General features: G+C 67.9%; 110 protein-coding genes and 1 pseudogene (1 of these 111 running past the window's edge). 47 read left to right on the plus strand and 64 right to left on the minus strand.

Annotated features, from left to right (window positions below; translation table 11 throughout):
- The 3 genes from EV650_RS40780 to EV650_RS32420 all read left to right on the plus strand — a co-directional run.
- A partial coding sequence (locus EV650_RS40780) for a LysM peptidoglycan-binding domain-containing protein (RefSeq protein ID WP_202875137.1) occupies positions 1-769 on the plus strand: 769 nt, incomplete at its 5' end.
- A gap of 1 nt (position 770) precedes the next feature.
- Positions 771-1,583 carry an Rv3235 family protein gene (locus EV650_RS32415; protein ID WP_134122982.1) on the plus strand — a complete coding sequence of 271 codons (813 nt, stop codon included), beginning with the start codon at positions 771-773 and terminating at the stop codon, positions 1,581-1,583.
- 118 nt (positions 1,584-1,701) lie between these two features.
- A complete protein-coding gene (locus EV650_RS32420; RefSeq protein ID WP_238174619.1) occupies positions 1,702-2,637 on the plus strand; it encodes a VanW family protein in 936 nt (311 codons plus the stop codon).
- 1 nt (position 2,638) lies between these two features.
- On the opposite strand, the gene EV650_RS32425 is transcribed toward EV650_RS32420, so the two are convergent.
- Entirely contained in the window at positions 2,639-3,046 is a 408-nt protein-coding gene (locus EV650_RS32425; protein WP_134122983.1) for a cupin domain-containing protein, read from the minus strand.
- 56 nt (positions 3,047-3,102) lie between these two features.
- Here EV650_RS32425 and EV650_RS32430 point away from each other — a divergent pair, with 56 nt between their 5' ends.
- Together EV650_RS32430 and EV650_RS32435 are read left to right on the plus strand one after the other, a co-directional pair.
- Positions 3,103-3,801 carry a helix-turn-helix domain-containing protein gene (locus tag EV650_RS32430; RefSeq protein WP_238174727.1) on the plus strand — a complete coding sequence of 233 codons (699 nt, stop codon included), beginning with the start codon at positions 3,103-3,105 and terminating at the stop codon, positions 3,799-3,801.
- A gap of 28 nt (positions 3,802-3,829) precedes the next feature.
- A complete protein-coding gene (locus EV650_RS32435; protein WP_134122984.1) occupies positions 3,830-4,864 on the plus strand; it encodes an aminoglycoside phosphotransferase/kinase family protein in 1,035 nt (344 codons plus the stop codon).
- Here the strand turns inward: EV650_RS32435 and EV650_RS32440 are convergent.
- The 7 genes from EV650_RS32440 to EV650_RS32470 form a co-directional block, all read right to left on the minus strand.
- A complete protein-coding gene (locus EV650_RS32440) occupies positions 4,845-6,719 on the minus strand; it encodes a hypothetical protein (RefSeq protein WP_134122985.1) in 1,875 nt (624 codons plus the stop codon). The two genes, EV650_RS32435 and EV650_RS32440, sit on opposite strands and share 20 nt — an antisense overlap.
- On the minus strand, positions 6,716-7,774 hold the full coding sequence (locus tag EV650_RS32445) for a glycoside hydrolase family 130 protein (RefSeq protein ID WP_238174620.1): 1,059 nt from the start codon (positions 7,772-7,774) through the stop codon (positions 6,716-6,718). The genes EV650_RS32440 and EV650_RS32445 overlap by 4 nt, the downstream gene beginning before the upstream one ends.
- A gap of 10 nt (positions 7,775-7,784) precedes the next feature.
- A complete protein-coding gene (locus tag EV650_RS32450; protein ID WP_134122986.1) occupies positions 7,785-8,603 on the minus strand; it encodes a carbohydrate ABC transporter permease in 819 nt (272 codons plus the stop codon).
- On the minus strand, positions 8,600-9,496 hold the full coding sequence (locus tag EV650_RS32455; protein WP_134122987.1) for a carbohydrate ABC transporter permease: 897 nt from the start codon (positions 9,494-9,496) through the stop codon (positions 8,600-8,602). The genes EV650_RS32450 and EV650_RS32455 overlap by 4 nt, the downstream gene beginning before the upstream one ends.
- The gene (locus tag EV650_RS32460; RefSeq protein ID WP_134122988.1) at positions 9,493-10,782 is read right to left on the minus strand and encodes an extracellular solute-binding protein; all 1,290 of its coding nucleotides are present in this window, start codon (positions 10,780-10,782) and stop codon (positions 9,493-9,495) included. The genes EV650_RS32455 and EV650_RS32460 overlap by 4 nt, the downstream gene beginning before the upstream one ends.
- Positions 10,779-11,819: a LacI family DNA-binding transcriptional regulator gene (locus EV650_RS32465; RefSeq protein WP_369409972.1), complete on the minus strand. Its 1,041-nt coding sequence runs from the start codon at positions 11,817-11,819 to the stop codon at positions 10,779-10,781. The genes EV650_RS32460 and EV650_RS32465 overlap by 4 nt, the downstream gene beginning before the upstream one ends.
- A 67-nt stretch (positions 11,820-11,886) precedes the next feature.
- On the minus strand, positions 11,887-12,408 hold the full coding sequence (locus tag EV650_RS32470) for a hypothetical protein (protein WP_134122989.1): 522 nt from the start codon (positions 12,406-12,408) through the stop codon (positions 11,887-11,889).
- A 39-nt stretch (positions 12,409-12,447) separates the two neighbouring features.
- Between EV650_RS32470 and EV650_RS32475 the strand changes: the two genes are divergently transcribed.
- From EV650_RS32475 to EV650_RS32515, 9 genes are all read left to right on the plus strand, one after another.
- Positions 12,448-13,266, plus strand: coding sequence for an NmrA family NAD(P)-binding protein (locus EV650_RS32475; protein WP_134122990.1), 819 nt, complete (start codon positions 12,448-12,450; stop codon positions 13,264-13,266).
- On the plus strand, positions 13,263-14,162 hold the full coding sequence (locus EV650_RS32480) for a haloalkane dehalogenase (RefSeq protein ID WP_202875139.1): 900 nt from the start codon (positions 13,263-13,265) through the stop codon (positions 14,160-14,162). Before EV650_RS32475 ends, EV650_RS32480 begins: the two co-directional genes overlap by 4 nt.
- 43 nt (positions 14,163-14,205) lie before the next feature.
- Complete coding sequence (locus EV650_RS32485; protein ID WP_134122991.1) at positions 14,206-14,697, plus strand: MarR family winged helix-turn-helix transcriptional regulator; 492 nt, start codon at positions 14,206-14,208, stop codon at positions 14,695-14,697.
- Between the two features lie 216 nt (positions 14,698-14,913).
- The gene (locus EV650_RS32490; RefSeq protein ID WP_134122992.1) at positions 14,914-15,717 is read left to right on the plus strand and encodes an endo alpha-1,4 polygalactosaminidase; all 804 of its coding nucleotides are present in this window, start codon (positions 14,914-14,916) and stop codon (positions 15,715-15,717) included.
- A gap of 31 nt (positions 15,718-15,748) precedes the next feature.
- On the plus strand, positions 15,749-17,041 hold the full coding sequence (locus tag EV650_RS32495; RefSeq protein ID WP_134122993.1) for an ABC transporter substrate-binding protein: 1,293 nt from the start codon (positions 15,749-15,751) through the stop codon (positions 17,039-17,041).
- Positions 17,041-17,964 (plus strand): carbohydrate ABC transporter permease, encoded by a 924-nt coding sequence (locus EV650_RS32500; RefSeq protein WP_134122994.1) that lies wholly within the window; start codon positions 17,041-17,043, stop codon positions 17,962-17,964. Before EV650_RS32495 ends, EV650_RS32500 begins: the two co-directional genes overlap by 1 nt.
- On the plus strand, positions 17,961-18,779 hold the full coding sequence (locus tag EV650_RS32505; RefSeq protein WP_134122995.1) for a carbohydrate ABC transporter permease: 819 nt from the start codon (positions 17,961-17,963) through the stop codon (positions 18,777-18,779). The genes EV650_RS32500 and EV650_RS32505 overlap by 4 nt, the downstream gene beginning before the upstream one ends.
- 3 nt (positions 18,780-18,782) lie before the next feature.
- Complete coding sequence (locus tag EV650_RS32510; RefSeq protein ID WP_134122996.1) at positions 18,783-19,703, plus strand: carbohydrate kinase family protein; 921 nt, start codon at positions 18,783-18,785, stop codon at positions 19,701-19,703.
- Positions 19,700-20,989 carry an alpha-glucosidase/alpha-galactosidase gene (locus EV650_RS32515; RefSeq protein WP_134122997.1) on the plus strand — a complete coding sequence of 430 codons (1,290 nt, stop codon included), beginning with the start codon at positions 19,700-19,702 and terminating at the stop codon, positions 20,987-20,989. The genes EV650_RS32510 and EV650_RS32515 overlap by 4 nt, the downstream gene beginning before the upstream one ends.
- On the opposite strand, the gene EV650_RS32520 is transcribed toward EV650_RS32515, so the two are convergent.
- The 3 genes from EV650_RS32520 to EV650_RS32530 form a co-directional block, all read right to left on the minus strand.
- Positions 20,953-21,858 (minus strand): NAD(P)H-dependent flavin oxidoreductase, encoded by a 906-nt coding sequence (locus EV650_RS32520; protein ID WP_238174622.1) that lies wholly within the window; start codon positions 21,856-21,858, stop codon positions 20,953-20,955. The two genes, EV650_RS32515 and EV650_RS32520, sit on opposite strands and share 37 nt — an antisense overlap.
- A 635-nt stretch (positions 21,859-22,493) precedes the next feature.
- The gene (gene secA, locus EV650_RS32525) at positions 22,494-25,484 is read right to left on the minus strand and encodes a preprotein translocase subunit SecA (RefSeq protein WP_134122999.1); all 2,991 of its coding nucleotides are present in this window, start codon (positions 25,482-25,484) and stop codon (positions 22,494-22,496) included.
- 202 nt (positions 25,485-25,686) lie between these two features.
- On the minus strand, positions 25,687-26,835 hold the full coding sequence (locus tag EV650_RS32530; protein ID WP_134123873.1) for a winged helix-turn-helix domain-containing protein: 1,149 nt from the start codon (positions 26,833-26,835) through the stop codon (positions 25,687-25,689).
- 211 nt (positions 26,836-27,046) lie between these two features.
- Here EV650_RS32530 and EV650_RS32535 point away from each other — a divergent pair, with 211 nt between their 5' ends.
- Positions 27,047-27,853, plus strand: a complete 807-nt coding sequence (locus EV650_RS32535; protein WP_134123000.1) for a S1 family peptidase — start codon at positions 27,047-27,049, stop codon at positions 27,851-27,853.
- A 66-nt stretch (positions 27,854-27,919) separates the two neighbouring features.
- Here EV650_RS32535 and hpf read toward each other — a convergent pair whose 3' ends face one another.
- The 5 genes from hpf to mtrA form a co-directional block, all read right to left on the minus strand.
- On the minus strand, positions 27,920-28,546 hold the full coding sequence (hpf, locus tag EV650_RS32540; protein WP_134123001.1) for a ribosome hibernation-promoting factor, HPF/YfiA family: 627 nt from the start codon (positions 28,544-28,546) through the stop codon (positions 27,920-27,922).
- Positions 28,547-28,784: 238 nt separating this feature from the next.
- Positions 28,785-29,474 carry a ComF family protein gene (locus tag EV650_RS32545; RefSeq protein ID WP_134123002.1) on the minus strand — a complete coding sequence of 230 codons (690 nt, stop codon included), beginning with the start codon at positions 29,472-29,474 and terminating at the stop codon, positions 28,785-28,787.
- 63 nt (positions 29,475-29,537) lie between these two features.
- Positions 29,538-31,325 (minus strand): LpqB family beta-propeller domain-containing protein, encoded by a 1,788-nt coding sequence (locus EV650_RS32550; RefSeq protein WP_134123003.1) that lies wholly within the window; start codon positions 31,323-31,325, stop codon positions 29,538-29,540.
- Positions 31,322-32,998 carry an MtrAB system histidine kinase MtrB gene (gene mtrB / locus EV650_RS32555; RefSeq protein ID WP_238174623.1) on the minus strand — a complete coding sequence of 559 codons (1,677 nt, stop codon included), beginning with the start codon at positions 32,996-32,998 and terminating at the stop codon, positions 31,322-31,324. Before mtrB ends, EV650_RS32550 begins: the two co-directional genes overlap by 4 nt.
- A 128-nt stretch (positions 32,999-33,126) precedes the next feature.
- Complete coding sequence (gene mtrA / locus EV650_RS32560) at positions 33,127-33,804, minus strand: MtrAB system response regulator MtrA (protein WP_131345780.1); 678 nt, start codon at positions 33,802-33,804, stop codon at positions 33,127-33,129.
- A 262-nt stretch (positions 33,805-34,066) separates the two neighbouring features.
- Between mtrA and EV650_RS32565 the strand changes: the two genes are divergently transcribed.
- The 7 genes from EV650_RS32565 (at position 34,067) to EV650_RS32595 (ending at position 41,382) form a co-directional block, all read left to right on the plus strand.
- Positions 34,067-35,098, plus strand: coding sequence for a hypothetical protein (locus EV650_RS32565; protein ID WP_238174624.1), 1,032 nt, complete (start codon positions 34,067-34,069; stop codon positions 35,096-35,098).
- Positions 35,095-35,727, plus strand: a complete 633-nt coding sequence (locus EV650_RS32570; protein ID WP_238174625.1) for a DUF4129 domain-containing protein — start codon at positions 35,095-35,097, stop codon at positions 35,725-35,727. Before EV650_RS32565 ends, EV650_RS32570 begins: the two co-directional genes overlap by 4 nt.
- Positions 35,724-36,866 carry a DUF4350 domain-containing protein gene (locus EV650_RS32575; RefSeq protein WP_134123004.1) on the plus strand — a complete coding sequence of 381 codons (1,143 nt, stop codon included), beginning with the start codon at positions 35,724-35,726 and terminating at the stop codon, positions 36,864-36,866. The genes EV650_RS32570 and EV650_RS32575 overlap by 4 nt, the downstream gene beginning before the upstream one ends.
- Positions 36,863-37,834, plus strand: coding sequence for an AAA family ATPase (locus tag EV650_RS32580; RefSeq protein WP_134123005.1), 972 nt, complete (start codon positions 36,863-36,865; stop codon positions 37,832-37,834). Before EV650_RS32575 ends, EV650_RS32580 begins: the two co-directional genes overlap by 4 nt.
- Positions 37,834-39,126 carry a DUF58 domain-containing protein gene (locus EV650_RS32585; RefSeq protein ID WP_134123006.1) on the plus strand — a complete coding sequence of 431 codons (1,293 nt, stop codon included), beginning with the start codon at positions 37,834-37,836 and terminating at the stop codon, positions 39,124-39,126. The genes EV650_RS32580 and EV650_RS32585 overlap by 1 nt, the downstream gene beginning before the upstream one ends.
- A gap of 370 nt (positions 39,127-39,496) precedes the next feature.
- Positions 39,497-40,762 carry an AAA family ATPase gene (locus EV650_RS32590; RefSeq protein ID WP_134123007.1) on the plus strand — a complete coding sequence of 422 codons (1,266 nt, stop codon included), beginning with the start codon at positions 39,497-39,499 and terminating at the stop codon, positions 40,760-40,762.
- A complete protein-coding gene (locus EV650_RS32595) occupies positions 40,762-41,382 on the plus strand; it encodes an RloB family protein (protein WP_134123008.1) in 621 nt (206 codons plus the stop codon). The genes EV650_RS32590 and EV650_RS32595 overlap by 1 nt, the downstream gene beginning before the upstream one ends.
- Positions 41,383-41,394: 12 nt before the next feature.
- On the opposite strand, the gene EV650_RS32600 is transcribed toward EV650_RS32595, so the two are convergent.
- Genes EV650_RS32600 through EV650_RS32610 form a run of 3 tightly spaced genes read right to left on the minus strand, consistent with a single transcriptional unit; the run spans position 41,395 to position 43,213 of the window.
- Positions 41,395-42,081 (minus strand): phosphotransferase, encoded by a 687-nt coding sequence (locus tag EV650_RS32600; RefSeq protein WP_134123009.1) that lies wholly within the window; start codon positions 42,079-42,081, stop codon positions 41,395-41,397.
- On the minus strand, positions 42,078-42,881 hold the full coding sequence (locus EV650_RS32605; RefSeq protein WP_134123010.1) for a VOC family protein: 804 nt from the start codon (positions 42,879-42,881) through the stop codon (positions 42,078-42,080). The genes EV650_RS32600 and EV650_RS32605 overlap by 4 nt, the downstream gene beginning before the upstream one ends.
- On the minus strand, positions 42,881-43,213 hold the full coding sequence (locus EV650_RS32610; RefSeq protein WP_134123011.1) for an ArsR/SmtB family transcription factor: 333 nt from the start codon (positions 43,211-43,213) through the stop codon (positions 42,881-42,883). Before EV650_RS32610 ends, EV650_RS32605 begins: the two co-directional genes overlap by 1 nt.
- 266 nt (positions 43,214-43,479) lie before the next feature.
- On the opposite strand from EV650_RS32610, the gene EV650_RS32615 reads away from it, so the two are divergent.
- From EV650_RS32615 to EV650_RS32630, 4 genes are read left to right on the plus strand one after another with little or no spacing between them, the layout of a single operon-like run.
- Positions 43,480-44,076 carry a TetR/AcrR family transcriptional regulator gene (locus tag EV650_RS32615; RefSeq protein WP_134123012.1) on the plus strand — a complete coding sequence of 199 codons (597 nt, stop codon included), beginning with the start codon at positions 43,480-43,482 and terminating at the stop codon, positions 44,074-44,076.
- A 2-nt stretch (positions 44,077-44,078) separates the two neighbouring features.
- Positions 44,079-44,975: an ABC transporter ATP-binding protein gene (locus EV650_RS32620; protein WP_134123013.1), complete on the plus strand. Its 897-nt coding sequence runs from the start codon at positions 44,079-44,081 to the stop codon at positions 44,973-44,975.
- Positions 44,972-46,558 (plus strand): ABC transporter permease, encoded by a 1,587-nt coding sequence (locus EV650_RS32625; protein WP_134123014.1) that lies wholly within the window; start codon positions 44,972-44,974, stop codon positions 46,556-46,558. Before EV650_RS32620 ends, EV650_RS32625 begins: the two co-directional genes overlap by 4 nt.
- Before the next feature lie 39 nt (positions 46,559-46,597).
- Positions 46,598-47,371, plus strand: coding sequence for a DUF899 family protein (locus EV650_RS32630; RefSeq protein ID WP_134123015.1), 774 nt, complete (start codon positions 46,598-46,600; stop codon positions 47,369-47,371).
- On the opposite strand, the gene EV650_RS32635 is transcribed toward EV650_RS32630, so the two are convergent.
- Entirely contained in the window at positions 47,343-48,113 is a 771-nt protein-coding gene (locus EV650_RS32635; protein ID WP_238174626.1) for a DUF1206 domain-containing protein, read from the minus strand. The two genes, EV650_RS32630 and EV650_RS32635, sit on opposite strands and share 29 nt — an antisense overlap.
- A gap of 28 nt (positions 48,114-48,141) precedes the next feature.
- Positions 48,142-49,137 (minus strand): stage II sporulation protein M, encoded by a 996-nt coding sequence (locus EV650_RS32640; protein ID WP_134123016.1) that lies wholly within the window; start codon positions 49,135-49,137, stop codon positions 48,142-48,144.
- A gap of 72 nt (positions 49,138-49,209) precedes the next feature.
- Here EV650_RS32640 and EV650_RS32645 point away from each other — a divergent pair, with 72 nt between their 5' ends.
- Positions 49,210-50,163 (plus strand): RDD family protein, encoded by a 954-nt coding sequence (locus EV650_RS32645; RefSeq protein ID WP_238174627.1) that lies wholly within the window; start codon positions 49,210-49,212, stop codon positions 50,161-50,163.
- Between the two features lie 88 nt (positions 50,164-50,251).
- On the opposite strand, the gene ahcY is transcribed toward EV650_RS32645, so the two are convergent.
- A complete protein-coding gene (ahcY, locus tag EV650_RS32650) occupies positions 50,252-51,685 on the minus strand; it encodes an adenosylhomocysteinase (RefSeq protein ID WP_134123017.1) in 1,434 nt (477 codons plus the stop codon).
- 109 nt (positions 51,686-51,794) lie between these two features.
- Between ahcY and EV650_RS32655 the strand changes: the two genes are divergently transcribed.
- On the plus strand, positions 51,795-52,154 hold the full coding sequence (locus EV650_RS32655) for a MerR family transcriptional regulator (protein WP_134123018.1): 360 nt from the start codon (positions 51,795-51,797) through the stop codon (positions 52,152-52,154).
- A gap of 40 nt (positions 52,155-52,194) precedes the next feature.
- Here EV650_RS32655 and EV650_RS32660 read toward each other — a convergent pair whose 3' ends face one another.
- The 8 genes from EV650_RS32660 to EV650_RS32695 form a co-directional block, all read right to left on the minus strand.
- The gene (locus EV650_RS32660; protein ID WP_134123019.1) at positions 52,195-53,154 is read right to left on the minus strand and encodes a cation diffusion facilitator family transporter; all 960 of its coding nucleotides are present in this window, start codon (positions 53,152-53,154) and stop codon (positions 52,195-52,197) included.
- Positions 53,155-53,184: 30 nt separating this feature from the next.
- Positions 53,185-54,339, minus strand: a complete 1,155-nt coding sequence (gene manA, locus EV650_RS32665) for a mannose-6-phosphate isomerase, class I (protein ID WP_134123020.1) — start codon at positions 54,337-54,339, stop codon at positions 53,185-53,187.
- Positions 54,333-55,409 (minus strand): SIS domain-containing protein, encoded by a 1,077-nt coding sequence (locus tag EV650_RS32670; RefSeq protein WP_134123021.1) that lies wholly within the window; start codon positions 55,407-55,409, stop codon positions 54,333-54,335. The genes manA and EV650_RS32670 overlap by 7 nt, the downstream gene beginning before the upstream one ends.
- On the minus strand, positions 55,409-55,612 hold the full coding sequence (locus EV650_RS32675; protein ID WP_134123022.1) for a Trm112 family protein: 204 nt from the start codon (positions 55,610-55,612) through the stop codon (positions 55,409-55,411). Before EV650_RS32675 ends, EV650_RS32670 begins: the two co-directional genes overlap by 1 nt.
- Positions 55,613-57,007 (minus strand): phosphomannomutase/phosphoglucomutase, encoded by a 1,395-nt coding sequence (locus EV650_RS32680; RefSeq protein ID WP_134123023.1) that lies wholly within the window; start codon positions 57,005-57,007, stop codon positions 55,613-55,615.
- Positions 57,008-57,044: 37 nt separating this feature from the next.
- Positions 57,045-57,800 (minus strand): ThuA domain-containing protein, encoded by a 756-nt coding sequence (locus EV650_RS32685; protein WP_134123024.1) that lies wholly within the window; start codon positions 57,798-57,800, stop codon positions 57,045-57,047.
- Positions 57,793-58,881: a Gfo/Idh/MocA family protein gene (locus EV650_RS32690; RefSeq protein ID WP_134123025.1), complete on the minus strand. Its 1,089-nt coding sequence runs from the start codon at positions 58,879-58,881 to the stop codon at positions 57,793-57,795. Before EV650_RS32690 ends, EV650_RS32685 begins: the two co-directional genes overlap by 8 nt.
- Before the next feature lie 216 nt (positions 58,882-59,097).
- Positions 59,098-59,544, minus strand: a complete 447-nt coding sequence (locus EV650_RS32695; protein ID WP_238174628.1) for a metallopeptidase family protein — start codon at positions 59,542-59,544, stop codon at positions 59,098-59,100.
- A 31-nt stretch (positions 59,545-59,575) separates the two neighbouring features.
- Here EV650_RS32695 and EV650_RS32700 point away from each other — a divergent pair, with 31 nt between their 5' ends.
- Positions 59,576-59,959: a DUF3499 domain-containing protein gene (locus tag EV650_RS32700; protein WP_202875141.1), complete on the plus strand. Its 384-nt coding sequence runs from the start codon at positions 59,576-59,578 to the stop codon at positions 59,957-59,959.
- Here the strand turns inward: EV650_RS32700 and EV650_RS32705 are convergent, their stop codons facing one another.
- The 4 genes from EV650_RS32705 to EV650_RS32720 form a co-directional block, all read right to left on the minus strand.
- Complete coding sequence (locus EV650_RS32705) at positions 59,960-61,444, minus strand: DUF5719 family protein (RefSeq protein WP_134123027.1); 1,485 nt, start codon at positions 61,442-61,444, stop codon at positions 59,960-59,962.
- Positions 61,441-64,356, minus strand: coding sequence for a glycosyltransferase family 2 protein (locus EV650_RS32710; RefSeq protein WP_134123028.1), 2,916 nt, complete (start codon positions 64,354-64,356; stop codon positions 61,441-61,443). The genes EV650_RS32705 and EV650_RS32710 overlap by 4 nt, the downstream gene beginning before the upstream one ends.
- A 167-nt stretch (positions 64,357-64,523) precedes the next feature.
- The gene (locus tag EV650_RS32715; RefSeq protein WP_020389877.1) at positions 64,524-64,775 is read right to left on the minus strand and encodes a WhiB family transcriptional regulator; all 252 of its coding nucleotides are present in this window, start codon (positions 64,773-64,775) and stop codon (positions 64,524-64,526) included.
- Between the two features lie 348 nt (positions 64,776-65,123).
- Positions 65,124-66,389 carry a hypothetical protein gene (locus tag EV650_RS32720; RefSeq protein ID WP_134123029.1) on the minus strand — a complete coding sequence of 422 codons (1,266 nt, stop codon included), beginning with the start codon at positions 66,387-66,389 and terminating at the stop codon, positions 65,124-65,126.
- Positions 66,390-66,503: 114 nt separating this feature from the next.
- On the opposite strand from EV650_RS32720, the gene cofD reads away from it, so the two are divergent.
- From cofD to EV650_RS32735, 3 genes are all read left to right on the plus strand, one after another.
- Positions 66,504-67,481: a 2-phospho-L-lactate transferase gene (cofD, locus tag EV650_RS32725; protein WP_134123030.1), complete on the plus strand. Its 978-nt coding sequence runs from the start codon at positions 66,504-66,506 to the stop codon at positions 67,479-67,481.
- Entirely contained in the window at positions 67,478-68,446 is a 969-nt protein-coding gene (locus EV650_RS32730) for a coenzyme F420-0:L-glutamate ligase (protein WP_134123031.1), read from the plus strand. The genes cofD and EV650_RS32730 overlap by 4 nt, the downstream gene beginning before the upstream one ends.
- Before the next feature lie 86 nt (positions 68,447-68,532).
- Complete coding sequence (locus EV650_RS32735; protein WP_134123032.1) at positions 68,533-69,249, plus strand: thioredoxin-like domain-containing protein; 717 nt, start codon at positions 68,533-68,535, stop codon at positions 69,247-69,249.
- Positions 69,250-69,307: 58 nt separating this feature from the next.
- On the opposite strand, the gene EV650_RS32740 is transcribed toward EV650_RS32735, so the two are convergent.
- Genes EV650_RS32740 through EV650_RS32760 form a run of 5 tightly spaced genes read right to left on the minus strand, consistent with a single transcriptional unit; the run spans position 69,308 to position 74,806 of the window.
- Positions 69,308-70,402: a mannose-1-phosphate guanylyltransferase gene (locus tag EV650_RS32740; RefSeq protein WP_134123033.1), complete on the minus strand. Its 1,095-nt coding sequence runs from the start codon at positions 70,400-70,402 to the stop codon at positions 69,308-69,310.
- Positions 70,403-70,413: 11 nt separating this feature from the next.
- Entirely contained in the window at positions 70,414-71,475 is a 1,062-nt protein-coding gene (locus EV650_RS32745; protein ID WP_134123034.1) for an NAD(+)/NADH kinase, read from the minus strand.
- Between the two features lie 60 nt (positions 71,476-71,535).
- A complete protein-coding gene (locus EV650_RS32750; RefSeq protein ID WP_134123035.1) occupies positions 71,536-72,597 on the minus strand; it encodes a hemolysin family protein in 1,062 nt (353 codons plus the stop codon).
- Positions 72,594-73,931 carry a hemolysin family protein gene (locus tag EV650_RS32755; protein WP_134123036.1) on the minus strand — a complete coding sequence of 446 codons (1,338 nt, stop codon included), beginning with the start codon at positions 73,929-73,931 and terminating at the stop codon, positions 72,594-72,596. Before EV650_RS32755 ends, EV650_RS32750 begins: the two co-directional genes overlap by 4 nt.
- A gap of 44 nt (positions 73,932-73,975) precedes the next feature.
- Positions 73,976-74,806, minus strand: coding sequence for an SDR family NAD(P)-dependent oxidoreductase (locus EV650_RS32760; RefSeq protein ID WP_134123037.1), 831 nt, complete (start codon positions 74,804-74,806; stop codon positions 73,976-73,978).
- A 70-nt stretch (positions 74,807-74,876) separates the two neighbouring features.
- Here EV650_RS32760 and EV650_RS32765 point away from each other — a divergent pair, with 70 nt between their 5' ends.
- The gene (locus EV650_RS32765) at positions 74,877-75,800 is read left to right on the plus strand and encodes a LysR family transcriptional regulator (RefSeq protein ID WP_134123038.1); all 924 of its coding nucleotides are present in this window, start codon (positions 74,877-74,879) and stop codon (positions 75,798-75,800) included.
- Here EV650_RS32765 and EV650_RS32770 read toward each other — a convergent pair.
- On the minus strand, positions 75,747-76,058 hold the full coding sequence (locus EV650_RS32770; protein WP_134123039.1) for a twin-arginine translocase TatA/TatE family subunit: 312 nt from the start codon (positions 76,056-76,058) through the stop codon (positions 75,747-75,749). The genes EV650_RS32765 and EV650_RS32770 overlap by 54 nt on opposite strands.
- Before the next feature lie 65 nt (positions 76,059-76,123).
- Here EV650_RS32770 and EV650_RS32775 point away from each other — a divergent pair, with 65 nt between their 5' ends.
- Positions 76,124-76,804 (plus strand): TIGR03089 family protein, encoded by a 681-nt coding sequence (locus tag EV650_RS32775; protein ID WP_134123040.1) that lies wholly within the window; start codon positions 76,124-76,126, stop codon positions 76,802-76,804.
- Between the two features lie 2 nt (positions 76,805-76,806).
- A complete protein-coding gene (locus EV650_RS32780) occupies positions 76,807-77,583 on the plus strand; it encodes an SDR family NAD(P)-dependent oxidoreductase (protein WP_134123041.1) in 777 nt (258 codons plus the stop codon).
- Here the strand turns inward: EV650_RS32780 and EV650_RS32785 are convergent.
- From EV650_RS32785 to EV650_RS32805, 6 genes are all read right to left on the minus strand, one after another.
- Positions 77,543-80,770: an ATP-binding protein gene (locus EV650_RS32785; protein ID WP_134123042.1), complete on the minus strand. Its 3,228-nt coding sequence runs from the start codon at positions 80,768-80,770 to the stop codon at positions 77,543-77,545. The two genes, EV650_RS32780 and EV650_RS32785, sit on opposite strands and share 41 nt — an antisense overlap.
- Before the next feature lie 31 nt (positions 80,771-80,801).
- Positions 80,802-81,221: a cyclic nucleotide-binding domain-containing protein gene (locus EV650_RS32790; protein ID WP_134123043.1), complete on the minus strand. Its 420-nt coding sequence runs from the start codon at positions 81,219-81,221 to the stop codon at positions 80,802-80,804.
- Between the two features lie 89 nt (positions 81,222-81,310).
- Positions 81,311-82,264 carry a UDP-glucose 4-epimerase GalE gene (galE, locus tag EV650_RS32795; RefSeq protein WP_134123044.1) on the minus strand — a complete coding sequence of 318 codons (954 nt, stop codon included), beginning with the start codon at positions 82,262-82,264 and terminating at the stop codon, positions 81,311-81,313.
- Between the two features lie 222 nt (positions 82,265-82,486).
- Complete coding sequence (locus EV650_RS40530) at positions 82,487-82,663, minus strand: hypothetical protein (protein ID WP_166678363.1); 177 nt, start codon at positions 82,661-82,663, stop codon at positions 82,487-82,489.
- A 142-nt stretch (positions 82,664-82,805) separates the two neighbouring features.
- The gene (locus EV650_RS32800) at positions 82,806-84,866 is read right to left on the minus strand and encodes a spermine/spermidine synthase domain-containing protein (RefSeq protein ID WP_238174632.1); all 2,061 of its coding nucleotides are present in this window, start codon (positions 84,864-84,866) and stop codon (positions 82,806-82,808) included.
- Between the two features lie 91 nt (positions 84,867-84,957).
- Entirely contained in the window at positions 84,958-85,791 is an 834-nt protein-coding gene (locus EV650_RS32805; RefSeq protein WP_134123046.1) for a S1 family peptidase, read from the minus strand.
- A 262-nt stretch (positions 85,792-86,053) separates the two neighbouring features.
- On the opposite strand from EV650_RS32805, the gene EV650_RS32810 reads away from it, so the two are divergent.
- Positions 86,054-87,544 carry an LCP family protein gene (locus EV650_RS32810; protein ID WP_134123047.1) on the plus strand — a complete coding sequence of 497 codons (1,491 nt, stop codon included), beginning with the start codon at positions 86,054-86,056 and terminating at the stop codon, positions 87,542-87,544.
- 6 nt (positions 87,545-87,550) lie between these two features.
- Positions 87,551-88,555 (plus strand): glycosyltransferase family 2 protein, encoded by a 1,005-nt coding sequence (locus EV650_RS32815; RefSeq protein ID WP_134123048.1) that lies wholly within the window; start codon positions 87,551-87,553, stop codon positions 88,553-88,555.
- Here the strand turns inward: EV650_RS32815 and EV650_RS32820 are convergent.
- Genes EV650_RS32820 through EV650_RS32840 form a run of 5 tightly spaced genes read right to left on the minus strand, consistent with a single transcriptional unit; the run spans position 88,552 to position 93,553 of the window.
- Entirely contained in the window at positions 88,552-89,313 is a 762-nt protein-coding gene (locus tag EV650_RS32820) for an ABC transporter ATP-binding protein (protein ID WP_202875143.1), read from the minus strand. The genes EV650_RS32815 and EV650_RS32820 overlap by 4 nt on opposite strands.
- The gene (locus tag EV650_RS32825) at positions 89,306-90,196 is read right to left on the minus strand and encodes an ABC transporter permease (RefSeq protein ID WP_134123050.1); all 891 of its coding nucleotides are present in this window, start codon (positions 90,194-90,196) and stop codon (positions 89,306-89,308) included. Before EV650_RS32825 ends, EV650_RS32820 begins: the two co-directional genes overlap by 8 nt.
- A 42-nt stretch (positions 90,197-90,238) precedes the next feature.
- On the minus strand, positions 90,239-90,934 hold the full coding sequence (locus EV650_RS32830) for a tyrosine-protein phosphatase (protein WP_134123051.1): 696 nt from the start codon (positions 90,932-90,934) through the stop codon (positions 90,239-90,241).
- Entirely contained in the window at positions 90,934-91,608 is a 675-nt protein-coding gene (locus EV650_RS32835; RefSeq protein ID WP_134123052.1) for a hypothetical protein, read from the minus strand. Before EV650_RS32835 ends, EV650_RS32830 begins: the two co-directional genes overlap by 1 nt.
- A 16-nt stretch (positions 91,609-91,624) precedes the next feature.
- Positions 91,625-93,553, minus strand: coding sequence for a right-handed parallel beta-helix repeat-containing protein (locus tag EV650_RS32840; RefSeq protein WP_134123053.1), 1,929 nt, complete (start codon positions 93,551-93,553; stop codon positions 91,625-91,627).
- Positions 93,554-93,648: 95 nt separating this feature from the next.
- Between EV650_RS32840 and EV650_RS32845 the strand changes: the two genes are divergently transcribed.
- Complete coding sequence (locus EV650_RS32845; protein ID WP_134123054.1) at positions 93,649-94,752, plus strand: substrate-binding domain-containing protein; 1,104 nt, start codon at positions 93,649-93,651, stop codon at positions 94,750-94,752.
- Here EV650_RS32845 and EV650_RS32850 read toward each other — a convergent pair.
- Positions 94,730-95,047 (minus strand): AzlD domain-containing protein, encoded by a 318-nt coding sequence (locus EV650_RS32850; RefSeq protein ID WP_238174633.1) that lies wholly within the window; start codon positions 95,045-95,047, stop codon positions 94,730-94,732. The genes EV650_RS32845 and EV650_RS32850 overlap by 23 nt on opposite strands.
- Complete coding sequence (locus tag EV650_RS32855; RefSeq protein ID WP_134123055.1) at positions 95,044-95,730, minus strand: AzlC family ABC transporter permease; 687 nt, start codon at positions 95,728-95,730, stop codon at positions 95,044-95,046. The genes EV650_RS32850 and EV650_RS32855 overlap by 4 nt, the downstream gene beginning before the upstream one ends.
- An 80-nt stretch (positions 95,731-95,810) precedes the next feature.
- On the opposite strand from EV650_RS32855, the gene EV650_RS32860 reads away from it, so the two are divergent.
- Entirely contained in the window at positions 95,811-96,365 is a 555-nt protein-coding gene (locus EV650_RS32860; RefSeq protein WP_134123056.1) for a helix-turn-helix domain-containing protein, read from the plus strand.
- A gap of 142 nt (positions 96,366-96,507) precedes the next feature.
- Complete coding sequence (locus EV650_RS32865; RefSeq protein ID WP_166678364.1) at positions 96,508-97,584, plus strand: RICIN domain-containing protein; 1,077 nt, start codon at positions 96,508-96,510, stop codon at positions 97,582-97,584.
- A gap of 49 nt (positions 97,585-97,633) precedes the next feature.
- On the opposite strand, the gene EV650_RS32870 is transcribed toward EV650_RS32865, so the two are convergent.
- Positions 97,634-98,464, minus strand: coding sequence for an SAM-dependent methyltransferase (locus tag EV650_RS32870; protein WP_134123058.1), 831 nt, complete (start codon positions 98,462-98,464; stop codon positions 97,634-97,636).
- A gap of 166 nt (positions 98,465-98,630) precedes the next feature.
- On the opposite strand from EV650_RS32870, the gene EV650_RS32875 reads away from it, so the two are divergent.
- The gene (locus EV650_RS32875; RefSeq protein ID WP_238174634.1) at positions 98,631-99,509 is read left to right on the plus strand and encodes a Sco1979 family transcriptional regulator; all 879 of its coding nucleotides are present in this window, start codon (positions 98,631-98,633) and stop codon (positions 99,507-99,509) included.
- Here the strand turns inward: EV650_RS32875 and EV650_RS32880 are convergent.
- Entirely contained in the window at positions 99,506-99,997 is a 492-nt protein-coding gene (locus tag EV650_RS32880; RefSeq protein WP_134123059.1) for a winged helix-turn-helix transcriptional regulator, read from the minus strand. The two genes, EV650_RS32875 and EV650_RS32880, sit on opposite strands and share 4 nt — an antisense overlap.
- A gap of 214 nt (positions 99,998-100,211) precedes the next feature.
- On the opposite strand from EV650_RS32880, the pseudogene EV650_RS41360 reads away from it, so the two are divergent.
- Positions 100,212-100,448, plus strand: a pseudogene (locus EV650_RS41360) (GNAT family N-acetyltransferase); the annotation flags it as partial.
- Between the two features lie 78 nt (positions 100,449-100,526).
- On the opposite strand, the gene EV650_RS32890 reads toward EV650_RS41360, so the two are convergent.
- Both EV650_RS32890 and EV650_RS32895 read right to left on the minus strand, forming a co-directional pair.
- Positions 100,527-101,645: an epoxide hydrolase family protein gene (locus EV650_RS32890; RefSeq protein ID WP_134123061.1), complete on the minus strand. Its 1,119-nt coding sequence runs from the start codon at positions 101,643-101,645 to the stop codon at positions 100,527-100,529.
- Positions 101,635-101,979 carry a VOC family protein gene (locus tag EV650_RS32895; RefSeq protein WP_134123062.1) on the minus strand — a complete coding sequence of 115 codons (345 nt, stop codon included), beginning with the start codon at positions 101,977-101,979 and terminating at the stop codon, positions 101,635-101,637. Before EV650_RS32895 ends, EV650_RS32890 begins: the two co-directional genes overlap by 11 nt.
- Positions 101,980-102,032: 53 nt before the next feature.
- Here EV650_RS32895 and EV650_RS32900 point away from each other — a divergent pair, with 53 nt between their 5' ends.
- Complete coding sequence (locus EV650_RS32900) at positions 102,033-102,815, plus strand: NAD(P)H-binding protein (RefSeq protein ID WP_134123063.1); 783 nt, start codon at positions 102,033-102,035, stop codon at positions 102,813-102,815.
- Here the strand turns inward: EV650_RS32900 and EV650_RS32905 are convergent, their stop codons facing one another.
- The 5 genes from EV650_RS32905 to EV650_RS32925 are packed head-to-tail and all read right to left on the minus strand — an operon-like array spanning position 102,816 to position 107,231.
- The gene (locus EV650_RS32905) at positions 102,816-103,010 is read right to left on the minus strand and encodes a ferredoxin (protein WP_134123064.1); all 195 of its coding nucleotides are present in this window, start codon (positions 103,008-103,010) and stop codon (positions 102,816-102,818) included.
- A 12-nt stretch (positions 103,011-103,022) separates the two neighbouring features.
- Positions 103,023-104,219: a cytochrome P450 gene (locus EV650_RS32910; RefSeq protein ID WP_134123065.1), complete on the minus strand. Its 1,197-nt coding sequence runs from the start codon at positions 104,217-104,219 to the stop codon at positions 103,023-103,025.
- Positions 104,220-104,248: 29 nt separating this feature from the next.
- Positions 104,249-105,391: an NAD(P)/FAD-dependent oxidoreductase gene (locus tag EV650_RS32915; protein WP_134123066.1), complete on the minus strand. Its 1,143-nt coding sequence runs from the start codon at positions 105,389-105,391 to the stop codon at positions 104,249-104,251.
- Positions 105,388-106,032 (minus strand): TetR/AcrR family transcriptional regulator, encoded by a 645-nt coding sequence (locus EV650_RS32920; RefSeq protein WP_134123882.1) that lies wholly within the window; start codon positions 106,030-106,032, stop codon positions 105,388-105,390. Before EV650_RS32920 ends, EV650_RS32915 begins: the two co-directional genes overlap by 4 nt.
- Positions 106,032-107,231 carry a cytochrome P450 gene (locus EV650_RS32925; RefSeq protein ID WP_134123067.1) on the minus strand — a complete coding sequence of 400 codons (1,200 nt, stop codon included), beginning with the start codon at positions 107,229-107,231 and terminating at the stop codon, positions 106,032-106,034. The genes EV650_RS32920 and EV650_RS32925 overlap by 1 nt, the downstream gene beginning before the upstream one ends.
- Before the next feature lie 120 nt (positions 107,232-107,351).
- On the opposite strand from EV650_RS32925, the gene EV650_RS32930 reads away from it, so the two are divergent.
- Positions 107,352-108,776, plus strand: coding sequence for an MFS transporter (locus tag EV650_RS32930; RefSeq protein ID WP_134123068.1), 1,425 nt, complete (start codon positions 107,352-107,354; stop codon positions 108,774-108,776).
- A gap of 108 nt (positions 108,777-108,884) precedes the next feature.
- On the opposite strand, the gene EV650_RS32935 is transcribed toward EV650_RS32930, so the two are convergent.
- Complete coding sequence (locus tag EV650_RS32935) at positions 108,885-109,487, minus strand: dienelactone hydrolase family protein (RefSeq protein ID WP_238174635.1); 603 nt, start codon at positions 109,485-109,487, stop codon at positions 108,885-108,887.
- A 25-nt stretch (positions 109,488-109,512) separates the two neighbouring features.
- Here EV650_RS32935 and EV650_RS32940 point away from each other — a divergent pair, with 25 nt between their 5' ends.
- Positions 109,513-110,085, plus strand: coding sequence for an ArsR/SmtB family transcription factor (locus EV650_RS32940; protein WP_134123069.1), 573 nt, complete (start codon positions 109,513-109,515; stop codon positions 110,083-110,085).
- On the opposite strand, the gene EV650_RS32945 is transcribed toward EV650_RS32940, so the two are convergent.
- Complete coding sequence (locus tag EV650_RS32945; RefSeq protein ID WP_134123070.1) at positions 110,049-110,549, minus strand: MarR family winged helix-turn-helix transcriptional regulator; 501 nt, start codon at positions 110,547-110,549, stop codon at positions 110,049-110,051. The two genes, EV650_RS32940 and EV650_RS32945, sit on opposite strands and share 37 nt — an antisense overlap.
- A gap of 60 nt (positions 110,550-110,609) precedes the next feature.
- On the opposite strand from EV650_RS32945, the gene EV650_RS32950 reads away from it, so the two are divergent.
- Both EV650_RS32950 and EV650_RS32955 read left to right on the plus strand, forming a co-directional pair.
- Entirely contained in the window at positions 110,610-111,506 is an 897-nt protein-coding gene (locus EV650_RS32950; protein ID WP_134123071.1) for a glutamate-cysteine ligase family protein, read from the plus strand.
- Positions 111,503-112,333, plus strand: the 5' portion of a protein-coding gene (locus tag EV650_RS32955; protein ID WP_134123072.1) for an ATP-grasp domain-containing protein. It continues 132 nt past the right edge of the window; 831 of the gene's 963 nt are visible here — the first part of the coding sequence; its start codon is at positions 111,503-111,505; its stop codon lies off the right edge, out of view. The genes EV650_RS32950 and EV650_RS32955 overlap by 4 nt, the downstream gene beginning before the upstream one ends.

Below are 112,333 nucleotides of genomic sequence, written 5' to 3' on the forward strand. Positions count from 1 at the left end.
CTCCACCGTCGAGATCGGCGGCACTGACACCACCTCGCGAACAGCTGCGGACACCAATTCCCGCGCCACGGAGCCCCGCTCCACCGTCGAGATCGGCGGCACTGACACCACCTCGCGAACAGCTGCGGACACCAATTCCCGCGCCACGGAGCCCCGCTCCACCGTCGAGATCGGTGGGACGGACGCCCGCCGCGCTGCCTCGCAGCAAGCCGCGGACGCCGACTACCGCGCGACTGAACCGCGCTCGAAGGTGGAGATCGGTGGTGCGGTCGCTGGGCAGATCACTCCAGCCGGGTCCGCGGACGCCAACTACCGGGCTACCGAGCCGCGATCCAAGGTTGAGATTGGTGGCGCCAACACGGACTACCGGGCGGCTGAGCCGCCGTCCGAGGGGCGGCTGAGCGGGTCCAGCGACAGCCGGCCGGCGTCGACCAGCAAGCCTGCGACCGAGTTGCCGACGGGTGGGCGGATGCGGGTGGGTGTGCCGGACCGGCCTACTGACGGGGCTCCGACGCGGTACACCGAGCTGCGGGCGACGATTCCGGTGCGGGTCGTCGTACGCGATGGGGACTCGCTGTGGACCCTCGCCGCTCGCGAGCTCGGTCCCAAGGCCACGAACGGAGCGATCGCGGCCCGTTGGCCGGATTGGTACGCCGCGAACCGTCAGGTGATCGGGGACGACCCCGACCTCATTTTTCCCGGGCAGGTACTTCGCGTCCCGCCCGCCTCGACCGGCGATCACGTCCCGCCCACTCATCAGGAGAAGTGACATGAGCCAGCCACAGAACCTCCGTGCGGACGACCTCCAGCACCCAGTTCAGCTCACCCCGACGGACGCCGAGCCCGTACTCGTCCCCGTCCCGGACCTGGCGCCGGACACCGAAGAGGCGGACACCGCCGCGTCTGTTGCGCAGCCTCGGCTGCGCTCGGTGGACGGATGCGCCGGCGAGCACACCGTGCCGGCGTCCGCCCGGTACGCGACCGAACTGACGGACGGCGCACTGGCCCTCCGCCTACAGGCAATCACCCGCCTAGGCATCGCATCGCCAGTCACCTCGCCAGTCACCTCGCCAGTCACCTCGCCAGTCACCTCGGCAATCAGCTCGCCGGTCACAGAGTCGGTCAAGGAGCCTGTCGCAGGGCCGGTCACCTCGCCGGTCAGCACGCCGGTCAGCACGCCGGCTGCAGAGCAGGTGGCTGGGCGGGCTGATGGGGTTCAGCTGCCGCAGGGCACGGACGCGCCGCGGGTGCCGGAGGCTCGGGCTTGGGGCGGTCGGTTGGCGCAGGCGGTTGCGGAGGTGCTGGCGGGCGACCGGCCGATCTCGCAGCTGGTTCGGTTCACCGATGACGCGGTCTTCATGGAGCTGAACCGCCGGGTCCGCCTGATGGGGTTGAACACGACCGCCGTCAGCCGCGGCGCGAAAGACAAGAGCACGCTGCGCTCGGTGCGGGTGTTCATGCCGGAGCCGTTCGTCGCCGAGGTCGCCGCGCACGTACGCCGCGGCGACCGTTCGCGGGCGATCGCCCTACGGATGGAGATCCGCCGCAACCGCTGGGTCTGCACCGCCCTCGAACTCGGCTGACAACTGGGTGAACTCTTGGCCGGGGTACGGCGTCATAGGGAGCGCAACCTGATCGTGCCGCGGCTGTCATGTCGGCGGCGTACGGTAACCGGATCGGTCGACTCGTTCGGGGGAATGGATGTCTGAGACCACAATCGCCACACCGCTGGACCAGCCCGAATCGTCGTGGCAGGTCGGTGTGCAGGACCTGAGCGACGCGGAGCGCGCACGGGTCATGCCAGCGGTTCAGCATCGCCGGTGGAGCGAGCGAGTGCCGCTGCTTTACCCGTTGGCCATTCGGTACCACCGCGGGCTCAAGCGACTCGAGTGGATGCGGTCCAGCACGCCGTACGCCGAGGATCGTCAGGCGGACGACCTTCCGGTCCGGATCAAGCGCCACAAGTCGCTGCTGCTGCGGCAGCTCGGTGAGACCGAGATGTGGATGCAGCACAACAAGGTCACCAATCTGAAGCTCGCGTGCGCACAGGTCGACGGGCTGCTGATCCGGCCGGGTGAGACGTTCTCGTTCAACAAGCTGGTCGGCAACGCGACCCGTCGCAAGGGCTACAAGAAGGGCATGCGGCTGTCGAACGGGCAGGCCCGGCCGGGGATCGGCGGCGGCATCTGTCAGCTCGCCAACCTGCTGCACTGGATGGTGCTGCACTCGCCCCTGACCGTGACGCAGCGATCGACGCACAGCTTCGACCCGTTCCCGGACAACGGCCGGGTGCTGCCGTGGGGCGTTGGTTGCAGCATCGTCTACAACTACGTGGACCTGCAGTTCCGCAACGACACCGACCAGACGTTCCAGCTGCACGTCGGCGTCGGCGACCGCTACCTCGAGGGCGAGATCCTCGCCGACGTCCCGGCCGAGTCGTCGTACCGGGTGTTCGCCAAGGACGAGCGGTTCCTCCGGGTCGGCGCGGAGTACTTCCGCCGCAACGAGATCTGGCGGACCGTGATCGACCGCCGCACGGGTACGGCGCTACGCGACGAGCTGATCCGCGAAAACGTTGCCCTGGTCAAGTACCTCCCGGTCGACGTCCCGGTCCTCGACGTCGTACTCCCGGACTGAGTCACTCCAGCAACGTCGCCCCGTACTTCTCGAACAGCGCCGCCACGTCCCCCGAGAACCCGCCGTGCAACTCGGCCAGCATCGCCCGCGTGCTCGCCGACATCACCAGTACATACCGAGCCGGCTCCTCGGACGGATTGCCGAACGTGTGCGGCACACCCCGCGGCCCGACGATCCCGGACCCCGCCGGTACGTCGTAGTCCTCGCCGTCGATGCGCAGCCGCAGCGTCCCCGACAGGACGTACCACGCCTCGTCATCGTCGTGGTGCACATGCAACGGCGCCTGCCAGGCCACCTGGTCCGACCTACGCCCCGCCGCCTCCCACTCGGCCAGCACGAGACCGGACCCCTCCGGCGCCAGGGTTCGGCCGAGGAGAGGTACTGCGGACACATCGTCGCGACGTGGCATCGAATCAGTAAATCAAAACTGTCGGTGGCGCGTAGGAGACTGGGCGTGTGACTGTGATGGTCGAGCCGTACCGGGAGCGTGCTGCGCGCGTCGCCGGTGCCGACCTGTGGACGCGGACTGCTGAGGGCGGAGACTTCCGGATCCTGCCCGACGGGTGCATGGATCTACTGCTGGTGGACGACGGCCTGGTCGTGGCCGGACCGGACGAACGCGCTTGGACGGGCAGCGCCCCGCGCGGGACCCGGTTCGCCGGGATCCGGTTCGGGCCTGGGACCGCGCCCGGCTTCTTCGGCGTACCGGCTCGGGAGTTGCTGAACGAGCGGGTCCCGCTGGCCGAGCTGTGGTCGCCCAACCGGACCAGACGACTGCTCGACCGGATCAGATCGGCGCCCGATCCGGCAACGGCGCTGGACATCGAAGTCGCCAAGCTGGTCGAGGAGCCAACGGACCGGCTGATCTCTTATGTACTGCGCAGTGTCCGCGACGGACTCCTCCGCGGCACGGCCGGCGTCTCCCGGCTGGCGGCGACGGTCGGTCTGAGCGAACGGCAACTCCACCGACGCAGTCTGGACGCGTTCGGCTACGGACCGAAGATGCTCGACCGCGTGCTGTGGATGAACGTTGCCCTCGACCACGCCCGCACCGGACTGGCTCTCGCCGACGTCGCGATGCTCACCGGATACGCCGACCAGGCCCACCTCACCCGCGACGTCAAAGCACTCACCGGTCTGCCACCTAAGATCCTGCTGGCCTGAGCCTCTTGCCGTGTCAGCATTGTCTCTCATGACCGCTCAACCGGAAGTCGGTACGGCGACGTTGCGGCACAACCCGCTCAACGCGGTGACGGCGACCGTCGAGCGCATCACCTATGCCGACGGCCGCACCGCGGTTCGCAAGCAGCTCCAGAGTCCGGTCGACTCGACCGGTCCGTGGGCGGCATCGACCGACCCGCGGCACTGGAACTACTGGCGCCGCGAGCTCGAGGCCTATCAGGACGACGAGCTCCGCGGCCGGCTGGCGGACGCCGGTCTGGTCCTGCCCGAGGCCGAGGTCGAGGAGCGGCCGGACAGCGCCGTACTCCTGATGGAAGACATCGGCGGGACCTCCGGCACCCAGTTCAGCCTCGCGGAGCACGCGGCGCTCGCCCGCGCGTGCGGTCGTTGGCAGGCGCGGCCCGCCGCCGAAAGACCATGGACGTCGACGGGTTTTCTCCGCAACTACTCGACGACTCGCGACGTCCCCTGGCACCTGATGACCGACGACGCCGCCTGGCAGCAGCCGCTCATCCGCGAGACCTGGTCGAGTGAGCTGCGGGAGGCATGGACCCGACTTCTCGCGCACCGCGACGCACTGCTCGACCTGGTCGCGACTCTCCCCCGCGCCACCTGCCACCTCGACTTCTGGGTCTCGAACGTGATCCAGCGGCCCACCGGCGAGCTCGCCCTGTTCGACTGGTCGTTCATCGGTGACGGCGCGCTCGGCGAAGACATCGGCAACTACATCCCCGATGCGGTCTTCGACCTGTTCTGGCCGGCCGAGCGTCTCCCCGAACTCGCCGACACCTGCATCGCCAACTACCTCGACGGCCTGCACGAAGCGGGTTGGCGCGGCGACCCGGATCAGGTCCGGCTGGCGGTGATGGCATCCACCGTCAAGTACGCGTGGCTCCTCCCGGGCCTGCTCGGCCGCGCGTCCGACGCCTCACACAACGCCTACCATCGCCAGGTCGACAGCCGGTACCTCTTCCACCAACGCGGCCAAGGCCTCGCCTTCGTCGCCGACTGGTGCGCCGAGGCCCTCAGCCGAGCACGACGGTAAAACCACCAGGTACGACGAGCGCGCGACCTCGAGCAACCAGCTTGCCCGCGGCATCGTAGGTGTACGCGCGCTTGCCAGGCATCACGCGAGGATGTGTATCCAGGCTGACCAGCAGTACTGCGTTGCCAATCCGCAGACTGCTCACAGTCGGGACCAGGAGTACGGCGTCCACCTGCGCAGCGCTCGTCGACTTCGCAGTCAGAGAGGTGGCGCCGGCGGGCAGCGCGCCTGCAAGAGTCAGCGGCTGGAGAGCACCGGGCGCCGCGGAGATACCTTGCGGACCGCAGACGTGAGTAAGAGTGCCCAGCGTGCGTGAGCCGGCGGTCCAGGTGGTGCGAGCCGGATTCGCAGTGGCGACCAGGTTGACGACCGGGAGCACCAGCCGCGGCTGGGCTGACGGCGGCACGGTCCAGGTCGCCGTACCGTCGAGTGACAGGTAGGAACCGTTGCTCCATTGGGATTCGCCGGTCCAGGCCGACGGTGGCGTGACGACCTGACCACCCGTCGCCGACTCGCCCTCGACGATCTGCAGGCCGTCGTACGACGGGGTGCCGGTCAGGCGGGCGACGTCCGGGTGGGCGTCGAGGGCAAGCATCGAGAGTTGGCCGTGAATGCTGGACTCGGCGCCGGAGTTGCGGTTGATCACGCCGTCGCCGGAGATCCCGTCGTACGTGCGACCGGTCGTGGCGTCGTACACCGGTTCGCCGGCGTGATTGCCGCCGAAGTACCAGGCCGCGACGAACGCCGCGAGGTGAGTCAGTCCGACGGCGAGGACGCCTTGCAGCCGGGCGTCGACGCCGTACGCGATCTGGGAGCGGTCGATCGGGACCGGCAGCCAGCCGTTGTCGGGGCCGCCTGCGGTCATGAGGAGTGGAGTGAAACCGGCGGCATCGCCGACGGCCGGAGTCAGGAGGTCGCGTGCACCGAGTGCGGACGAAGCCGCGGCGAGGGCGGACGGCATCTGCGCGCCCCACGCATGCCAGTCGGAGATCGACTCACCCCACGGCATCAGCGCACGGAACGGCCACTCGCGAGTCGAGCCGGCACTCATCTTCGCAATACCTTCAGCGAAACGAGCGAGCGCCCGACGCGCCTTGGCTGAGCCGCCTGCCTGGACGTACGCCGACAATCCGAGGACGGCCTCTGAGGTCGCGTCCGCGCCGTTGACGATCAGCCAGGCCGGGAGACGGCGGCCGTCGACGACGTTGTACTGGCCGTAACGAACCAAGACCTGACGCTCGAGGGCGGCGATCGCGAGCTCGAGACGGTCGCGGAGGAACGCCGCGAAAGCACGGTCGGTGTGGCGGAAAGCGGCGTACCCCTCCCCCAATGCCCAGACGGTCCGGGCGAGCCAATACGACGGGCCGGAGTCGGAGGGATCGGGGAGTTCGACGGGGTCGGCGCTCGGGTTGAGCGTCCCGTCGGGTTGCATCCACAGCACCACGTTGCCGTTGGATGACTGCAGGAACGTGAGCGCGCGCAGCAACCCACGGGCCGCGTCCGGGGATCCGCCGAACTGCTTCCAATGGCGCAGGTAGACCACAGCCGCCCGAGCGATGTCGTCCGCGTTGTAGGCGCCCTGCCCGTAGGTGTTGGTCACCGGATCGTAGGTGCCACCACCGATCCGCTTGTACGAGCCGTCTGCCTGATGGTCGGCGTACGTCCACAGCACACCGATCGGTCCCGAGCCGAACGTGGTGTGACCGGGAGCCGGCGGCGGGGAGACCGACGTACGGAGGAAGTCGAGGTGGGCCAGGTTGGAGAGGCGGCTCAAGGCCGACGCGGGAAGGGTGACTGTCGACGCGGCTGCTGCCGCGAGGGCGCCGCCGATGACGGTGCGGCGGGTGAGGATCATGTCAGGCGGTCCAATCTGGCCACGCCGATGGCGGCGTCGGCCATGCCGTAGAAGACATAGTGGGTGCCGTTGACCTGCTCGATCGCCGTGGGGAAGACCACGTTGCCGACCGTGCCGATCTTTTCCTCGTCGGTCTCCGGGACCATCAACGGTTCGGTGGTCCGCGCGATGACGCGAGTGACGTCCTCGGGGTCGAGGATGAGAGCGCCGGCGGCGTAGCAGACCTTCTGGGTGGTCGGGTCGAAACCTTCCGGCTGCTCCCCCGTGACGCCGTGGTGGATCACCAGCCACCCCTCGGGGATCCGCAGCGGCGCGGGGCCGGCGCCGATCTTCAGCTCTTCGAACGGGTACTCCGACATGGCGACCAGCCGGTGATCGCGCAGGTGCACCAGGTTCCGGATGTCGTCCTCGACCGCGGAGACGGGCACGAACGACACCCAGATCCCCGGTCGGTCGTCGGTGATCCCGGCCGGTAGATGGACACCTTCGCCTTCGCGGAACCAGCCGAGGTCCCACATCGGACGGTGCAGCATCGCGTACGACGGTTCGCCGTCGGGACCGGGCACGGGCTCGGGGAAGAAGACCGTGTCCTTGTTGGGAAAGAGATTCAGGTCGGTGTCCAGCGACGGTTGGTACTCGAAGTGCAACGGACCAAGCCGCCGCCAGTCCCGAAGATCCGACGACACCGCGAGGGCAGGCTTCGGGCCAAGCGGGCCGTAGGCGACGTACGTCATCACATGCAGGCCGAGCGACGGGACGAACGTGACCCGCGGATCCTCCACCCCGGCGTTGTTCTTGCCGCGTTCCCAGCCCTCGTCCGGCGCGAGCACGACCCCCTCGCGCTCGACACCCACCGGCACACCGTCGACCACCTCAACGCGAGCCAGGCCGACCCGAGAGATGTTGCCTCGCGCAACCAGTCGGGGAAGCAAGTAAAGGGTCCCGTCCGGGGTGTGCCCGGTCGCAGGGTTCAGCACCCCCTCGGACTCGAGGTCGTTGCCCGGATCGGCCGTCATCAGCACGCCGACGCGAGTGAGTGTGTAGGGAACAGTCACGAGATACCTTTCAGCCTTTGACGCCGGACGACAGGTTCGTCGAGATGAACCGGCGCTGGAAGATGATGAACAAGGTCACGGCCGGCGCGGCCAGCACGCACGCTCCCGCGAGGACGGCGCCGAACGGGTTCGCCGCGCGGGCGGACACCGTGGTCAGGTAGTTCGACAACGACACCGCCAACGGCTGCAGGTCCTGCTGCTTGGTGATCAGGAACGGCCACAGGAACTCGTTCCACGGCCCGATGAACGTCAGCAGTACGCCGGTCAGCAGAGCCGGCCGCACCAGCGGTACGGCGACCCGCCACAGGATGTTCAACTCCGACGCCCCGTCGATCCGAGCCGCGTCGAACAGCTCGGCCGGCAACTGCATGAAGTACTGCCGGAACACGAACACCGCGGTCGAGTTGATCGCGAACGGCAGGATCATCCCGAGGTACGAGTCGGCCAGCCCGTAGCTGCGCACGATCAGCACGTACAGCGGGATCGTCAGCAGCTGGAACGGCACGACCTGGATCAGCAGCATCAGGTTGAACACCAGCCCACGCCCACGGAACTGCAACCGGGCCAGCGCGTAGCCCGCGAGTACGCCGAAGACCAGCGTCCCGAGGATCACGCCGCCGGTGAAGATCCCGGAGTTGATCAACGAGCGAACCAGGTGGATCGCCTTGTTGATCTCGCCGTAGTTGTGCAGCGTCAGGTTGCCCGGCGACGGGAACGCGCCACCGATGGACGGATCCGGCTCGGTCTGCAACGAGCCGATCAGCATGTAGTAGAAGGGAAAGAGGAACACGAAGGCGCCGACGAGCAGCGAGACGAACCTCAGCTTCATCGGTCCTCCCTCCCCACGAAGCGGCGTTCGACCAGAGCGAGGATCAGCACACCGATCACCAGCAGCACCCCGATCGCGGAGGCGACATCAGGGTTGCCCTGCTCGATTCCGCGCTGGTACATGATCAGCACCGGCGACGCGGACGCGCCGTCCGGGCCGCCGCCACCGGTGAGCAGATACGGCTCTGTGAACAGGTTCGCCCCGGTCACGGTCGCCAACAGGACCACGAGGGTGGTCGCCGGCCGGACGCCCGGCACGGTGACGTTGAGGAACGACTTCCAACGACTGGCGCCGTCCATCGACGCCGCCTCGTAGAGATCCGCGGACACGTTCTGCAAGGCGGCCAGGTACAGCAGGATGAAGAACCCGAGCTGTTTCCAGGTCACGAAGATCGCGACCGTCGGCATCGCCAGGTGCGAGTTCACCAACCAGGACGGATCCGGCGCGAGCGGGCCGAGGACGGAGTTGACCAACCCGTTCGAGTTGAACAGGAACAGCCACACCCCGACCACAGCCACACTCGCGGTCACGTACGGCACGTAGTACGACACCCGGAAGAACGTCCGCCACCGGATCGCCGAGTTCAGTGCGGTGGACAGCCCCAGCGACAACACCACGGTCAGCGGGACGTTGATGACCAGGAAGATCAGCACGTTCCCGAAGGCCCGGCGTACGGCGGGATCCGACAACACGGTCGCGTAGTTGGCGAACCCGACGAACGGCCGATCCACGATCGCGCCAGGCGCCGCGAAGAAGTAGTCGTGGAACGACATGTACACCGCGAAGACGAGCGGATAGGCGAACACCGCCGCGATGAACACGACGTACGGCGTGACGAACGCCGTACCGACCGGATGCTCACCGAGGACCCGGGTGAGCGGGCCTCGTTTCATGACTGCTTGACGAGCTGATCGACCTTCTGGGCGGCGCCGTCGAGGGCCGACCCGGGATCCTCCTGGCCGAAGATGACCGACTTGGAGTAGGCGTCCCGGAAGGTCTGCCAGATCGTGATCGAGTTCGGCACGTTCGGGACCTCGACCGTGCGGGACGCCTGGTCGGCGAACACCTTGTAGTCGGGGTTCTTGGTGAAGTAGTCGGCGTACGTCGTCGCGACGTCCTTGCGCAGCGGCATTTGACCGCTTGCGGCGAGGAACTTGCCGTCCTGGTCCTGGCTGGTGGCGAACTTCAGCACGTCCCACGCCGTCCCGCGGTTCTTGCAGGAGGAGTACATCCCGACGTTCTTGGCGTCACTGAAGGTGTGGATCTCGTTCGCCGGCTTACCGGTCGAGGTCGGCACGGGTACGACGCCCCAGTCGACCTTGCCCTTGTACGTCGCGATCGCCCACGGGCCGACGACCGCCATCGCTGCTGTGCCGTCGACGAACGCGTCCCCGGTGTACTTCTCCGGCGACGCCAGCTTGTCCTTGTACATGGTCTGCCAGAAGCCGGCGACCTTCTTGCCCTCGTCGGAGGCGAACGTGGACTTGCCATCGGCAACCAACTGCTTGCCGCCGGTCTCAGCCGCGTACAACGGGTAGAAGTCGAACCAGGACTGGTAGAACTCGTTGCTCGGCGCCGGGTAGATGGCGACCTTCGCAGCCTTCGAGGCGACCACCTTGCGCGACGTCGCGAGGAACTCGTCGTACGTCTTCAACGGCGGGTTCGTCGTGTCGATACCGGCCTTGGCGAACGCCTTCTTGTTGTAGAAGATCATCACCGGATTCGACTTCCAGGGCAGCTGGTAGTACTTGCCGTCGGCAGACTTGTACTGCTGCGCGACGTCGCCGGACCGGTCCTCGATGTACTGCTTCCCGTCGGGGAAGCTGTCCAGCGGCACCAGGCCACCTTGCTTCTGGAACTGCGAGACCGAGGCCGGCGAGGTGTTGAAGATCAGGCAGGGCGCGTTGCCGGCCGTGATCGCGGCGCCGATGACCTCCTCGGAGCTCTTCCCGGTCGGGATCTCCTGCGCGGTGACCTTCTGGTCGGCGTGCGCCGCGTTCCAGGCCGCGACCATTTGCTTGCCCCAGGCCACTTCCTCGGCGTTGTTCGAGTACCAGATCGTGATCGGTCCGCGCGCCTTCGCCGCGGCGTCGGCGTCACCAGCGCCGCCACCGCCACTGCCGCACGCGGCGAGCGAGCCGACCAGAACCACGGCCAGCAGTCCAGCTTGCACCTTCATGTTTCCTCCAGGGGAGCTGTGCCGGTCGACCGCCGTACGACGAGTTGCGCGGGCGGCAACTCGACATCCGGTACTTCGGTCGCGCCGTCGACGAGTTGATTGAGGGTCTGAGCCGCGACCTCACCGAACCGGAACGGGTCGGCGCGGACGGTGGTCAGCCCGGGATGTACGTACTCGGCGAGCTCGCTGTCGTCGAAGCCCGCAATGCTCAGGTCGTCCGGCACGGTCAGGCCGGCGGCCTGCGCCGCGCCCAGACCGGCGATCGCCATCCGGTCGTTCGCGTAGACGATCGCGGTCGGCCGCTTCGGCAACGCGAGCAGCCGCCGGGTGGCCTCGATCCCGCCGGCCGCGGTGAAGTCACCGGCCTCGACCGCCGCCGGCTTTAGGCCGGCAGCAGCCAGGGTCGCGACGAACGCCGAGGACCGCGCGGTGGCGTGCACGAAGGCGGGCGGTCCGGCGACATGCGCGATCCGGGTGTGGCCCAGCTCGAGAAGGTGTTGGACGACCGCGCTCGTCCCCGGCCGGTCGTCGAGGGTGACCGCCGGGAACGGCGACTCCCCGTCCGGCCGGTTCAGGGTGACCGCGGGCAGGCCGAGGTCGACCAGCAACTGGATCCGCGGATCGTCGTGCCGGAGGTCGGACAGGAAGACTCCGTCGACCCGCGCGTCCTGCGCGAGCCGCCGGTACCCGTCCGCTTCGGACTCCCCCGCGGTGACAACCTGCAGAACCAGAGCCTGCCCTCGGGTGGACAGGACGCTCTCGACTCCGGCGATGAACGCCGGGAAGAACGGGTCCGACGACAGCACGGCCGGGTCCCGGGTGATCACCAGGCCGAGCGCGAACGCCTTCGACACCGACAGCGAGCGAGCCCGGTTACTCGGCCGCCAACCGAGCTCGTCAGCGGCCGCCAGGATCTTGTCCACGGTCGCCTGAGCCAGCCCCGGCCGCCCGTTCAGCGCGAACGACACCGACCCCTTCGACACTCCAGCCCTGCTCGCAACATCCGCGATCGTCGGCCGCTGTTTAACCACAAGCACCTCACGAGACAGATTTAAACCGGTTTAGAGGTCAGTTAAACCGGTTTAAACCGTCAGCGTCAAGGGGTCAGGACAGTAGGGCGCAGCCGTCGAGGACGTGGCCGACCGTGGAGAGCTCGACGATGTCGCCGGCCGCGTTCATGACACCTCGGACGCGGCCGCCGCTGATCAGCCTCAACGCCGGCGTACCCAACCGGGCCTGATACGCCGCCCTGACCCAGGCCATCGAGTGCCCCTGGAAGTCCAGGGTGGCGTGCCCGTCCGGGTAGGTGGTGATCGTCCCGGGGCCGCCGTTGTCGTAGACGATCGAGGCGCCGGTGTCGAGGTTGGTCAGGCTGTTGACGAGAGGTCCGGCCACCCGGGTGCTGATCGAGCCGTCCGCATTCTCGATCCGGCTCACGACGTACTCGCGGTCCTCGACGATGCCGATGTGGACCGGGAACCCGCAGACGTCCGCGGGGATATCGGCGGGAGTATTGCCGACCGGGACGCGATGGTGATCGCCCGCCGCCTGCGCCGGGGCTGCCGCGACGGTGATCAGTGCCGTGACGACGCCAAGAGACAGTTTGCATAATCGTACGAGAGTCATAAGATATGGATATCATATCTTCTGCGGGATGGGGTTGTCATGATCGTGGTTACGGGAGCGACCGGAGTTGTTGGTCGTCCGCTGGTTGCGTTGTTGGAGGAGCAGGGCTTCGACGTTCGTGCTGTCAGCAGGTCAGCCGGCTTTGAGGTTCACCGGGCGGAGGACGCGCTGGAGGGGGCCGACGCTCTGTTCGTGCATCCGCGGGCTGTCGGGGAGGGTGCGGCGAAGCTGCTCGCGTTGGCCGCTGAGAACGGGGTACGGCGGGTGGTGGTGCTGTCGGCGATCAACGTCGACGACGACTTGGATCATCAGCCGTCGCGGCAGAACGGTGATCGGAACAAGGAGGTCGAGGCCGCTGTCGTCGAGGCGGGCATCCCTTGGGTGGCGGTTCGGGCCAGCTCGTTCGCCCTCAACGCGATCGGCATGTTCGGCGCCCAGGCTCGCGCGGGCGACGTCGTACGCGCGCCGTATGCGAACTTCGCGGAATCGCCGCTGCACGAGTCGGACCTGGCCGCGGTGATCGCCCGCGCACTGACCAGTGACGACCTCGACGGCCGTCGGATCCCGGTGACCGGCCCGCAATCCTTGACCCACCAGGAGATGGTCGCCGTCATCAGCGAGGTCATCGGCCGACCACTCCGCTTCGAAGAAGTCCCGCCGGAGCTCGCCGCCCGCGGACTCATTGCGAACGGGCTGCCGGAGGCTTTCGTCACCGCACTAATGGCCAGGTACGCACGGGATGCCGGAAAGCCTGCGCCCGTCACGGACGAGGTCGAGCGGATCCTGAATCGGCCGGCCCGCACGTTCGCCCAATGGGTCGCGGATCACGCCGACAGCTTCCAGGCGGTCGCATCATGATCCGCCGTACTCCGGATGCCAGATTCGAAGGGCTCGTGGACTACCCCTTCGAACCGCACTACCTGGACATCGACAGCACTCCGCTGCGCGTGCACTACCTCGACGAGCGCCCTGACCCGGACAACGCATCCGGCGAGACCGTTCTCCTACTGCACGGCGAGCCGACCTGGAGTTACCTCTACCGCCACGTCATCCCGCCACTGGTCGCGGCCGGCCACCGCTGCGTCGCCCCGGATCTCGTCGGCTTCGGCAAATCCGACAAGCCCACCGGCCGGTTCGCGTACACCTACCAGTCCCACCTGGACTGGCTCCGTCAGGTTGTCTTCGACAGCCTCGACCTGTCCGACGTGACCATGGTCTGCCACGACTGGGGTGGTCTGCTCGGCCTGCGCCTCCTCGGCGAGCACCCCGACAAGTTCAAGCGCGTTGTCGCGACGAGCACCTCGATGCCGACCGGGGATCGGGAGCCGAGCGGACTGCTTTCCATCTGGTTGCAGATCAGTCAGCGGTCGAATCCGTTCGTGGCCAGCCAGGTCGTCGACCGCGGCACGGTCACCGAGCTCGATCCCGCTGTCGGGGCGGCGTACGACGCACCGTTCCCGGACGAGAGCTACCTGCAGGGTGCCCGCCAGTTCCCGCTGCTCATCCCGCTCACGCCGTACGACGAAGCGAGCGAACCGAATCGCAAGGCCTGGGAGGTACTGCGGACCTTGTCCATCCCCTTCCTGTATGTGCATGCCGATCACGACTACGGCGTCGGCGAAGGGCGGGCGACGCTGGGTGAAGCGATTCCCGGCGCGCAGGAGGTCGTTCTCGAGAACGCCGGTCATTTCGGGCTGGAGGACCGTGGGGCCGAGTTCGCCGCCGTGGTCGGCGGATTCATGGCGGCAAACTGATACAGTATTGTACGGAATTCGTACAATACGAGGAGCAGATCTTATGAGTCCTGCATCTTCCCGCGAGCCGGCCCGACGCAGCCGGCGGCTCGCGACCGAGATCAAGGACTCGCTGCGCGAACTGAGCAACCAACTGTCGCTGCTCAATCACCAGGTCGGTGCGCACCTCGACCTGAAGGACGTCGACCTGGACTGCCTGGAGCTCATCACCCGATACGGCCCGATGAGCCCAGGCGCCCTGGCCCGGCGGGCCGGACTTCACCCCGCGACGATGACGGGCGTGCTCGACCGCCTACAGAAGAACGGCTGGATCGACCGCGGCCGGGACCCGGAAGCGGTCGACCGCCGCGCCGTCACGGTCCGCGCCCGCCGCGACCGCAACGCGGAGGTCTACCAGCTGTACTCCGGGATGAACAGCACGATGGACGAGCTCCTGGCCGACTACTCCGAGGACGAGCTGAAGCTGCTGGCCGAGTTCCTCCAGCGCACCACCACCGCCGGCCAGGCCGCTACGACAACCCTGGCCGAAGCCTGACGAGGTGCGCAGTGGCGCGCTATCTGCCGGAATTCGCGCACTCGTTTGCAGTTCTCTCTTGACCGACCCCTGACCTGGTCGCGTAACTTGGTCGGCAGTGACGCACCCAGCCGGTAGCGGATCGAGGCTGATCCGAAGTCCGGTTTCCAGGCGCCAGGGCCGCTCGAACCACCCAGCCCGAGGCGGGGTCGCGTCCCCGGGACCGATGGAGCAATCGTGTCCAAACCCTCTCGCCGCCTAGTCGCAGTTCTGGCGGCCACCGCCCTGGCAGTCACCGCAACGGTCCTCACCCGAACCGCTGCCGACGCAGCCGTCACGCTGCCGCCGACGCACGCCAAGTTCGACTACCAGATCGGTGGCGCCTACACCCCGCCCGCCGGCGTCCAGGTAGTCACCCGCGATCGGACCGCCGCACCGGCGGCCGGGCTCTACAACATCTGCTACGTCAACGCCTTCCAGGTCCAGCCGGGCGAAGAGGGCCAGTGGGACTCCGACCTGCTGCTCCGCGACGCCAAGGGCAACCTGGTGATCGACCAGGACTGGGGCGAACCGCTCCTCGACTTCCGTACGGCGGACAAGCGGAGCCGGATCGCCACCAAGGTCAACGGCTGGATCGACGGCTGTGCGACCAAGGGGTACAAGGCGATCGAGCCGGACAACTACGACAGCTACACCCGCTCGAAGAAGCTCCTCACCGCCGCGAACGCGAAGGCGTACCTGACGCTGCTCGCCACCCACGCGCACTCCAAGAACCTGGCCATCGCGCAGAAGAACACCGTCGAGCTGGCCGGCGACCGGCAAGCAGTCGGCCTCGACTTCGCGGTCGCCGAGGAATGCGGCCAGTACGACGAGTGCGGCGACTACGTCGATGCCTTCGGCAACAAAGTGATCGTGATCGAGTACACCGACAAAGGCCGGCGTACGGCGTGTTCGCAGTACGGCGGAACGTTGACCATCGTGCAGCGCGACGTGGACGTCTCCGTCCCGGGCGACTCCGGCTACGTCCGCAAGACCTGCTGAATCCTCTTCCTCCATCGCTCTGGAGACCCTCATGCATGCTCGAACTCTGTCCCGCCGCGACGTCCTCCGGGCAGCGGCCGCCGCAACAGTTGCCGGCACCCTCGCCGCCTGCGGTAAGAACGACGACGAAGGGGCCGACCCGAACGGGGTCGTGACGCTCGACCTCTGGCACGGTCAGGTCGACACCGGCAAGGCCGCGATCGACGCCCTGATCACGGCGTTCAACAAGACTCACCCGAAGATCAAGGTGGTCGGCGGCGGTGGCGGGGTCACCTCGGACAGCATGCTGCAGAAGGTCACCGCCGGGCTGGCGGCGGGGTCCTACCCGGACATCGCGTACATCTTCGGGTCGGACCTCGCCAGCCTGACCAAGAGCCCCAAGGTCGCCGACCTCACCGGTCAGCTCAAGATCGACGACTACTGGCCGGCCGCGAAGGACGCGGTCAGTGTGAAGGGCAAGGTCCGGGCCGCGCCGGCCCTACTCGACTCGCTCTGCGTTGTCTACAACAAGAAACTGTTCGCCGCGGCCGGCGTACCGGCGCCGAAGGCCGGCTGGACCTGGGACGACTTCGTTGCCATGTCCAAGCAGTTGACCAACCCGGCCAAGGGAATCTTCGGCACCGGCTGGCCCGGCGTCGGCGACGAGGACACGGTTTGGCGGATCTGGCCGATGATCTGGGACCTCGGCGGCGACGTGGTCAGCGGCGACGGCAAGAAGGTCGGCTTCGACTCGGTCGGCGCGCAAGCCTTGGGCACGCTCGACCGACTCCGCACCGACAAGTCGTTGTACGTCGACCCGAAGCCGGGCAGCGAGCAGCTCTATCAGGTCTTCCTCGGCGGCCGGATGGGAATGGTTGCCACCGGCCCCTGGCAGCTCCCCGAGCTGAACGACAATGGACTTGAGTACGGCGTGGTGCCGCTGCCGTCGTACTCCGGGAAGCCGGTGACGATCTCTGGTCCGGACACGTGGACGATCTTCGACAACGGCAAGGCGAAGGTGAAGGCGGCGACCGAGTTCGTCGCTTGGCTGGCCGAGCCGGCGCAGGACATCCAGTGGGACGTGAAGGGTGGCAGCCTGCCGATCACCAAGGCCACGGCCGAGCTGCCGCAGTGGAAGAAGCATTCCGCCGAGACGAACGGTCTGGAGGTGTTCGTGACCGCCCTCGACACGGCGAAGGTGCGGCCGACAATCTCGACGTACCCGCAGATCTCGCAGCATGTGGGTGAGGCGATTGCCGCCGTACTACTCGGGAAACAGAGTCCTGCGGATGCGTTGAAGCAGGCTGTTGACCAATGCAACCAGGTGCTGGCGGTGCCTAGCTGATGGCCAGCGTGGTCGGTACGTTCACCGTCGACCCGCGGAGCCGGGCCGCGGCCAAACGGCGGGCTCGGGGTGAAGGTGCGACCGGGTGGGCGTTCGTCAGTCCGTCGGTAGTGATCATTCTCGGGCTGAGCGTCGTACCGGTGCTGTGGTCGTTGCTGTTGTCGTTCCAGGTGAACGATCTGGTGTCGCCTTCGCAGTGGGTCGGGTTGGCCAACTACAAGGCGTTGCTGAAGGATCCCGCGTTCGGGTCGGCGGTCTCGCACACCTTGATCTACACGGTGTTGTACGTGCCGTTGAGTGTGGTCGCGGGATTGGCGATCGCGATCGCGCTGGATCGGAAGATCGCGTTCATCGGGGTGTACCGGACGCTGGTCTTCGTGCCGTTCGTGGTGTCGGCGGCGGCGCAGGGTGTGCTGTTCTCGTTCGTGCTCGACCCGGAGTTCGGGGTTGCGAACTCCGTGCTGCACAAGGTCGGGCTGCCCGCGCAGGGTTTCTTCAGTGATCCGGGTCAGGCGCTCTATCTGCTGGTCGCGATCTCGTTGTGGAGCGGGACCGGGTTCTGCGTGATCGTCTATCTGGCTGGACTCCAAGGGGTTTCCAGCGACCTGGTCGAGGCGGCGCGGATCGACGGCGCCGGACGATGGGGCGTACTGCGGCATGTCACGCTGCCTGCGTTGACGCCGGTGACAATCTTCCTGCTGCTGTTCCAGACCATCAACGCGTTGCAGGTGTTCGACCTGGTCTTCGTGACCACTAAGGGCGGTCCGCTCGGGTCGACGACGGTGATCGTCTACTTCATCTGGGAGAAGGCGTTCAAGACCTTCACGGCCGGTTATAGCGCGGCGGCGGCGTACACGCTGGCGGTCGCGTTGCTCGTGGTCGGCGTGGCCTTGCAGATCTACCGGCGGAGGGTCGCGCGATGAAGCGATTGCCCTTTAGTGCTTGGCATTTCGTACTGGCGCCATTGGCAGTGTTGTTCGCGTTGCCGTTGGTGTGGCTGCTGGTGAGTTCGGTGATGAGCAACGCGGAGATCAATCGATTCCCACCTGCATTGTGGCCGCACGGGATCAAGCTTGACGGGTACCGGTACGTGCTCGGGAACGCGTTGTTTCCGAGGTGGTTCCTGAACTCGTTCATCGTCTCGGCGGTCGCGGTCACGGCGAACCTGGTGCTCGGGTCGCTCGGCGGGTACGCGTTCGCGCGGATCCGGTTCGCCGGGTCGAAGGTCGTGCTCGGGCTGATGCTCGCGACGATGGTGATCCCGTTCCAGCTGACGATGATCCCGACGTTCCTGGTGATGAAGGACCTGGGCCTGATCGACACGCTCGGCGCGCTGATCGTCCCGTCGCTGGTCACGCCGTTGTCCGTGTTCCTCTTCCGGCAGTTCTTCGTCTCGTTGCCGCGTGAACTCGAGGAGGCGGCCTGGATCGACGGGTGCGGCCGGTTGCGGATCCTGGTCTCGATCGTGCTGCCGTTGGCCCGGCCGGCGTTGAGCACAGTCGCCGTACTGACGTTCCTCGCGACCTGGAACGACCTGACCTGGCCGTTGATCGCGATCAACAGCGACTCGACGTACACCCTCCAGCTGGGACTGACCACGTTCCAGGGCCAGCACCACACCCAGTGGTCCGCCGTGATGGCCGGAAACGTCATCACCGTGCTGCCGGTGCTGCTGGGATTTCTCCTTGCCCAGAAGGCGTTCATCCGCTCTCTGGCTTCTTCCGGACTCAAAGGCTGATTCATGGACCTGCTTGTCATTGGTGACGCTAACCCTGATGTCGTGGTCGGGCCGGTCGCTCAACCGATCGTGTTCGGTCAGCGGGAGCGGCTGGTTCCGACCGGGTCGCTCGTGCTCGGCGGCTCGGCTTCGATCATGGCGTGCGGCGCGGCCCGGCTTGGGCTCAGCGTGGCGTTCGCCGGGCGGGTCGGCGACGATCCGGCGGGCGACTTCGTGCGTACGTCGCTTGCCGATCGCGGAGTGAACGTCGACGCATTGGTCGTCGACGAAACGCTGCCGACTCCCCTGACCACGATCCTGACCTCGGGTGATGATCGCGCGATCCTCACCTCGCCCGGATGTCTGCCCGCGATCAGCGCGGACGACGTACCCCGATCATTGCTCCGGTCAGCACGGCACGTCCACGCGGCGTCCTTCTACCTGCTGCCTGCGCTGGCGGCCGGACTGGCGGGGATCTTCAAGGAGGCGAAGGCCGCGAAGGCGACCACCTCACTGGATCCGAACGACGACCCGAGCGGCCGCTGGGAACGGATGCTCCTCGATCCGATCCTCCGGGTCACGGACTACTTCCTGCCTAATGCCGCCGAGGCGCTGGCGCTGACTGGGCATCACTCCGTCACAGATGCCGCCGGCATCCTGGCTCGCCGCGGTCCGCTGGTGGTTGTGAAGAACGGCGTCGACGGCGCCCTGGCCCACAACGGGTCCAAGGTCATCACCGCACCGGCGTTGAAGGTGGACACAGTCGACGCGGTCGGCGCCGGCGACAGCTTCGACGCCGGCTGGGTGGCCGCCGTACTCAACGGATCACGACCCGACCGCGCACTGGCCATCGCCGCAGCCTGTGGCTCCTTGTCGACCCGCGCCGCCGGCGGTACGGCGGCTCAACCTGACTGGGACCTAGCAATCGAAAGCGTGACGACATGACGAAGGTTGTTTTCATCGGTGCGGGCAGTGTGGTCTTCACGCAGGGCCTGCTGGCCGACCTGTTCGGCCTCGACCTGGGTCAACTGCACATCGCCTTGCATGACATCGATCCCGAGCGGCTCGACACGGCCGCCGCAGCTGCGTCGTACCTGGCTCAGGACCGGCCGGTGCAGATCACCACGCATCTCGAGCGACGTGCGGCCCTGGCGGATGCGGACTTCGTGATCAACATCGTCCAGGTCGGGATGAACGCCGCGACCCGGATCGACTTCGAGATCCCGGCCCGGTACGGAATCCGGCAGACGATCGGGGACACCCTCGGCGTCGGCGGGGTGTTCCGGGCGCTGCGGACGTTCCCGGTACTGCGTGGGCTCGCGAACGACATCGCGGACGTCTGCCCGGATGCCTGGCTACTGAACTACACGAACCCGATGGTCATGAACGTCTGGTATCTGAAGGCTCTTGGGGTGCGGAATGTGGTCGGGCTCTGCCACTCGGTGTACTGGACGATGCAGGGGCTCTCGGAGCTGGTCGGCGTACCGTATGACGACGTCACGTATCTGGCCGGCGGGGTGAACCATCAGTCGTGGGTACTGCGGTTCGAGCGCGGGGCCGAGAACCTGTACGACCGGTTGGACGAGGCGATCGCGGCGGATCCGGAGCTGCGGCGGCGGGTGCGGGTCGACATGTATCGGCGGCTCGGGTTCTATCCGACCGAGACGAGTGAGCACTCGTCGGAGTACGTGCCGTGGTATCTCGGCCATGCCTCAGAAGTCGACCGCCTGCGGTTGCCGATCGGCGCCTACCTGGAGATCGTCGCGGAGAATCTTGCGTCGTACGAGCAGACCCGGAGCGCACTGAAGGCCGGCGAGCCGGTGGTGGTCGAGTCGACGATGGAATACGCGCCGCAGATCATCCACAGCATCGTGACCGGTACGCCGCGGACCGTGTACGGCAACCTGCCGAACACCGGCCTGATCAGCAACCTGCAGGCCGGCGCGGTCGTCGAAGTCCCTTGCCTGGTTGACGCTTCGGGAGTGCAGCCGACCTCGATCGGAGCCCTGCCGGCTCAGTGCGCGGCGCTCAACCGCTCGTACCTCAACGTCGCCGAACTCGCCGTACAGGCTGCGATCGAACAAGACCCACGCGCGATCCGGCAGGCCGTCATGGTCGATCCGGCGACCGCGGCCGCGCTACCGGTCGAGCAGATCTGGGAGCTGTGCAATGACCTGGTTGTTGCTCACCACAACTACTTGGATCCATCGTTGAGGGCGGCACTCAGGTAGGTCCGGTACGTCGCGAAGCCGGCGAGAACCTCGGCCGCGGTCGGCTGACCGGTCAGTGCGCCGACGCCCTGGCCCGCGTAGATCGAAGCGCGGGCCGGGTCGGCGGCCTTGGTGCCTTCGACGTACTCGGCGTGGCCGGCGTCGTCGGACTTCAGGTCCTGCTCGTGGCCTTCCCAGGTGTCGAAGTACGCGTTGCGGAGCGCGCGACCGCCGAACTCATCCGGCCAGCCGGCGCGCGACGCCGCATCGAAGACTGTGCCGTAGACGGTGTCGGTCTCGTCAGCCTCGATCACCCGCTCGCGGACTGGCTGAGATGTCAGTCCTTCTTGGCAGGTGAGGAATGCGGTGCCGATCCAACCGCCGGCCGCGCCGGCAGCCAGCACAGCAGCCAATCCTCGCGGGCCTGAGATCCCGCCACCTGCGAGCACGGGCAGTTCTGTGAGCTCCAAGATTGCCTGCAGCAACGGCAGTGTGCCGACCGCGTTCCGCCCGTGGCCGCCGGCCTCCGCGCCGCGGGCAACGATCACGTCCACCCCGGCGTCGATCGCCTCCTGCGCATCGGCGACCGTTCCGGCCTGGGTTGCGACGACGATCCCGTTCTGTCGCAGCGGTTCGACGTACGGCCGGTAGTTGCCGAAGCTGAGCGATACCAGTGCGGGCTTCAACTCCAGCACCGCATCGAAGTGCTCCGGTTGCTCCGCCACAGACCAGGCCATCAGCCCAACCCCGTACGGCTTCCCACCCGCGGCAGCGATCGCCCCCTCGGTGCGAATCCAGTCAGCGGTCACCGCCGACCCGGCCCCCAGCATCCCCAATCCACCACCAGCCGAGATCGCCGCCGTCAGCCGACCCCCACTAACCCCAGCCATCGGCGCGCCCACCACCGGCACCCCCGACCCAAACTTCTCACTCAGCCACATACCCCCACACCACCACACCCCTTCTCCCCGCGCCATGGCAAACCCCACACCCCCACCCACCCGTCGGCGCAGACGAGAACCGGTACGCGAGCACAAGAATCGGTGGACTGGGACAGCAACCGGTGGGTGAGTACAAGAAGCGGTGGGCTGAGACAGGAACCGGTGGGTGGAGACAAGAAGCGGTGGGCTAGGACCTGTTATTTCCTGTCTCCAGTCCCAAGGAAGTGTCCCAACCCCCGACACACGGCGGCCGACCATTGCCTGACGCCGCCGTCGCCCCACGCCGCGACCGATGTGGGGAGGATCTTGTACCCGTAACGGCACAAGATCCTCCCCAGTCCAGCGGAATCCAGCCCGGCCCCGGGACAACGCCGGCCGGCGCCAGCCGCCTGACAGGGCGAAGACAAGAACCGGTCGGCTGGGACAGGAACCGGTCGGCGGAGACAGGAACCGGTGGGTGGGGACCTGTTATTACCTGTCTCCGGACCCGACTAGGTGTCGCAGGTTCCGGGACGTGGGGGCCGGGGGTTGGAAAGGGGACGGCCGGCGCCGGGTTGGTCCGGGGCCGGCCGTTGGGGGTTGGGTCAGAACTTGTAGGCGTCCGACTGGGGGTCGCCGTGGCAGCGCTTGTACTTCTTGCCGGAGCCGCAGGGGCAGGCGACGTTGCGCGGGGTGCCGGCGTACTCGAGTTTGCCGTCCTCGACGGCGTCCTCGTGCTGAGCGACCTCGTCGTCACCGTCGATGGTCGGGGCCGAGTAGGACAGGCGCTGCTGGCGGGGCTGGTTGGTCAGTCCCTTGGCCCGCAGGCGCGGCGCGTCCCGCGGCCGCGTGGTGTCCTGCGGCCGCTCCTCGTCCTCGCCGTCGGTCCGGCCGGCGAACTCGGCGACCGGTGCGCCCGGGGTGAGGATGTCCTCGATCCGGCGGCCGGTCAGGCTGTCCTCGTCGGCCAGCTCCGCCTCGGAGGCGAGCTCCATCTCGGCCCGCATCGCCTCGATGTCGACCTCGACGTTGAAGATGAACCCGACCGACTCCTCCTTGATCGACTCCATCATCGAGGCGAACATGTCGTAGCCCTCGCGCTGGTACTCGACCAGGGGATCGCGCTGCGCCATCGCGCGCAGGCCGATGCCCTCGCGCAGGTAGTCCATCTCGTACAGGTGCTCGCGCCACTTGCGGTCCAGCACACTCAGCACGACGCGCCGCTCCAGCTCACGCATCGCCTCCTCGCCGAGCAGCTCTTCACGCCGTTCGTACGCCGCGGTGGCGTCCTCGAGGAACCGCTCGACCAGGAAGTCCTGGGTCAGGCCGGCCTTCTCGCCGCCGGCCTCCTCGATCAGCTCTTCCTCGGTCAGCTCGCTGCGGTACAGCGTCTTCATCGCGGTGAACAGCGCGTCCAGGTCCCAGTCCTCGGCGAACCCGTCCGCGGTCGCGCCTTGCACGTACCCGGTGACGGTCTCCTCGAGCATGTCGCTCACCTGCTCGTGCAGGTCGGCGCCCTCGAGCACCCGGCGGCGCTCGTCGTACACGACGTGCCGCTGGCGGTTCATCACGTCGTCGTACTTGAGGATGTTCTTCCGGGTCTCGAAGTTCTGCGCCTCGACCTGGGACTGCGCCGACGCGATCGCCTTCGTGACGACCTTGTTCTCCAGCGGCTGGGTGTCGTCGTTGTTGCGCGACATCGCCCAGTCGACCATCTCGCGCTTGAACAGCCGCATCAGGTCGTCCTCGAGCGACAGGTAGAACCGGGACAGGCCCGGGTCGCCCTGACGGCCGGACCGGCCGCGGAGCTGGTTGTCGATCCGCCGCGACTCGTGCCGCTCGGTGCCGAGGACGTAGAGGCCGCCGAGTTCGCGGACCTCCTCCTGCTCCTCCTTGACCTGCTTCTCGAACTGCTCGAGCAGGTTCGGGTACTCCGCCTCGTACTCCTCCGGGGACTCCGCCGGGTCGAGACCGCGGGCGCGCAGCTCCTTGTCGGCCAGGAACTCCGGGTTGCCGCCGAGGATGATGTCGGTACCACGACCGGCCATGTTGGTGGCCACCGTGACCGCGTTCCGGCGGCCGGCCTCGGCCACGATCGCGGCCTCGCGCGCGTGCTGCTTCGCGTTCAGCACCTCGTGGGCGATGTTCTCCTTGAGCAGCTGCCGGGACAGCCGCTCGGACTTCTCCACCGAGGTGGTGCCGACCAGGATCGGCTGACCGGTCGCGTGCACGTCGACGATGTCCTTGACCACGGCGTCGAACTTGGCGTCCTCGGTCCGGAAGATCAGGTCCCGCTCGTCGGCGCGGATCATCGGCTTGTTGGTCGGGATCGGGACCACGCCGAGCTTGTAGGTCTTGTCGAACTCGGCCGCCTCGGTCATCGCCGTACCGGTCATGCCGGCCAGCTTGTCGTAGAGGCGGAAGTAGTTCTGCAGGGTGATCGTCGCGAGGGTCTGGTACTCCTCTTTGATCTCGACGTTCTCCTTGGCCTCGATCGCCTGGTGCAGACCCTCGTTGTAGCGGCGGCCGTGCAGCGTCCGGCCGGTGTGCTCGTCGACGATCAGGACCTCTTCGGAGCCCTGGCTGCCGGCCAGCACGTAGTCCTTGTCCCGGTGGAACAGGTCCTTGGCCTTCAGCGCGTTGTTCAGGTAGCTGATCAGCGGGGTGTTGGCCGACTCGTACAGGTTGTCGATACCGAGCCGGTCCTCGACCTTCTCGATGCCGCGCTCGAGGATGGCGACCGTGCGCTTCTTCTCGTCGACGTCGTAGTCGGCCACCCGGCGCTTGGTGTCGTCGATCTCGAGGTCGGTGATCCGCGGGTTCTTCTTCTTCAGCTCGGCCTCGTCGGCCAGCGTCCAGGCCTTCAGCGAGTTCGCGATCCGGGCCATCTCGACGTACCAGCGCTGGGAGTCCTCGGCCGGTCCGGAGATGATCAGCGGGGTCCTGGCCTCGTCGACCAGGATCGAGTCCACCTCGTCCACGATCGCGAAGTTGTGCTCGCGCTGGACGCAGTCCTCGATGCTGCCGGCCATGTTGTCGCGCAGGTAGTCGAAGCCGAACTCGTTGTTGGTGCCGTAAGTGATGTCCTTGGCGTAGGCGATCCGGCGCTCGGCCGGCGTCATCTCCGGCATGATCACGCCGTAGTCGAGGCCGAGGAAGTGGTACACCCGGCCCATCCACTCGGCCTGGAACTTGGCCAGGTAGTCGTTCACCGTGACCACGTGCACGCCCTTGCCGGACAGTGCGTTCAGGTACGTCGGGAGGGTGCCGACCAGCGTCTTGCCCTCACCGGTCTTCATCTCGGCGATGTTGCCCAGGTGCAGCGCGGCACCACCCATGATCTGGACGTCGTACGGGCGCTGGTGCAGGGTCCGCTTGGCGGCCTCGCGGACCACCGCGAACGCCTCCGGCATCAGCGTGTACAGCGACTCCCCGTTCTCCACACGTTGCTTGAAGTCCGCGGTCTGGCCACGCAGGTCCTCGTCGGACATGTTGACGAAGTCGTCCTCGATGGAGTTGACCATGTTCGCGATGCCCTTGATCTCGCGAAGGATCTTGCCCTCGCCGATCCGCAGGACCTTGTCGACAACCTTCATGGTGGGGAGTTCTCTCCTTGCGTGCTGAAGCCTGGGTGCTGAAGCCTGGGTGCGGCCGAACGCCGACAGGACACGACCAACCGCAGCGGGAAGGCGTGCGCCCCCCATCGTACGGGGCCGGGTGTGCCAAGCCACGCCCGCAGCGTGCCTCGAGCCCTACCGGACCCACGTGCGAGCGCGCCGGAAAGTTCCCAGCGTACGTTCAGAAACCACGCAGAGCGTCACTGAGCGCTGGCGAGAGGTCACCTCCACCGGCCACCCGGACCTGGTCCAGCCCGAGCCATCCGGCCAGCTGGACGAGCTCGGCGGCCAGCTCGTCCGCTGTCTCCACCGGCGCCTTCGGCTCCGCGTGCGCCGACTGAACCAGCAGCACGCCGCCGGTGCGGTCGGCCTTGAGGTCCACACGGCCGACCAGCCGGTCCCCGAGCAGGAACGGCAGCACGTAGTACCCGTGGATGCGCTTCTCGGCCGGGACGTAGATCTCGATCCGGTAGTGGAAGTCGAACAGGACTTCGGTCCGGGTCCGCTCGAACACCACCGAGTCGAACGGGCTGACCAACGCCCGCGTGTTCACCCGGCGTGGCAGTCGCGCGTCCTTGTGCAGGTACGCCGGGCGCTTCCAGCCGTCGATCTGGACCGGCAGGAGTTCGCCCTCCTCGACCAGCTCGGCGATCGCCTGCTGGGTCGCCTCCACCGAGGTCCGGAAATAGTCCCTGAGGCACTGCGCGGTCGCCACCCCGTGCGCCTTGGCAGCGATCGACACCAGCCCGCGGTGCGCCTCGGCCACGGACGGCGTCGGGGTGTCGAGCACGGCGCTCGGCAGCACCCGCTCCGGTACGTCGTACATCCGCTCGAACTGCTGGTTGCGGCGCGCGACCGTGATCTCGCCGGCGAAGAACAGGAACTCCAGCGCCCGCTTCACGTCGGACCAGTTCCAGCCCCAGTTGTCTTTGGAACGCTCCACGTCGTCGTCGATCTCGCGGGCGGTCAGCGGGCCGTGGTTCCGGACGTCGGACAGCACCTGCTTGATCAGATCCGGCCGCTCCTTCGCGATCGACCGCGGTCCGCCCCACGCCTCGGTGGTCGCACGAGCCATCCGCCAGCGCATCAGCGGGTGCGTCTCGACCGGGATCAGCGACGCCTCGTGCGCCCAGTACTCCACCAGTCGCCGCGGCGCCTTCCCGGCCGCGCGGTCCAGCAGATCGCGCGGGTAGGGCCCGAGCCGCGAGTACAGCGGGAGGTACTGCGTCCGGCTCAGCACGTTGACCGAGTCGATCTGGATCAGCCCGATCCGGCCCAGCACCCGGGCGAGGGCCCGCGCGTCGGGCACACCCTTCGGCCGCGGGTCCATGAACCCCTGCGCCGCCAGCGCCACCCGCCGAGCCTGAGCCGTCGACAACACCTGCGTAGTCACCTGCTGAATTCTGCCGGGTGCCGCCGACAGAATTCATGGGCATAACTCCCGAGTTACCGAAAGTGGGAGGTGCGCTACGGACCGTATCCGGGAGACGCTGCCAGGGAGGCCGTCCGCCCGTGCGGCCCCTATCACCCTGGAGTGAGGCATGACAGGAAAGAAGCATGTGGTTCGCGCTGCCCTGACGGCCGCCGTACTGACCGCGGCGGCCGTCGGTGGGGTGACCTCAGCATCGGCTGCGCAGAAGCCCGGTGGACCCACGAACCGGATCGTTGGCGGAACCGTCGCCCACACCGCCGACACGCCCTGGGCCATCCAGCTGTCCAACAGCGGCTCCCCCGACCCGACCGGTGAGTACTGCGGGTCGACGCTGGTGGCGGCGAACAAGATCGTCACCGCGGCGCACTGCACCACCGAGCCCGCGTCCACCTACACCGCGATCCAGGGCCGGGACGTGCTGAGCGACACGTCCACCGGCAAGGAATCCAAGATCAGCAACATCTGGGTGGACCCCCAGTACGGCCAGCAGCCCGGCCACGACGTCGCCGTACTGACGCTGGCCACGCCGTTCGACGGCGTACCGACGCTGCCGCTGGAGACCGACAAGGCGGCCGACACGACCGGCGCGGCGTCGGTCGTCTACGGCTGGGGCGACACCGAGGACACCGGCCCGGCGGACACCTTCCAGAAGGTCGACGTACCGGTGCTGGGTGACGACTACTGCTCGGATGTGTACGCGAGCGAGGGCTACACCGCTGACGGCGAGATCTGCGCCGGCTACGAGGACGGCGGCAAGGACTCCTGCCAGGGCGACTCCGGCGGCCCGCTGGTGCTGAACGGCCGCCTGTTCGGCGTCGTCTCCTGGGGCGTCGGCTGCGCGGACGCCGGCAACCCCGGGGTGTACGCCGAGGTCGCGACGTACGCCGCGGAGCTGCAGCAGCAGATCGACAGCTGACAGCTCGCACACAGCGAAGGGGCCGAGCGCGACGCTCGGCCCCTTCGTCTGTGCTCCTCCCGCGGTCTAGTTGGCCAGACGGATCACGCCGTAGTCGTAACCGCGACGGCGGTAGACGACACTCGGCTGGTTCTCGTCGGCGTCGACGTACAGGTAGAAGTCGTGCCCGACCAGTTCGAGTTCGTAGAGGGCCTGGTCAAGGGTCATCGGCTTGGCGGTGTGGGTCTTCTCCCGCATCACCAGCGGACCGTCGCCGGTAACCAGGACAGATCCGTACTTGTGTGTCGCCACCTCGTCCTCGGCGACTGGTTCCTCCATTGCCGGCGCGTTGCCGTTGAGCGGCTGCTTCGCGTTCACGTGCCGCAGGCCTTCCGGCCCGCGCTCACCACGGTGCACCCGGCGCCGGTCGGCCGCCTTGCGGACCTGGGACCGGAGCCGGTCCAGGCAGACGTCGAACGCCGCCTGCTTGGTCTCACCGCACGCCTCTGCGCGGACCACCGGACCCTTGGTGTACATGGTGAGTTCGACACGCATCGCCCGATCGTGCTGTCGCGGGTTCTTCTCCTGGCTGACTTCCACCTCGCACCGCAGTACCCGGTGATCGACCTTCTCGATCCGTTCGAGTTTTTCCTCGACGTACTGCCGGAAGCGGTCACTGACTTCGCAGTGATGACCCTTGACAACGACGTCCACGGAAACCTCCATCGATCGGCGACTCTCTGTTACGTCTCCGGACCCCCGTCGGTCTTGTCCTCGCTCTGTTGGTGGCGATTGGGGCGCCCGAAACGAGAACACCCGCCAGCAAGCCGGTCGGACTCCGCGGCCAGGAATCCGGCTGATCCGGTCCTGCGCCACTCCACTGCCCGACAAGCCCGTGCGGGTGTCATAGGCCAACGCTAGTCGGCTTCGGCGAAAACCGGTAGAGAAGTTCTCATGAACCAGACGGTGAATACCGTCGGGTGGCGGCCAGCACGGCACAACCGAGGACCGGAATCCCCCTGGATTCCAAGGCCCGGCAGGCTTCGGTGAGCGTGGAACCGGTGGTGATCACGTCGTCGACCAGCAGGACCGGTTGATCCGTCAGCGTTTCAGCCCAGCGCGAACGCAGCCCGAAAGCCCCGTCCAGGTTGACCGTACGCCGTTCAGCGGACAGCCCGGCCTGGTCGTCGGGACGCCGTACGACTCGCAACGCGTCGGCCAGCGAAGCGTCGATTCCCTGTCTGCGCAGGGATCTGACGGCAGCCTTCGTAATCCGCCGGAGCGGATCGTGCCCGCGCTGCCGGACCGTTGCCCGTGGCGACGGCACCGGACACAAGTGGCAGGTCCGCCGGTCCCCCAGGGCCGTTCGTACGGCGGTCGCCAGAAGCTGACCGAGCGGTCTGGCGAGGGCGTACCGCGCGTGCTCCTTGTGGGCCAGGATCAGGCTTCGCAGCTCATCGGCGTACGGCGCGGCGGCGGTCGGCGGAGCTAGTCCGGGCGGCCGCGGGTCGGGCCAGGCACGGAACGGAGTCAGACCGGTCAGTAGCCCCCGGCAACCATCACAGAGAGTTACTCCGGGCCGGTCGCAGCCCGCACATCGGCCGCCCAGCACCAGATCCACGAACGCGTCCCGGCCCGGCACCGCACCACGATCGGCGAAGCACCCCGCCGGCCGCAACCACGCAGCCGCCGGCCTGTGGACAACTCAGCCGGGGTAGGTCGGGATGATCGGGGCCGCGGCGCCGTTGTCGGCGTCCGGGGAGATCCAGAGCAGGTCGCGGCTGAGCCAGTGGATGTGGCCCGCGTCGTCCTGGATCACCGGCAGGGTGTCCTTGTTCGGGTTCGAGGCGACGTGCACGGGGACGAAGTCCGGCGTCGAGCCCGGCAGCAGCTGCAGGCTGGAACCGTCCGTGTTGACGATCCAGGCCTGCGGCGTCGCGTTGCTGACCGCGCTGCTCGCCCCGATGACGACGATGCCCTGCTTGTTCCACGCCGCGTCGGTGATGTTGACCAGCGCCAGCCGCAGCGGCCGGAGCTGCCCGAGCACCAGCTGCTTACCGCTGCCCGTGGTCTGGATCGTGCCGGTCTGCACGTAGTTCTGTCCGCCGGCCTTCGGCTTCATCACCAGCAGAGCCCGGACACCGTCAGGCGCCATCCGCAGGGCCAGCGGGATGTCCCCGTTGAAGTCGACCGCTACCGAGGTGAGGCCGCCGTCGTGGTTGCGGACCCGCAGCCGCGGGTGACCGTTGCCGGCCCGGTCCAGGATCCACAGGGCGTCCTGGTTGTCGAAACTCGGCTGCAGCGTCTTCCCGTCCACCTTGACCGCGGATGCGCTCTCGTCCTTGTCGGTCGGCGGGTCCAGCCGCCCGAACAGGATCTGCTGGCGGCCGTTGTCGTCGGGGACGGTGACGATCGCCCCGGTGTCGCCGCGCAGGGAGACGGCGAACGACTCGGCCTTGTGCGCCCACAACGGGCCGGAGTTGAGCGGCTGCGCGGCGATGTCGGACGCCCCGTCCAGACCGGTGATCCGCTGCACCTGCTGGCCCTTCAGACCGTAGAGCTTGGTCATCGAGCTGGCCGACACCTGTGGGTCGAACGGGCTGAAGTTGGCGAACGGCAGCACGTCCGGGTCGTCCGGCAGCAGCGGAGCGCCGCCGACGGTGATCTTGGCCCGCAGATTGAGCTGGTTGAGGGTCCAGACGATCTGAGCGGCCAGCAGCCGCCGGTCCGGATCCCGCAGCGCTCCTGCGGTGTCGTTGAGCGCCACAGTCGCCACGCCCAGGTCGACAGGGACGGACACCTGTACTTCGGTGCCCGGTGGGGCCAGGGTGACCACGCCGTTGCCCAGCCGGTCGGTCGGGCCCTTCAGCAGCTCCTGGATCAGCTGCGTCGCCCCTTGGCCTGGCGAGAGGTTCTGCGGCAGGTAGACCGGGTCCGGCACCAGCATGTTCCTGGCCTGGTTGAAGAAGTACAGGTCTCGGGGAGCCAGCTTCAGGTCGACCTGGTTGCTGCCGAGGTAGGCACCGCGCGGCACCGAGTCGACCCGGAGCTGCCCGTTCACCTTCTTCAGCTTGAAGAAGAAGTCGGCCCGGTCGTTGGCCGCCGCCGGGATCCACTCGCCGCGCTCACCGATGGTGGCGATCTTCCGGGCGGTCAGCTGGATCCCGTCGCCCTTCCGGGCCAGTGACTCGGGACGCTGGTCGTAGACCACGGTCTGTTCCTCGGGCTGCCATTTCGCCGCGGCGTCTGGGGTCATGTACTGCCGGGCGACGTCGTACGCCTGCGAGTCCGACATGGCCTCCAGGAACCCGCTCACGATGGCCAGGTCGCCGACGTTCGCACGCGGCGGCTTCGCCTCGACACCGACACCGCCCAGATCCTGTGCGCGTCCCAGCCGGTCCCCGCTGCGAATGGTGCCCTTGGTCGGCACAGCCGCACAGCCTGCGAGCAGCGCGACCGAAGCCAGCAGCACAACGAGCCGTCTGGATTTCACCGGTCCTCGCCGCCGCTCAGCTTCTGGTACGGCGCTCCGACGTCGACGAGCTCGGTCACGATCCGGGTCGCGTCAGGCGGCCTGGGCGGCAGTGGCGAGCCGGTCAGCGAGACGTCCGGCCGGCGCGGCAGCGTCAGCCGGAAGTAGGCGCCGTCGCCCGGTGAGCCCCAGGCATCCAGCCGGCCGCCGTGCAGCCGGGCGTCCTCGAGTGCGATCGACAGGCCGAGTCCGGTGCCACCCGTGGTCCTGGCCCGAGCCGGGTCGGCCCGCCAGAACCGGCTGAACACCATCTCCGCCTCCTCGCTGCGGAACCCGATCCCGTGGTCGCGGACAGCCACCGCGGCGGCATCGTCGTCGTACGCCGTGCTGATCCGGATCGGCCGGCCCTCGCTGTGCTCGATGGCGTTGCCGATCAGGTTGCGCAGGATCCGTTCGATCCGGCGCGAGTCCACCTTGGCGCGGCACGGCGCCCGCATGTCCAGCTGGACCTCGCAGCCCTTGGCCTTCAGCAGGGTCTCGTGGTTCTCCAGCACCCGGGTGACGATGTCGCGCAGGTCGACGTCCTCCAGGTCGAGCGCGGCCGCGCCGGCATCGAACCTGCTGATCTCGAGCAGGTCGGCCAGCAGCTCCTCGAACCGGTTGAGCTCGTTCTGCAACAGCTCCACCGAGCGGCGGCTGATCGGGTCGAACTGGTCGCGGCTCTCGTGCAGCAGGTCGGCGGCCATCCGGACCGTGGTCAGCGGCGTCCGCAGCTCGTGCGAGACGTCGGACACGAACCGGCGCTGCAGTCTGGACAGCTCCTCCAGCCGGCGGATCTGCCGCTGCAGGTTGGACGCCATCTTGTTGAACGACACCGCCAGCCGGGCCAGGTCGTCCGTACCGCGAACCTGCATTCGCTCCTCGAGCTTGCCGGCCGCCAGCCGCTCAGCGATCCGCCGAGCCATCCGGACCGGCGTCACGACCTGCCGAGTGACCAGCCAGGCCACCGCACCGAGCAGGACGATCAGCAACAGACCTGCGGTCACCAGGGCGCGCTGGACGACGTCGAGCGTCTCCTGCTGCGCGGTGAGCGGGAAGAGGAAGTAGATCGCGTACCGGTCGCCGGTGGAGTTGATCCGGAGCTGCGAACCGATCACCAGCCCTGGTACGCCGGGCCCGTCGCGGTAGTTGATCTCGGTGTAGGTGTCGTACAACTTGGCGTCGTCGCTCATCACCGAGGACGCCAGCGCCTGCGGGATCGAGTCGCTGTCGACCAGTCCGGTGTAGCGGATCGCGTTGGACGCAGCCTGGTCCGTCGGCACCAGCAGAACGTCGTACAGCCCCGGGCGGTTGGAGCCGAGGACCAGCGCGGACAACTGCTGGTTGATGGTGTTCGGCGTCGCGGCGTCGATCGTGACAGACAGCTGGGACAGCTGGGCCCGCACCTCGGCCTGCGCGCTGGTACGGCGTGATTCCAGCACGCCGTCGGTCACCTGGCTCATCATCACCCAGCCGACCAGGATCAGGACCAGCGTCGACATCAGCAGGGTGCCGGTGACGATCCGGGCCTGGATGGACCGGCGCCAGATGTCCGGCCAGTGCTTGGGATGCGTCCGCCAGATCGGCTGCGGCTGGGCAGACCAGTCCGCCACGGCGGCGGTCAGTTCCAGCTCCGTCCCGCGGGGCTCGGCCACCACCTTCTGCGGCGGGGCCGTTTGCTGCCCACTCTGTTCTCCAGTGTGTTGCCCGTGCTCCTCGGCGCCCGGGTCGGTCACCGGGTCGCCGGTGGCAGCCTGCGACTCTTGGCCGCGACCGTACTCGATCAGTCCGCACCCGCCTTGTATCCGACCCCGCGGACCGTCACCACGATCTCCGGGTGCTCAGGGTCCTTCTCGATCTTGGAGCGCAGCCGCTGGACGTGGACGTTCACCAGCCGGGTGTCGGCGGCGTGCCGGTAGCCCCAGACCTGCTCGAGCAGGACCTCGCGGGTGAACACCTGCCAGGGCTTGGAGGCCAGGCAGACCAGCAGGTCGAACTCCAGCGGCGTCAGCTGGATCGTCTCGCCGGCCCGCTTCACCGAGTGGCCGGCCACGTCGATGGTCAGGTCGCCGATCGTCAGCGACTCCGGGCCGGGCTCGTCCATCCGGCGCAGCCGGGCCCTGATCCGGGCCACCAGCTCCTTCGGCTTGAACGGCTTGACCACGTAGTCGTCGGCGCCAGACTCCAGCCCGAGCACCACGTCGACGGTGTCGCTCTTGGCGGTCAGCATCACGATCGGTACGCCGGACTCGGCCCGGATCGCCCGGCAGACGTCGATGCCGTCCATCCCGGGCAGCATCAGGTCGAGCAGCAACAGGTCGGGCTTGAACTCGCGGAACGCCGGCACCGCCTTGTCACCGGTTGCGCACAGATAGGTGTCGTAGCCCTCGTTGCGCAGCACGATGCTGAGCATCTCCGACAACGCTGTGTCGTCGTCGACGATGAGAACACGGCCCCTCATCGTCCGGTTACCGTCTGCCACGCCCTGCTCCTTGCCGTCCGATTGCCATCCGACTGCCGTCCGATCGGTGTGCGCCCGGCGAGGTGCCAGGCCGTACGCACTACGGATAGTGTCCCATTCCCCCGGTACTGCACACGCCGGATCGCCGTGTGACCCCGAGTTGGGCTGTGATCATCCGGGATCATGGTGCACAGCCGGGGTTCACCACAACTCACGTGCCTGCCGGTACGACGGTTCACCTCGAGGGGAGGAGGGTTACGCAGTGCCTGAGCAGAACACCGATCAGAACATGCAGCTGCACGACGACGTGGCCACCGAGCCGCTGCGGCCGTGGCTGCCCGCGGACCTCCTCGACAACGCCGCCCGGACGATCTCGGACAACAAGACGATCATGCTGGGCCTGCCGGTGCTGGCCGGGATCGCACTGGTCGCGATCCAGGCCGTTCTGACCGAGGTCGCCGTACCGGGTGGGCTCGGTGGGTTCTTCGGGGCTGATGACCCGTTCGGGCAGGCCGGTGCGGCTCTTTTGCTCACGTACGGCGTACAGCTGGTGCTGTTCTCGGTGGTGTCGAGCATGTTGGCCGGGATCATCGCTCTGGCCGCTGTACGGAGTCAGCTGGCGCATCGGGTCGGTCCGCGTGAGCTGATGCGACTGGTCCGACCTGCGCTGCCCGCACTCGCTGTTGTCGGTTTGGCGCAGTCACTGTCGTTCATGCTGCTGATCGGCGGCTGGGGGCTCGCGGTGATCGGGATCGGAGCCGGGGCGGACGCCGCGATCTCCTCCGACGCGGCGGGAGCCGTTGCCTTGGTGATGGTGCTGGTCGGCGGCGTGCTGGTGCTGATCTTCGGGATCAGGCTGGTGCTGGCCGGGACCGTCGTACTGATGGAGGGCCGGCACGCGCCGGACATCGGCCTCTACATTCCCGCGCGAGTGGGGATCTGGGGCGCGCTGCGGCGGTCGTGGCAGCTGGTGAAGGGCAAGTTCTGGCGGGTGTTCGGGCTGCTGCTGTTCGGCGGGCTCGTGGTGAACATCATCGGGTACGCCCTGCAGTTCGGAGTGACCGCACTGGTGGTCACGGTCGGCTCGTGGGCGGACAGCAGCGACAGCACCGGGGCGACAGCGGTGGCGGTCGTGCTCAGTGTGGCGGTAGGGATCGCCACGCTGATGACGCTGATCGCCAGTCTGGCGTTCATGTCCGCCGTACAGGCCCTGATCTATCTGGACCTTCGGGTACGGCGTGAGGGGCTGGACCTGTGGATGCGGCCGGCACTGCGGTTGGAGGACACCGCGTGATCTTCTTCCTGCAGGAGCCACCTGTGGACATCGACCGGGACCAGGCGGCCCAGGAGGCCGCCAAGGAGCTGTCCAAGTCGGCGTACCGGGACTCTGGCGGCTCGCTGATCGAGAAGGCGCTCGCCAAGGTGGTGGACTGGATCCGCGACCTTCTGAGCAACCTGACCGGCTCGTCGCCCAACGGGCACGCCGGACTGGCCATGCTGATCGGTCTGCTCCTGCTGGTGGTCGTCGTCGTGCTCTGGCGGGCCGGCGTACTGCGGACCAGTCGTAAGGCGACCGCTCATGCTGTGTTCGACACGGCTCGGCCGCAGAGTGCTGCGGAGTACCGCGCTCTGGCCGAGCGAGAGGCTGGGTCTGGGGACTACACGTTGGCGATCCGGAGTCGGTTCCGGGCCTGCGTGGCGGAGTTGACCGAGCGGACTGTGCTGGACGACCGGGCCGGGCGTACGGCGTACGAAGTGGTCGCCGACGCCTCGCGGGCAGCGCCCGTACTGCGTGAGCGGCTGCAACCGGCTGCATTGGTGTTCACGGAGGTTGTCTACGGCAACCGTCCGGGGACACCGGAGCGGTACGCCGCTGTGGTGGCCGCTGACGAAGCCGCGCGGACCGCGCGGGTGGCTGTGTGAGTACTTCGGTTGGACGAAGCGTCGGCGAGAGCTGGCGGGTACTGCGGACTCCGTTGCTGGTCACTGGGCTGATCGTGCTGGCTGCGATCGTCGTCCTGATCGCTACCTCCGCTCGAACGTCAGGGCCGTTCAGTCCGGACTCCACGGAGTCGGACGGGGCACGTGCTTTGGCGGCGTTGCTGAAGAACCACAACGTCGACGTACACAGCACGGAGACGCTGGACGACGCCGTACAGCCAGGTGAGGGCAAGGTGCTCATCGTCGGGCCGGCCGGGTCTCTGGATCGCCCTGACTGGGAGCGGATCGCGAACGCGGGCTGGAGCCACCTGGTCCTCATTCGGCCCGGTAGTCGGGCTCTGGAGGTCCTGGCACCTGGTGTGCAGCAGACCGGCAATACGCTGGCGTCACGCAGTCGTGAGCCCGGGTGTGACCTGCCGGCCGCTGTGAAGGCAGGTACGGCCACTGTCAGCGGGCCGACGTACAGCGCGCCCTCAGCGGCAGCCGCCTGCTACGGCGACGGCATCAACAACACCGTGATCCGGGTGGAGGTCGGCGACCGCATCGTCGATGTCATCGGTACGCCGACCTCGTTTACGAACGAGCAGCTCGCCGACGACGGTAATGCGGCGCTCGCGCTCAACCTGATCGGCACGCATCAGGACCTGACCTGGTACCTGCCGCAGTTTGAATCGACCGACACTGGCACCGGAGACGACAGCGGTGCGCCGCTGATCCCGCCGGATGTTCGCTACATCGCTTGGGCGTTGGCGTTCGCCGTACTGGTAGTGGCGATCTGGCGTGGGCGACGGCTCGGTCCGGTGGTTGCAGAGCAGTTGCCGGTGATCGTGCACGCGTCTGAGACGACTGAGGGCCGGGCGCGGCTCTACCGACGCTCCCGGGCGCGGGATCGCGCTGCCGCGGCACTGCGCGAGTCAGCGCTCGCCCAGCTGCACAAGGCGCACGGCATCCCACGCCGCGCCGACCCGTCCGCGGTGGTCGCGACCGTTGCCGCCCGCACCGGCTGGGACCCGGCCATGCTGTACGAAATGCTTTACGGCCTACCACCACTCACTGACGACGCTCTGATGTCTCTGTCAGACGAACTCGACATACTGACGCAGGAGGTCCGACACCCGTGACGACTACCGAGGTCACCGCTGACCAGGCTCGGCAGGCGCTGGTTGCGCTGCGGGCTGAGATCGGCAAGGCGGTGGTCGGCCAGGACACCGCGGTGACCGCACTGGTGCTCGCCCTACTCTGCCGCGGCCACGTGCTGCTGGAGGGCGTTCCCGGTACGGCGAAGACGCTGATGGTGCGAGCGCTGTCGATGGCGATGCGGCTGGACACCAAGCGGATCCAGTTCACCCCGGACCTGATGCCGGGTGACGTCACCGGGTCGCTGGTGTACGACGCCAAGACGTCGGAGTTCGAGTTCCGTCGCGGGCCGGTGTTCACGAACATCCTGCTGGCGGACGAGATCAACCGGACGCCACCGAAGACACAGGCGGCGTTGCTGGAGGCAATGGAAGAGCGGCAGGTCACTGTGGATGGTGAGCCGCGCAAACTGCCGACGCCGTTCGTGGTGGCCGCGACCCAGAACCCGATCGAGTACGAGGGCACCTATCCGTTGCCAGAGGCCCAACTCGACCGGTTCCTGCTGAAGGTGACGCTGGACATGCCGCCGCGGGACGCCGAGATCGCCGTACTCGCTCGGCATGCGCAGGGGTTCGATCCGCGGGACCTCGAGGCGGCTGGGCTGCGGCCGGTTGCCGGACCCGAGGACCTGCTGGCGGGACAGAACGCCGTACGGCGGGTTGCGGTGCGGGACGACGTACTGGCCTACGTTGTGGACCTCTGCCGGGCTACGCGGCAGTCTCCGTCGCTGCAGCTCGGGGTGTCGCCGCGTGGCGCTACTGCGTTGCTGGCGGTGTCGCGGGCTTGGGCTTGGCTGTCCGGGCGGGACTACGTGATCCCGGACGACGTGAAGGCGATGGCGCGTCCTTGCCTTCGGCATCGAGTCCAGGTGCGGCCGGAGGCTGAGCTGGAAGGTGTGAGTGCGGACGCGGTGCTGGAGAGCGTTCTGGCTACGGTGCCGGTGCCACGCTGATGGTTCTGACTGGCAGGGCTGGCATTCTCGCTGCGGCTGGGGTGGTGTTTGTCGCCCTGGTGATGCCGTCGTGGTCTGGGGTCGGGCTGGTCGTTGCTGTCGTGCTGGTGGTGTGCGTGGTCGACGTACTGCTGGCTGGGTCGCCACGGCGGCTGCAGTTCAGTCGGGACGGGGACACCGCCGTACGGCTGGGTGAGCAGGCTGTTGTGCAGTTGCTGGTGACCAACCCGAGTCGACGGGTGCGTGGATGGTTGCGGGATGCGTGGCCGCCGTCGGCCGGCGTACTGGATCCGCCGCACAAGCTGGACCTGCCGTCCGGTGAGCGTCGGCGGTTGGTGACGCATCTGGTTCCGACGCGGCGTGGTGATCGGCAGGCGGCGCGGGTGACTGTGCGGGCCTTTGGTCCGTTGGGTTTTGCCGGGCGACAGGGGTCGCACGAGGTGCCGTGGACAGTGCGGGCGCTGCCGCCGTTCAACAGCCGGAAGCACCTGCCGTCCCGGTTGGCGCGGCTGCGGGAGCTGGACGGGCGTACGGCGCTGTTGGTGCGGGGGCAGGGGACGGAGTTCGATTCGCTGCGCGACTACGTGCCTGGTGACGACGTGCGGAGCATCGACTGGCGGGCGACCGCCCGGCGCGGCAACGTCGTACTGCGGACGTGGCGACCGGAACGCGATCGACAGGTCGCCATCGTGATCGACTCCGGCCGACTGTCGGCCGGCCGGGTCGGGGATGCGCCGCGACTGGACCACGCCATGGACGCCGCGTTGCTGCTGGCCGCGCTGGCTACTCGAGCCGGGGACCGCGTCTCGTTGCTGGCCTGCGACTCCACCGTGCGTGCCGACGTACGCCGACCTGCCCCGCAGGACGTACTACCGTCCTTCGTCAACGCACTCGCGAACGTCGAGGCCGAGCTGGTCCAAACCGACTTCCGCATCGTCGTCTCACAGGTACTGGAGCGCCTGGGTCAACGGTCGCTGGTCGTCCTGCTGACCGGCCTGGACCCCGCCGTCATCGAGGAGTCCCTCCTCCCCGTCATCGGCCCCCTCCTCCGCCGCCACGTCGTACTCCTGGCCTCCGTGGCCGACCCCCGCCTGACCGAACTCGAGTCCAGCCGCGCCGACCTCCTCGAGGTCTACAGCGCCGCCTCCGCCGCCCGCACCCGCCTGGACCGAGACCGCCTAACCGCCACCCTCACCCGAGCCGGCGTAACCGTCATAGACGAACCCCCCGACCAAATAGCCCCCGCCCTAGCCGACACCTACCTAGCCCTAAAAAAGGCCGGCCGCCTGTAGCCCCCGCGTGCTACGCGGCCGCGCGCTCGTCGCTCCGCTCCTCGGCATGCCCGCTCCGCGCGCGCCCCACCCACCCCCGGCTCAGCGCCCGAGCATCCTTTCCGGCTAGCGCCGGGGGCTTCCGGCTACCGCCGGGACCTGCGAGCTAATCGCCCGGCGACTGCGTGCTGTGGTGGGTGACGCGGACGAACCGAAAGGCGGCCGCAAGTCGCACCGAGCGGGCACCCCTCAGGCTGAGGCGCTTGGCACTGCTAGGGAACGCTCAGAGTGTGAGGAGCATGACTGCACTCAACCTGCAGACAAATGGCTGAAATCGTAAGAAGTCGACGAAACGATGGCTATACTGACGCCAGCTACGTTAGGATATCTGATGCTCATCCGTTTCGAGGTCTCGAACTTCCGCTCGATCCGGGAACCGGTCGAGTTGTCGATGGTTGCTGTCGACTCATCTCGGGAGGGGCCTCAGGAGTTCCCCCATCTCGGTGTGAGCCTCCTGCACGTTGCGGGAGTCCTCGGACCGAACGCATCGGGAAAGTCGAACATCATCGCGGCGCTCAGTTGGGTCCGTGACGCGGTGCGGTCTTCGCTGCGCCTGTGGGACGACGGGATTCCCATTGAACCGTTCGCATTCGGCGACAGCCCCGATCGATCGTCCGAGTTCACGGTTGAGTCCGAGATCAACGGCGTCCGCTTCGAGTACGTTCTGGAACTCGACCGCCAGGCCGTCCAGTACGAAGGCCTATTCCATTATCCAGAGCGGAAACGACGCAGGATCTTCGAACGGGAGGGTTCCGAACTCAAACTGCAACGCGGACTGGGAGCGTTGTCCGGCACCAGAGAACTGCTCACCAACCGAACCTTGGCGTTGTCGATCGCAAGACGTTTCGAAGAGCCGCTTGTCTCCGACTTCACAGCCGACCTATTGCGAATCCAGACCCTGGGGATGCCTGATCGGGCTCGCGGCCTGCCGACGGTGAGTCGCCGTCCCACCGCCACCTGGTTCGAGCAGGAACCGGAACAGGACCTGCTCCAGGAGAGCCTTTTCGAGGTCGATGCACCTCGAGGGGTGGACTCAGAGGACCGGGCGCAGGCCTTGGCTCTCCTTCGGCTGGCCGACCTGGGTATCGATGACGTACTCGTTGCGAGCGATCCCGAGAACCGACGAGCGACACGTCGAGTCCAGTTGACGCATCGGACCGTCCAGGGCGCCATACCCCTCGACTTTTCTGCAGAGTCGGCCGGTACGCGTACATGGTTCCGCCTGATCGGCCCTGTTCTGGCAGCCTTGAAAGACGGTTCGCTGCTGCTGTTTGACGAGTTGGACGCGAGCTTGCATCCCACGTTGTCGCAGCAGTTGATCGCCTTGTTCCAGGATCCAGCCACCAATCCGCGCGATGCACAACTGATCTTCACCACGCATGACACCAGCCTTCTCAATCATCTCAACCGTGACGAAGTTTGGTTGACGGAGAAGTCCGTGGACGGCGAGACCAGACTGGGTGCATTGGCGGAATTCGCCGGCGAACGAGTCAGAACATCCGTGAACCTGGAAAAGGCCTACTTGCATGGGCGATTCGGAGCGTTGCCCGATACCGACCGCACCGAGCTCCTCCGGGCACTGGGTCTGATCGCCTGATGGCCCAGCGGCGCAGAACCGGCAAGGACCTCACGCGCAAGACCGGAAGCAGGCCCGAGCGGCGGACGATTCTCATCTTCTGCGAGGGCGAGGCATCGGAGCCCGACTATATCGGCGCTCTGAAGAGCGTGCCCCAGATCCGTAGCAACACAGCAATCAACCTCGTCATTGATCCGTCCTCCGCTGTACCACTCAAGCTGGTCGAGAAGGCGGTTGCCCGGAAGCAGCGCGACTCTGAGATCGACGAGTGCTGGTGCGTCTTCGACGTCGAGTGGCCGAGCCACCATCCGAACCTCGATCGTGCCCTGCGGCTTGCCGATGCCGAGGGGATCAACGTGGCGGTGTCGAATCCTTGCTTCGAACTGTGGCTGATCCTGCACTTCCAGTCTCAGACGGGCTTCCTCGACAACCGGGCCGCCGAAGCACTCAGCACTCAGCTCGACGGACGCCAAGGCAAGCGAATTGACGGGACGAAGTACATGTCCCTCCGACACGACGCATGTGCCCGGGCCTCAGCGCTCGCAGAGCGTCACGATCGCGACGGAACAGCCTTCCCGAACGACAATCCGTCGTCGAGCATGCATCGGCTTCTCGCCACGATCGAGGCAAGCCGCCTCTAAGGCGGACTCGCGCTAGCTGACAACTGCTTCGAAGACGTGTCGGTTAAGGGATGTGAAGACGTATTCACGGTGCGACCAGCCCACGCGGTCGACTGACTCTGCGCACGGCCTTTGGGTCCAGAAGTCTGCGTTCCTGAGTTGGCAGTTCAGGATCGCGGGGACGAGTGCGGACCGCTGGGCGGCGGGTAGGCCGTAGGCGTCTGTGAGTACGCGGACCTGGTGGGCCTGGCGGGTGGGGTCGGCGTACTTCGAGGCGATGCACCAGGTCCAGGCGGCGTACCCGAGGTCTTCGAGGGGGTCGCCTGGGGCGGCCAGGTCGAAGTCGATGAGTGCCGTGGGTACGTCGTCTTGGAACACGAAGTTGTTGGGGCCGGGGTCGTGGTGGCAGACGACGGGGTGGCTGGCGGCGAGGTGGCTGCCACGGGTGGCGTCGTGGAAGGCTCGGAGGAGAGCGCCTGCGGCGGCGATCTGGTCGTCGGACCAGCGTTGGAACCTCGCGGGCACCCAACCGTCTATGTACGTGAGGATGTCGCGGCCGGAGTCGTCCTGGCCGAGGTACTTCGGAGCGGCGGTGAAGCCTCGTTCGGCCAGTAGGTGCAGGAGGTCGGCGGTGAAAGGCGAGCTGGGACGTCGGACCGTGTTTTTGATGCGCACGACCCCGGGGGTGAGGCGGCCGCCGTTGAGAGGAAGTTCGGTCATGGCATGGTGGGGCGGGCTTGGGCGAAGGTCCAGTGGTGGCCTTCTGGGTCCTCGGCTTCGTAGCAGCGGTAGCCGTGCTGGTGGATTTCGGAGAGGATCTTGGCGCCCTCGGACTGGCTGTGGGCGAAGTGGGCGTCGAGGTCGTCGACGTACACCCAGACGCCGTGGTCCAGTTGGGCGGTTCGCTTCTCGGTGAGCTTGAAGAGCAGGATCGCGCGGGTGCCCACCTGCAGTTCGATCCAGGACGGGTTCGTGCCCTCGGCCGGGATCTTGTCCCAGGAATCGAGCCCGAAGACCGTGTGCAGCCAGCGGGCCGCAGCCGCCGGATCCTCGTAGTACAAGGCGATTGCGAGCCGGTCCACCTCGCGCGGAGTACGCGAAGCGCCGTCACGCCGATCGACCCACGCGGGGATCCACTGAACGACGTTCGGCCAGAAGTAGAACGCCTTGTCGCCACCCGGGATCAGTGACTGTACGACGGTGACGCGCGTACCGCTGCCGATTGCCTCGAAGTCGATCCGGGTCGCGGTGTCGTCGACCGAACTGCGGTAGGCCAGCAGCGCGCCCGGCTCCCAGTCGGTGATCTTGCCGAGCTCGAGTACGTCGTCCGGCGGCGAGTACACCTCGAGGATGCGGCCGCCGACGCCCGGCTCGATCTGCATCGCGGTGGCTCGGGCGGCGTCGAAGAAGTTGATCGGACCGCGTACCCACCAGAGGTCGATCTCCTCGGTGAAGATGCGGAACGCGGTCGACGGATCGGCGGCGACCTCTACGGACGCGGTCGCGGACTGCTCGGTCATCAGGACTCCTTCTGCTCGACATGCTGCTTGAAGGCGCCGAGCTGGTTGCGCCAATGGGCCTGGACCTGGTCGAGCCAGGCCTGCACGGCGACGACAGGCTCGGGGTTGAGGCGGAAGATGCGGACGCGGGCGTCATCCGGGACCCGCTCGTCGGCGACCAGCCCCGCCTCGAGCAGGATCCGCAGGTGCCGACTCATTGCCGGCGACGACGCCCCGGTCGCAGCCGCGAGCTGACCGGCCCGCTGGGGGCCTTCACCGAGCAGCTGTACGACGTGCCGCCGCGTCGGGTCGGCCAGCACCTCGAAGAACCGATCCACTTGATGTTCCGCCATACCGCAATAGTTCAATCATCTGTGAACTATTGTCAAGAGGTGGAAGCGTGCAGAAGAACGGGTAGTACACCGCGGATACGCCGTACGCACGGGACCGGCCACGCTCAGGTGTACTAGGCGGCCGGCGACACTACCCGTTCTTCCGCACGCATCACATGGCAAGCGACCTGGGGAAGGGCAGTGGTACGGAGCACGCGGGGGGGCAAACTACTTGACTACACGATCGTGTAGTAGTTTGCTTTTGTGTGTAGGGAAAGGAGTTGGTGATGGATCGAGCGGCAGAGGACCTGACGGCGCGGGCCCGGATTCGGGATGCGGCGATCAGGTTGTTCGGTGAGCGGGGCATCGAGGGTGCGTCGATCCGGGACATCGCGGCCGAGGCAGGGGTGTCGTCGGGGCTTGTCCGGCATCACTTCGGTTCCAAGGAGGCGCTGCGGGACGCCTGCGACCACTACGCGAAGGATCGGATGATCCAGATCGGCGCCGAGCTCACGCAGAACGGTGATCTCACCGGGCTCGATCCGCTCACGTTGCACCCGATCGCGTTCCCGCTGCAGTTGTACATCGTCCGCTCGATGATGGACGGCTCGGAGACCGCGACCGCGCTGTTCCTGGAAGGCGTCGACGCGGTCGAGGACTGGACCGTCAGTTACGGCATCAACCCGAAGGACCGCCGTGGGTACGCGGCCGCCCTGGCCGCGATCAAGCTCAGCGTCTTCATCCTCCGGGACCAGGTCTCGAAGGCACTCGGCGAGGACATCACCACGCTCGAGGGCTACAACCGGATCGGTCAGGCCTTGATGGAGGTCTTCACGATCCCCCTGCTCACACCCGAACAAATCAGGCGCTCTGAGGAGAAGTGATCATGCCGGCTGCGATCAGCACGGAAGGTCTGGTCAAGTCGTTCGGGCAGACCTACGCCCTTGACGGTCTCGATCTCACGGTGGAGTCCGGGGAGGTGCACGGCTTCCTCGGCCCGAACGGCGCGGGGAAGACGACCACGATCCGGATCCTGTTGGGGATGACCCGCGCGGACGAGGGGACGGCGCGGGTCCTCGACGGCGACCCCTGGTCGGATGCGACCGACTTGCACCGGCGGCTCGCCTACGTGCCGGGCGACGTCACGCTGTGGCCGAACCTGTCCGGCGGCGAGGCGATCGACCTGCTCGGGCGGATGCGCGGCGGCGTGGACAAGAAGCGCAAGGCCGAGCTACTCGAGCGCTTCGACCTCGACCCGCGGAAGAAAGCTCGTGCGTACTCGAAGGGCAACCGGCAGAAGGTCGCCCTGGTTGCCGCGTTCGCCTCCGATGTCGAGCTGCTCCTGCTCGACGAGCCGACGAGCGGGCTGGATCCGTTGATGGAGGAGGTCTTCCGCGAGGTCGTGCAGGAGATCAGCGACCGCGAGGGGCGGACCGTTCTGCTGTCCAGCCACATCCTGTCCGAGGTCGAGGCGCTCTGCGATCGCGTGACGATCATCCGGTCCGGCCGGGCGGTCGAGAGCGGCACGCTGTCCGAGCTGCGGCATCTCACCCGTACGTCGATCCAGGCCGAGCTGGTCGGGCCGATGAACGGTCTGGCTCAGCTGTCCGGCGTACACGATCTGCGCGAGGACGACGGCCGGGTCCGGTTCGACGTCGACACCGACCAGATCAACCCGGTACTGCGGCAGTTGACTGAGATCGGCGTACGCAGCCTGGTGAGTCAGCCGCCGTCGCTGGAGGAGCTCTTCCTGCGGCTGTACGAACCCGAGGCCGTCAAATGAAGACCCTGGCCGGAACCAGTGGGCTGATCCGGCTGATCCTGCGCCGTGACCGGATCGTGCTGCCGATCTGGATCGTGTTCCTGGTCGCGATCTCGGTCAGCTACGTGAAGCAGTACGGCGATCTGTTCCCGACGCCGGACTCGCGGGTGAAGTACGCGAGCAACGCCGGCTTCATCACCTTGTACGGCGAACTCTCCGGGACCAGCCTGGGCGAGTTCGTCACCTGGCGACTCGGATTCGTACCGGTGATGATCGGGCTGATCAGCATCCTCACGGTGATCAGGCACACCCGGGTCGAGGAGGAGACCGGCCGTCGTGAGTTGCTCGGGGCAACTGTCGTCGGCCGGCACGCCCAGCTGGCCGCGGCGCTGACCGTAACCCTTGGCGCGAACCTCGTGCTCGCCATACTGCTTGCCCTCGGCATGCACAGCCAGAACCTGCCGCTGTCCGGATCGATTGCCATCGGCATCGAGTACGCCGGAACCGGCTGGTTGTTCGCCGCCGTCGGCGCGGTCGCCGCCCAACTGAGTGCGAGCGCCGGAACGGCCCGTGGGATCGCGATCGGCACGCTCGGAGCGGCGTACATCCTGCGCGCAGCCGGGGACACCAGCGCGCACACTCACGGACCGCTCGCGTGGTTGCGCTGGCTCTCCCCGATCGCCTGGGCCCAACAGATCCACCCGTACGGCCAGAACCGCTGGTGGCTCGGAGTATTGGTGCTCGCGGCAACCGTCGTACTCGTTGCCGTCGCCATCTATCTCTCGGTACGACGGGATGTCGGCTCCGGACTGCTGCCGGACAAGCTCGGTCCTGCGGACGGGAACCTCGGATCGCCGTTGGCGCTGGCGTGGCGACTGCACCGCGGTCTGCTCGCCGCTTGGACGGTCGGATTCGCCTTGCTGGGCTTGTTGTTCGGCGGTGTCGCCAAGGGCGTCGGCGACATGATGCGGGACGATCCGGGCATCCAGGAGGCGTTCCAGCGGATGGGTGGAGCGTCCGGGCTGATCGACTCGTTCCTGGCCGGCGTGATGCTGCTGGTCGGGCTGATCGCTTCGGCGTACGCGGTCCAGGCCACGCTGCGGATGCGGGTCGAGGAGAGCAGCGGGCGGGTCGAGCCGGTGCTCGCGACGGCGACGAGCCGCTGGCAATGGGCGGCAAGCCATCTCGTCTTCAGTCTGCTGGGCCCGGCGGTCGCGTTGCTGGCGGCCGGCGTGGCCGAAGGGCTTGCGTACGGCGCCGCGATCGGCGATGTGGGCGGGCAACTGCCACGGCTGATCGGTGCGGCCCTCGCACAACTGCCGGCCGTGTGGGTCCTGGCGGCGATCGCCATCGCGATCTTCGGCTTCTTCCCGCAACTGTCGATGGTCTCCTGGGCCGGCCCGGTGATCTGCATCCTGATCGGCTTGGTGAGCGCAGGCGTCGCCACAGCCAGCTGGATCCGCGACATCTCGCCGTTCACCCATCTCCCATCCCTACCAGGCGGATCGGTGACGGCCGGCCCACTCATCGCCCTTCTAGCGATCGCCATCGTCGTAGGATTCGCAGGCCTGATCGGCCTACGCCGAAGGGACCTGCCAGCCTAGCCGTGTCGAGAAATGGGTACCGGCTCCGACGTGGCCAGTATGAGCGAGCACAGACGAGTCATCGCCGACACAACAGCACTCCCCCGGGTAGCTGATCGGGAGACGTTCGACGCGGGCCTCGAAGAGCTTCGACGACGCGAGAAGGCACACTCCCGCGAGGGCGACGCGATTGCCGCGCAACGCAGGCAGTTGCCGATGGTCGAGGTCGACGCGGGCATCACGGTGACCGGTCCGGACGGGCCGGTCACCCTGCTCGACGCGTTCGACGGCCGCAAGCAGCTACTCGCCTACTACTACATGTGGCACACAGGTCATCCGGCCGCCGAACAGTGCCAAGGCTGCACGTGGTGCACCGGACAGGTCCAGGAGATCTCCTACCTGCACGCGCGCGACATCACCTTCGCCGTCTTCTGCCAGGGCCCGTACGCCGAGAGCCGTGCGTACCGTGACTTCATGGGCTGGACGATGCCGTGGTACTCCGCCGTCGGATCGCTGGAGCACCTGCTGGCCGGTCGGAACATCGGCCAGATGTACCTGGTGTCGTACGTCCGCCAGGGCGACCGCGTCTTCGAGACGTACTGGACGACCATGCGTGGCGTCGAGGTGATGGACAACAACTACGCGTTGATGGATCTGACCGTCTACGGACGCCAGGAGCCGTTCGAAGACTCGCCGGAAGGCTGGCCGAAGCTGTGGGCGACCGAGGACCCGGTGTTGCCGAAGGTCATCGACGGGCGGCCGACCGCGCAGTGGTCACGGATCGACGCCGGGCGTTCCGACGACCTTACTTCCGGGCGTTCCGCGACCAGCTGAACGCGTACAGTCCGAAGGCCGCGAAGCCGAGAGCCAGGACGGTGAGCAGCACCGAGCCGAACGGCTGCTCCTTGACGGTGCGCAGCGCGGTGTCGAGACCGCCGGCCTTCTTCGGGTCGTAGGCGATCGCGGCCCAGCCGAACAGCCCGCCGACCACGATCAAGGCCACACCCTTAGCGGCGTACCCGATCCGGCCGAGCAGGATCGTGGTCTCGGAGACGCCGCCGACCAGGTCCTCGGTGAACTTCTTGGTGACCGCTTTGTGGATCTCACGGACACCGATCGCGATGATGGCCAGGCCGATCACGACGACGAGCACGCGGCCCGGACCGTGGGCCATCAGCCGGGCGGTGAGCGACTGCTGCTGGCTCGTGCTCGATCCGCCGGAGCCGATCGCGACCTTGACCGCACTGACGCCCAGCACGAAGTAGACGACCGCCCGGCCGCCCGCGGAGAGTTTTTTCTCCAGGTCCAGGTGGCCGTAGACGAGTTGCAGGATCCGCCAGGTCACCAGGACGAACAGGCCGATCGCGACGATCCACAGCAGGACGCCTCCGAACGGCTGGCTAGCCAGTTCCTGGAGCGCCCCCTGTTGCGACGCCTCCTTCGACGAATGTCCCCAGGCCAGTTGCGCTGCGATCCAGGCGATCAGCAAGTGCACGACGCCGTACGCGATCAGTCCGACGGTGATCGCGACGCCGTACCAGCGGCTCTGCCGCACCTCTTGAGCAGTGTTCCTCACCCTGATCCGGTGCCCAGGAGGAAACGGTTCAGGCGGAAACGGGCGCGGTGGCCTCGCGGTCGGCTTCCTCGACGTCGCCGTACTCGCCGTGCCGGTACGCGCGCCGACCAAGGGTCCAGACGTAGGTGAAGAAGGCCAGCTCGGCGAGGATGCCGATCGTGATGCGCACCGGCGCCGGCAGGAACGGGGTCACGAACGCCTCGATCAGACCGGTGACAAGGAGTACCGCGGCCAGGCCGATCGCCATCCCGATCGTCGCACGGCCGGTCTGTGCGACCGCCTGCATCCGGGTCCGGGGACCAGGCACGACCCAGGACCAGCCGAGCCGCAGTCCGGCCGCGGTCGCGATGAACACCGCAGTCAGCTCGAGCAGCCCATGCGGGGTGATCAGACTGAAGAACAGGCCGCCCTTGTCGTTGTCGATCATCAGACCGGCGCTCAGACCGAGGTTGACCGCGTTGTCCCACAGGATGAAGACGGATGGGACCAGCAGGATGCCCAGCGCGAGTACGGCGGCACTGATAGTCGCGTTGTTGATCCAGACTCGGAGAGCGAAGTCCTGCGCCGGGTTGTCCGAGTAGTACGACTCGAAGTCGTGACCGACGAACTGTTTGATCTGATCCGGCGTACCGATGGAGTCGACCACGTCAGGGTGGGCCAGAACGCGCCACGCGGTCCACGCCGCGACCAGGTAGAACAGCAGACCGATGCCGACCCACCAACGTCTGGAGGCGTAGAGGGCGGCCGGGAAGGTGACCAAGAAGTACTTCGAGATGTCGCGCCAGACAGGAGCCTGCGCACCGGTCACCGCACCACGCGCGTCGGCGATCAAACCCGACAGGCGACCGATCGACACCGGATCGGCCCCGGCGGCCCGGAGCGCGGCCAGATGGGTGCCGACACGCTGGTAGAGGGTGACGAGCTCTTCGGCCTCCGCACCGGACAGGCGGCGCTGCCGGCGGGTCAGGTGGGCCAGCCGGTCCCACTGCGGCTGATGCACCGAGACGAACGCTTCGACGTCCACCGTTACCCCCTCCTCCACCCGTGTGCTGGCAGACTAGCCGGACGCAGTGTCTAGATAGGAGGGGGCGACGACGTGTCTCAGCTGGTCACCGGCGAAGCGGTCGTCCTCCAGGTGCGGATCGCCCGGATGCCGACGCGGGCGCTGGCGTGCGCGATCGACGTGGCGCTGCAGAGCGTCGTACTCGTTGTGCTGATTTCGCTGCTGGCCGGGTTCCTGCTCGGCGGCCAGGCGAGTGAAGCGCTGGCGGGTGCCTTGATCTTCATCGTCGTACTCCTGGTGGTGATCGGCTACCGGGTCGTGATGGAGACGCTGACCCGCGGGCGGACGATCGGCAAGCTGGTGCTCGGGCTGAAGGTGGTCCGCGACGACGGCAGCTCGATCCGGTTCCGGCACGCGCTGGTGCGGACGCTGCTGTGGTTCTTCGTCGACTTCGCACCGTGGTTCGCGGCGAGCCCCGGGATCGTGGCCAGCCTGATGAACAAGCAGGGCAAGCGGATCGGTGACATGGTCGCCGGTACGGTCGTCATCCGCGAACGCCACCAGCCGATGGCGTCACCACCACTGTTCGTCCCCGGCCACCTGGTCCAGTGGGCCCAGTCGCTGGAGCTGTCCCGGCTGTCCGACGAACTCGCCAACGCGGCCCGCGACTACCTGGCCCGCTACACCGAACTCCTGCCCGGCCCGCAACTCGCCCTCGGCGAAGCCCTCGCCGCCCGCGTAGCCGCGGTCACCGCCCCGAACCCGCCGAGTCCGATCATCGCCCCGGCGTACCTCTCCGCGGTCCTGGCCGAACGCCGCCGCCGAGAGCTCCAACGCCTCTCGACCCAACGCCCGGTCCACAGCGGCCCGTTCGCCCCGTCGTACGGCATCCCCGCAGGCCCCTTCGCCCCACCCAACCCGTACGGCGCACAGGCCCCGCTGCCTGCACCGGCCCCGTTCATCCCACCCCAGCCACCGGCGCCACGACCCGCAACGGTCAACCCGCAGGGGTGGGCCGCGCCGGGGAGCGAAGTCAGGCCGTGGTGAGTGAACCGCCACGCATGCAGAACCCCCTCTCGAGCGGCCTAAGCCGCCCATTTGAGGGGGTTCTGCGTGCGTGGCGGTCCGCTCTAGCTCAGTAGCGGTACTGCTCTGCCTTGTACGGGCCCTCGATCGGGACGCCCAGGTACGCGGACTGCTCCTTGGTGAGCTCGGTCAGCTTCACGCCGAGCGCGTCCAGGTGGAGACGGGCGACCATCTCGTCCAGGTGCTTCGGCAGGACGTAGACGTCGGTCGGGTACTCCGCGGTCTTCACGAAGAGCTCGATCTGGGCCAGGACCTGGTTCGTGAACGAGTTCGACATCACGAACGACGGGTGGCCGGTCGCGTTGCCCAGGTTCAGCAGGCGGCCCTCGGACAGGATGATGATCGTGTGGCCGTCCGGGAACCGGAACTCGTCGACCTGCGGCTTGATGTTGACCCGCTCGATGCCGGCCGTCTTGTACAGCCCGGCCATGTCGATCTCGTTGTCGAAGTGGCCGATGTTGCCGACGATCGCCTGGTGCTTCATCGCCGCCATCTGGTCGGCGGTGATGACGTCCTTGTTGCCGGTGGTGGTGACGAAGATGTCGGCGATCCCGACCACGTCGTCGAGCGTGGTCACCTGGTAGCCGTCCATCGCCGCCTGCAGCGCGCAGATCGGGTCGATCTCGGTCACGACCACCCGGGCGCCCTGGCCGCGGAGCGACTCGGCGCAGCCCTTGCCGACGTCGCCGTACCCGCAGACGACCGCGACCTTGCCGCCGATCAGTACGTCGGTGGCGCGGTTGATGCCGTCGATCAGCGAGTGCCGGCAGCCGTACTTGTTGTCGAACTTCGACTTGGTCACCGAGTCGTTCACGTTGATCGCCGGGAACAGCAGCGCGCCGGCCTTGTGCATCTCGTACAGCCGGTGCACACCGGTGGTGGTCTCCTCGGTGACACCCTTGATGCCCTGGCCGATGGTGGTCCAGCGCTGCGGGTCCTCGGTCAGCGTGCGGGTCAGCAGTTTGAGGACGACGGCGTACTCCTCGGAGTCCGCGGTCGACGGGTCCGGTACGGCGCCCGCCTTCTCGAACTCGGTGCCCTTGTGCACGAGCATGGTCGCGTCGCCGCCGTCGTCGAGGATCATGTTCGGACCCTCGGCACCCGGCCAGTTCAGCGCCTGCTCGGTGCACCACCAGTACTCGTCCAGCGTCTCGCCCTTCCAGGCGAAGACCGGGACACCCGCCGGGGCCTCGGCCGTGCCGGAGCCGACGACGACCGCGGCGGCGGCGTGGTCCTGGGTCGAGAAGATGTTGCAGGAGACCCAGCGCACCTCGGCACCGAGCGCGGTCAGCGTCTCGATCAGCACCGCGGTCTGGATCGTCATGTGCAGCGAGCCCATGATCCGGGCGCCGGCCAGCGGCTTGCTCTCGCCGTACTGCGCACGCATCGCCATCAGACCGGGCATCTCGTGCTCGGCCAGCCGGATCTCCTTGCGCCCGAACTCGGCCAGCCCGAGATCCGCCACCTTGTAGTCGAACGTCATGCCGCTCCCCTGAAGACTGTGGTTAGTTCCTGACCGAGCCTAGAGGCCCGAGCCACGCGGTTTGATCGCTCGGAGCGCGTTTTTGACACCGAAATGTCAAGATTGAGGTATGCGCATCACCGAGGCCGCTCGCCAACTGGGTACCACTCCGCGCATGCTGCGCTACCGGGAGGCCCTCGGGCTGCTCCCACGCTCCCGATCCGAGCACACCGCCCAGCGCCAGTACGACGAACGCGACCTGGCCGCCGTACAACTCGCGCTCGACCTCGAACGCCGGTACGACGTGACGCCGGCCGCGCTCGCGTTCGCCCTCCGAGCCCTCGCCGAACCGTCCGTCGCCGCCGACATCCGCAACCTCGGCTACCGCACCGGCCGCCTCACCACGCCACCAACCCAGTCCCAGATCGACCGAGACCGAGCCCTCCGCTGGCTAGGCCGCTCCGGAGTACTGCCACCCAAGCCGCGTTAATTGAAGGAAAGAAAGGAAAGAGGGGAGGGAGGAAGACGCGTTAGTGGGAGGGGGCTTCGGGGACGGCGGGGCGTTCGTCGGGGACGTGGTTCTCGACGTAGATGTCTGGTTCGAGGTAGATGTGCTGGCTCATCGGTTCGGCCTCGCGGATGGCCCGTTCAGCCGCGTCGATGGTCTGGGCGACGACGGCCGCGTCGGTGGTCGGCTCGACCGCGAGCTTGGCGGCGACCAGGACCTCCTCCGGGCCGAGGTGCAGGGTCTTGATGTGGATCAGCCGCTGCACACCGGGCGTGTTCGTGATCGCGGCCTCGATCCGCTGCTGGGACTCCCGCGTCGCGGACTCGCCGAGCAGCAGCGACTTCATCTCGATCGCCAGGAAAATCGCCACCGCGACCAGCAGCGCACCGATCGCCATCGAGCCGAGCCCGTCGAACACACCGTTGCCGGTGGCAAGCGTCAGGACGACGCCGATCAGCGCCAGCAGCAGACCGGTGAGCGCGGCGAAGTCCTCCAGCAGGATGACCGGCAGCTCCGGCGCACGGGCGTTGCGGACGAAGCGCACCCAGGAGACGTTCCCGCGCAGCTTGTTCGCCTCGATGATCGCGGTCCGGAACGAGAAGCTCTCCATCCCGATCGCGAGCAGCAGCACCGCGACCGGAACCCACTTCCAGTTCTCGATCCCGTGCGGGTCGTGCACCTTGTGGTAGCCCTCGTACAGCGCGAACAGACCACCCACGCTGAACAGCACGATCGACACGATGAACGAGTAGACGTACCGCTCCCGGCCGAAGCCGAACTGGTGCAGCTCGTCGGCCGCCCGCTTGGCCCGCTGACCGCCGACCAGCAGCAGCACCTGGTTGCCCGCGTCGGCGAGCGAGTGGATCGCCTCGGCCAGCATCGACGCCGACTGGGTCAGCGCCCAGGCGGCGAACTTGGTGACCGCGATCCCGGTGTTCGCCAGCAAAGCCGCGACAACGGCCTTGTTTCCGCCACCAGCCATGGTGCTCAGGTCCTCCTACACGACGAAAGATCAGCGCGCGGACACGACGAACGCCGTGCCGGAACCACGCAGAGTACAGGGTCCTTCGGGTCCGGAGGCGAACGCGGACTGGCCCGCGGACAACGTCACAACAGATTCTTTGCCCACAGCATCAACAGTCCCGTCGACGCAGCAGACGATCCGCGGACCGACGCCTTCGACCGTCTGTTCGGCGCCGTCCAGATCCACCCGCCGGACAGCGAAGTACGGACAGCCGGTCTCGTAGACGCCGTCGTCATCAGCAGTCAGCACCGGGTTGGCCAGCGGCTCGAAGTCGACCACCGAAACCAGCTCCGGTACGTCGACGTGCTTGCTGGTCAGCCCACCGCGCAGCACGTTGTCCGAGTTCGCCATCACCTCGAACCCGAGCCCACGCAGGTATGCGTGCACGTTCCCAGCCGGCAGGTACACCGCGTCGAACCGCTCCAACCGAACCCGGTTCAGCAGCAGGCCTGCGAGTACGCCGGGATCGTCCGGGAAGTCGGCGCACAACTTCGAGAGCGTCTCCCGCTCCAGCTCGAACGCGTCTCCGACGTACTGCGCAACAGCCTCGCCGAGCGCACCTACCAGCGGACGGATCGCGTCCCGGTCGGCACTCATGAAATCGGTGAAGGCCTCCCGGAGCTTCCCGTCCCGTAGCTGGTCGGTCAGCTCACCGAACCCGGTCGGCGCCAGCGCCTCGAGCAGCGCGATCGTCCGGTCCAGCGGACGGAAACCGACCAGCGCGTCGAACGGCTCGAGCGCGATCAGGATCTCCGGCTTCGGCCAGGCGTCCTTGTAGTTCCGATCCGCGGCGTCGCGGGGAATCCCGTCAGCCTCGTCCCGGGCGTACCCGTCGATCGCCTGGTCCAGGGAGGGATGCGCCTGGATCGACAACGGCTGCCCGGCGGCGAGCAGCTTCGCCAGGAACGGGAACCGTCCCTCGAACCGCTCGGCCGTCTCCGCACCCAGCACCGCGGCCGGGTCGGCCGACACGACGTCGTACAGGGTGTCGCCGTTCGGCAGCACCGACGGAGCCGACTCGTGCGCACCCATCCACATCTCGGCCTGGGGTTTGCCGGTCGGCTCCACCCCGAGCAGCTCGGGGAGCGCGGTCTGCGATCCCCAGGCGTAGTCGCGGATGGTGTTCTGCAGCGGGACTACCACGCTGGGTCCTCCGAGGGGATCCCCGGCTCGACCGGGTCCGTCTCGCTCGCCCTGCCGTACCGGCCAAGGCCGAGCCCGAGGTACGCCGCGGCGTACCGACCGTGCTGGGTCAGAGCGGCGTACCGCGCGATGTCCGTGCCGTTGGCCTGCGTCACCGTGTACACGCGGACGTCGTGCGCGTGCGCCTTCGCCTCCAGCTTGCGGCGCTGCTCGTCGACACCCGAGTCGTCCACGCCGTCATCCAGTACGACGAGAGCCGGCCGCAGCTCCTCCGCCTTGTCGAACGGGTCCGCGAACAGGTCCCGCGGCGGCTGGTTGAGCACCGGCAACAGGTGCCCGAAGTCAGCGGCCAGAGCAGGCCGACCGCTGGCCAATCGCAGCGCCTCGACCACACGACGAGCCGCACGGGCTGCGAGGACCGAGCCACCCCAGACCAGCGGCAGCGCGTCCGCGAGGATCAGCGCGAGGTCCTTGGCCGGGTTGTTCGAGACGTCGTTGTTCGGCGAGCACTCGATCGCGACGTCGTCCAGCATCGACGCGACCGCCTTGCCGTCCACCTCCGGACCGAGGTCCATCTGGTGCAGCGCCTGCAGTACGGCGACCGCCGAGGCCAGCTGATCGTCGGACTGGGACGGCAGCCGGATCGCGTGCCGTAGACCGGCCGAGGCGATCGCCACCTGCGAGTCCTCCGGCGCGGCTACGAGCAGCCCGCAACCCCGTCGTACCGCTTCGCCTGCGGCCGAGACCGCGTCCGGGTCCTCGTTCGCCGCGCCGAGCACGACGACCAGGTCGAGCGGACCGGCCCAACCTGGCAGGCCCGGACCTGGCCAGGCGAGGAACGGAACCGGGCAGACCGGCTCCAGCACAGCTCGGACCAGCCGGGCGTCACGGCCTGCAGCCACCACGGCGCGCGGACGGAATCCGTCCGACGTCAGGTTGGACAGCACGTCCGCGGACGCTTCCAGCTCGGCCCGCACCCGGGCGCCGGCCATGGCCAGGCGCCGGAGCAGGTGGTCGGCCGCCTTGAGTGCGGCCGGGTCGTCCAGTCGGGTGTCGTCGAAGAGGCTCATCAGCCCTCCGTACTGGCTGTTTCCCTGGTGTCCCGGGCCTCGTCGATCAGCAGCACCGGGATGTCGTCACGGACCGGATAGGCCAGCCCGCACGACGCGTTGGTGCAGACCAGCTCGCTCGCCTCGTCGTCCACGCGGAACTCGGAGCGGCACTTCGGGCAGACCAGGATGCTCAGCAGGTCCGGGTCCAGATTGACTGCCATTCAGTTCTCCTCCACCGATGCGCCGGTGATCAGGGCCAGTACTTCGTCGCGGACACGTTCCATCTCGGGGCGGTCCGCAGCCTCGACGTTCAGCCGGAGCAACGGTTCCGTGTTCGACGCACGGACGTTGAACCACCACTGTCCCGCCGATACGGTCAACCCGTCCAGATGGTCGACGGTCACGCTATCCATGTTGCTGCCGCCAGAATACGTATCTTCGATCGCCGCGACGGTCGCCGCCGCGTCGTCGACCTTGTTGTTGATCTCGCCGGACGCGACGTACCGCTCGTACTCGGCGAACAGCTCGCTGGCCGGCAGCTCCTGCTCACCGAGCGCGGCCAGCACGTGCAGGGCAGCCAGCATGCCGGTGTCGGCCCGCCAGAAGTCCCGGAAGTAGTAGTGCGCGGAGTGCTCGCCGCCGAACACCGCGTCGGTCTCGGCCATCTTCTGCTTGATGTTCGAGTGCCCGACCCGGGTCCGGACCGGGACACCGCCGTGCTCGGTGATCAGCTCCGGGACCGCCTTGGAGGTGATCAGGTTGTGCAGGATGGTCGAGCCGGGGTGCTTGGCCAGCTCGCGTACGGCGACCGCGCCGGTGATCGCGCTCGGCGAGATCGGGTCGCCCTTCTCGTCCACCACAAAACAGCGGTCCGCGTCACCGTCGAACGCCAGGCCCAGATCGGCGCCGACCTCGCGGACCTTGGCCTGCAGGTCGACCAGGTTCTTCGGGTCGAGTGGGTTGGCCTCGTGGTTCGGGAAGTTGCCGTCCAGCTCGAAGTACATCGGGATGATCGTCACCGGGCCGTCGGCGAAGACGGCGGGGACGGTGTGCCCGCCCATGCCGTTGCCGGCGTCGACGACCACGGTGAGCGGACGGATGCGACTCAGGTCGACCAGGTGGTGCAGGTGGTCGGCGTACGCCGTCAGCAGGTCCTTGTGGTTGACGTGACCCGGCGTGGAGCTGGCCGGCGGACCCTCGGTCAGGGCCTTGGCGACCAGGTCGGCGATGTCACGCAGACCCGAGTCGGAGCCGACCGGGGCAGCGCCGGCGCGGCACATCTTGATGCCGTTGTACTGCGCCGGGTTGTGGCTGGCCGTGAACATCGCACCGGGCAGGTCGAGCCGGCCGGACGCGAAGTACAGCTGGTCGGTGGACGCCAGACCGATGTCGATCACGTCCGCGCCCGTGCTGGTCACACCCTCGGCGAACGCGGCCGCCAGGGCCGGGCTGGACGGCCGCATGTCGTACCCGACCACGACCGCCCCCGGACCCGCGAGGACGTCCAGGACCTCGACGAACGCGGCCCCGGTCGCCCGGGCCACCGACTCGTCCAACTGGTCCGGGACGACCCCCCGCACGTCGTACGCCTTGAAGATCGCCGCAACGTCAACCATGCGTGGACCCTATCCGGCCCACGCCCGAACCTGTATTTCAGGCCTTCTGGAACCAGCCGATGTCCTTGCGGTGGTGGACCGACGGGAGCTGCCGCGGGACCACCGGCGCGGCCCACTGGGTCGCGTTCGCGAGGATCTGCTGGATCTCCGGCTGGTGGTAGGTCGGGTACTCCTGGTCACCGGGCCGGAAGTAGAAGACCCGGCCCTGGCCGCGGCGGTAGCAGCAGCCGGAGCGGAACACCTCGCCGCCGGTGAACGAGCTGACGAACACCAGCTCGTCCGGCTGCGGGATGTCGAACAGCTCGCCGTACATCTCCTCGCGCTCGATCACCAGCGGGTGCGGGACGCCCTGCGCGATCGGGTGGCCGGCGGCGACCGTCCAGATCAGCTCGCGGTCGTTCTCGGCCCGCCAGTCGAGCGTGCACGTCGTACCCATCAGCTTGATGAAGATCTTGCTGAAGTGCGCGGAGTGCAGCGCGATCAGGCCCATCCCGGACAGCACGTGCTGCTGGACCCGGTCGACGATCGCGTCGTCGACGTCACCGTGCGCGGCGTGCCCCCACCAGGTGAGTACGTCGGTGTCCGCGAGCACCTCCTCGGTCAGACCGTGCTCCGGGTCCTGCAGCGTGGCGGTGCGTACGACGACGTTCTCGCCCAGCTTGGCGCGCAGCGCCGCCGCGATCGTCCCGTGCATCGTGTCGGGGTAGACCTTGCGGACGGACTCGTCCCGGCCCTCGTGGACGTTCTCGCCCCAGACCGTGACGCGAATTGGGCCTCGATCAGACTCAGTCATGCAGCACAACCTCTCGTCCCGCCTTCGCCGAGGCGTAGCAGGCGTCGATGACCTCGGTCCGGAGCAGCGCCTCGGACCCGTTCTGCCCGTCCCAGTCGCCGCTCTGGACGATCCGGACGAATTCCCGCACCACTGCGCGGTGGCCGAGCCCCGGACCGGTGGCCGGCCGCACCTCGGCCGGGATCCCGGCGACGTCGGTGTAGATCCGCAGGGTGTCCTCGTTCGTGTAGTTCTGTACGTCGATCTTCGCGCCGCCCTCGGTGCCGAACAGCTCGATGCCGAAGTTGTCGCCGGGTGCCCGGTACGTCGCCCAGCTGGTCTCCAGCTGCAGCGCGCCGCCACCGGCCAGCCGCAGGTACGCCGTGGCCAGGTCCTCGACCTCGAACTTCGAGCCGAGCGTGTCGACCGTCGGCCGGATCGCGCTGCTGACACTGCCCTTACCGCGCGGACCGAGCTCGGCGAACGTGTTCGCCGACACCGTGGTCACCTGCGGCTCACCGAGCAGGTGCAGGGCCATATCGAGGATGTGTACGCCGAGGTCGATCAGCGGACCGCCGCCGGACAGCTCGCGGTTGGTGAACCAGCCGCCCATCCCGGGGATGCCGTTGCGGCGCATCCAGTGCGCCTTCGCGTAGTAGATCCGGCCGAGCTGGCCCTCGTCGATCTGGTGCTTCAGCGCCGCGACGTCACCACGCTCGCGGTGGTTGAAGACGACCTTCAGCACCCGGCCGGCCGCCTTGGACGCCTCGACCATCGCCGTACCCTCGGCGACTGTCCGCGCCAGCGGCTTCTCGGACAGTACGTGCAGGCCCTTCTCCAACGCTTTCAGCGCGATCGGGGCGTGCAGCTGCGTCGGCGTACCGATGCTGACCGCTTCCAGGCCCTCGGTCTCGAGCAGGTCCTCCCACTTCTCGTAGAGATGAGGTACGCCGTGCTTCTCGCCCAGAGTGGTCAGGAGGTCCTTCTCCAGCCCGGCGAGCGCGACCACCTCGACATCCGGCAGCTCGGAGAACGCCTCCAGCGCCGTCCGTCCGGCGAAGCCCAGCCCGACAACTCCGACCCGCAGTCTTTGATCGTTCACAACTACGATCCTCTCCCGATGACAACGACGGACACAAACCCCTTCCCACACTACGGAACAGATTCCAACACGAGTCAATCGGCTGGACCACAGGTCATGGGGCCCTCCCGGCCTGGACTGAGGAGCGCAGGGAGCGCAGCGACCGGAGCGACGAGGGAAGGCCGGGAGCCAAGGGCCCCATGACACGCCGAGCCGGAGGCGAGGCCAAAAGCACCGTTAGTCGTCGTCGGCGTCGAAGTCGGGGTCGATCTGTTCCGGGGAGAGGGCCAGGACGTCGGCGAGTTCGAGGACCAGGGCGGAGCGGACCAGCCAGGCCAGGCCGGCGCCGGAGCGTTCGGCCCGGAGCTCGATCGGGCGGCGGAAGACGACGATCCGGTACGGCTCGTGGGACGTCCCGCCGGTGGCGTGGGTGAGCGGGATCTCGGTCGCGTCCAGCTCGAGGTTCGGCACGTCCTCGATCGCGAACTCGACCCGCGCGACCACCTGCGGCAGCCGCTTCTCCAGCCGGGTCACCTCGATCGCGACCACCTCGTCGAACTGGGCCGCACCGGCCCGCTGCAACGGCAGACCACGCGGCGCGAACTTGCTCGGCCGGCTGATCGGGCCGAGCATGCCGCGGCCGTGGCGGTCGATGTGCCTGCGATGACGGCGAGCCTCGGTCACACGCTCAGCCTAGTGGGCGTAATGTCTGGTCGTGAGCATCGCCAGGATCTGTTCGCGCGCCGGATGTCAGAAGCCTGCCGTATCGACGCTCACTTACGTGTACGCCGACTCGACCTGTGTCCTCGGTCCGTTGGCGACGTACGCCGAGCCGCACTGCTACGACCTGTGCGCCGATCACGCCGACCGCCTGACCGCACCGAACGGCTGGGAGGTCATCCGGCTCGCTCCGGACCCCGCAGCCGCCGGACCGTCGTCCGACGACCTGGAAGCGCTGGCGAACGCAGTCCGCGAAGCCGCTCGTCCGCTGCCACCCCGTGAGCCCCGCCCCGGCACTCCGGGCGCGCCGGTCGAGGTAACCCGCCGCGGCCACCTCCGCATGGTCCGGGACCCCGGCACCAACTCTTCTGAAGGCTGACTACCGCAGTGCAGCGCTGACGTCCGGTTGTGCGCCGAGCTGAGCTCGGAACACCAGTGACGTCGACAACGGCCACACGGCAACCTGCGGTACGTCGTCCTTGTCCGGCTTCGCCGCCGGCATCAGCGTGACTCCAGCGACGACGGTCCCCCGCGTCTGCTGCACCATCAGGTACGTCGGCCTCGGCTGCGCAGCGAACGAGATCGGTGTCGTCGCACCGGCAACCACGTCCAGAGCTCGCGTGCTCAAGATCCGCCCAAGCACATCCCGCAGCTCGAACTTCACGCTGCCGGTCTTCCCCGGCGCAGTCACCTGCAGCACAGCCGGCTGCTTATGTGCCGGCAGGACCAGGTACGCCGGACCGGCCAGCGCCTCAGCCGATCCGATGGAAGCGAACTCGCTCTGGCTCTCGTCGGTCACCCGCATCGACGCGGTCACCGGCTGATCCGACGTCACGGTGATCGCACTCGGGTCACCGTGCAACACCGGGTCGAGCATGAAGGTCTTCACCGAACCGGCCGCGATCTGCACAGTCTCCAGACCAGCCGGTTTGAACGGCCCGTTCGGTCCGTTCACGGTGAGGCTCGCAGTCGCCTGCAGGTCCGACGGGTTCGCCACCGAGAGGATCCGCAGTCCCGCACCGGGAGCGACCGCGGGCACGAACACCTTGGTCGCAGGCGCGGCCGATGCGTTCAGCCAGTCCACACCGGCAGGCACGCTGTTGCCCTTGGACGCGTTGGACCGCACGGCGGCCGCCACGCGACCACCGGTCGACTCCACATGTAGTGCGATGTCCCGGAGGTTCGGAGCCACCTGCTTGAGGAACAGCTCGGCGGTGCCACGGGCCGGGACGACGATGCCTCGCGCGGCGGGCAGATCCTGCTGGCCGTTCCGCGCGTACACAGTGACGTTCACTTCGGCGTTGATGCTGTCCAGGTTCGTCAGGACGAGCACATCTCGCCGCTCGACGGCTCCGGACGCTCCGACGAACCAGAAGTCCGAACCGGGCTGCTGGCACGGCGTGCTCGCCATGCCGGCGTTCACTCCGTCCTGGGCCGTCGTCGTACTCGTGCCGACGGTGCCTGCGGCCAGCGGGCCGGTGCCCTGGATGGACAGCGGCTCGGGCTTGACGACTACGGCGCTCGAACCGATGGTGCCGCGTTTCAGCAGGGACCCGACCGGATTGGACGTCGCCGGCAGCGGCGCGATCGACAGCGGCTGGGCGGCTCCGGTCGCGGTCGGGGTGTCTGCGGGCAGGTTCGGTGCGACCGCGTTGACCACGCTGGTCAGCTTGCCGCCGGCAGCGAGCACCGGGCAGGACAGCGCCGTACGGTTCACCACTGTGCGGGTCGGCTCGGTCGCGGCGGCCGCCGGCTTCGTGTCGGGCTTCTTTGGATTCGTGACCACTCCGAGCCCGGCCAGCACGACCATGGCCGCGACTACGGCTCCGATCCGGATACGCGGGTCGGCCAGCAAGCGGATCACCGGGGATCCCTCCTCGCGTGCGTGCCATGCGGTACGGCGACCGTCCGGCGTACCGTCGGCAGGCAGAACACCAGTGCGATCAGCCAGCCGATCAGGCCGAGGATGCGCCAGACCGAATGGGTCTGGTCGACCAACGGCGTCTTGCCCTCGATCTTCGACCGGTCCACCAGCCAGGAGGCATCGCCGTCGTTCGCACTCGCCCTGGTCAGGCCAGGCAGTGAGTCGAGCGTGGACTGCAGTGTCGGATCCACCGGACCAGGCAGGTACACGTAGTCGATCGCCAGACCGGCCAACTGCCTGCCTTCCTCACCACTGCCGCCACCGCCGAGTGTCGCGAGCACGTCGGTGATCGGTTTGGTCTGCGCCGCGGTCGGCGCCGCTTCGAGCGACCCCATCCGCGGTCCGCCGTCCTTGACCAGCGAGAACCGCATCTGGCCGCCGGGCGCCTTGCGCACCACCAGGATCGAGTCGTTGTCCGGCGGATCCTGCGAAGACACCAGGTACGCCGGGAGGTCCTGAGCAGGACCACGCCATAGCGGACCGTCGGCCCCACGCACCAGCCAGAAGCCCGCCGTCACGACCGTCGTCAGCAGCACGATCCCGAGCACACCTTGCACGATGAGCTCGGTGGACTTGCCAACCGAGTCCCAAGCGACCGTCACGGTGATGATCCAGCCGGCGGTCATCATGAACATCAGCGGACCACTGCCACCACCCAGCCGGCTCGCAACCAGCGTCCCGGCCAGACCGGCCAGCGCGGCGAACCAACCGAGCAACTCGTACCGCTGCCGCGACTCACGCAGCAGACTGACCAACGCCACCAGGATCAGCGGTACGGCGAACCACCACGGCGCCGGCGCACCAATCGGCGTACCGGTCAGCAAGTGCTGCAGGCTGTTGCCCGGACCGACCGCAGCGGTCGGCGGCCCGCCTGCCTCTTGTCCCAGCTTCGACGGATGCCGGATCAGCTCGATCGTCCACGGCAGAACGAGCAGCAGCCCCAGTACGACGGAGAACACCAGCTGCCGACCCTGTCGCCGCCAGCCCAGTCCCAGCACTCCACCGAAGACAAGGATGATCGCGACCAGCAGACCCAGCGCCGGAGTGAACGCGACCAGCACGGCCAAACAGATCCCAGCGAACCACGCGGCCCGCCAACTGCCCTGCACGACAACGCGTCGCCGACGAGCAATCGTGTGTACGGCGGCACCGAGCAGCGGCAGCACGATCGCGGCCACACACGTCCCGAGCCGCCCCTGCGAAATAGCGCCGTTCGTAAACACCGCCAGCCCGTACGCCGACGCTCCCCAAGCTCGCGCAACCCGGTCGACGACGAACGCCCGTAGCAACGCCCACGCGGCCAGACCGGCGAGCGGAACCGCACCGAGCAGGAGCAGGTTCGTCGCACCGCCAGGACCGAACATCACCGTCGAGAACGCCCACAGCTGCGCCAGCCACGCAGGCGGCGTGACTCCGGGCGGAGCGGAAGCCGCTGCGTGCCAGAGCGCCGAGAGGCTCTCGTGTGCCGGGAGCAGCAGGTTGGACCGCAGGACTCCGCTGCCGATCAGGTCGCGGGCCGCAACCAGCGCACCGATCGCCAGCACGACCCATGCACCCAGGAACGGCCGCCGGATCAGCTGACGACGCCACCGCGGCTGGCCGACCGCTACTCGAGCAGTGGACTTGGCCCGGCGTGCAGTGGTGACGACCTGCTCTTCCGGCTCGTCCGCCCAGGCTTCACGGATCCGCTCGGAGATCGTGCCGGTCGTTTCCTCCAGGTTGTGCCGCAGTGCGTGCACCGACCGGGAGAAGAGTCCCTTGATGGAGTCGTACGGGACCTGGTCGAGATGTCGCCGGTCCTTGCGGGCCTGCGTCCAGCCGCCGGCCAGCAGAGTGCCGAGCAACGCGGTCCACTCGTCGACGGCACCGGACGGAGTCTTGCCGATCAGGAACCAGATCGACCGCAGCACGGTGCCGAACAGGAACCGCAGGATCAGCAGCGGCAGCAGCTTGCCCGGTGCATTCGCGAGAACGGTGTAGTAAGCATGTGCGCGGTCGAGCTGGTACGCGTGCCGCCTGGTGCCGGCCAGCGAACGCTCGCCGGTCGCGGCGGCCTGGGCGTGGTAGATGACCGCGTCGGGTGCGACGCCGACCTGGTACCCCGCGCGGCTGGCGCGCCAGCCGAAGTCGATGTCGTCGCGGAACATCGGCAGCCGCGGGTCGAAACCGTGCAGCGCCTCCCAGACGTCGCGGCGGACCAGCATGCCGGCCGAGCTGACCGCGAGTACGTTCCGCGGCTGGTCGTGCTGGCCCTGGTCGAGCTCGCCGTTCTCGATACCGGTGTCGCGGCGGCCGCCGAGCGACGTGGTGACGCCGACCTCGAGCAGTTCGCGGTCCCGCGGCCACAGCCGCAGCTTCGGTCCCCAGACCCCGGTGTTCGGCGAATTAGTGGCCTGGAGCAACAACTTCTCCAGCGCCTTCGGCGCCGGCGCGCAGTCGTCGTGCAGCAGCCACAGCCACTCGACCACGGGCATGTGACCGTCGTCGCCGTACGGGCCGACCGCGCTCGGGATCGGCGCGAAGCCGTGGGCCTCGAGGCCGCGGGCGACCGCCATACCAAAACCGGTCCGGGCCGAGACGCTGACGACGGGCTCGACCCCGGGCATCGCTGCGAGCAGTTCGGCGGTCTCGTCGGTGGAGCCGGTGTCGACCGCGATCAGCCGGTCCGGCCGCGGGTTGAGCGCCCACAGCGACTCGGACAGCCGCGGCAGCCAGGCCGCGCCCTCATGCCCGACCACCACCGCGGTGACGACATGCCGGACCCGCGGACGACCCATCGGGTCGCCGATGTGGTCGGTCGGGAAGTCGACGGAGTCGAAGAATTCCCAGCCGGCCGGGGCTTCTTGTTCCATGCGGAGCTGTGACACCTCGATGCTTGCGGACGGTCACCGCGACCGCTGGTCCCGGCGAGGACTCACCATACAGCCGCCTGACCTGGGCCGGAAAAGCCGCGGGCCCCGGACGACGTTCGTCCGGGGCCTCGCGGAAGTCCTGATGTAGTTGTGCTGGTCACCGACCGTCAGACGGCCTTCTTCTTCAGCTTGCGGCGTTCCCGTTCCGACAGACCGCCCCAGATCCCGAAGCGCTCATCGTTCTGCAGCGCGTACTCGAGGCACTCGCCCCGGACATCGCAACCGAGGCACACCTTCTTCGCCTCGCGGGTGGAACCGCCCTTCTCCGGGAAGAAAGCCTCTGGATCGGTCTGGGCGCACAGCGCCCGTTCCTGCCAGTTCGGCTCCTCCTCGATCGCCTCACCGTCGACAATCGCCATCAGCGTTTCTGTCACGGTACGACCTCCTCGACCCTGTTCGTTCCCCTGTACATGTGGGTTTGCGGTCCACATGCCTGACCTCGTCCGTCCTGCGCTCTGCAACGGTCCCCGATACCGAGTGTCCAACGAACGACACGGTTGAAATTACATTCCTGCAATCCACGAAAGTCAAGCCGTGCTCTGCTATTGGGATCATCCGCAACATGCCCGCAAAAGAACGAGAGGCCTGCGGATACAGGCCTCTCGCACTGCGTACCCCGGCACAAACCTCATCCTGCCGGGATTTTCCTGCTAGTTCGGCAAGGGCTTGCCGCCCCAGATCCCTGCCCTGTCAGGAGGGCTGCCCTGTCAGGAGGGCTGGGACCACCAGCCCTGCTGACCCTGGCCCTGCTGGTTCGGGTCGTTCTTCTCCGGGTTGACGCTCGGGTCGACCCGGGTCTCGTCGGCCGGCGCGGGCTCCGAGGCGGGCTCGGACGCGGCCGGCTGGTCGGCGGCCGGGGTCTCCTCGGCCTGCCAGGCCTGCTCCTGCTGCCAGGTCTGCTGCGCAGGCTGGCCGTCGGACGGCTCGTGTGAGCCCTCCTCGACTACGGGGTGCTCCTGCTGGCTCCACTCCTGCTGAGCAGGCTGGGCCGGCTGGCCGTACTCCTGGCCGCCCCACTGCTGCTGGCCGCCCTCGGCGCCGCCCCACTGCTGCTCCTGCGGCCACTGCTGACCCTGCTGGGCCGGGTCCTGTCCGCCCCACTGCTGCTGGCCTTCGGAGCTCCACGCCTGGGTGGGCTCGGTGCCCTGGCCCTCGGCGGTCCAGGCCTGCTCGCCCTGCGGCTGACCGGCAGCGTGCTGGGCGGAGTGCTGCGCCTCGGCGTCACCGGCCGACCAGTTCTGCTGCTCGCCCTGGTTCCACTGCTGCTCCTGCGGCCACTGCTGCTGGTCGCCCTGACCCGCGGCGTACCCACCGGCAGCACCGGCCGCGGCATAACCGCCGCCGTACTGGCCCTGGCCCTGGCCCTGGTCGTACTGGCCGCCGAACTGACCCTGCTGGGCCGGCTGTCCCGGCTGGCCGTAGCCCTGCTGACCCTGCTGGCCGTACGGCGCGGTCTGGCCGTACTGCTGACCCTGCTGGCCCTGCTGGCCGTACTGCTGGCCCTGCGGGAACTGGCCCGCCTTCGGCACACGCACCGGCGCCGGCAGCGACTGGAACGTCTTCAGGATGTAGAAACCGGCACCGCCGTACAGCGCCAGACCGGCGAGCGACGCGACGAAGTTGAAGATCTTCATGCCGGCAGTGGTGCCATCGTTGAACCCCGCGAACGCCGCGATCAGCACGATCAGCGCGGTCAGACCAGTGATGACCAGCGCCGCGAGTGCGACGGTCCGCGCGTTCGGGGTCCGCTCCCCTTCGTTCACCAGCCACACCGCGCCGACCACGGCGAGGATGCTCACCACCCCGGTGACGCCTAGCGGGGACAGCAGGTTCGAGACGAAGGCTGAAGCGGCAACAAAACCGGCTCCGCCGACGAACAGCCGGATCAGCGAGGCCAGCGCGAGCAGGCCGGCGAATGCGAGCAGGATGTACGCGACCGGCTCTCTGAGCTTCTTGGTTGCGTCGGTGACCACGAGGGCTCCTCGGATGTTGGGGGCCGTACAACTGAGCTGTGCGGATGGTTCGGACCCCCCGCAGCATAGTCGTGCGGTGGTTCGACGCATTGACGACTCGTGCAGACTCTTCCCATGCGATTGACAGTGCTGGCCGGTGGCATCGGCGGTTCCACCTTCCTGCGCGGGCTGCTCCAGGCCCGGCCGGACGCCGAGATCACCGTCGTGGGGAACACCGCGGACGACATCACCCTGTTCGGGCTGCGGGTCTGCCCCGACCTGGACACCGTGATGTACACCCTCGGCGGTGGCATCTCGGAGGAACGTAAGTGGGGTCGTGAGGACGAGACCTGGGTGATCAAGGAGGAGCTCGCGGCGTACGGCGTGGAGCCCACCTGGTTCGGGCTCGGCGACCGGGACGTAGCGACGCACCTGGTCCGCACCCAGATGCTGGACGCGGGCTACAGCCTCAGTGCGGTCACCGAGGCCCTGTGTGCACGCTGGAAGCTTCCGGTGCGGCTGCTGCCGATGAGTGACGACCGAGTAGAGACGCACGTCGTGGTGGACGACCCGGACCAACCGGGACGGCGCAAGGCGATCCACTTCCAGGAGTACTGGGTCCGCCTGCACGCCGAGGTACCAGCGCACCAGATCATCGCCGTCGGCGCGGACAAGGCGAAGCCGGCTCCCGGCGTGCTGGAGGCGATCGCGGACTGCGACGTACTGATCATCCCGCCGTCGAACCCGGTGGTGTCGGTCGGCACGATCCTCGGCGTACCAGGTATTCGGGACGCGGTCCGCGAGACGGCCGCACCGGTCATCGGGCTGTCGCCGATCATCGGCAGCAGTCCGGTTCGCGGAATGGCGGACAAGGTGCTCGCTGCGGTCGGAGTGGCATCTACGGCGTCGGCAGTCGCGCGGTACTACGGTTCGCGGGCGAGCGGCGGCGTACTCGACGGCTGGCTGATCGACTCGTCGGACGCGATCCAGGCGGATTCGATCGCCGGGGCCGGAATTCACGTCCAGGCCGTGCCGTTGTGGATGACGGACGAGACCACCACCGCCGCGATGGCTGACGCGGCACTGACCCTCGCGGAGGCCGTACGGCGATGAGGAAGCACCTGGAGATCTTCCCGGTGACCGGACTGCCGGAGGTGGCGGCCGGGGACGACCTGGCCGCGCTGATCGCGGACGGGACCGATCTGCGCGACGGCGACGTCGTCTCGGTCACGTCGAAGATCGTCAGCAAGGCGGAGGGCCGGGTGACGTACGGCACGCGGCAAGAGGCGATCGACGCCGAGCTGGTCCGGGTCGTCGCGCAACGCGGCGAGACCCGGATCGTGCAGACCCGGCACGGCCTGGTGATGGCCGCCGCCGGCACCGACACGTCCAACACGGCACCCGGCACGGTCCTGCTGCTCCCGGTCGACCCCGACGAGTCGGCGCGATTGCTGCGGACGGCCTTGAAGGAGCGGTACGACGTCAACGTCGGCATCGTGATCACCGACACACTGGGCCGCCCGTGGCGCAACGGTCAGACGGACCTGGCGATCGGGGCTGCCGGCGTACGAGTCGTCGAGGATCTGCGCGGTACGACGGACAGCCACGGGAACGTGCTCGCGGTGACCGAGCCGGCGCTGGCGGACGAGATCGCCGGCGCGAGCGAGCTGGTCAAGGGCAAGGCGGACGGGGTGCCGGTCGCCGTACTGCGGGGGCTGGACGACGTCGTACTGCCGGCTGACGAGCACGGACCCGGAGCGCGGGCGCTGGTGCGGGACGCCGAGTTCGACATGTTCAGCCTGGGAACTCGGGAGGCCGCGCGGGCCGCCGTACTCGAGCAGAAGGCGCCGTCCGGACCGCGGGAAGTCGATCCGGCTGTCTGGGCCGGGTTGGTGCGCGATGACGTCCGGCTCGAGGTCGGTGACAACGCTGTCACGGTATCCGGCGAGGAGGCGGTGGCGGTCGGGATCGTTGCCGAGAAGCTCGCGGTACTGCTGCATGCGGAGGGGTACGGCGTGACGGTGCGGACCGGTCCGGGCAGCGAGGCGACGGTCACGTTCGGCTCACGGTCGCGCTAGTTTTCTAGGCAACTTCTTAGGGTCGCCTCGTACACTGCCTTCGCACGGCGGCGCGGTGGCCGCCCTTAGCCGGGAAGACCAACACTGTGGGTAAAGCGTCGTCGCAGAAGCAGTCGCGCCGCGAAATGATCGAGAAGATGCAGCGCCAGCAGGCCCAATCGGACCGTCGCCGCACGATCCTGATCGTGATCGGCGCGATCGTGGTCGGCCTGGCCATCATCGCGTACCCGGCGATCCGGCTGATCCAGGACTCCAAGACCAAGGACCAGGCCCTGACCGAGTTCGGGGTCGCCGCATCGGCGGCCTCCTGCGCCGCGATCACCAACGACGCGGCCGGAGGCACCCAGGACCACCGCCCCGACGGCGAGAAGATCCTGTACTCGGTGTCCCCGCCGTCGTCCGGCCCGCACTACGCGGTCTGGGCGCCGTTCGACAAGAAGTTCTACACGACCAGCGACCGCCCGCCGGTGGAGAACCTGGTCCACAACCTGGAGCACGGCTACACGATCCTCTGGTACCGCGACACGCTGCCGAAGGACCAGATCGACCAGATCGAGAAGCTGTCGAAGTCCAAGCTCCCGGACACCTCGGTCGGCAAGTTCATCGCCGCGCCCTTCAAGGAGTCCGAAGGCAAGGGCTGGCCCGAGGGCAAGATGCTCGCGTTCGCCCACTGGAGCTCCCCCGGCGCCGACCAGAAGTCCTTCGGCCACCGCCAGTTCTGCAGCTCGGTCAGCGGCGACGCCCTCAAGCAGTTCATGGAGAAGTACCCGGCCGCGGACGCGCAGGAGCCCAACGCCGGCTGACCTGTCACGAAGTACGCCCCCGAGGAGCTGGTCCTCGGGGGCGTTTTCGGTGCGGAGGTTAGATGTAGTCCGCGTGATCCGACTGGACTCGGGCTACCAGGTCTTTGACGCGTTCGCCGTCGCTCAGCGGGCAGACCATCGTGACGTCCTGGGTGTGGACGATGATGTGGCTGCGCAGGCCTACGGCGGCGACCAGGTGGTCGGGGTCGTCGGTGACGATGATGTTGTCGTGGGAGTCGAGCAGGCAGCTCAGCGTGATGCTGTCGGTCCGGTTGCCGTTCTCGTCAGCGGCGTACGTGTCGGCCAGTGCGGCCCACGAACCGACGTCCAGCCAGTGCACCGGCATCGGTACGACGACCACGTCGGCGTCGACCTTGCCCTGCGAGGCCGGCTCCATCACCGCGTAGTCGACGCTGATCTTCTTCAGGTTCGGGTAGATCTCTGCCAGCGTCGCGTCGCGCTGGTCGGTGTCCCACACCGCGGCTACTTCACGCAGCTTCGCGGCCGACTCCGGCAGCAGCTGGTCGAGCACCGACAGCACGGTCGTCCCACGCCAGACGAACATCCCGGAGTTCCACCAGAACCGCCCGGTCGCCAGGTACTCCTCGGCGGTCGCCCGATCCGGCTTCTCCCGGAATCGATCGACGACGTACGCCTGTGTGCCCTCGATCGGCGCACCCCGCTCGATGTAGCCGAGCCCGGTGTGCGGATGGGTCGGCTCGATCCCGAACGTCACCAGCGACCGGCCGCGGGCCTCCACCACCTCGAACCCGTGCTCGATCGCGGCCCGGAATTCCTCCTCCGGGCTGATCAGGTGATCCGACCCGACGAACGCGACGACAGCATCCGGATCGTCCCGCGCCACGACAGCGGACGCGAGCCCGACCGCGTTCGCGGTGTCCCGCCGGGCCGGCTCGCCGATGATGTTGTGCTCGCCGAGCTCGGGCAGTTCCTTGCGTACGACGTCGGTGTACGCACCGACCGTGCACACGTAGATGTTCTCCGGCTCGACCAGTCCGCGGAGCCGGTTGTACGCCACCCGCAGCAGCGACTGTCCCGCCGCCAGCGGCAGCACCTGCTTCGGCCGGTCGTCTCTGGACATCGGCCACAACCGCGTCCCTGAACCGCCCGCCAGGATCACCACGTTTCGCATGAGGAGAGACCCTACCGGTCGTCACCAGGCGGAAGCCGCAGGTGCTTGAGATCCGGCGGGACCGGTGCGGACGGTTTCCAGAACAGTTCGGCTTCGCCGTCGAGCGCCGTCGCGGGTGCGTCGGTGAGCTGGAAGCGGTCTCGCAACCGTCCGTAGAAGTCCGTCGGCCGCAGCCGGACCAGTCGCAGCCGGTTCGGCGAGCCATAAACCCCGATCCAGTCCCCCGGATCCAGTACGCCGCGCAACTGCCCGTCGATACTCACCGCGGCCTGCCCGGAATGCGGCAGTACCCGAAGCGCGATCGGCTCGTCCGGCGCCGCGACAACCGTTCGGTTGAAGGTCATGTGCGGCGCAACCGGAGTGAACACGATCGCCTCCGTGGCCGGCGAAAGAATCGGCCCACCCGCCGCGAAGCTGTACGCCGTCGATCCGGTCGGCGTCGCGACGATCACCGCATCCGCGGAGTACGACGCCAGCAGCCGGCCGGATATGTACACCCCGAGCGCCACCTGGTGATCGCGCGCGAGCTTCTCCACCACCACGTCGTTCAACGCGGTCACGTCCAGGGCCATCCCCCAGCCGTCGCCCTCGGCCATCTCATGCCGGACGGGCGGTGGCGGTAGCGACGGACCGTGCCCGTACCGCAGCAGCGACTCGATCCCGCTCGGGATCTCCAACGGCCGCGACGCCCGCATGGTCAGCGTCATCCGCTCTTCGTACGTCGCTCCGCCGTGGTGCACCGCCTCCAGCGCGGCCTCGACGTCCCGGCATGCCACCTCGGTCAGGAACCCGACCTTCCCGAGGTCGACCCCGAGCACGGCCGCGTTGTTCTTCGCCGCAATCCGCGCACCCCGCAGGAACGTCCCGTCCCCGCCGAGCGTGACGACGAGGTCGGGGTCACCGGCGTGATGCAGCTCGTCGGTCCCGGTCCGCCGCTCCTGGTGGTCCTTCCAGACGTCGATGTCGGTGCAGCCGATCCCGTGATCCGTTGCCCACTTCCGCACAGTCTCCGCAGTCTGGATCGCCACCGGGCGCCCCTGGTGAACGACAAGCCCAAGCCGGCTGATCGGCACGACAGTCCTCCTCGCACGATTCCTGCCTACAAGGTAGCTGCCGCGCCCACCCCGTCGCCGCTAGTCCGCCGCCTTGGCAGCACTGACGATCGGGTCGGTCTCGTCGTCGAATTCGCCGATGACCTCTTCGAGGAGGTCCTCCAACGCGACCACACCGATCGCCTCGTCGCCGCCGCAGACGACCGCGAGTTGTGAGCGTTCGTCGCGCATGGTCCGGATCGCCTTCGCCACCGGGGTGTTCTCGCCGAGTTCGAGCGCTGCCATCATCAGATCCGAGGCGCGGCTGCTCGTGTCGCCCGCGGTCGTCGCGCGGGCCGCGTCACGAACGTGGACGATGCCGCAAATCGTCGTACCAGAGCTGACGACTGCAAGTCGGGAGTGGCCCTCGCGGCGGCTGATCAGCTCGACCTCGCGCGCCGATGCAGACGCCGAGACCGTGGACAGCTCGGCGATCGGCGTCATCACCTGACCGACCGTGGTGTTCTGCAGGGCGAGCATCGCGGTCAGCAGTTCATGCTCAGGCTGCTCGAGCGTCCCGTGCTCTCGTGAGGACTCGACCAGCAGCCGGAGCTCGTCCGGGCCGTGTGCGTTGGCGATCTCGTTCTGGGGTGTGACTCCGACCAGCCGGACGCACAGATTCGCGAGCCAGTTGAGCACGATGAGCAGCGGCCGGAAGACCCACGTGAATCCGCGGAACGGCAGCGCCAGCACCAACGCCGACCGCTCAGGGTCGCTGATCGCCCACGACTTCGGCGCCATCTCGCCGAGCAGGACGTGCAGCAGACCGATCCCGCCGACCGCGATGATCAGCGCGATCACATGACCGACGCCCTCGGGTACGTGCGCCAGTTCAAAGAGTGGGTGCAGCAGATGCGCGACGGCGGGCTCGCTCAGCGAACCGAGGCCCAGCGTGCACAACGTGATCCCGAGCTGCGCGCCAGCAAGCATCAGCGACAGTTCGCTGACGCCGGCGATCGCGGCCCGTGCCGCTCGGCTGCCGGACGCGGCGGCCTCCTCGAGCCGGTGCCGTTTCGACGCGACCAGCGAGAACTCGGCTGCGACGAAGAACCCGTTCAGCGCCAGCAGTACGGCGGAGATGACCAGAGCCCACGTCGTACTCATGCCGTCCGCTCCATCAGCACGATCCCGGGCACCCGGCGCTCGACGGTCTGCACCGCGAGCCGCACGTACTCAGCAGGGATCGGACGGCCGTCATGATCGATCCGCTGCGGCAGCTCGACGACCAACTCGTCGCCGACCATCGGGAGACGACCGAGCCGCGCCATCACCAGACCGGACACCGTCTCGTAGTCGTCGCCCTCGGGCAGTTGTACGCCGGTTGCCTCCTCGACCTGGTCGAGCCGCCACCTGGCCGGGACCACCCACGACCCGTCGCCGCCCTGCACCAGACCGGTCTCCGGCAGGTCGTCCTCGTCCCGGATCTCGCCGACCAGTTCCTCGGCGATGTCCTCCAGCGAGACGATCCCAGCGAAACCGCCGTACTCGTCGACGACGATCGCGAGCTGACGGCGGGCGACCCGGAGCCGCTCGAGCACGCCAGGCAGCGGCAGGGTGGCCGGTACAACGACCGCGGGCGACGCCAACGAACCGACCGCGATCGCGGCCCGGTCGGCGGGCTCCAGCTCGACCACGTCGCCGATTGCGACCACGCCGATCACCTCGTCGACCGAGTCGCCGATCACCGGGAACCGGCTGTGCCCCGTGTCTTGCAGCTCGACCACCCGGGTCAGCGGCTCGTCGCGGTGCATGGTGACCACGTCGACCCGCGGGACCATCGCCTCACCGGCGGTCCGGCCGCGGAAGTCGAGCCCGCGGTCGAGCAGTCGCATGGTGTCCTGGTCCAGCAGTCCTTGCTCGTACGACGTCTCGATGATCCGGTCCAGCTCCTGCGGGGTCGCGCCCTGCGGCAGCTCCTCGACCGGCTCGATACCGACCCGGCGGAGGATCCGGTTCGAGGCCGAGTCGAACAGGTGGATGATCGGGCCGGCGATGGTCAGGTACATCAACGTCGACCGGGACAGCCGCAGCGCGATCGCCTCGGCCTTCGCGATCGCCAGGTTCTTCGGCGCCAGCTCACCGAGCACCATCTGGATGATCGTTGCCAGCAGCAACGCCAGGATCACCGAGACCGACACGCTCACAGCTTTCGGGACCCCCGCCGCACCGAGCAGATCCTCCAGACCAGCACCGAGGTACGGCTCGGCGAAATATCCGGCCAGCAGGGCGGTGATGGTGATGCCGACCTGCGCACCGGACAGGACGAACGACAGCCGCGACGTGACCTTCAGAGCCCGGGCCGCGGCCGGGTCACCGTCCTCGGCCCGCGTCTTCAGCCGGCTCCGGTCCACCGCGACGTACGCGAATTCCTGGGAGACGAAGTAGCCAGTGGCAACGGTCAGCACCAGGATCAGGCCCAGACCGGCCAGGATCAACATGGTCCGAGCCTATGAGAACTCCGGCCGCCGGAGTACTGCGGGGCTTACCTAGACGGCTTCCAGGGGACGACCTCGCCGTCGCGGATGAGTTCGCCGTACTGCGCCGGGGCGACGTGGTCGGACAGGATCAGGTCGGCGATCGGCTGTACCGCGTCCGCCGGAGACTTGGCGTCGCTGAAGTCCTCGAACCACGGCCGGGAGGCGCGCGTGTCGACCAGCCCTGGGCAAACGGACGCGACCAGCGTGCCGGCTGCGAGATCGCGGGCGCGGCGTTCGTTGGCGACCGCCCGTACCGCGGCGACCTGAGCGACCTTCGACGGGAGGTTGATCCACTCCGGCCAGCCCTGGTCCGTCGCCGTACCGTCGTGCACCGCGGTCCGCCATTCCTCGACGACCTTCTCCACGTCCTCCAGCGACGCGTCGTCGAACCGCGGCCACAACGCCGCCGGCAACTGCTCCAACGTCCCCAGCGAACTGGCCACCACGATCAGCCGCCCGCCCGGCCGCAAGATCGGCCCGAAGGCCCGCAGCATGTACTGCGCCCCGAGGTTGGCCACGTCCACGAACTCGTCGATCTGCTCGACGGGCTCCTTCCCCGGCTCCAACGGCCCCACAGCGTTGGACACCACGAAGTCCACTCCGCCAAGCTCGGCCGCCAACTGCTCTACGGCCGCCCGGTCGGTCACGTCCAGCACGCGTCCTTCGACCTTCGCGACGCCGTGCACGCGAGCGGCCGCTTCAGCGACCCGCTCCGGGTTCCTGCCGGTCAGGAGGACCAGGTCCTCCGGGTTCATCCTGTTCGCCAGCTCTTCTACCAATGCATATCCGATGCCTTGATTGGCGCCGGTCACCAGTGCGATGCGTTGTTCTGTCATGTGGCCAACGTAGGTCGGCCGGTGGTATGACTCCAGCGAAAGTTCGGCATAGGTGGTATGCGTAGATGTCATGGACTTCACCGACGTCTCACTGGTTGCCCTCAGGGTGTTCCGGGAGGTGGCCGAACGCGGCACGTTCACGGCCGCGGCGTCCGCGCTCGGATACACGCAATCGGCCGTCTCCCGGCAGATCGCCGCCCTCGAACGTGCCGCTGGCAACCAACTCCTCGAGCGCCGCCGCGAAGGCGTCGCCCTGACCACGGCCGGCCAAGTGGTACTGCGGAACGCCGCAGCCGTACTCGATCAGCTCGACGCCACGGCCCGCGAGCTCGCCGGACTCCCGTTAGAGGGCGGGACGGTCCGGCTCGGCTGGTTCCCGAGCGCGGGCGCGGTCTTGTTGCCACGGGCAATTAGCGCGGTACGCCGTACACACCCGGCGATCACCGTGACGACACGGGAAGGTTCGACGCCGACGTTGGTCCGGGCGCTCCGGGCCGGCACGATCGACCTCGCGTTGATCGCGTCCGCGCCGCCGTTCCGGCCGCCGGACGCCGAGTCGCCTGCGCTCAAGTTGGAGACGCTGGCCGAGCGGAGTCTGCGGCTGGCGGTGCCGACCGGGCATGCGCTCGCGGCCCACGACTCGGTGGAGGTCGACGACCTGCGCGGTCAGCGCTGGATCGCCGGACCGGCGTCGAGCAGTGAGCTGTGGATGGGTGTCTGGCCGGGTCTCGATGAACGGCCGGTGATTGCGCACACGGTCCGCGACTGGCTGGCCAAACTCCATCTGGTCGCGGCCGGCGCGGGATTGACCACGATCTCCGCGTCGATGGCGTCGGCGGTGCCACCCGGTGTCCGGGTCGTCACGGTCCGGGGTGGTCCGCAGGAATTGCGCCGTACCATCCTCGCCCGGTTGCCCGGGAGGATGCCGGAGCCGGCGGCGCTACTGGCCGCTGCTCTCCGCGCTGCCGCCCTCGAGGTCAACCCGCCGAGCTGAGCCGTCCTGGGGCTGGACCGCTTGGGGGGCTGCTTGAGGCTGAGCCTGGGCTGCCTGCGGCTGGACGGGCTGGGCTTGGGGGGCCGTGACCTGCGGGGTCTCGTCGTCGTCGCTGTGCCGCGCCTTCTCGAATTCCTTCATCGCGCGGGCCGCGTTCTTGGTCAGCTCCGGCAGCTTCTTCGCACCGAACAGCAGCACCACGATGATCAGGATGACGATCCATTCGCCGCCTTCGGGCAGCGCGAGCAGTGACACCATGACAAGCCTTCTTTCGAGAATCCCCCACCACGGTACGCCGGGTTCCGAACCGTAGGGTGGGCCATATGTCACGAGTCCTTCCCGACCTGTTCGCGGCCGCGGTCCGCCGGGACGGCGGCGCCCCGTTCCTCACCTACTACGACGACACGAGCGGCGAACGGATCGAGCTGAGCGCGGTCACGACCGCGAACTGGGTCGCGAAGACCGCCAACCTGCTGGTCGACGAGTACGACCTGGAAACCGGCGAGACCGTCGCGATCGGCCTGCCGCCGCACTGGCTCGGCGTGGTCTGGGCCATCTCCACGTGGTCGGCCGGCGCATCGTTGACCAGCAAGACCGGCGACCTCGCGATCACCGGCCCCGACTTCAACGTCCGAGGCAACCGCGAGACCGTTGCCTCCGCCCTCCTCCCGCTCGGCGGCCGCTTCCGCGAACCTCTCCCGGACGGGATCCAGGACTACGGCGCGGAGGTCTACAACCACCCCGACGTCTTCGTCCCGTTCGACCCGCCGACGCCTACAACACCGGCGTACGACGAACTCACCCATGACGACCTGATCGGTACGGCGGAATCGGTCAGCGACCGGATCCTGGTCACGCGGACCCTGACCGACCGCCAAGGGCTGGGACTGCTGGTCGGCGTGATCTCCGGAGGTGGTTCGATCGTGCTCTGCCGCAACCTGGACCCCAGCAAGCTGGAGCGCCGGACGGCGGACGAGAAGGTCGACCGAGTTCTGGAGGGGTAAGCGTGCGGTTCGAGGGCAAGGTTGCGCTGGTCACGGCGGCGGCGCAGGGTATCGGGGCTGCGGTCGCGCGGCGGCTGGCGGACGAGGGCGCGTCGGTGGTGGTGACCGATCTGCAGGAGGACAAGCTCGGCGAGGTCGCTGCCGGAATCGGTGCGCGAGCACTTCCGCTGCGGGTCGACGTGACGAGCCGGGACGACGTTGATGCTGCGGTCGCGGCAGCGGTCGAGCGTTTCGGCCGGCTGGACGTGGTCGTGAACAACGCCGGCGGGTGCATCGTGCAGTCGGCGCCGGAGGACACGACCGACGACGACTGGCGCGCGCAGCTGGACCTGACGCTGGTCGGAGCCTCGCGGTGCATTCAGGCCGCGTTGCCGGAGCTGGTGAAGAACCGCGGCAACGTCGTCACGATCAGCTCGGTCAACGGACTCGCTGCCTTCGGCAACATCGAGTACTCCGCGGCCAAGGCCGGCCAGATCGCGATGACGGTCAACTACGCCGCTCGCTACGGCAGCCTCGGCGTCCGGTTCAATGTCGTTGCCCCCGGCACCATCCGGACGCCGAACTGGGACAACCAGCCGGACACACTGGAACGGCTCAGCAAGATGTACCCGCTCGGCCGCATCGGCGAGCCCGAGGACATCGCCGCCGCGGTCGCCTTCCTCGCCTCCGACGACGCCGCCTGGATCACCGGCCACACGCTCCCGGTCGAAGGCGGCGTACTCACAGGGCCAACCGTCCTCAACCCGGCCCTGTCGAAGAAGGAGTACCCAGGGCACTGAACAGCTGCTCGGCCTGCGCCTGGGCGCCGGGATCGCCCGTCGTGCGGTACAGGCCGCGGAGCGCATGGGCCTGTTCGAGTTTGTTGCCGAAGGCACCCCAATCCGCCGCCGCCCGCGCGAACCCGGCGGCCGCGGCCTCGGTGTCGCCGCGGTGTTCGGCGAGCAGCGCCTCGGCCGTCGTCGCCGAGTACTCACGCATCGGCAGCACCGGCTCCACGAAGTCCGCAAGCACAACACCGGCCTCGACGTGACCTGCGGCGAGCGCCGCCCGGATCAGCGACGGCAGCCGGGCATCGAACTCGAGGCTGCCGCGCAGATCGGACAGCGACCCGAGCAACCGCAGGATCTCCAGTACGCCGTCCCGGTCGCCGTCACCGGCCCGGGTGGTCGCTGCGGGAGATCCCGCGATGACGATCAGGTCCGGCCAGCCCGCATCCACTGCCAGCTGGAACGCCTCCTCGGCGGGGTCACGGGCGCCGGCAAGACCTGACTCGACGTGCGCCACCGCCAGCGCCGACAGGACCTCGATCCGCCGCAGAGTGGTGAACGCCGGTCCTGGGTGCTCGAGTTGGGCCTGGCATGCCGCGATGGCCTCGGCCGGGCTGCCCGTCTCGATCGTCAACTGCAGGACGGTACAGCTGATCTGCTGCTCCATCTCGGCCAGCCGGCGCCGGGCGGCGAACTCGCGAGCGGTGTCGAGTTCCCCCAAGGCGACCACCGGTCCCTCGATCTGCCACAGCATCCAGCCGTAATTCAGCCAAACCACCGCCGCATCGCGTCCTCGTCCGAGCTCGAGCAGCGCGGCCAAAGCCTCCTTGACGTCGACCAGTCCGCCGGTGTCACCCTGGCTGACTCGGGCGAGCCCCCGCGATTCCAGTGCCCGGTGCGGTACGTCGTACCCGTGCTCGGCAGCCATCCGCAGGGCACGGTCCGCCGAGACGATCGCATCCTCACGACGGCTCGCCACCAGCCGGATGCTCGCCTGCCCGGCGAGCAACTGCACGAGGTCCTCGCTCGGCCCGAGCTCCTCGAGCATCGCGACCGCCCGGTCGACCGTCGCCAGGCTCTCCTCCATGCTGTTCCGCGCGTACGTCGACGCACGGAGAGCGAGGGCGAGTCCACGGACGTCGCCGGACGCCTCGAATCCGGCGATGGCCTCGAGGTAGGCGGTCCGCGCGTCGTCGAGCCGTCCGGCCAGGAACGCCGCCCAGCCCCAGCGCGTCAGGATCGCCGGACGTTCCGGATCCCCGGCCGGGGTGAGGCCGAGCGCGCGATCGAGCAGGGCCATCGCCTCACTGGTGTCGAGGTCCATCGCCAGCTCGGCAGCCATCAACTGGTAGTGGCGGGCCCGTGGGGCGATCGTCGTGACCGCGTCCGTGTCGCCGACCGCGGCGGCCAGATCGAGTGCGGTGGTGAGGTGGTACGCGATCAGGTTCGGGGTCTCTGCCTGACAGGCGGCGCAGCGCAGCTCGAGCCAGTCGGCGGCAGCGAGGTGCCGTGTCGACCGAGCCGTGCGCGGCACCTGGCTGTAGGCGACGTCGCGGGTCAGTGCATGCCAGAAGGTGTATTCGTGCTGGCCCAGCATCGACGACCGCCGGACCGGCCGCACCAGCTCCTTGCGGGCCAGCTCCTGCAGTGCTTGGACGACCTCCGCCAGGTCGCGGCCGGACAAGGCAGCGACGGCTTCGGCCCAGAACACCCGGCCGACCACGGCGGCATCCGCAAGCAGTGCCTTGCGATCGGGTTCGAGCGTGTCCAGCCGAGCCGCGATGAGCGCGGCGATGCCCGCGGGCAGCTCGGCCGAGGCGGCTTGGTCCGGGCCGCAGTCGGTCACGATCCGGGCGAGTTCTTCGGCATACAAGGGATTGCCGTCGGCACGCCGTACCAGGCGCCGTCGGATCTCCGCGGGCACGTCCTGACCGGCGAACCTCCCGCTGAGGAGTTGATCGGTCTCGTCCGCCGTCAGCGGCGAGAGGCCGAGGGTGAGGGCGTTCTGGACCCCGCGGGTCCACTGCGGTCCGCGTTCGAGCAGCTCGGGGCGGGCCGTGACGACGACCAGCAGCGGCAGGTCGGTCAGCCATTCGGCCAGGTGATCGACGAAGCCGAGCATCGCGTCCGTCGCCCAGTGCAGATCCTCGAACACCAGGACCACGGGCGACTGCTCGGCGAACGACTCCAGCAGTTGCCGCCAGGCCGCGAACGACTCCTCCTGGGTCGCCGACCCCGGCTGCGCGGACCGGTCGGCGCCGACCAAAGGCCCGACCCGGGCCCGCAGCCAGGCACGGTCCGCGCCATCCGGCACGATCGCGTCGAGCTTGGCCACGGCCTGCGCCGGCGGGTCGGTGTCCAGGATCCCGGCCTGGACCTTGAAGATCTCGGCGATCGGCCCGAACGGCGTCTCGCCGTACGGCAGCGATCGGCCTTCGCGCCAGGTGACGAGCTCGTCGTGCTGATCCAGCCAGGCGCCGAACTCCGCGACCAGGCGGGACTTGCCGATGCCCGGCTCGCCGAGCAAGGTGACGAACTGCGGCACCCGCTCCGCGACGGCCTTCTCGAACGCGGTGCACAGCAGGGTGAGATCGCGCTGCCGGCCGACCATCGGCGTACTGAGGTCGCGGATCACGTCCGCACCGAAGCGCGCCCTCGGCGGGCCGGCCTGCCAGCGTTCGACGGGGTGGCTGATTCCCTTGGCCACAACGGGTTCCAGGGCTTCGTAGCCGAATACACGGCTGGTCGCCGCGTGCGTGCCGGGCCCGGCCACCACCGCGCCGACCGGCGCCGACGACTGCAGCCGGGCGGCCATGTTGACCACCATGCCGGTGACGAACGGCTCGCCGAGCTCGGGTCGCGCGGTCAGCTGGACCAGCGCCTCACCGGTCTCGATGCCGATCCGGACCTCCAGCGGCCCGTCCCGCAGCTCGGCCACCGCGTCGAGGATCGCCAGCCCGGCCCGGACTGCCCGCTCCGCGTCGTCCTCCCGCGACCGCGGTGCGCCGAACACGGCCAGGATGGCGTCTCCGGCGAACTTCTCGACGGTCCCGCCGTACCGCTCGATCGTCTGCCGCAGCGTCGAGTGGTACGGCGCCAGCCAGCGGCGAACGTCTTCGGGGTCGGCGGATTCGGACGCGGTGGTGAAGCCGACCAGGTCGCAGAACAGCACCGTAACGACCTTGCGCTCCTCGGTCATCGCGCCCCCAAGGACATTCGAGCCGATCGGCTCAGCTCTCGGACTCGAGGCTGCGGATCCGGGCGGTCAGGGCCTTCAGCAGGGCCTGGGCGACGTCCGGGTTCTCCTTCACCACCGGCTCGAACGCCAGCGCGGACAGCGCGAACGTACTCAGGCCGTCCGGCCCGGCCACCACGGTCGCCGACCGCGGCAGGCCGTCGATCAGCGAGATCTCACCGAAGTAGTCCCCCACCTTCAGCGGCTCGCGGACGACGCCGTTGACCTCGACGTCGGCCGAGCCTGCCAGCACCACCTGCAGGCCGGCATCGTTGGCGCCCTGCTCGACCACATGGCTGCCGGCCGGGACCTTCAGCGTGGTGCCACGCTCGATCAGGTCGGACAGGGTGTCCTTGGACAGTCCTTCGAAGAGGTCGATCTTCGCCAGAAACGTCGGCAGGCTCTCGTAACTCATGGATCGCACCCCTCGATCGGTGCCCGGCGCACGGGCAGCTCAGTGAACTGCGCCACAGGCTACAGCCGGTGCGGATCGCCGACCACGATTCAGGCTTTCGGCCAGGCTTCCCACGCGGTGGCGAACATGTCGTCGACCGTGTAGGTGTTCTTCCAGTCCAGGTCGCGGGCGGCGAGGTCGCCATTCGCGACGACGCGGGACGGGTCGCCCGGCCGGCGTGGGCCTTCGGTCGGGGTGAAGTCGATACCGGTGACGCGGCGGGCTGCGTCCATGATCTCGCGGACCGACGTACCCGTGCCGCTGCCCAGGTTGTAGACGGGCTCGAGGGTCTTACCGGACTCCAGCGCGCGGGCGGCAGCCACGTGCGCGCGGGCCAGATCGGCTACGTGTACGTAGTCCTTGACCGACGTACCGTCCGGGGTCGGGTGGTCGGTGCCGTAGATCTGCGGCACCTTTCCCTGCGTCAACAGGTTGCAGACAATCGGGAACAGGTTGTACGGGCTGGCGTCATACACCGTCGGATCGCCGGACCCGACCACGTTGAAGTAGCGCAGCGAGGTGTGGTGCAGCTCGACCGCGGCGGCCTGGTCACGAAGCAGCCACTCGCCGATCAGCTTCGATTCGCCGTACGGCGACTGTGGGTCGGGCTGCGTCTGCTCGGTGACCACCTCGTCCTTCGGCGTCCCGTACACACCGGCGCTCGACGAGAAGACGACGTTGCGGATCTCCTTCTCCGCCATCGCTTCCAGCAGCGACACCATCGCGGTCACGTTCTGCGTGTACGTGTGCAGCGGGCGGTCCACCGACACCCCGGCGTACTTGAACCCGGCCAGGTGGACGACCCCGTCGACCCCGTCCAGCGCTTCGCGCACCGCCGTACCGTCCAGCAGGTTCGCCCGCACGAACGGCACCCCGTCCGGCACGAACTCCGCCTTCCCACTCGACAGGTCGTCGATGACAACCACGTCGATCCCGTCGTTCCGAAACGCCCGCACCACATGCGCCCCGATGTACCCCGCACCGCCAGTAACAAGCCAAGTCATGTCTCTGATCCTGCCATCGCCACCCCACCAGAACCCCACAAACGGGCCGAACCTGCACCAACTAGCAGACAGTTCCCAGCCAGAAGTAAGCCAACCCGGTGATCGCGGACAGCTCGACAGGAGGTGTCGGCCCCCGGCCGCCGGCCGCACGCTCACACAACCGCCGCCGGCGCCTCAGTGGACGTATACGTACTGTCGAGCTGACACAAGGATGCGTGCAACCTAGGAGATCGTCGCCAACCAGAAGTAGGTGAGGTCGGTCCAGACGACCTCGGCCGGCGCCACATCTGCCGCGAACTGGTCCCGCGACGGGAAGTTCTTCAGCACCTCGAACGCACGTCCGTCGGAGAGCCTCCGGGCCACGGCCAGGGTCTCGTCGTTCAGGTCGGTGGCGAGCACCGATCGCGCGGTGGTCGCCAGGGCAGTCGTCCAGAAGCCGGTGCCAGCGGCAACTTCCAGGACCGCGCGGCGAGATCGTCCATCTCGGCAACCTCCAGGTGTTCTCGGAGGTCCGGGCGACCCAAACGTCAGAACTTAGCAGCTAGCTCCGCACCACCGCGCGGATTTTCGGAGTGAGTAGGAAGGCGCCGGCGTAGAGGAGGGCGGCGATGATCAGGAGGCCGTGGAAGCCGATGATCAGGGCGGCGTATTCGAGGCAGCCGCCGAGCATGGCGCCGAGGAGGTTGGCGCCGAAGGAGGCTGTGCCGTCGGCTGTGTCGGTGAAGCGTTTGGCGAAGATCACGTTCGCGGCGAAGATCGGCGTGAACGCGATCAGCACCGCGACCAGCGCACGCAACCCGACCGGCATCCCGAGCAGCCAGCTGTCAGGGAAGACCCACGACAACGCCAGCCCGCCGAACAGGACCGCGAACATCACCTTGACCGGTGGTGTCTTGAACCGTCTCGTCACTTCGACCGCGGCAAGCACGGCCACCAGCACCCCGGCGAACACGATCGCGTTCACAACCCACGTCGTACCGAACAGCAACGCGAACCCGGTGATGCTCTTCGTCTCCAGCAACATGAACCCGGCCCCGAGCAGGAACAGGTCCGCGTACGGCCGCATCCGCCGGTACGACGACCCGCCGCCGGCGATCCCGACCCCGATCAGACCCGCGACCAGGACCAGCCCGAGCGTGATCAGATACAGCGACGGGATCCGGTCGGTGAAGAGATAGAGGAACGGACGGTTGTCCGTGGCCGGCGGCGGCGTGATCGCGGCCGGACCGGGCCACTCCGCGGCGCAGGTCTGGTCCTGCTCGGTCAGTCCGACCGTCACGACCGCCTGCTGCAGACCGTCACCGATCTTGTCCACGCACGGCTTGTGCCCGAACGCCTCCTGCGCGGTCGATGCGAGCCGGTCGATCAGCCAGGTCTCACGGTAGTAGTTGTACATGGCAAACGCCCCACCCGGATTCAGGTGGTCACGAGCGGACTCGAAGGCCTGCTTGGTGAACAGGTAGCTCTCCAGCCGCAGCGAGCTCGCGCCGTTCACCAGCGTCAGCGAGTCCGGCAGCGCCAGCAGGATCATGTCGTACTTCTTGTCCGTCCGGGACAGGAACGCCCGCCCGTCGTCGATGTGCGACGTCACCCGCGGGTCCTGGTACGGCCGGTCCGGGTTCAGCTGCTTGCCGAGGTCGCGGATCCGCGGGTCGATCTCGACCGCGTCGACGTGCGTCGCGCCCTTCTTCAACGCGATCGCCACGTCCGACCCGGAGCCGGCGCCGATGATCAGCACGTTCTTCGGCGTCTTGCCGGTGGTCGCCCGCTCGTACGGCAGCCCGTACTGCGGCTCCCACTGCAACCGCGCGTCCGCCGGGATCGCCTGCTGGTGCGGTACGCCGTTCACCGTGATCGTCAGCAGCGGAACACCTTCGAAGGTGTACTGCTTGGTCTGCACCTTGTAGTACGGCGACCAACTGTTGTCCGCCTTGGTCGACTCGTGGAACAGCACCCCGAGCATCACCAGCAGCGGCGCGAGCACCATCGCGGCACTCAGCCCAGTCGCGACCAGCTTGCGACCGGTCCCGGACGACCGCGGGATCATCAGTACGCCGAACATGATCGTGACGATCAGGCCCCACCAGACCGGCGGCGCACCCAGGAACGACAGCCCGGTGAAGGCCACGATCCCGGCCAGGCTGCCGATCAGGTCGAAGCGGTACGCCGTCAGTCGCGGCAACTCGGAGAAGCAGCGGCCGACCAACTCGGCCGGACCTGCCAGCACCACCGCGGCGGCGACGAAGATGATCGGCAGGATCACCCAGGTCGGCGGACCGGTCGTGTTCAAGCTGGTGAAGTAGATGACGCTCGACGAAGTACCCCGGTTGACCGTGACCGGTTTCCAGGCGATCACCAGGACCAGCAGGCCCAGCATGATCGGCGAGTAGTACGGCAGCCGCTTCGCCCGACCGGAACGCAGTACCCCGATCCCGATACCGAGGAACGAGCCGAGCAGCACGAAGTTCGAGAAGTAGCTGAGGTGGACGACGTTCGAGCCGGTCCAGCGGATCAGCGCCAGCTCGGTGAAGAGCATCAGCGCACTGGACGCGACCAGCCGGGTCCGGACCCCGAACGGGCTCGGCCAACTGGGGACGGTCATGCGGTCAGTAGAAGAGTCGACTGCCATGCGGGGCGACGTTACCGGATATCGGAGTGGTGTGCGTCACCCCGCAGGCACCCAATACGCAGCGTCAGTTGCGGCGGAGCGGCTTCGGGAGTTCGCAGCCGGCCTTGTTCAGGTCAATGGCGCGCGTCGCGGTCAGGCAGGTGTAGAGCCAGGCGGTCTGCTGGCCGTACGCCGCACCTTGCTCGACGGTCACGTTGCCGTCGGCGTCCACCTCACACGGGTTGTTGACCGTGCAGCGCTCGCCGTCCTCGTTACCGGTGTTGTTGATGCCGATGACCTCGCCGGTCGACGTGCTCACGACGGGCGATCCCGACGTACCGCCGATCGTCTCGCAACCGGGCTGCTGGTACTTGATCGAGTTCTGCCAGGTCCAGTCACCCTCGCGGAGCTGCGGGATGGTCGCCTGCACCGAGCAGGTGTAGATCCGCTGCCAGTAACCGGACACGACCGCCATACCGACGCCGTTCTCCGGGCCTTGCTTGGCCAGCGTCAGCGGGTCGACGTTCAGCCGGCTCTTGATCGAGGCGTAGGTCTCGTTGACCTCGTAGACGATCATGTCGGTCTTGGTCATCGTGCCGAACAGGATCTTGTCGGCGCGGACCGTACCGGCCCGGCTCGCGTCCGGCTTGAGCAGCGTGATCGACCGGGTCGACGTCTTGTTCACCAGCACCTGGCCGGGATTCAGGAACCCGCCCTCGTAGCAGTGCCCATTGGTGAGTACGAGCGCCTTGTCGGTGCTGACCGATTCGGCGTACCGGACGAGGGACGCGGAGCAGTTGCTCAGGGCTGCGATCCCGGTGAAGTCGGCGCCGGGTGCTGCTGCCTGGGCGGAGGTGGTGCCGAGGAGGGTTGTGGTCGCGACCGCGGTAGCGGCCAGGAGTGTACGGAACAGTTTCATGGGGCGGTGTCCTCACTGGTTGTACTTGGAGGACTTCGTAACGCAATCTCCTGCCGGTCACCATCACAGTTCCGTGAAACCGGCTGTCCACAGGGTCAGAGCAGGGGTTTTCCTGCGCTCCGTGTCGAGACTGCTACTCTTCGTCTCCGGATCCGCCCAGGGTCGAACCATCCGTGTGCCCGGCACGTCGTACCAATCGACGGTTGGAGCACAAGGTAGCGTCGGCTTCAGCCGCCCCCTGTACGGAGAACGGAAGGACGTCATGCCGCAGGAGAAACCAGACCTGCGCAATCTCCGCGAGCCGGTCCGGTTCAAGCGGGCGCTGGCACTTTTGCTGATGACGCTGATCCTGCCCGGGTCGGCGCAGATCGTCGCGGGCAGCAGGCGGGCCGGTCGCTGGGTCTGGCGGGTGGTTGCCGGCCTGATCGCGATCGTGGTCTTCCTGGTCGTGCTCGGCCTGATCTGGCGCTCGGGGACGATCAACTTCCTGGCCAGGCCGGGAACGCTGCGGCTGGTGCAGATCATCCTGATCGTGCTCGCGATCGGCTGGGCCGCGCTGTTCATCGACGCGTACCGGATCGCGCAGCCGCTGACTCTGGAGCGCAACCACCGGCTGATCACCAGCATCCTCGACGGCGTGATGATCTTCGTCGTCGTCGGCGCCCTGGTCTACGCCAGTGTGATCGTGAACACCCAGCGAGACTTCGTCGCCAGCGTGTTCGGCAGCGGGAAGTCGTCGAAGGCCGAGAAGGGCCGCTACAACGTCCTGCTGATGGGCGGCGACTCCGGCGCGGACCGGATCGGCACCCGGCCGGACAGCATGACCGTGGCCAGCGTGAACGCCGACACCGGCCGTACTGTTCTCATCGGCCTGCCGCGGAACCTGGCCAAGGTGCCGTTCCCGGCCGGTACGGCGATGGCCAAGCAGTTCCCGAACGGGTTCATCTGGAACAAGTGCGCCGCCGAGTGCCTCTTGAACGCGGTCTATACGTACGCCGCTAACCACAAGGCCCTCTTCCCCGGCGACCCGAATCCGGGCGAAACCGCGACCACACAGGCGATCGAGGCCGTCACCGGGCTGAAGATCAACTACTTCGTGCTGATCGACCTGGCCGGCTTCCGCGACCTGCTGAACGCGGTCGGCGGGATCACCCTGGACATCGGCAAGCGGGTCCCGATCGGCGGCGGCAGCTCACCGATCAAGGGCTACATCGAGGCCGGCAAGAATCAGCACCTGGACGGCTATCACGCGCTCTGGTTCGCCCGGTCCCGGGCCGAATCGTCGGACTACGAGCGGATGGCCCGGCAGAAGTGCGTGATGTCCGCGATGCTGAACCAGCTGTCCCCGTCGACCGTGCTGACCAAGTTCCAGGGCATCGCCTCGGCCAGCAAACAGGTGGTCAAGACCGACATTCCGGCCGGTGAACTGGGCACCTTCACGGACCTCGCGCTGGACGCGAAGAAGCTACCGGTGTCAAGCTTCTCCGCGGTCCCGCCCTTGATCCACACCGGCGACCCGGACTTCGCGCTGATCCGTACCAAGGTCGCCGAGGCGATTGCGAAGTCCGAATCGCTGGACAAGGGCGGCTCAGGAGGAGACGGTAAGAGTTCGACCACTCCGCGTAGTACCAGCAGCACGACCAAGAAGCCGAGCACCAGCACCACGAAACGGTCACCGTCCAGTACGGCGACAACCTCACCGACAACACCCGCCACCGGCGTCGACGACGTCGCATCGATCTGTAAGGCCTGACCTGATATGCCGCTGTCCCACTGGCCACCCGTGTCCGTCGTGATGCCCGTGCTGAACGAGGAACGTCATCTCGAGGAGGCGGTCGGACGCGTCCTCGAGCAGGACTATCCGGGTGACCTGGAGGTCGTCCTGGCGATCGGCCCGAGCAAGGACCGCACCCAGGAGATCGCGGACAAGCTGGCCGAGAAGGACCATCGGATCAGCATCGTGCCGAACCCGACCGGCAAGACCCCGGCCGCGCTGAACGTCGGGATCGCCCACGCCAAGCACGACATCCTGGTCCGGGTCGACGGGCACGGCGCGCTCACCGACGGCTACATCACCCGCGCGGTCGAGGTGCTGGACGAGAGCGGTGCGGACAACGTCGGCGGCGTGATGGCGGCCGAGGGCCGGACCCCGACCGAGATGGCGGTCGCCTGCGCGTACCGCTCCCGGCTGGGTCTCGGCGCGTCCACGTTCCACCAGGGCGGCAAGGCCGGGCCGGCCGACACCGTGTACCTGGGCGTCTTCAAGCGGGCCGCGCTCGAGCGGGTCGGCGGTTTCGACGAGACCATGCACCGCGCGCAGGACTGGGAGCTGAACTACCGGATCCGCAAGACCGGCGGCCTGATCTGGTTCACCCCGGACCTGTCCGTCACCTACCGGCCGCGCTCGTCGCTGTCCGCGGTGGCGCAGCAGTTCTTCCACACCGGTCAGTGGCGCCGTGAGGTGATCCGCCGGCACCCGGAGACCGCCAGCAAGCGCTACCTGGCCCCACCGGTCGCGGTCATCCTGCTCGCCGTCGGCACCATCCTCGGCATCGTGGGCCTGGCCACCGGCGTCAGCTGGCTAGACCTCGGCTTCCTGGCCCCCCTGGGGTACGCCGTACTGCTCCTCGCCGGCTCCGCCGTAGAGGGCCGCTACCTCCCCTGGCGCGCACTCTTCTGGATGCCCCTCGTCTGCGCCACCATGCACGTCTCCTGGGGCCTAGGCTTCCTAGTAGGCCTCCGCGAACAACCAAAGACCGTCTAGCTCCGGGTTGATTTCAGGTAGGCCTGGATTACGTCTTCTACGGGGCCGTCCAGTTTTAGGACGCCGGCGTCTAGCCAGAGGGCTCGGTTGCAGGTTTCCTGGACTACCTCGAGGCTGTGGCTGACCAGGAAGACGGTGCCGGCCTGGTCGCGGAGTTCCTTGATCTTGCGCTCGGACCTGATCCGGAACTCGGCGTCGCCGGTGGCCAGGGCCTCGTCGACGAGCAGGATGTCGTGCGTCTTCGCGGACGCGATCGCGAACTTCAGCCGCGCCGCCATTCCGGTGGAGTACGTCGACATTGGCAGGTCGATGAAGTCGCCGATCCCGGAGAAGTCGACGATCTCGTCGTACCGGCTCTGCACCTCGGCCGGGGACATGCCCATCGCGAGGCAGCCGAGGACCACGTTGCGGTCGCCGGTGAGGTCGTTCATCATCGCCGCGTTCACGCCGAGCAGCGACGGCTGCCCGCCGGTGTAGACGGCCCCGGCCGCGGGCGGCAGCAGGCCGGCGATCGCGCGCAGCATCGTCGACTTGCCGGACCCGTTGCGGCCGATCACGCCGATCGCGTCGCCCTTGTACGCGGTGAAGCTGACGCTCTTGACTGCGTGTACTTCGCGGATCGTCGGCCGGTCCTGCCGTTTCAGGATCCGCCGGAGCGCGGTGGCCGCCGTACCCTTGCCGCCTTGCCCGGCGATCACCTTGTAGATGATGTCGAGTTTGTCGGCGATGACCGTCGGTTCAGCCCCAGAATCAGCCACGGCCATAGCGATCCTCCGCCCGCCAGAAGTACCAGAATCCGGCGGCCAGCATCACGAACGACCAGACGATCGCGATCGTCCAGGCGTGCGGCAGCTGGTTGCGCTTGTGCTCCTCGAGCAGCGATCGACGGACGATGTCGATGTACGCCGAGATCGGGTTGAACGCGAGCACCTGGACCACCCAGCTCGGTGCGTGCAGCTGCTCGAGCTTGTACGGCAGCGAGAAGAAGATCCCGGACGCGTACAACCAGGTCCTGGTGACGAACGGCAGCAGCTGGGTGATGTCGGAGACGAACGTCCCGATCCGCGCGAAGACGAGCGTGATGCCGATGTTGAACATCATCTGCAGCACCATCGCCGGAGCGATCAGGAACCAGCGCCACTGCGGCCCGTCGGTGAACCCGACCACCACGAACAGGATCGCCAGCGACACCAGCATCTGGTTCAGCTCGTTCAGCACGTAGGCGAGGGGGAGAGTCGCGCGCGGGAAGTGCAGCGTGCGGATCAGCGAGAGGTTCAGCGCGAGTGAGCGCGAGCCCTCGGTCATGCAGCGCTGGGTGAACGTGAAGACGAAGATCCCGCTGAGCAGGAACGCGACGTAGTTGTCGATCCCGTTCTTGGTGCCGAGCAGGACACCGAACGCGAGGTAGTACACCGCGGCGTTGAGCAGCGGCGTCAGCACCTGCCAGATCGAGCCCAGACGGGCGCCGGCGTACATGGCGTAGGTGCGAGCTGTTGCGTAGCTGAGGACGAACTGGCGACGGCTCCACAGCTCGCGCAAGTACGAGCCGAGCGGCGGTCGGATCGAGCTTTTGGAGAGTCCGTAGCGTTCGGCCAGCACGGCGGGGTCGGTGACCCCGGTCGGCTCTGCGGCGGTCGGCATTGCGTTAATGTACTGCGCTGCGTGATCCGTTCGTGACGCAGGTCAGTCGACTAAGCGGGCTCTCAGGTTCGCGAGGTCCTCGCTGGTAAGACCACCGTGCCGCAGGTATGCCTCCGCACCGCCGTACTTCGTGTCCAGGTGCCGCAGGATCGCGACGATCGACTCGGCCCGGGTGTCGCGGAACTCGATCAGCTCCGGATGCTTCGACGTATCGGGCTCCTCGGCCAACTGCTCCGCCAGCCAGGGCGCGAGCCGCTCCTGAGTACGGAAGTAGTCGGCCACGATCGCTTCCTCCGGTACGCCGACCACGCTGAGCGCGAGCGCGACCACCATGCCGGTCCGGTCCTTGCCGCCGTGACAGTGCACAACCACCGCACCGTCCGGCTCGTCCGCGATCGCCTTCACCGCGGCCGCGAACAGCTCGGGTCGCCGATCGAGCATCCACGTGCACGTCTCGACGATCGTCGGCAGATCGGGATCGGCCGGATCCTGCAACGCCTGGCGCACCGCCAAGGGCGTCCCGGTGAACGGCGTCGGCCACCCCGCAACCTCGTCGTCACCCCGCAGATCCACAATCCGACTCACCCCGGAACGCCGTACCGCTTCAACGCCCTCATCGGTCAGATACTGCAGACTGTCCGACCGGATCAGCACGCCTTTCCTAACCACCCGCCCATCAGCCGTCGGCAACCCACCGACATCCCGAACGTTCCGACACCCCGCCCAGTCGAGATCCATCACTGCCTCCGATCCTGCGGGCGGTCCGGATTCGGTCCTGGGTTGTACGGCGGAGGTGGCGGGAAGGTCTGGTTAGGTGGCTGAGGGTAGCCAGGCGGCGGATAGTTGCCGGGGGCACCTGGCTGCGTGGGGAAGGTGGTCGTAGGCCGGTTGCGGCGACTCTTGCGGACCAGCCAGATGACGAGGAAGACGACGCCGAGGCCGACGAAGATCAGGAACGAGAAGATGGTGCCGAGGATCGACAGCACGAACGACACGATCGACGACTTCGGCCCGGCGGCGTACGTCGCACTCGTCGCGTCGTCCGTACACGAGATGCTGTAGACCCCGGCCGGCACCGTGTTCACCGACCGCGCGACGACGTACCAGCTGTCGCCGTTGATCGTGATCGTCTCCGACCCGGACGGATGCTTCAGCGGTACGTCGTTACCGTCGGCGTCCTGTGCCTTGCACGGCGGAGCCAGCACCGGGACGGAGGAGTAGATCGTCAGCCCCTTGTCCTTCAGCTCGACCCGCCCGAACTCGATCGGCTGTGGCGTCCGCGGCGCCGTCACGACGATCCGCCAGACGAAGAACCCGACCAGCACCGCACCGATCACGAAGCAGGCGATCGCGATCGCGGGCAGAATCGACTTCTTCGGCGCCGCAACAGGCCCGCCGGGCTGCATGCTCATGCCCGAACGCTACCTGCTACGAGGGCTGCCGGGTCAGCGTCAGATCGTCACAGTAGCCAAACCCTGCGCCGGCTCGGGTGAAGCAGTAGACCGTCGCTGTCGTCGTACTCGGGCCGGTGGTAAAGGTCGCGCTGCCGCCGCGCCAGGTCGTGTTGACGAAGGCCGGCGCCCGCACCTCCGACGTACCGCCGAAGGCCTTCGCGCCGATCACGAGCTCCGTGTCGTAGGCGGACACCCTTCCCCAGCCGGAGAGCACGTACGTCGTGTTGGGTTGAACGGGGACGACCTGCTCGGCGCTCGCCTGGGACGGACCGAGCTTCAGGCTGTCCGCACCCCCGTGGACAGTGTCCGTGGCGACGAAGGCTCGCCCGGCCGTCACGCTCCAACCGGAAGTGCCGGATTCGAAGCCTCCGTTCTGGACCAAGTTCGTGCCGGCGCAAGACGTGTCGTCGAACGTCGAGCGCTGATGGAACCCGACGTCCGGCCTGCACTTGACCGGGACCAGACCGCCGAAGTAGTCCTTGGGACTCGAACCCACCAGGTTCAGCCCAGTCCGCAGAGCCGGCGATCCTGATCCCAGCTTGTAGCCGTCCGGTGCCCAGCTGCCCGGCGCGACCAGCAAGGGGTTCGCGATCGACTTGTAGGGATCCGTCGGCTCCGACGACGGATGGGTTCCGTAGTAGAGGTTTCCGCGGAACACGTAGTTCGCGACCTGGTCGTAGCCTCCGCTGCCGAGGTTGTAGATCAGGTTGTTCGTCCACGTCGCCTTGGTGGAACTCGAACCGTTGTCCTCGATCACCTTCGTCGCCGATCCGCTCGGGAGGTAGAACGTGTTGCCGTAGATCTGGGCCGCGCTCTCACCCGCGGCGTACAGAATCCGGGACTTGTCGTTGATCGAGAGGTTGTAGCGCACGATCGTCCCGGACGTGCTCCAGCCGCTGGAACACCCACAGAACAAGACGAATCCGCCTTCGTTGTCGTGGCTGAAGTTGTACTGGAAGACGACGCCCCGGTTCCCGCCGTCGGAGTCGAACGCCATCCCGTCGTTGCAGCACGGCCGACGGACCCGGTAGACCTCGTTGTACTGCACAACGGTCCGGTCGCTGTTGATCGTCCAGATGCCGGCGTTGTTACCCGCCGAACGCATCCAGATGTCGTACGCCGTGTTGTGCTCGACGACCGCGTCGGCTCCGATCCGCAGAACGATCCCATCTCCCCCGATGTCGTGGATGAGATTGTTCCGGAAGACGACGCCCGTGTTCGCGGTCCAGGCCGGCCCGGAAGTACACGCGTAGATCGCCCGGCATCCCCAGCTCGACGAGGTGGTGAGTCCCTCTCGATCGACGTGGAAGATGTCGGAGTTCTCGACGGTGACGTCGTTGAAGTGCGTGGGTGTCGTCGTACCGCTGACCCGGAACTGGATCCCGTTGCTGTTCTTGGTGTCGCCGCCGTTGACGTCGTGCACGTAGACGTTGTCGACGACGTAGTGCGACCCGGTGCCGAGGTCGGCGATCTCGACCAGGATGCCGTTCCGCTCGGCGACGGACGCGCCCTGGTTGGTCACCTCCAGAGTGCGGATCTCCCAGTACTGGACGTTGTAGAGGTGGACCGCGGCATAGACCGTTCCGCCGCCGGCGATGACCGGGCGCGCGCTTCCCGTGCCGTAGGCGTCGACCGTGATCGGCGCGGAGGCGGTTCCCGATCCCGTCGGCTTCAGCTGACCGGCGCAGGTCGCGCCCCGGGCGAAGAGCAGCTTGTCTCCGGGTACGAACGCGTGCGCGTTGACTGCCGCGAGAGAGTTCCACGGCGAGGTCTGGCTGCCACTGCCACCCGTTGCTGCCGAACAGTCGACGTAGTACAAGGACCCCGCCGCCGACGCGTTGACGCAGGTGAGCGCCGAGGCGACAAAGAGAACCACGAATGCCAGCGCGAGCTTCAGTCTCATCCTGAACACCTCCGAAGACAGGTCACCACGAGGCCCGGCCGCGGCGCGCCGATTCGGACAAAAGACGACACGTCCTCACGTATCGTCCTGGGAGCATGAGCCAGCTTCTGGGGTCGCAGCGCAGGGAGCTTCTGGTCAAGTGGATCGAGCGCACCGGCTCCGTGTCCGCCCTGGAGGCGGCGACCGCGCTGGGAGCGAGCGTCCGGACCATTCAGCGGGACATCCACGAACTCTCGACGACAGGACGGCTGGCCCGCGTCCATGGTGGCGCTGTCGGGGTCGGCCGGCGCGATCCCGTCCGAGCGCAACTGCGGCTGGGGATCCTGGTGCCGACCCGGGGATACTGCTTCGACGCTGTCCTGGCCGGCGCCGAACAGGCGGCGGCCGCGAGTGGTTGCACCTTGGTGGAAGCGGACTACGACTACACCGATGAGCTCGCGGCAGCGCGGTACGCGCGGATCACCAGCCTGAAGCTCGACGGACTACTCGTCACTCCGCACCTGCCGGCGGCGACCTGGGGTCAGCTGTGCCACACCGACGTACCGGTTGTGCTGATCGAGCGCCCCTGGGAGCTCGACTGGGTTCGGGACCTCGACCCGGCGACCTCCGTTGCCGCCGCCCGGTCTCCCGTGGACCACGTGTTCACCGACCATCAGGCCGGAGCGGTGCTGGGCCTGGATCACCTCGCCGCCCTCGAGCACCGAACCATCCACTGTCTGATTCGCGATACTCCGACCGCACCGGCCTTGCTCCGGACGACATCGGCGTACGCGGAGACGATCGCCCCGACCCGTGGCATGACGCTCGGGATCACCCGATTGGGACGGTCCTCCGACCAGCACGGCGTACTGACGAGCGCGCTGGAGGAGCTCTTCCACCACCAGAAGCCCACCGCGCTCTTCGTGCACACGGACGAGGATGCGGTCGCCGCCCAGGAGTTCCTTCGGGCCCGCGATGTCGACGTCCCCGGCGACGTGTCGATCTTGTCGTACGACGACGGGCTACCCAGCAACCCGGCCGGCGGCCTGAGTGCGATCGCGCCGGATCGGATCGCGCTCGGCCGACGCGCCGTCGAGATGATCGTCGATCGCCTCAGCAGCAGAGGGCAGCACAACCACGAAGTCCACCCACCCACCAAACTCGCCATCGTCCCTCGGCTGCACCAGCGAGCAACGACTACGGTACGCCGAGCAGCCTGAGGCCGGCTGCGGTTGCGGCGGCGGCTACGACGACCAGCACGAACGGCGCCTTGCGCCAGGCCAGCACACCGGCCACCAGTACTCCGGCCGGCCGCGCGACCCCGGCCGGACCGTGGCCCTGGGTCAGGGCGGACGTTGCGACCAGGGCGGTCAGTAGGACGATCGCGGCCGCGGCGAGCAACTGCTGCGCTCGCTCCGGCACCTCGAACCGGCTGCGCAACGCCGGCCCTGCGAACCGCAGGGAAAAGGTGCCTACGGCAAGCACTCCGATACCGACCAGCATCAGCACGTTCACGACGCCACCTCCAGGGCGGGCTTTTCGGCGCGGTAGAACAGCAGCCCGCCCAGGGCGAGCAGCACAGGTACTCCGGCCGGCAGGAACGGCGTCGCGGCCAGCGCGACCACGGCGGCGACCAACGCCGGCGTACGGATCGAACGGTCGCGAAGGGCGGGCAGGACCAGCGCCAGCAGGACCGCGGGGAAGGCCGCGTCGAGTCCGAAGACGTCCGTGTCGGTGATGATCGAGCCGGCGAGTCCGCCGATGACGACACCGATGTTCCAGCAGATGAAGATGCCGATGCCGCCGGCCCAGTACGCCGCACGCTTCTGCTTGAGCTCGTCCTGGCCCATCGCGAACGCGACGTTCTCGTCCGTCATCAGGTGGCTGCCCGGGAAGCGCCGCCAGCCGCCGCCGATCACGTCGCTGACCGCCAGACCGAACGCGACGTGCCGGGTGTTGACCAGCAGACCGGCGATCATCGCCGCGATCGGGCTGCCGCCGGCCGCGACGATCCCGACGAACAGGAACTGCGACGCACCGGCGAAGACCACGATCGAGAGCAGGATCGGCACCCACAACGGCAGGCCGCCGCCGACACTGATCGCGCCGTACGAGAGCCCGACGACACCGTCGGCCAGGCAGACCAGGCCGATGTCGCGGGCGAGTCCCCGGTCGAGTGTTCGCCATATCGAACGCATGGGCATTATGATGAACACCGATCACTCGTTCGTCAAGCCGAACAACCAGACCGCTATATCGAACCTGGAGCGAACACGCGATGGACAACAGGGCACCACTGGATGTGATCGCCGCATCCCTGCGCCGGCACCGGGCCCGCGCCGGGCTCTCCCTGACCGAGGTCGCGAAACGCGCCGGCGTCGCGAAGTCCACGTTGTCGCAACTGGAGTCCGGCACCGGCAACCCCAGCGTCGAAACCCTGTGGGCGTTGGCGGTTGCCCTCGACACCCCGTTCGCGGCACTGCTCGACCCGCCGCGCCCGAAGGTCCAGATCATCCGGGCCGGCGAAGGCCCGGCGATCTACTCCGACCAGGCCGACTACAGCGCCACCCTGGTCGCCTCGAGCCCGCCCAACGCCCGCCGCGACATCTACCGGATCGTCGCCTCCCCCGGTCCCGGCCGGAAGTCCGAGCCGCATATGCCGGGCGTCGTCGAGCACGTCGTCCTCGGCTCCGGTCGCGCTCTGATCGGACCGCTCGACGACCCGGTGGAGCTCAGCCCCGGTGACTACATCGCCTACCCCGGCGACCTGCCGCACATCTTCCAGGCACTCGAGGAAGGCACGGCGGCCACGCTCGTTTCCGAGCATGTGTAACGTTAACCGCTCACCTCTGGACATCTCCAAGCACTTCTGCGCATCATCAACTCGAGAGAGCTCTCAGTTTCATTACCTACCCCACCCCACCGCCCCGGTCAGGCCGAAGTCCGCCCCACTTCGCTTGGAGGTAGCACCCCCGATGAGACTCAAGTCCGTACTGCTCTGCGCCCTTCTGGGCCTCGCCGCCGCCCTCGTCCCCGGCAGTGCGTCGGCCGTCGGCGTCACCCCCGGCACGTACGTCAACTACACGTTCGACACGGCGTCGCTCACGCAGGCCGAGTTCCGGATGACGATCAACAACGCGCCCGGCCGCGCCAACGTCTACTGGTCCAACCAGTTCGACTTCACCGGCGGTGACGTCGGCGGGTACACCGGCATGCAGACCCACCGCGACGGCGGCGGCATGTTCCTCTACTCGCTCTGGAACTCGACCGACATGCGCGTCGGCGACGCCGGCACGTACTGCATCAAGTTCCAGGAGGACGGCACCGGCGGCAGCTGCCGCCTCGACAAAGCCCCGACCCCAGGTCACACCTACGCCTTCGCCGTCGCCAGTGAAGGCAGCGGCTGGTACGGCGTGACCGTGCGCGACCTCACCGCCGGTACGTCGTTCAAACTCGGCAGCCTGCAGACCGGCGCCGGCAACACGATCAGTACGGCGGGAATGGTCAGCTGGACCGAGTACTTCGACTGGAACAACGACAAGGCCACCTGCGACGACGAGCCGTACTCGAAGCTGACGATGAACCTCCCGACCAGCGGGAGCCTCACCGCACACTTCACCGGCAGCTCGGAGAGCACCGGCTGCGCCGCCGACAGTCAGGTCACGCTGAACGGATCAACCGCCGTACAGGAGAACGGGATCGGCAACTCGGCCTCCGGCGACATCCGCGGCAGTGGCGGCTGCCTGGACGTCTCCGGCTCGGACGGTACGACGATCCTGCTGTACAGCTGCACCGGCGGCGACAACCAGAACTGGGTGCACGCCGAGAACAAGACGTTCCACGCCGAGTTCAGCTGCATGGACTCGAGTGCCACCCAGGCCGGCGCCGTCATCCTCTACAGCTGCCACGGCGGCACCAACCAGCAGTGGACCCAGCCCGGAGACGGCACAATCCGCGCAGGAGGCCTCTGCCTCACCGCACCAGTTGCCCTGGGCAACCCAGTAACCGTTGCCATCTGCAACAACTCGGCAGCGCAGCGCTGGACGTTCTGAACAGCGCGACGCCCGGGACCGCAGTGGTCCCGGGCGTCGCGACGTACGGTCAGATCTTGCGGCCGACCCCGCCGACGATGCACTCCTCGACCTGGCTCAGCGGCTTGAGCCGCGGGCCGTCCGGCCACCAGTCGTCGCAGAGCACCAGGCCTGGGGCGACGAGCTCCTGACCGGGGAAGAACTCCATCAGTTCCGCGCGGGTGCGGAACCTACCGCTGCCCATCGGGCTGTGGATGAACTTGTCCTCCATCTTCCGGGCGACCTCGGAGTGCTCCGGAGTCTCCGGATTGTAGAAGTGCGAAACCACCGTGTACGACCCGGGCACCACCGCGTCGACGTACTTCTGCATGATCTGCGCGCCCTCGGTGCCGATGTAGTGGTGCAGCGTGCCGTTGTGGATCACGGCGATCGGCTCGCCGAAGTCGAGGAAGTCACGCACCTCGGGCTTGCTCAGCACCTCGTCCGGATCGAAGATGTCGGCGCTGATGAACAGCGTGTTCTCGTTCTCCTCGAGCAGCGCCCGGCCGTGCGCGAGCACCACCGGGTCGTTGTCGATGTAGAGCACCTTGGCCTCGGGCTGGATCCGCTGCACGACCTGGTGGGTGTTCTCGGCGGTCGGCAGACCGGACCCGCAGTCGAGGTACTGCGTGATACCCGCCTGGCCGGCCAGGAACCGGCAGGCGCGGATCAGGAAGTTCCGGTTCGACCAGGCCAGGTCCTGGGCCTGCGGCGCGGCGGCCTGGACCCCGCGCAGTACCTCGCGGTCGACCTCGAAGTTGTCCTTGCCGCCCAAGAAGGCGTCGTACACGCGGGCGATACTGGCCCGGGAGGTGTCCACGCCGACCGGGATCGAACTGGGTGCCTTGGTGGCGTCGACCATCAGTGAACCTCGCAGAGAGTGAATGGGTGCGTCTGTTCGACCGACTCTACCGAGAGTACGGCGCGCTGAACACATCGTGTCGGCGCGTGCGGTATGGACATGTTCACGATCCGTTATGGAATGATCAACTGCTGCACACCGAACCACTGCTGCTGGGAGGCGAGACGTGACCGAGCCGGGCGCGTACAGCGGTCCGACCGCGCTGCGCATCATGCTCGGGGTTCACCTGCGCCGCCTGCGTGAGGAAGCCGAGATCAGCCGGACCGACGCGGGCTGGGCGATCCGCGGCTCGGAGTCCAAGATCAGCCGGCTGGAGCTGGGCCGGGTCGGCTTCAAGGTCCGCGACGTCGAGGACCTGCTGACGCTCTACAAGGTGGACGACGGCGACGAGCGCGAACGCCTGCTGACGTTGGCGCGCGAGGCCAACAACCCGGGCTGGTGGCAACGGTACGACGACCTGACGCCGGCCTGGTTCCAGTCGTACCTCGGGCTGGAGATGGCTGCGGATCTGATTCGTACGTTCGAGTTGCAGTTCGTGCCTGGGTTGCTGCAAACACCGGAGTACGCGCGTGCCGTGCTGAAGTTCGGCCGGCAGGATCTGCCCTTGCCACGGGCCGAGGAAGACCGGCTGGTCGCGTTGCGGCAGAGCCGCCAGGACGTGCTGACCCGGCAACGGCCGGCGCGGCTCTGGGCGGTCGTCGACGAAGCGGTACTGCGACGCCCGATCGGCAGCCCCGCGATCCTGAAAGCCCAACTGGAGTACCTGATCGAGGCCTCCCGCCGGCACAACGTCACGTTGCAGATCATCCCGTTCGCCAAGGGCGGCTACATCTCGACCGGCGGCGCGTTCACCCTGCTCCGCTACAACGACAGCGACCTTCCCGACATCGTCTACATCGAGCACCTCACCAGCGCGATCTACCTCGACAAGCGCGAAGAACTCGACACGTACGTCGTCACGATGGACGCCGTCTCCATCACCGCGGCCCAGCCCCGCGAGACCGAAAACATCCTCCGCCAAGCCATCGCGCGACTCGACGTCTAACGAGGTTGCGCGCCCGGACCGGGGCGGAAGGCGACTTCTCTCGGTGTCGGCTCGTGGCCGCCCTCGCAGTGCATGGTGACGGTGACGCGTTCGCCGCAGTCGCCGCGGTGCCGTGGCTCGATCGGCGGACCGTCGTCGAGCGGGAGATACACGTCGGCCCACTGGATCATTGCCACCAGCACCGGGTAGAGGTCCAGACCCGCCTCGGTCAGCCGGTACTCCGAACGCTCGCGCTGGCCGGGCAGCCGATACGGATGGCGGCGAATCAGGCCGCGCTCGATCAGCGCCGCGAGCCGCTCGGTGAGCACCTGCCGCGGAATGCCGGCCCGGGCGCGGATGTCCTCGAACCGGCGGACGCCGACGAAGACCTCACGCAGTACGTGAAAAGTCCACTTGTCGCCGAGGATCTCCATCGTCCGGGAGATCGTGCAGTTCTCCGTGGACCAGTTCATCGCCTCTGGTACCTGCTCGTCGACTGTCGTACTCATGCCATCATGATAAGTCCACTTGACAGACTCAGCCAAGTCAGAGCAGGCTGAATCCGTGAACCAGACTCAGACGAGACCGCCGCTCGTCCGACGCGCCGGCGAACCCGACGCGGACGAGCTGGCGAGGATGCTGTCGCGACTGACCGACCTCAGCCGCTACTTCCGCTTCCAGACTGCCATCGGTTCCCCGCCGCGCGAGGCGCTGCTGTTGCGGATGCTCTGTCCAGCCGGCGCGGCCTTCGTGGCAACGCGCGAGGACACGATCGTCGGCCATGCGATGTGGGCCTGGGCTCCCGGCGACACCACCGCCGAACTCGCCGCGATCATCGGTGAGGAGGAGCAACGCCGCGGCCTCGGAATTCGCATGTTGTCGATCGCTGCCGCAGACGCAATCTCTGCCGGCGCAACGCATTTCCTGTTCGTCGTCAGCGCCGCCAACGAACGCTCGATCCGGATGGTACGGCGACGTTGGCCGGAGGCGACCGTGGAACGCGACGGCACGCTGCTCACGTTCGTCGCGCCGGCTCGCCTACCGGACCAGCCGGAAGAACGCCCGAATGTCGTCGACAAGCAGGTCGGGAGCCTCCAGCGCGGCGAAGTGACCGCCGCGGGTGAACTCCGACCAATGGACGATGTGGTGCCGGCGCTCTAGCACCGACCGGATCGCGGGATCGGTCGGGAAGACCGCGACACCCGTCGGCACACTCGGCCGGATCTCGTCCGCCGCTTGGCGATTCTCGTAGTACAGGTTGGCGGAAGTCGCGCTGCTGTTGGTGAACCAGTAGATCGAAACGTCCGTTAGCAGGTGGTCCAGATCGACCGCGTCCTCAGGCAATTCACGGGCCGGATCGGTCCACTCCCAGAACTTCTCCAGGATCCACGCCAGCTGTCCGACCGGCGAGTCGCTCAACCCGAACGAGAGCGTCTGCGGCCGAGTCCCCTGCAGTTCGGCGTACCCGGTCCCGACCGCTCGCAATCGCTCGGCCGCCACCAACCGTTCTCGCTCGACATCGGTCAGCACATCACTGGCCTCAACTTGCGGGAACGCCAGCCCCCCGTTGATATGTACGCCGACCACGTGCTCCGGATCGACCTGCCCGACAAGCGGTGACACGACGGACCCGGTGTCGCCGCCTTGCGCGCCGTACCGCTCGTAGCCGAGCCGGTGCATCAACTCCGCCCAGGCACCGGCGATCCGGCCGTGATTCCAGCCATCCTGCAGGGGCAGCGAGAACCCATGCCCCGGCACGGAGGGTGCGACGACGTGAAACGCATCCCGCGGATCCCCGCCGTACGCCGCCGGATCCGTCAACGGACCCAGCACCTCGAGGAACTCCGCAACCGAACCCGGCCACCCGTGCGTGAGAATCAACGGCAACGCGTCCGCAACCGGCGATCGCACGTGCAGGAAGTGAATCGTCTGCCCGTCGATCTCGGTGGTGAACTGCGGAAACTCGTTCAGCCGCGCCTCCCACAACCGCCAGTCGTACGCCGCCCATCGCTCCGCCACCCGGCGCACATACTCAACCGGCGCCCCACGCGTCCACCCGTCCCCAGGTAGTTGCCGAGGCCAACGAATTCGCGCCAGCCGGCTGCGCAGATCGTCCAGCGCGTCCTGCGGCACCGCGATCCGGAACTCAGAGATCATGCGCCCGCTCATGCAACGGCTCGTACAACCCAATCTCGCCACCACCCGGCAGCCGGAACGACGTCAACACACCCCACCGCTGCCGTTGCACCGCGGTGAACTCCACCCCGTGCACTGTCAGCTCGGCCATCGTCGCGTCGAGGTCATCGCACATCAGCAACAGCTCATGCGACGCGGTCTCCGCCGGATGCACCGCCACCTCGGCCGGCGGCAACTTGAAAATCAGCCAGCCCTGCCCCGCATCCACCGACGGATACCCGAGCACATCCCGGAAGAAGGCCCGATCCGCCTCGGCGTCAGTGCTGTAGACGATCACATGCGCTCCGTTGATCATCTACAGGACTGTAGACGGGAATACCGACACTCGCAGATCAGGTTGGCGACAGCATGATCCTCGTGACGGGTGCGACCGGGAATGTCGGCCGAGAGCTGACCACGCTGCTGCCCGAGGCAAGAACGCTCAGTCGTCGATCAGGCGCTGACCTGGCCCGCCCCGACACGCTCACAGAGGCGCTCCACGACGTCGACAGCGTGTTCCTGGTTTGGCCGTTCCTCACCGCCGACCGCGCCGCGGCGACGCTCGAGAAGGTTGCTCAGCACGCGCGGCGAGTCGTCTACCTGTCCTCGTCCGCTGTGCGGTTCGGCGCCGACACCGACCCGATCACCCGGCTGCACTCCGACCTGGAGGCTGCCGTCCAGCACTCCGGGCTGGAGTGGACGATCCTCCGGGCCGACACCTTCGCGTCCAACGCGCTCGGCTGGGCCGGGCAGTTGCGGGCCGGCGACCTCGTTCGCGGACCCGACAGCGCCGCCACCGCCGTGATCGACCCGGCCGACATCGCGGCGGCCGCCGTACGCGTCCTGCGTGAACCACAGCCGGGGACGGTGCACACTCTCACCGGACCGGAGGTGCTCAGCCGCGCCGACCAGGTAGCAATTCTCGGTACGGCGCTGGGTCGCGAGCTGACCTTCGCGCCGACGCCGTTCGACGAGGCGCGGGCGCAACTGCGTGCGGACGGGCGGCCGGACGCGCTCATCGACGCACTGATCGGCAGCGCCCAGAACCGGCCGGCGTCCGATCTGGTCACCGGCGCCGTGCAGGACCTGACCGGTCGGCCCGCGCGGAGTTTCCGCGCCTGGGCCGACCGGAACGCGGCCGCCTTCGGCTGATCAGTCCTCGACGACGATGGCCAAGGCCGGGCAGACGGCTGCCGCCTGATGTACGTCGGCGGCGAGGTCCTCGGAGGGGTTGTCGGTGAGGAGTACGACGATGCCGTCCTCGTCACGTTGGTCGAAGACGTCAGCCGCGGCGGTCACACACTGGCCGGAGGCGACGCACTTGTCCTGGTCGACGATGATCTTCATGAGGTTGTCCTTTCACCAAGTGACGGGGAGCGAGTAGACGCCGTACACCGCGCCGTCGTGCTTGAACGGGATCTCGTCCAGCTCGACCGCCCGGCGCAGCGTCGGGATCCGGCGGTAGACCGTGCTGTACACGACCTGCAGCTCCATCCGCGCCAACGGTTGCCCAAGGCATTGATGTACGCCGAAGCCGAACGCGACATGCCGCCGCGCGTCCCGGTGCACGTCCAGCGTGTCCGGATCGGAGAACACCGACTCGTCCCGGTTCGCGATGTCGTTCGGGAAAATCACGCCGTCGCCGGCCTTGATCACCTGCCCGTGCAGCTCGATGTCCTCGAGCACCGCACGCCGCCGGCCGTTGTGGGTGATGTTCAGGTACCGCAGCAGCTCCTCGACAGCACTCGCGACCACCGACGGGTCGTCGGTCTCCCGCAGTACGGCGAGCTGCTCCGGGTGCTCGAGTAGCGCAAGGGTGCCGAGGGCAATCATGTTCGCAGTCGTCTCGTGACCGGCGATCAGCAACAGCACGCCGATCCCGGCCGCCTCCTGCTGGGTGAGCTCGCCGGACTTGACCCGCTCGGTCAGCCCGGACAGTAGGTCGTCGCCCGGGTTCTCCAGCTTCTCGCCGACCAGCTTGTCGAGGTACGACGCGAGGTTGCCGTGCGCCGCGGTCCGTTCCTCGAGCGATGCGGTCATCCGGATCATCGTCTTGCTGTTCTGCTGGAAGAAGTCGTGGTCGGCGTACGGGACACCGAGCAGCTGGCAGATCACCAGCGACGGCACCGGCAGCGCGAACGCCTCCACCAGGTCGACCGGCTTCGGACCCGCCAGCAGGTCGTCGATCAACCCGTCGACGATCTTCTGTACGCCGTCCCGCATCGCCTCGATTCGCTTGATCATGAACGGCGCGGTCACCATCCGGCGCATCCGCGCGTGCTCCGGGTCGTCCATCAGGATGAACCCGATGCCGACCCCGTCCTTCCGCGGCGGCTGCCCGGTCGGACTCGGGTAGCCCGGCGTGGTGACGTCGGCGCTCAGTCGCGGATCGGCGAGCAGCTTGCGCTGGTCGTCGTACCGCGTCACCAGCCAGGCGGGCTTGCCGAAGATGTCCACCTTGACCAGCGGCGCCTCCTGCTGCAGTTCGCGCAGCTGCGGTGGCGGATCAAACGGGCAACCTGTTGCCCGGGTCATCGGATAAACCGGAGTAGTCATACAAATCCTTCCCCAGAGAGGCGTTGCGTTTACGCGTGCACGAGCTGCTCCCGGTGCACGCGGGTCTGTTTCGGCAGGTTCCAGCCGAGCACCGCGACGAGCCGATCGCCGCGGCGGTAGTGGGCGACGAAGCGACCGTCCGCGACGTTGCCTTCAGCAACGGTGACCTCGGCGTCGGCGGACGGGCGGCCGTGGACCTGGACCTTCACCGCGAACTGGTCGGTCCAGAAGTACGGGATCGGTCGATAGGCGAGCGACTCACCGAGAATGTTGGCGGCGACACACATCGCCTGTTCGGTCGCGTTGGTCCGATTCTCCAACCGCAGCAGGGAATCCTCGTGCTGCCAGCGCGCCACGTCGCCGGCCGCGTAGACGCCGTCGGCCGCCCGGCAGTAGGCATCGCAGACCACACCGTTGTCGAGCCGGAGCCCGCTCCCATCCAGCCACTCGGTCGCCGGCGACGCACCCAATGCCACGACCACCACGTCCGCGGGCAGTACGTCGCCATCGGCCAGTCGTACGCCGCTGACCCGACCGTCCACGTCCGTCAGCCCGGTGACCGCCATACCCAACCGAAGGTCGACGCCTTCAGCCGCGTGCAGCTCAGCCAGCAACCCACCGACCATTGGACCGAGCTGACTCTCCAGCGGCACCGCCTGCGGACCCGCCATCGTGACGGCGAGCCCGAGCTTGCGAGCAGTCGCGGCGATCTCGGCACCGAGTACGCCGTCGCCCACCACGACGACGCGCGCGCCCTCCACCAGGTCCTTGCGCAAGGCCGCGGCGTCGTCGAGAGTCCGCAGTACATGCACGCCCTGGAGATCCGGCCCAGGAAGGCGGCGCGGCGTCAGCCCCGTCGCGATGACCACCGCATCAGCCGTCAGCGCGCGGCCGGCAGCAGTCCGCACCAGCCTGCGATCGACGTCCAACGCCACAGCAGAGTCACCCAGGACGAACTCGGCGTCCAGCGCCGACAGCATCGTGTCCGGACGCAGCCGGGTCCGGGCCTCGTCCCAGTCGCCGCAGAGGAACTGCTTGGACAACGGCGGCCGGTCGTACGGCGGATGCCACTCGGCACCGAGCACCGTGATCGGCTCCCGATATCCCTTCCGCCGTAGGGCTTCCACGGTCGTCAACCCGGCCGCGGAGGCACCCACGACCAACACACTCATGCAGTCACCGGTGCGGTCAGTAGTCCGACGATCCCGTCGATGAGACCGTCAGCCATCTCGTGCCAGGTCGCCCGGGCGGTCGGCGTACCCTCGGCCAGCGCCAGCTCGAACTCCGCGGTCATCTGGATGATCAAGTGCCGAGCCATGTCGCCGCGCTCGATCCGGACCGGCGGCGGGAGCTCCGCGAGGTGATCGCTCAGCCCCTCGATGACACGCTGCAGGGTCGGCGAGCCCAGCGACTCCTGGAGCTGGATCTGGCGCAGCGACGGGTCGTTCATCAACTGCGCGTTGAACCGGGCCGTCCAACTCGGCGTACCGAGGCTGCCCATGTGGTCCGTCGAGGACCTCACCAGGATCGTCACCCAGTCCCGGACATCCGGATCCGCGCCGAGCTCCGCGATCAGCTCGCGGCGCCGCTCCTCGACCGGCGCCGCGTGCTTGCGGACAATCTCCCGGACCAGGTCGGTCTTGGTCCCGAAGTGGTACCCGACAGCGGTGTTGTTGCCCTGGCCGGCCGCCTCACTGATCTGCCGGTTGGACACCTCGTGCACACCACGCTCCGCGAACATCCGCTCGGCCGTGGCCAGGATCAGATCGCGGGTCGCGTTCACCCTTGCGGATCGGACCGTTTTCGACATCATCACCAGATCACCCTTACCTCCCGGAGTCCGCCGACGAGCAATCCCTCGACGAGCGGCAACTCCGCAGCCGGCACCGCCAACTCCAACGTCGGCAGCCTCCGTAGCAACACTTCCAGAACCACTTGCAGCTCGGTCCGCGCCAGCGACTGACCGATGCACGAATGCGGCCCGGCTCCGAACGCCAGGTGCACGTTGGGACTCCGGGTCAGGTCCATCTCGCCGGCGTCGTCGAAGATCCGCTCGTCCCGGTTCGCCGACGCCATGCTGCACACCGCCGTCGTCCCCGCGGGCAGTACGCCGTCCGCGAGCTCGAGCTCCTCGGACACGTACCGGATCATCCCGAAGCCGGCGTTCGCGTCGTACCGCAACGTCTCCTCGACGGCGGTGCGGACGAGCGCCGGATCGGCGAGCAGTTGCTCCCAGCGTTCGCGGTCGGCGAGCAGCATCGCCATCATCTTGCCGATCATGTTGGTCGTGGTCTCGTGGCCGGCGATCAGCAGCCCCATGCCGGTCGAGACGAGCGCGTCGTCGCTCAACCGCTCGCCGGCCGAGTCGGTCCCGGTGATCAGGTCGCTCAGCAGATCGGTGCCCGGGTCCGCACGCTTGGCCTCGATGTGGCCGGCCATGTACGCCGCGAACTCGGTGTGCGCGGCCTCCATGTCAGCGGCCGAGTAGCGGCTCAGGTTCAGGAACGTGTCGGAGCAGTACGAGAACCGCTCACGGTCCGACGCCGGTACGCCGAGCAGCTCGCAGATCACCCAGACCGGCAACGGGAATCCGAGATTCGCCTTCAGATCGGCCGGCCTCCCGCGCTCGACCATGTCATCGACGAGCTGATCGGCCATCGCCTCGATCGCGGGCCGCAACGCCGCCATCCGCTTGGCGGTGAACCACTTGGTGATCATCCGCCGCCAGCGCTGATGCCCGTCCCCCGACTGCGGTACGCCGGGCCGCCGCCGGTCGAACACCCCGGTGCCTTCGGCGGAGACCCGCGCGGCGCCGTCCGCGGACCGGGCGAACCGCGGGTCGGACAGCACCTGGCGAACGTCGTCGTACCGCGTGAGCAAGGCGGCCTGGTCGCCGCTGGGCAGCCGGACGTGGGCGACCGGGCACTGTTGCCGCAGCCGCTCCCACTCCGGCGGCGGCTCGATCGCATCGATGGGCGGAATCGGGTAGTCGATCTGATCACCTTGAGTCACAGGCCATCACCTCCGAGTGGTTTCTCTCCCAGCTTGCCCGTTCGACTTGTTTAAGTCAACTGCCTGACTTAACGTATGGTTGCACAAACCAACTATCTACAGTCCGCCTCGGAGGCTGCGATGTCCGCTGCTCAACCCGTGCGTGCCGGCGCTGTCGTGCCGGTGCTCGCCTCGGCCGGTATCACGGTCGCGCTGATGCAGACGCTGGTGATCCCGCTCGTCCCGAAGCTGCCGCAGCTGCTGAACGCCTCGGCCGCCGAGACCGCTTGGGCGATCACCGCCACCCTGCTCGCGGCCGCGGTCGCGACCCCGATCATGGGTCGCCTCGGCGACATGTACGGCAAGCGCCGGATGCTGCTGATCAGCATCGGCATGCTGGTGGCCGGCTCGGTCGTCGCCGCGCTGAGCAGCTCGCTCGTACCGATGATCGCCGGTCGCGCGCTGCAAGGCCTGGCCGCCGGTGTGATCCCGCTCGGCATCAGCATCATGCGCGACGAACTGCCGGCCGAGAAGCTCGGTTCGGCGACGGCGCAGATGAGTGCGTCCCTCGGAGTCGGCGGCGCACTCGGCCTGCCCGCGGCGGCGCTGCTCGCGGAAAACTTCGACTGGCACACGCTGTTCTGGCTGTCGGCCGCCCTCGGCGTGATCGTGTTCGGGCTGGTACTGCGCTTCGTCCCGGAGTCGTCCGCTCGCTCCGGTGGCCGGTTCGACCTGCTCGGCGGGCTGGGACTGTCGGTCGGCCTGATTTCGTTGCTGCTGGCAATCTCTCAGGGTGCCAGCTGGGGCTGGACCGGCGGGCGGACGCTCGGCCTGTTCGCCCTCGGGATCGTCGCGCTGCTGACGTGGGGCTGGTGGGAACGCCGTACCAGCGAGCCGCTCGTCGACCTGCGGACCACCGCCCGCCCGCAGGTGCTGCTGACCAACCTCGCGTCGATGGTGTTCGGGTTCGCGATGTTCGCCATGTCGCTGGTGTTGCCGCAGCTACTGCAGATGCCTAAGGCAACTGGTTTCGGGCTCGGCCAGTCGATGCTCGCGTCCGGCCTGGTAATGGGTCCGTCCGGCCTGGTCATGCTGATCACGGCGCCGTTCTCGGCGAAGATCTCGAAGTCCCGCGGGCCGAAGGTGACGCTGATGCTCGGCGCGGTCGTGGTCGCGGCCGGGTACGCCGTCGGCAGCGTGCTGATGGGCTCGGTCTGGGAACTGGTGCTGGTCTCGCTGCTGATCGGCGCCGGCATCGGCCTGGCGTACGGCGCGATGCCGGCGCTGATCATGGCCGCCGTACCGGTGTCGGAGACCGCGGCCGCGAACAGCTTCAACACGCTGATGCGGTCGATCGGGACCTCGGTCTCCAGCGCGGTCGCCGGCGTGATCCTGGCCAACCTGACCGTCACCCTCGGCACCTTCACCCTGCCGTCACAGACCGGCTTCCGCACCGTCCTCCTGATCGGAGCCGGCGCCGCCCTCACCGCCCTCGCCATCGCATCCTTCATCCCGACCCGCCGCGCCAGCGTGCCGGTGGCAGTAGAGGCGGCGGCGCAGGCGTAGCGGCGGCAGCTCGACAGTACGTATACGTCCACTGCGGGAACCGCCACGCTCAGCCGCGCGGCCGATCCGGCGAAATGGACGTATACGTACTGTTCTCCCGCCGAGGACCTAGGCGAGGAAGTCGAGGGTGCGCTGCATCAGGAGCTTTGCAGCGGCCTCGTCGTAGCTGGGGAGGGAGGAGTCGGCGAAGAGGTGTTCCTTGCCGGGGTAGAGGAACAGTTCGGCTTTGTCGGTGGCGGCGACCAGGGCCTTGGCCGCGTCCAGGTCGCCGCCTTCCTCGGTGAAGAACGGGTCCTCGTCCATGCCGTGCACCTGCACCGGTACGCCGTCCGGCCAGCTGCCGAACTCCTCCACCGGCAGACACGAGTAGTAGAGGAGCGCGCCGGCAGCACCGGCGCGGGTCTGCGCCAACTGCTGGGCGGGCACCACGCCGAGCGAGAATCCGGCGTACACCACGCCCTCGGGCAGGCTCTGCGCGGCCGCGACACCGCGCTCCGCGATCACGCCGAAGCCGTTCGACCTCGCGTAGTCCATGCCCTCCTCGATCGTCGCGTAGGTGTTGCCCTCGTAGAGGTCCGGCGTGTGGACGGTGTGGCCCGCTTGCCGGAGCTCCTCGGCGAACGCCTTCACCCCGTCCGTCAGCCCCTGCGAGTGGTGGTACAGCACGACCTCGGCCATCATCAGCTCCAATGATCCAGATATCTCGAACAATCGACGATGCTAGTCTATTCGCATCATGTCGATCAATAGGGTGCCCGACTACGAGCTCGCGGAGACGATCGAGCTGACCACCGCCGAGCAGGTGCGGGCGATCAGCGACCCGCTGCGGACGACGATCCTCGGGCTGCTGCATGAGCGCGCCGCGACCGTGACCGAGCTGGCCACGGCGGTCGGTCGGCCGAAGAGCACGGTCGCTCATCACGTGAAAGTGCTGACCGAGGCGGGCATCCTGCAGGTGGTCCGGACCCGTCGGGTGCGGGCGATCGAGGAACGGTTCTACGGCCGCGCGGCGCGGATGTTCTACGTCGGGCTCGGCCGGCAGGACGGGCAGTTGCCCCAGGACTTCAACGACTTCGAGGTCGCGGCCGGCGAGTCGAAAGCGGCGTACGACGCGGGTCAGATGTTCTCGCTGATCCGGCACGCCCGGATCCCTGAGGAGCGGGCGACGGAGTTCTGGCAGCAGGTCGCCGGGCTGATCCACGACTTCGACCAGCTCCCGCGCTCCGGCGACACGACGTACGGCATCGCCGTCGGTCTCTACCCGATCGTCGACTACCCGACCTTGCCACCGGCCGAAGACGAAGCCTGAGCGTCCTCGGCGGCGAAGCGGTCGAGGACGTCGACCAGGCGGGCGAGTACGTCGCGGACGACGGCGTACTCCTGCTCGCCGAACTCGTCCGCCAGGCGGCGCTCGAGCGCGATCAGGTACTCGAACCCGTCGCCGGCCACGGCCAGTCCGTGATCGGAGTAGGTGACCACCTTCGCCCGCCCGTCGTGCGGATCGGACTGCATCTCCAGTAGGTCGAGGCCGACCATGTCGCGGATCACCTCACCCATCGACTGCCGGGTGATTCCGGCCCGGGCGGCCATCTCCGCGGCCCGCGCGCCGTCGGCGTGCAACGTGCCGAAGACCGAGTTGTGGGCCATCTTCACCTCGGTGTGCCCGGCGGCATGGGCCCGACGCACCATGTCGGACTGGAGCGCCCGGTTGGCGCGCTCGACCAGCGCGATCAGCGGCTTCACGTCGGGCCGCGGGGGCTCAGGCCTTGACATGTTGTAAGGATACCTTCCATTATTTCGACAGGAATCCTTACGGTATCAGGGAGGGGCCTGATGGATGCCAAAGAACTTCGGCCAATCGTCGCCGGTTTGTTCGCCAGGGGGCGTGGGCGGACGGTCCGGGTCGCGATCGAGCAGGAGTACGTCGTCGCGGCGGCGGACGGCAGCGGGGTGCCGATCGAGCGGGTACGGCGAGCTGTCGCAGGAGCGATCGCGGCGCCGTACGTCAGCTTCGAGCCCGGTGGTCAGCTCGAGCTGAGCCTCCCGCCGTCGCTCTCTCCCGTCCGCGAACTCCGCGCGCTGACCGCGGACCTACGGCATCACCTCACCAGGACAGGCATCACGCTGACCGCGATCCCGGTCGACCCGCGTCACGATGTGCCGCTCCAGCTGACCTCTTCGCGGTACGTCGCGATGCAGGCGCACTTCGACACCATCGGACCTGCCGGCCGTCGGATGATGCGCCGTACCGCGTCCACCCAGATCTGCCTGGACTGGTGGCCCGGCTCGGCCGGCCTCGAGCAGTGGCGAGTACTCAACCTGGCCGGCCCGTTCCTGGCAGCGGCCTTCGCTCGCGACGGCGGACGACTGAGCACCTGGCTCGATGTCGACCCGGCTCGCACCGGCTTCGACGACCGGGTGCTCCACGGCGACGACCCAGTCGCGTCGTACGCCGACTTCGCTTTGGGTGCCTCGCCGTTCGTCGACGGCCTCACCGAACACCTCACCACACTGTTCCCGCCGGTCCGGCCGCGTGGGAGCTATCTCGAGGTCCGCTTCCTGGATGCCCAGGAGCTGCCTGGGGCTGAGCGCGCGATCGCCATACTCACCAGCCTGATGTACGACGACGTGCGCCGACGCAACGTACTTCGGGCGCTCGAGCGGACCGACTTGGCAGAACTGTGGCGCGCGTCGGCCGCAGGCGTCTTGGATCGGGAGGTGGCGGCATGAGCGGCGTGCTGTTCGTGACTGACCCGTTGGCCGGGTTGGCCGGCGATATCGACGCCAGCATCGGGCTGATGAGTGCGACCCAGGACCTGGGCCACGACATCTGGTGCTGCGGACCGGAAGAGCTGGCCGTCGCCGACGGCCGCGTGCAGGCCCACGCTCGCCGGATTCGACTGCGGCCTCGCTACGCAGTCGGTGGCGACCATCGGTGGGTGGTCGACTCGAGCTGGTGGGACGAGCTCGATGTCGCGGTCGTCGATGTCGCCTTGCTCGACTTGGTCCATCTGCGCATCGACCCGCCGGTGGACTCGCGGTACCTGCACACGACGTACCTGCTGGATCTGGTCGAGCGGGCCGGGACACGAGTGATCAATCGGCCCGAAGGCATCCGGGCGATGCACGAGAAGCTTGTCGCGTTGCAGTTTCCTGAGCTCTGTCCGCCGACCTATGTCGGTGCTGATGTCGGGGCGCTGCGGTCGTTCGTGGCTCGAGTCGGCACGGCGGTCGTCAAGCCTGTCGACGGGTTCGCGGGACTGGACGTGTGGTTGGTGCACGACGACCAGGGCGCGGTCGCGTTGCTTGAGTCGGCGAGTCACGGCGGGCGGCGGCACGTGATCGCTCAGCAGTACCTGCCCGCTGTTGAGAACGGCAACAAACGCCTCTTCCTGCTCGACGGCGACATCGTCGGCGCGGTACTCCGCAGACCCGCCGTCGACGATTTCCGGATCGGGCCGCCGATCGCACCGGCCGAGATCGACGACCACGATCGCGCGATCGTCGCGGCCCTCGGACCGCAGCTGCGCGCGCACGGCCTGGCCATCGCCGGTCTC

It is taken from the genome of Kribbella kalugense, assembly GCF_004365875.1.
GTDB lineage: Bacteria > Actinomycetota > Actinomycetes > Propionibacteriales > Kribbellaceae > Kribbella > Kribbella kalugense.

Excerpts from the sequence above, each read along its gene's own strand:
- EV650_RS32790 (WP_134123043.1), bottom strand. The coding sequence starts at position 81,221 with ATGAGTTACGAGAGCCTGCCGACGTTTCTGGCGAAGATCGACCTCTTC.
- EV650_RS32775 (WP_134123040.1), top strand. The coding sequence starts at position 76,124 with ATGTCACGAGTCCTTCCCGACCTGTTCGCGGCCGCGGTCCGCCGGGAC.
- EV650_RS32845 (WP_134123054.1), top strand. The coding sequence starts at position 93,649 with ATGAGCCAGCTTCTGGGGTCGCAGCGCAGGGAGCTTCTGGTCAAGTGG.
- EV650_RS32740 (WP_134123033.1), bottom strand. The coding sequence starts at position 70,402 with ATGCGAAACGTGGTGATCCTGGCGGGCGGTTCAGGGACGCGGTTGTGG.
- EV650_RS32610 (WP_134123011.1), bottom strand. The coding sequence starts at position 43,213 with ATGGCGGAACATCAAGTGGATCGGTTCTTCGAGGTGCTGGCCGACCCG.
- EV650_RS32805 (WP_134123046.1), bottom strand. The coding sequence starts at position 85,791 with ATGAAACTGTTCCGTACACTCCTGGCCGCTACCGCGGTCGCGACCACA.
- ahcY (WP_134123017.1), bottom strand. The coding sequence starts at position 51,685 with ATGACGTTCGACTACAAGGTGGCGGATCTCGGGCTGGCCGAGTTCGGG.
- EV650_RS32620 (WP_134123013.1), top strand. The coding sequence starts at position 44,079 with ATGCCGGCTGCGATCAGCACGGAAGGTCTGGTCAAGTCGTTCGGGCAG.
- secA (WP_134122999.1), bottom strand. The coding sequence starts at position 25,484 with ATGAAGGTTGTCGACAAGGTCCTGCGGATCGGCGAGGGCAAGATCCTT.
- EV650_RS32940 (WP_134123069.1), top strand. The coding sequence starts at position 109,513 with ATGTCGATCAATAGGGTGCCCGACTACGAGCTCGCGGAGACGATCGAG.
- EV650_RS32730 (WP_134123031.1), top strand. The coding sequence starts at position 67,478 with ATGAGGAAGCACCTGGAGATCTTCCCGGTGACCGGACTGCCGGAGGTG.
- galE (WP_134123044.1), bottom strand. The coding sequence starts at position 82,264 with ATGACTTGGCTTGTTACTGGCGGTGCGGGGTACATCGGGGCGCATGTG.
- EV650_RS32425 (WP_134122983.1), bottom strand. The coding sequence starts at position 3,046 with ATGCCACGTCGCGACGATGTGTCCGCAGTACCTCTCCTCGGCCGAACC.
- EV650_RS32860 (WP_134123056.1), top strand. The coding sequence starts at position 95,811 with ATGGACAACAGGGCACCACTGGATGTGATCGCCGCATCCCTGCGCCGG.
- cofD (WP_134123030.1), top strand. The coding sequence starts at position 66,504 with ATGCGATTGACAGTGCTGGCCGGTGGCATCGGCGGTTCCACCTTCCTG.
- EV650_RS32675 (WP_134123022.1), bottom strand. The coding sequence starts at position 55,612 with ATGGCAGTCAATCTGGACCCGGACCTGCTGAGCATCCTGGTCTGCCCG.
- EV650_RS32810 (WP_134123047.1), top strand. The coding sequence starts at position 86,054 with ATGCCGCAGGAGAAACCAGACCTGCGCAATCTCCGCGAGCCGGTCCGG.
- EV650_RS32825 (WP_134123050.1), bottom strand. The coding sequence starts at position 90,196 with ATGCCGACCGCCGCAGAGCCGACCGGGGTCACCGACCCCGCCGTGCTG.
- EV650_RS32915 (WP_134123066.1), bottom strand. The coding sequence starts at position 105,391 with ATGAGTGTGTTGGTCGTGGGTGCCTCCGCGGCCGGGTTGACGACCGTG.
- EV650_RS32800 (WP_238174632.1), bottom strand. The coding sequence starts at position 84,866 with ATGACCGTCCCCAGTTGGCCGAGCCCGTTCGGGGTCCGGACCCGGCTG.
- EV650_RS32680 (WP_134123023.1), bottom strand. The coding sequence starts at position 57,007 with ATGGTTGACGTTGCGGCGATCTTCAAGGCGTACGACGTGCGGGGGGTC.
- EV650_RS32430 (WP_238174727.1), top strand. The coding sequence starts at position 3,103 with ATGGTCGAGCCGTACCGGGAGCGTGCTGCGCGCGTCGCCGGTGCCGAC.
- EV650_RS32830 (WP_134123051.1), bottom strand. The coding sequence starts at position 90,934 with ATGGATCTCGACTGGGCGGGGTGTCGGAACGTTCGGGATGTCGGTGGG.
- EV650_RS32835 (WP_134123052.1), bottom strand. The coding sequence starts at position 91,608 with ATGAGCATGCAGCCCGGCGGGCCTGTTGCGGCGCCGAAGAAGTCGATT.
- EV650_RS32605 (WP_134123010.1), bottom strand. The coding sequence starts at position 42,881 with ATGACCGAGCAGTCCGCGACCGCGTCCGTAGAGGTCGCCGCCGATCCG.
- EV650_RS32440 (WP_134122985.1), bottom strand. The coding sequence starts at position 6,719 with ATGATCCTCACCCGCCGCACCGTCATCGGCGGCGCCCTCGCGGCAGCA.
- EV650_RS32435 (WP_134122984.1), top strand. The coding sequence starts at position 3,830 with ATGACCGCTCAACCGGAAGTCGGTACGGCGACGTTGCGGCACAACCCG.
- EV650_RS32480 (WP_202875139.1), top strand. The coding sequence starts at position 13,263 with ATGATCCGCCGTACTCCGGATGCCAGATTCGAAGGGCTCGTGGACTAC.
- EV650_RS32900 (WP_134123063.1), top strand. The coding sequence starts at position 102,033 with ATGATCCTCGTGACGGGTGCGACCGGGAATGTCGGCCGAGAGCTGACC.
- EV650_RS32510 (WP_134122996.1), top strand. The coding sequence starts at position 18,783 with ATGGACCTGCTTGTCATTGGTGACGCTAACCCTGATGTCGTGGTCGGG.
- EV650_RS32920 (WP_134123882.1), bottom strand. The coding sequence starts at position 106,032 with ATGATGTCGAAAACGGTCCGATCCGCAAGGGTGAACGCGACCCGCGAT.
- EV650_RS32495 (WP_134122993.1), top strand. The coding sequence starts at position 15,749 with ATGCATGCTCGAACTCTGTCCCGCCGCGACGTCCTCCGGGCAGCGGCC.
- EV650_RS32840 (WP_134123053.1), bottom strand. The coding sequence starts at position 93,553 with ATGAGACTGAAGCTCGCGCTGGCATTCGTGGTTCTCTTTGTCGCCTCG.
- EV650_RS32515 (WP_134122997.1), top strand. The coding sequence starts at position 19,700 with ATGACGAAGGTTGTTTTCATCGGTGCGGGCAGTGTGGTCTTCACGCAG.
- EV650_RS32470 (WP_134122989.1), bottom strand. The coding sequence starts at position 12,408 with ATGACTCTCGTACGATTATGCAAACTGTCTCTTGGCGTCGTCACGGCA.
- EV650_RS32460 (WP_134122988.1), bottom strand. The coding sequence starts at position 10,782 with ATGAAGGTGCAAGCTGGACTGCTGGCCGTGGTTCTGGTCGGCTCGCTC.
- EV650_RS32715 (WP_020389877.1), bottom strand. The coding sequence starts at position 64,775 with ATGGCGATTGTCGACGGTGAGGCGATCGAGGAGGAGCCGAACTGGCAG.
- EV650_RS32895 (WP_134123062.1), bottom strand. The coding sequence starts at position 101,979 with ATGATCAACGGAGCGCATGTGATCGTCTACAGCACTGACGCCGAGGCG.
- EV650_RS32670 (WP_134123021.1), bottom strand. The coding sequence starts at position 55,409 with ATGAGCCTCTTCGACGACACCCGACTGGACGACCCGGCCGCACTCAAG.
- EV650_RS32880 (WP_134123059.1), bottom strand. The coding sequence starts at position 99,997 with ATGAGTACGACAGTCGACGAGCAGGTACCAGAGGCGATGAACTGGTCC.
- EV650_RS32455 (WP_134122987.1), bottom strand. The coding sequence starts at position 9,496 with ATGAAACGAGGCCCGCTCACCCGGGTCCTCGGTGAGCATCCGGTCGGT.
- EV650_RS32945 (WP_134123070.1), bottom strand. The coding sequence starts at position 110,549 with ATGTCAAGGCCTGAGCCCCCGCGGCCCGACGTGAAGCCGCTGATCGCG.
- EV650_RS32710 (WP_134123028.1), bottom strand. The coding sequence starts at position 64,356 with ATGGAACAAGAAGCCCCGGCCGGCTGGGAATTCTTCGACTCCGTCGAC.
- EV650_RS32590 (WP_134123007.1), top strand. The coding sequence starts at position 39,497 with ATGCTCATCCGTTTCGAGGTCTCGAACTTCCGCTCGATCCGGGAACCG.
- EV650_RS32890 (WP_134123061.1), bottom strand. The coding sequence starts at position 101,645 with ATGATCTCTGAGTTCCGGATCGCGGTGCCGCAGGACGCGCTGGACGAT.
- EV650_RS32865 (WP_166678364.1), top strand. The coding sequence starts at position 96,508 with ATGAGACTCAAGTCCGTACTGCTCTGCGCCCTTCTGGGCCTCGCCGCC.
- EV650_RS32520 (WP_238174622.1), bottom strand. The coding sequence starts at position 21,858 with ATGGCTGGGGTTAGTGGGGGTCGGCTGACGGCGGCGATCTCGGCTGGT.
- EV650_RS32530 (WP_134123873.1), bottom strand. The coding sequence starts at position 26,835 with ATGGACCCGCGGCCGAAGGGTGTGCCCGACGCGCGGGCCCTCGCCCGG.
- EV650_RS32750 (WP_134123035.1), bottom strand. The coding sequence starts at position 72,597 with ATGAGTACGACGTGGGCTCTGGTCATCTCCGCCGTACTGCTGGCGCTG.
- EV650_RS32755 (WP_134123036.1), bottom strand. The coding sequence starts at position 73,931 with ATGTTGATCCTGGCCGGTCTGGGCCTGATCCTGGTGCTGACCGTTGCC.
- EV650_RS32655 (WP_134123018.1), top strand. The coding sequence starts at position 51,795 with ATGCGCATCACCGAGGCCGCTCGCCAACTGGGTACCACTCCGCGCATG.
- EV650_RS32815 (WP_134123048.1), top strand. The coding sequence starts at position 87,551 with ATGCCGCTGTCCCACTGGCCACCCGTGTCCGTCGTGATGCCCGTGCTG.
- EV650_RS32930 (WP_134123068.1), top strand. The coding sequence starts at position 107,352 with ATGTCCGCTGCTCAACCCGTGCGTGCCGGCGCTGTCGTGCCGGTGCTC.
- EV650_RS32870 (WP_134123058.1), bottom strand. The coding sequence starts at position 98,464 with ATGGTCGACGCCACCAAGGCACCCAGTTCGATCCCGGTCGGCGTGGAC.
- EV650_RS32500 (WP_134122994.1), top strand. The coding sequence starts at position 17,041 with ATGGCCAGCGTGGTCGGTACGTTCACCGTCGACCCGCGGAGCCGGGCC.
- EV650_RS32585 (WP_134123006.1), top strand. The coding sequence starts at position 37,834 with ATGGTTCTGACTGGCAGGGCTGGCATTCTCGCTGCGGCTGGGGTGGTG.
- EV650_RS32475 (WP_134122990.1), top strand. The coding sequence starts at position 12,448 with ATGATCGTGGTTACGGGAGCGACCGGAGTTGTTGGTCGTCCGCTGGTT.
- EV650_RS32950 (WP_134123071.1), top strand. The coding sequence starts at position 110,610 with ATGGATGCCAAAGAACTTCGGCCAATCGTCGCCGGTTTGTTCGCCAGG.
- EV650_RS32660 (WP_134123019.1), bottom strand. The coding sequence starts at position 53,154 with ATGGCTGGTGGCGGAAACAAGGCCGTTGTCGCGGCTTTGCTGGCGAAC.
- EV650_RS32420 (WP_238174619.1), top strand. The coding sequence starts at position 1,702 with ATGTCTGAGACCACAATCGCCACACCGCTGGACCAGCCCGAATCGTCG.
- EV650_RS32770 (WP_134123039.1), bottom strand. The coding sequence starts at position 76,058 with ATGGTGTCACTGCTCGCGCTGCCCGAAGGCGGCGAATGGATCGTCATC.
- EV650_RS32630 (WP_134123015.1), top strand. The coding sequence starts at position 46,598 with ATGAGCGAGCACAGACGAGTCATCGCCGACACAACAGCACTCCCCCGG.
- mtrA (WP_131345780.1), bottom strand. The coding sequence starts at position 33,804 with ATGAGGGGCCGTGTTCTCATCGTCGACGACGACACAGCGTTGTCGGAG.
- EV650_RS32625 (WP_134123014.1), top strand. The coding sequence starts at position 44,972 with ATGAAGACCCTGGCCGGAACCAGTGGGCTGATCCGGCTGATCCTGCGC.
- EV650_RS32505 (WP_134122995.1), top strand. The coding sequence starts at position 17,961 with ATGAAGCGATTGCCCTTTAGTGCTTGGCATTTCGTACTGGCGCCATTG.
- EV650_RS32615 (WP_134123012.1), top strand. The coding sequence starts at position 43,480 with ATGGATCGAGCGGCAGAGGACCTGACGGCGCGGGCCCGGATTCGGGAT.
- EV650_RS32450 (WP_134122986.1), bottom strand. The coding sequence starts at position 8,603 with ATGAAGCTGAGGTTCGTCTCGCTGCTCGTCGGCGCCTTCGTGTTCCTC.
- EV650_RS32685 (WP_134123024.1), bottom strand. The coding sequence starts at position 57,800 with ATGACTGAGTCTGATCGAGGCCCAATTCGCGTCACGGTCTGGGGCGAG.
- EV650_RS32595 (WP_134123008.1), top strand. The coding sequence starts at position 40,762 with ATGGCCCAGCGGCGCAGAACCGGCAAGGACCTCACGCGCAAGACCGGA.
- EV650_RS32855 (WP_134123055.1), bottom strand. The coding sequence starts at position 95,730 with ATGCGTTCGATATGGCGAACACTCGACCGGGGACTCGCCCGCGACATC.
- EV650_RS32905 (WP_134123064.1), bottom strand. The coding sequence starts at position 103,010 with ATGAAGATCATCGTCGACCAGGACAAGTGCGTCGCCTCCGGCCAGTGT.
- EV650_RS32600 (WP_134123009.1), bottom strand. The coding sequence starts at position 42,081 with ATGACCGAACTTCCTCTCAACGGCGGCCGCCTCACCCCCGGGGTCGTG.
- EV650_RS32415 (WP_134122982.1), top strand. The coding sequence starts at position 771 with ATGAGCCAGCCACAGAACCTCCGTGCGGACGACCTCCAGCACCCAGTT.
- EV650_RS32765 (WP_134123038.1), top strand. The coding sequence starts at position 74,877 with ATGGACTTCACCGACGTCTCACTGGTTGCCCTCAGGGTGTTCCGGGAG.
- EV650_RS32485 (WP_134122991.1), top strand. The coding sequence starts at position 14,206 with ATGAGTCCTGCATCTTCCCGCGAGCCGGCCCGACGCAGCCGGCGGCTC.
- EV650_RS32760 (WP_134123037.1), bottom strand. The coding sequence starts at position 74,806 with ATGACAGAACAACGCATCGCACTGGTGACCGGCGCCAATCAAGGCATC.
- EV650_RS32910 (WP_134123065.1), bottom strand. The coding sequence starts at position 104,219 with ATGACTACTCCGGTTTATCCGATGACCCGGGCAACAGGTTGCCCGTTT.
- EV650_RS32535 (WP_134123000.1), top strand. The coding sequence starts at position 27,047 with ATGACAGGAAAGAAGCATGTGGTTCGCGCTGCCCTGACGGCCGCCGTA.
- EV650_RS32785 (WP_134123042.1), bottom strand. The coding sequence starts at position 80,770 with ATGACCGAGGAGCGCAAGGTCGTTACGGTGCTGTTCTGCGACCTGGTC.